The sequence below is a fragment of the Streptomyces kunmingensis genome, assembly GCF_039533535.1.
GTDB classification, from domain to species: domain Bacteria; phylum Actinomycetota; class Actinomycetes; order Streptomycetales; family Streptomycetaceae; genus Streptomyces; species Streptomyces kunmingensis.
The window spans coordinates 1-82,485 of record NZ_BAAATS010000065.1; the positions used below are offsets into that span (position 1 = coordinate 1).

The following is an 82,485-nucleotide window of genomic DNA, read 5'->3' on the forward strand; positions in this document are numbered from 1 at the left end:
GGCGTCGCCCTTCTTCTGGAGGGCGGACTCCAGCTCGTAGTTGCGGTCGAAATGGTCTTCCAGCGGGCGCTTGTTCCGCCCCGTGATCATGAGAACGTCGTCGAGACCCGCCGAGGCCGCTTCTTCGACCACGTACTGGATCGCCGGCTTGTCGACCACCGGCAGCATCTCTTTGGGAGTCGCCTTCGTGGCCGGCAGGAACCGGGTGCCGAGGCCTGCGGCGGGGATGACAGCCTTGGTGATCCTGGTGTGCGAGTCAGTCATGCCCGTCACCATATCCGCCGCGAATGGGCGGAATCTGTGGATCCGCTTTGTTGGTACATATATGCGTGCATTAGGAGAAACCTATGAGCCGGCCATGAGTCCACACCCGGGTAACGCTCGCGGCGCCCACCCTGACAAGCGCACATTGCGCAGAAAGTTCCTCGCGGTGAGGAACACGTTGCCGATGAATGACGTGCGGAAGACGGAACTGGTTCTCGCCGAGCGGGCCTTCGAGGTCCCCGAGGTGGCCGAGGCCCGCACCGTCGCGGCGTACGTCTCCGTGGGCGGCGAGCCGGGGACCGCGCCGCTCCTCGACGCACTCCGCGCGCGCGGGACACGCGTACTGCTGCCGGTACTGCTGCCCGACAACGACCTGGACTGGGGGACGTACGAAGGCCCCTCCTCGCTCGTCGACGTACAACACCCGGGCAGGATGGCTCTGTTGGAGCCGGGCGGCGAGCGGCTCGGGCCGGACGCCGTGACGGCGGCGGACGTCGTGCTGCTGCCCGGACTGGCCGTGGACGCGCGCGGGATGCGGCTGGGCCGGGGCGGGGGCTCGTACGACCGGGTCCTCGCGCGCCTCGAAGCGGCCGGCGCGCATCCGGCCCTCGTCGTGCTGCTCTACGACGCCGAAGTCGTGGAGCACCTCCCGATGGAGGCGCACGACAAGGCCGTGCACGCCGTGGTGACGCCTTCGGGGGCGCGCCGCTTCACGTAGCCGCCGCATGCGAAAGGGGGCTTCCACGCGCGCGTGGAAGCCCCCTTTCAGTACCGCCGCCTTACGGCTTCAGGACCAGCGTGTCCGACGTGTTGGCGCCGACGGCCTTCTCCGTGAAGTGCCACGGCAGCAGCTCGCCCTTGACCCACTTGTCGGTCTGATCCGTGTAGTGGGCGCTGTAGGTGTGGCCCGAGGCGCCCGTGAGGTTGATCCACTTGGACTTGTCGAGGTCGGCCAGGTTGACCACCATGCGCATCGACGGCACCCAGTCGACGCCGTAGCCGCCCGCCGCGTTCCAGCCGGTCGCGTTCACGGCCGCCTCGCCGCCGCCGAGCTTCCAGGGACCGCGGTTGAGCACGTACTGCAGCCAGCCCGGGCCCTCGGTGCCGAGGGTCTGGTTCTTCAGCTCCAGCTTGTGCAGGCGGCCCCAGCTCCAGGTGTCGATGTCCTTGCCGAGCTTGGCCGTCAGGTCCCAGCGGGCGTCCTTCATGGCGCGCTTGAGGAGCTGGTCACGGGTGGTCGTCGGGTCGTTGTTGCGGTTGCCCGGCGTCTTCCACCAGTCGTTCTTCTCATCGTTGATGATCTTGCGCACGACCTCGAACCAGCGGTCGCCACCGTCCGGCTGCGCCGAGTGCGCGTCCCGCTCACCGCACTCGCGGACCTTGCGGTCCTCGTCGGCCGGGCCCGTGTTGTCGACCGGCGTGACGCTCAGGCACTGGCCCTCGACCCGCAGCTCCTTGGGCAGCTTGTTGCCGAAGGAGAGCTTCAGGATGTTGCGCCACACGGAGTTGAAGTACGCCGCCGCGGCCGAGTCCGGGTTCTGCGTGTAGTCCCAGTTCTCCAGCAGCTGCTGCGCCTCACGGACGTAACTGTCCTTGACGTCGATCTTGAGCAGCTTGGGCACCAGCAGCTTGGCGATCTCGCTGCTGTTGTCCATCTGCATCAGGCGCATGTCGTCGGTGGAGATCTTGCCGCCGCCGTCGATCTTCGACTTGACGAGGTCGGTGATCCGCTGGCTGCGGGTGCCGTAGCCCCAGTCCGTGGTGAGCGTGTACGGGTAGTCCTCGCCGACCACGGCCTGGTTGGCGGTCACGATGTAGCCGCGCTTCGGGTCGTACTCGTAGGGAAGCTCGGCCTGCTCGATGTAGCCGGTCCACTTGTAGTCGGACGTCCAGCCGGGCGAGGGCAGCGAGCCGTCGTCGCCCTCGGCGCGGACCGGGATCCGGCCGGGCATCTGGTAGCCGATGTGGCCCTCGACGTCGGCGTACGTGAGGTTCTGCGAGGGCACCTGGAAGTCGGCGGCCGCCTTGCGGAACTCGGACCAGTTCTTCGCCTTGTCGATCCCGAAGACGGCGTCCATGGTGTTGCCGGGGTCGAGCGCGGTCCAGCGCAGCGCGATGCCGTAGCCGTCGCCGCGGTCCGGCGCCGTGGAGCCCACCGGGGCCTTCTTGCCGACCTTGACGAGTTCGTCGTTGCGGTCGGACAGCAGCGGGCCGTTGTTGGTCTCGCGGACGGTGATCGTCTTGGACGCGCCGCCGGCGACCTTGATGACTTCCTTGCGGGTCTTGAAGGCCACCGTCTTGTCGTCGTACAGGTAGCCGCCGCCGTTGAACCGCTCCAGGTAGAGGTCGGTCACATCGGCGCCCGAGTTGGTCAGGCCCCAGGAGATGTCCTGGTTGTGGCCGATGACCACGCCCGGCATCCCCGCGAAGGTGTAACCCGTCACGTCGTACTGGCACTTCGCCGAGACGCTCGTGCAGTGCAGGCCCATCTGATACCAGACGGACGGCAGTTGCGGCGCCAGGTGCGGGTCGTTGGCGAGCAGCGGCTTGCCGGTGATGGTGTGTTCGCCGGAGACCACCCACGAGTTGGAGCCGATGCCGTTCCCGTTGGGCCCCAGGCCCGCGGAATCGGGGATCTGGTCCAGGACGTCGGCCAGGCCGCCCAACTGGCTCTGGAGGCCGCTGGGGGCCTCTGTGCCGCCCGTCAGGCCGGTACCCGCGGTCCCGGCGGTGCCGGTCTGCGACTGCGTGCCACTGGCCGAGCTGTCGTACTCCTGCGTGACGCTGTTGTAAGCACCCTCCTGCACGATCGGCTTGTGCCGGTCGTACGGGTACTCGGGGTAGAGGTCCTTGATCTGCTTCGCGCTGAGGCGGCTCGTCATCAGGGACCGGTCGATCTCGTCCTGCATGTTGCCGCGCAGGTCCCAGGCCATCGCCTTGAGCCAGGCCACGGAGTCGACCGGGGTCCACTTCTGCGGCTTGTAGTCGTTCTCGAAGCCGAGCGCCACGTACTCCGCGGAGATCGCCTTGGCGCTCTTGCCGGCCAAGTAGGAGTTGACTCCCTCGGAGTACGCCTGGAGGTACTTCTTGGTCTCCGGCGAGAGCTTGGAGTCGTACTCCTGCTGCGCCACCCGGTGCCAGCCCAGGGTGCGCAGGAACTCATCGGTCTTGACCTGACCCTTGCCGAACATCTCGGAGAGCCGCCCGGAGGTCGTATGACGGCGCACGTCCATCTCGTAGAACCGGTCCTGCGCCTGGACGAATCCCTGCGCCATGAACAGGTCCTCGTCCGTGGACGCGTAGATCTGCGGGATCCCGTAACTGTCCCGTTTGACCTGCACAGGTCCGTCGAGGCCGTCGAGTTCGACCGAGCCCGTCGTCTGCGGCAAGGAGGCGCGCACGCTGTCGACGCCCCAGTAGGCGCCGTATCCGATGCCCGCGACGACGGCCAACACGAGGACGATCACGAGCAGTCGGGCTCGGCGCCCCTTCTTCTTGCCGGACTGGCGACCGGCAGAGGCGTTCGTAGAGGAGGGCATCGCGATCCTTGCTGTCCTTCGCTAGCGGCTGGCTGGAGCAACCATACGAGCAGTGCGGTGCGCGCCTGGACGCGGAGTCAGGAAGCGGGGGCCCGGCACGTGGGCCGAGCACGAACCCCGGCACCGACCCGAGCACAGGCCTGAGCATCAAGAAAGCGTTAACGATTAGGTAAGGTAACGAAGTACCTCGCTCCCGGAAGGACCCGGCCCCTGACTGTCCACCACCTCAACCAGCTCCTGCTCGTGAGCGCGCTCGTGCTGCTCATCGCGGTCGCCGCGGTGCGCATCTCCTCGCGCAGCGGGCTGCCCAGCCTGCTCCTCTACCTCGGCATCGGCATCGCCATGGGCCAGGACGGGATCGGCGACGTCTCCTTCAGTGACGCCGAGTTGACCCAGGTCATCGGCTACGCGGCCCTCGTCGTGATCCTGGCCGAAGGCGGCCTGGGCACGAAGTGGAAGGAGATCAAACCGGCGCTTCCCGCTGCCGTCGTCCTGTCGCTCGTGGGCGTCGCGGTGAGTGTGGGCGTGACGGCGGCGGGCGCGCACTACCTGGTCGGCCTGGACTGGCATCAGGCCCTCATCATCGGCGCCGTGGTGTCCTCCACGGACGCGGCCGCCGTTTTCTCCGTCCTACGTAAGGTGCCGCTTCCGACGCGCATCACAGGCGTCCTGGAAGCGGAGTCCGGCTTCAACGACGCACCTGTCGTCATCCTTGTCGTCGCGTTCTCGGCCGCGGGCCCTGTAGAGCACTGGTACGTCCTCATCGGCGAGATCGCCCTGGAACTCGCGATCGGCGCCGCGATAGGCCTCGCGGTCGGGTGGCTCGGCTCCTACGGGCTGCGGCACGTCGCGCTGCCCGCCTCCGGCCTCTACCCGATCGCCGTGATGGCCATCGCCACCGTCGCGTACGCCGCGGGCGCCATGGCCCACGGCAGCGGCTTCCTCGCCGTCTACCTGGCCGCCATGGTCATGGGCAACGCCAAGCTGCCGCACTGGCCCGCCACCCGGGGCTTCGCCGAAGGGCTCGGCTGGATCGCGCAGATCGGCATGTTCGTGCTGCTCGGGCTGCTCGTCACCCCGCACGAACTGGCCGACGACATAGTGCCCGCACTCCTCATCGGACTCGTGCTCACGGTGATCGCCCGCCCGCTGGGGGTGATCGTCAGCGCGGCGCCCTTCCGGATCCCCTGGCGGGAGCAGGCCCTCATGTCCTGGGCCGGCCTGCGCGGCGCGGTGCCCATCATCCTGGCGACCATCCCGATGGTGACCGGCGTCGCGGGCAGCCGCCGCATCTTCAACATCGTCTTCGTGCTGGTCGTCGTCTACACCCTCATCCAGGGGCCCACCCTGCCCTGGCTCGCCAGGAAGCTGCGGCTGGGCTCCTCCGAGGCCGCCGACCTCGGCATCGAGTCCGCGCCCCTGGAGCGGCTGCGCGGGCACCTGCTGTCCGTGTCCGTCCCGGAGGGCTCCCGTATGCACGGCGTCGAGGTCGGCGAGCTCAGGCTGCCCAAGGGCGCCGCCGTCACCCTCGTCGTACGCGACGGGACGTCCTTCGTGCCCGCGCCCACCACCGTGCTGCGCCGCGGCGACGAACTCCTGGTCGTCGCCACCGACCCGGTGCGCGACGCGGCGGAGGCACGCCTGCGGGCCGTCGCGCACGGCGGCAAGCTCGCCGGCTGGCTGGGCACAGGGGGCGAAACCGACCGTTAACATGGTCGGGTAGACCTAGATTCACGAACCACCGACTCTGCCTGACGTAGAGCCGGCGCGACCGCAAAGCGGCCGCGGTCCCCTTGCGGCACGCCCCCTCGAAAGGGCGGAACCGCTTGGCCCAGGGCCTCTCCTGGCGCGGACCGCAGGTATCACTCGGTTCCCGGCGCACATGAGGACGGCTCTCGGCCCGGTGCCCCTCGACCAGGGGTCCACCGGGCTACCAGGCGGCAGAAAGGCGAGGGCCGTGCCACAGAAGGCCACGGTTCCCGGCACCCCCGACGCACGACCGGACGACGCCCCCGGCACCCGCCCGGACGGCACCTCCGACGCGCGCCCGGGTTACGGACAGCTGCTGCGCACCCGCGGGGCCTGGACGTTCCTGCTCCCCGGCTTCGCGGCACGCCAGCCGTTCGCGATGCTGACCATCTCCATCGTGCTGCTCGTCCAGCACACCTCCGGCTCCTACGGGACCGCCGGTGCCGTCTCCGCGACGACCGGCGTCTCCATGGCGCTGTTCGCGCCCTACGGCGGCAAGCTGGCCGACCGCTTCGGCCAGCGGGCCGTCCTGCTGCCCGGCGTCCTCGTGCACAGCGCCGCAGGGCTGGCGCTGACCGCGCTGGCCCTGTCCGGGGCGCCCACCTGGACCCTGTTCCTCGCGGCGGTCCCCACAGGCGCCTCCACGCCCCAGGTCGGGCCCATGGTGCGCGCCCGCTGGGGCGTCAGGCTCCAGGGATCGCCCCTGATGCAGACCGCGGCGGCCTTCGAGTCGGTCACGGACGAGTTCACGTTCGTGCTCGGCCCACTGTTCGCGACCGCGCTGTGCACCGGCGTGAACCCGGCTGCCGGGCTCATCACGGAGGCCGCGCTGACCCTGGTCGGCGGCCTGCTGTTCGCCGCCCAGAAGGGCACACAGCCCACCCCGACGGCCGGCTCCGGCGCCGGGCACGCGCGCGTGGAGCACGTCTCCGCGCTCCGCGTCCCCGGCGTACGGGTGCTGATCGTGACGTTCCTCGGCATCGGCTCCGTCTTCGGCGGCATGCAGGTCTCGCTCGCCGCCTACACCGAGGCGATCGGCGAACCCGGCCTCAACGGCGTCCTGTACGGGACCTTCGCCGCGGGCAACATGCTCTCGGGCATCGTCTGCGGCGCCATCGCCTGGAAGATCGCTCCGCAGCGCCGCCTGCTCGTCGGTTACACGGCGCTCGCACTGACCGCGTCCGGCCTGTGGGCGGCACAGTCAGTACTGCTGCTCGCCGGGCTCGGCCTGCTGGTCGGTGTCTGCATCGCACCCGCCCTGATCACCGGCTACACCCTCGTCGAGACGATCGTCCCCGCGAGCTCCCGCACCGAGGCCTTCACCTGGCTGACCGGCGCGGTCGCGCTCGGCCAGGCGGTCGCCGTGACGGTGGCCGGACAGCTGGAGGACCGCTTCTGGGACGGCGCCGGATTCCTGGTCCCGATGGGCGGCACCGTGCTCGCCCTCGCGGTCATGTACCTGCTGCGCTCGCGGCTCGTGCCGCCGTCCTCCGGACGCACCGTGGCACGTGGCGTGGATCACCGAGTGCCGGTGGCAGTGGACTGATCTCGCGGAATACGTCACTATGGATCGTCGTTAGCACTCATCGAGTGAGAGTGCCAGGAGGAAGACACAGTGCCGACTTACCAGTACCAGTGCACCGAGTGCGGCGAAGGCCTCGAGGCGGTGCAGAAGTTCACCGACGACGCCCTCACCGAGTGCCCCAACTGCGGTGGCCGCCTGAAGAAGGTTTTCTCGGCTGTCGGCATCGTCTTCAAGGGCTCGGGCTTCTACCGCAACGACAGCCGTGGCTCCTCGTCGAGCAGCAGCCCGGCGCCGTCGTCCACGAAGTCGGCCTCCGAGTCGAAGTCGTCGGACACGAAGTCGTCCTCGGACTCGAAGTCGAGCTCGGCCGGCTCCTCCGCGTCGTCCGGCTCGACCGGTTCGAGCAGCGCCTCCAGCTCTTCCAGCTCGTCGTCCGCCGCCTAGGCGCGACCTCCACGAGACGCCTCACCAGACCCTGCCGTTTCCGACGGCGGGGTCTTCGGCGTTCCCGCCCTTGGTTACTGTGCTGACCATGGCGACCAATGCGAACACACGTCCCGACGCCGAGATCGGTGTGATCGGCGGCTCCGGCTTCTACTCGTTCCTCGACGACGTGACCGAGGTCCAGGTGGACACCCCCTACGGCCCGCCGAGCGACTCGCTCTTCCTGGGCGAGGTCGCCGGGCGCCGGGTCGCCTTCCTGCCGCGGCACGGGCGCGGCCACCATCTGCCGCCGCACCGCATCAACTACCGCGCCAATCTGTGGGCGCTGCGCTCGGTGGGCGTTCGCCAGGTCCTCGGGCCGTGCGCGGTCGGCGGGCTCCGGCCGGAGTTCGGGCCGGGGACGCTGCTGGTGCCGGACCAGTTCGTGGACCGTACGAAGTCCCGGGCGCAGACCTACTTCGACGGGCTGCCGCTGCCGGACGGCACCGTGCCGAACGTCGTGCACGTCTCGCCCGCTGACCCGTACTGCCCCGTGGGACGCAAGGCCGCCGTGAAGGCGGCGCGCGGCAAGGACTGGGAGCCGGTGGACGGCGGCACCCTCGTGGTGGTCGAGGGCCCGCGGTTCTCGACCCGCGCCGAATCGCGCTGGCACGCCGCGATGGGCTGGTCCGTGGTGGGCATGACCGGGCACCCGGAGGCGATGCTCGCCCGTGAGCTGGAGCTCTGCTACACGTCGATGACCCTCGTCACGGATCTCGACGCGGGCGCCGAGAGCGGCGAGGGCGTCTCCCACGACGAGGTGCTCGAGGTGTTCGCGGCCAATGTGGGCCGGCTGCGGACGGTGCTGTTCGACGCGGTCGCGGGGCTGCCGAGCGGCGAGGAGCGGGACTGTCTGTGTGCGGGGGCGCTGGGTGGGATGGATCCGGGGTTCCGGATGCCGTGACGGGGTGATCCGGGGTTGCGGAGCGCGATGCGGTGATCCGGGGTTGCGGAGCGTGACGCGGTGATCCGGGGTTCCGAAGCGTGACGCGGCGCCTTCGGGTGAGGGGGTTGTCCACAACCCCCGGGTAGTGCACGGGGTTCAGCGGGATCCGAGGGAACGGCGGATCGTGGTCGGCGAGACGGGTGCGATGCCCGTCCGCTCCGGCTCGATCCACTCGACCGGTTCGACCCTCTCGACCCACGCGACCCGCAGGCGGTGACGGCTTTGTCCTCCACGACTCCCCCGGCCCAGCTCAGTACTCCCCCGACGTCCGAGGTGCCCTCTTTCCCTCCCGTACGTGTACGCGGTCCGCGATGGCGGCCCGGGCGTGCGGGGCGCCGTCGGCGCGCGCCGGCCGTGGCCGCGGGCCTGGCCCTGACCGCGGTGGCGCTGGCGGCCGCGGTGCCGTCGTCCGACGCGGGCGAAAGCCACGAGAGGGCGCAGGCGCCGCCCGGGGAGCGGGCGCGCGGCCCCGCCGTGTCGGTGTCGGCGCCGGTGCGGATCGCGGACGCGGGGGCGGTGCGGCTGCTGCGGCCGGGCGACCGGGTGGACGTGGTGGCGGCGCGTGCGGACGGCGGGCCGGGGGTGCGGGTCCTCGCGTCGGGAGCGCGGGTGGCGTCCGTACCCGAGGAGAGTTCCGTACCTGAGGAGAATGCGGCGGCGGGCCGGCCAGGTGAACCGATGGCGGGCGGCGGGTCGTTGGTGGTGCTGTCGGTGGGGCGTGCCACGGCCGTGCGGCTCGCGGGCGCCGGTGCCACCTCTCGGCTGGCGGTGACCCTGTGGTGAACGCGGCGGTGAAGGCCGTGGTGACGGCCGCGATGACGGCCATCGCGTCAAGTCCCTCGATCGAGTTACCGAATTGGACAGGTCTGACCCGCGCTGTCGTAGGTTGCGAAGTCGTTTGCTCCGCATCCTGTGCACGTGAAGAAAGGCCTCCTGGTGAGCGAGAAGAAGGATCTGAGTCTGTGGGAGGGCTTCAAAGCCTTCCTGATGCGCGGCAATGTGATCGACCTGGCGGTCGCCGTCGTCATCGGCGCCGCGTTCACCAACGTCGTGAACGCGGTGGTGAAGGGGGTCATCAACCCGATCGTGGGCGCCTTCGGCACCAAGGATCTGGAGGGCTACAAGTCCTGCCTGAAGGGCCCGTGCACCGCCGACGAGGGCATCGAGATCCTGTGGGGTTCGGTCCTCAGCGCGGTGCTCGGCTTCGTCATCACGGCCGCGGTCGTCTACTTCCTGATGGTGCTGCCGATGGCCAAGTACCTGGCCGCGCAGGCCGCGCGCAAGGCGGCGAGGGAAGGCGCCCAGGAGATCACCGAGGTCTCCGAGCTGGAGGTCCTGAAGGAGATCCGCGACGCGCTCGTGCCGCAGCGCGGCGGATCGGGTTCCACCGAGGCCTAGGGCCTGTCGTCGGTCACGTCGCGGCTCGGGCCGGACATGTCGCGGCGGCGCTTCACAGGTGGTGGGGAGGCTTTTCGTCGAGGAAGCGGGCCAGGTCGGCGGCGCTGTTGTCGCCGGCCGCGGGGCGCTCGCCCCAGCCGCGGTCCGTGTCGTCGGCGGACTGTGCCGTCAGCGGATCGTCGAAGATCAGCGCGGCTTTCGGATCGCGCGGCTCAGGGCGCTCGGGACGCTCGGGGGCGGTACTCATGAATCCAGGGTACGTCGCGGAGGCGGACCCGCTTCTCGTGGTGGGGGCGGACCCGCTCCACCGGTCCGGCCGGGGTGGTTCGCGCACCGCACCACCTGATCTGCTGTCCTTTGCTCATGACGTCCTCTCCAGTCCCTCATGCCGCGCCCGGCCCGGACCCCGCGCAGCACGCCTCGCCCCACCTCTCCCCTGTACGCCGGCTGAAAGAGAGAGGGCGGGACGAGAAGCATCGCGTCGCGTCGTCGCTCGAGCTGTTCTTCGACCTCTGCTTCGTCGTGGCGGTGGCGCAGGGTGGCGTGGAGCTGGTGCACGCGGTCGCCGAGGGACACACCGGCACCGGCGTGATCGACTACGCCCGGGTCTTCTTCGCCATCTGGTGGGCGTGGATGAACTTCACCTGGTTCGCCTCGGCGTACGACAACGACGATGTGATCTACCGGGTCGTCACGCTCATCCAGATCGCGGGTGTGCTGGTGCTCGCGGCCGGAGTTTCCCGTGCCTTCTCCGGCGATTTCACGGTGGTCGTGCTCGGCTACCTGATCATCCGGCTCGGCATGGTGGCGCACTGGCTGCGTGTGGCGAGGTCGACGAGCGGCGCCGAGCGGACCGTCGCGCTCCGGTACGCGGGCGGGGTGCTGCTGTGCCAGGTCGGCTGGCTCGGGCTGATGTTCGCCCCGGCCGGCGCGGTGAACTGGGTGTTCCTGGCCATGGCACTCCTCGAGCTGTGCGTGCCGGTGTACGCGGAGAGGAACCGGCAGACGGCGTGGCACCCGCACCACATCTCCGAGCGGTACGGCCTGTTCACGATCATCGTGCTCGGCGAGACGATCGCGGCGGCGACGGTCGCGGTGAAGTCCGGTGTGGAGGAGAACGACGCGCTCGGCGAGCTGCTGCCGATCGCGGCCGGCGGTGTCCTCATCGTGTTCGCGGCGTGGTGGATCTACTTCGCGGTGCCGATCCACGAGCGGCTGCGGACCAGCCGGCAGGCGTTCCTGTGGGGCTACGGCCACTACCTGGTCTTCGCGTCGGCGGCGGCGATCGGCGCCGGCCTCGAGGTCGCCGTGGAGCAGGCGGTCGGCAAGGCGCACCTCTCGACGACGGCGGCGTCCGCGGCCGTGACGATCCCCTCGGCGTTGTTCCTGCTGACGGTGTGGGCGCTGCACGCGCGGTACTTCAAGGTGGGGACGGCGCAGCAACTGACGCTGCCGGTGGGCGCGGTGCTGGTGCTGGCCTGTACGTTCGCCGGGCACTGGGCGGTGTTCGCGGCGGGGATCGTGGCGGCGCTCACGGTGGCGGCAGGGGTGACGTTGTCGGCCAGGAGCGCGCGAGAGACCCGGCCCGAGCAGGCGTAACCGGCCCGCAACTGGCGTGGTACGCATGGCACATGACGACGACGCACCACGATGCCCTGACCGATGTCGCGGGAGTGCGGGTGGGGCACGCGACCCGCACCGATGACGGCCACCTGACCGGCACCACCGTCGTACTCGCCCCCGAGGGCGGTGCCGTCACCGCCGTGGACGTGCGCGGCGGCGGCCCCGGCACCCGGGAGACCGACGCGCTCGACCCGCGCAATCTGGTGCAGCGCATCGAGGCGATCGTGCTGACCGGCGGGAGCGCGTACGGGCTCGACTCGGCGTCCGGGGTGATGGCCTGGCTGGAGGAGCACGGCCGCGGGGTCCCGGTGGGCGGGCCCGGGCACGTCGTGCCCGTGGTGCCGGCGGCCTGCGTCTTCGACCTAGGCCGCGGCGGTGACTGGCGGGCCCGTCCCGACGCCGCCACGGGCCGCGCCGCGGTGGCGGCCGCCGCGGCGACGCAGCCGTGCTCTCCCGTGCGGGAGGGCAACGTGGGCGCGGGCACCGGGGCGCTCGTGGGGCGGCTGCGCGGCGGCATCGGCACCGCGTCCGCCGTGCTCGGCTCGGGGATCACGGTGAGCGTGCTGGTGGTCGCCAACGCGGCGGGGTCGGCGCTGGACCCGGCGACCGGGGCGCTGTACGGGGAGTTCTTCGAGGGGCGCGGCCCGGTGACGTACCCCTCCCCCGCGTCCCACGAAGCGGCCGCCAAGCGCATCGCAGACGCCGAGGCCACGAACGGCCCGGCGCCGCTGTCGGAGCCCGCCAGACCCTCGCCCGCGCCTCCGCAGCCGCCGCTCAACACCACCCTCGCCGTCGTCGCCACCGATGCCGATCTCAGTCGGGCGCAGGCGCAGAAGGTCGCGGGTACCGCGCACGACGGCATCGCGCGCGCCGTGCGCCCCGTGCATCTGCTGAACGACGGCGACACGGTCTTCGCCCTCGCCACCGGGGCCCGTCCGCTCGATGCCACCGATCCGCTCGCCCTCAACGAGATCCTGGCCGCCGGCGCCGACTTGGTGACGCGCGCGATCGTGCGGGCCGTGCGTGCGGCGGAGTCGGTGCACGGACCCGGCGGCACGTACCTCTCCTACAGCGACCTCTACGGCCCCCGGCAGACCACGCCCCGTCGCATGACAGCTACTCGTGACGGCCACTCGTGAAAGCTACTCGTGACAGCCACTCGTGAAAGCCACTGCGTAACAACGTCTTCACCTGCGTAACAGAACGGTCCCTGTGTCCCCGTTCACAGCAAGCGGAAGGAACCCCTCCAGCCCTCTCGGACTCTCTTCCTGTACCGGATGAACCCACCACAACATCCCAGAAGGAGCAGACCGTGAGAAGGCAGAACATAGCTGTCGCGTGCGCCACTCTTGTCATCGGTGCCCTCACCCTCACGGCCTGCGGCGGCAACGCCACCGCTGACGACGACAAGGACGGCGCGCAGGACGCGCCGCAGATCACGATCTCCGCCAAGGACGGTTCCACCGGCGCGTCCATCAACGCGACGGGGGTCAAGGTCAGCGACGGCAAGCTCACCGACGTCAAGATGACGGAGTCCGCGACCGGCAAGCAGGTCGCGGGCACGATCGCCGCGGGCGGTGCGACCTGGAAGCCGAAGGAGCAGTTGGAGCGCGGCACCAAGTACCGGCTCTCCGCGACCGCCAAGGACGCGGACGGGCACACGGCCGCCGCCAACTCGATCTTCACGACGGTGTCGAACGCGAACAGCTTCATCGGCACGTACACGCCGGACAACGGTTCGACGGTCGGGGTCGGAATGCCGGTGTCGTTCACGTTCGACAAGGCGATCACCGACAAGAAGGCCGTGCAGTCGCACATCACGGTCTCGTCCAGCAGCGGTCAGCAGGTCGTCGGCCACTGGTTCGGCGCCCAGCGCCTGGACTTCCGGCCCGAGGACTACTGGAAGGCCGGTTCCAAGGTCACGATGAAGATCGCCCTCGACGGTGTCGAAGGGGCGAAAGGCATCCACGGCGTGCAGGACAGGACGGTCACGTTCACCGTCGGCCGCAAGCAGATCTCCACGGTCGACGCGAACACCCAGCAGATGACGGTCGTGCGCGACGGGCAGACCATCAAGACCGTCCCGGTCTCCACGGGCAGCCCCTCACACCCCACGTACAACGGCCAGATGGTGATCTCCGAGAAGTTCGTGCAGACGCGGATGAACGGCTCGACGGTCGGCTTCGGCGGCGAGTACGACATCCCGGACGTGCCGCACGCGATGCGTCTGTCGCAGTCCGGGACGTTCATCCACGGCAACTACTGGAGCTCGCCGGGCATCTTCGGCGCCCAGGGCACCAGCCACGGCTGCGTCGGCATGCGCGACGTCCAGGGCGCGGGCGGCGACACGACCGCCAAGTGGTTCTACGACAACTCGCTCATCGGTGACGTCGTGACCATGAAGAACTCCCCGGACAAGACGATCGCCCCCGACAACGGCCTCAACGGCTGGAACCTCAGCTGGAGTCAGTGGACGGCGGACAGCGCTGCCTGACCCCTTCCACCAGGCCCCTCACCAGGGCAGAACAGCACGGGCCGCGCGGGAACCTCCCGCGCGGCTCAGGCGTTGTCAGGACAGGTTTCCCAAATCCCGTTCCCCGTTTGCGATTTCACGGACATGATGTCGGGCACAGGGGCTACGGTATGCACCCACAAGGTGACATGCAGCAATGCCGGGAGGTGCCTTGAGCGTTCCACACGACTACGAATTCGACGCCGCCTCGTCCGCGTCGTCCACCCCGTCCACGTCGTCAACGTCGTCCGCTCCGACCCCATCGGCCGCGTCACCCACGGCCCCCGCATCACCCGACGAGCACCTCGCCCACCTCCTGGGCCGCGCGCTCAACTCCTTCGAACTGCCCGACGAGACGTTGCACCGGCTCGAGAGCGCGCTCGCGTACTCCGGCTCCCTGCACTCGGCGCACCACAGCGCGGGGCGGCACCGCGAGACGTACCGGCACACCTGGCTGCTCGCCGACGGCAGCGCGCTCACCCTGTGGGAGCTGGTCCACAACACCGGCCGGGACCGAAGCGAGCAGCACGAGGTCTACGTCACCGAGGAAGAGCTGCACCTCGCGACGGGCCGGCTGCCGCTGCCTCCGGAAGCCACACCGGACTTCGATCTCCAGGCGCCCCTCGCCTCGGTGCTGCTGCCGGCGGTCCCTGCGGAGCGACGCCGGTTCGGCCCCGCCGACCCGGACAGCTCCGTGGACCACGCGCGCCGGCTGTTACGCCGCGCGGAGAACCCGGACGCGGCGACGCGCCCCGGTCCGGGCACGGCGAGGCTGCTGCGGGAGGCGTGCGCGCACCAGATCACGCAGGCGTTCGGCCGCCGCGTCAGCCAGGGGTTCGCTCTGTACGAGCACGCGTTCCTGCTGCGCGACGGGGGCGAGATCAGCCTGTGGGAGGTCGAGCACACGGTGACACCGGACGGCCGGCACATGTGCGAGGTGTACGCGACGCAGGACGCCGCGCGCGAGGCGATCGAACACCGGGCGGCATCGCGCCGCACCAGCGCCTGAGTTCTCAGCGGGAGAGCTGCGCGGGAGCCCCACCGTCGCCACGCCTCGGCTACGGCGGAAACGACCGCCTCCGCAACGGCTGAAACAACCGCCTCAGCAACGGCTTGAGCGACCGCCTCAGCGGCGGCTGAACTGACGTACCAGACCGGCGAACGCGTCCTGTTCGTCGGCCGTCAGCGGGACCGACTCCAGGGCCGGGGCCCGCGACTGGCCCGGCAGCGCGCCCAGCGGCAGCGACCGCGTCGGCTGCCGGGGCGGCGGGAAAGCGACGACGCGCACCAGCCGGATCAGACCGACCACCCATGCCACGGTGGCGACCGCGAGAATCGCCAGGCCTATCTGCTGCAGGAACGACACGTGCTCAGGCATGCGGTCCAGTGAACACCACGGTCCGGGCTTTTGGTCCCGGACCGTGACGTATCTCGCAGGACCGGACAGTTCCGGTCACAGGGCCCTCACACGGCGGCCGGAACCTTCGACCCGGTGGCCGCGCCCGACTGCGCCCCGTCGGCGCCGGCCGCCGACTCCGACGGAACCTTGCGCATGCCCTTCAGTACGACGACCAGGGCGGCCGATACGCAGACTCCGGCGGCGATCGCGAGCAGGTAGAGGAACGCGTTGCCGATCAGCGGGACCACGAAGATGCCACCGTGCGGGGCGCGCAGCGTGCAGCCGAAGGCCATCGACAGGGCGCCGGTGACCGCGCCGCCCGCCATGGAGGCGGGGATGACGCGCAGCGGGTCGGCCGCGGCGAACGGGATCGCGCCTTCGGTGATGAAGGACGCCCCGAGCACCCACGCGGCCTTGCCGTTCTCCCGCTCGGTCTTCGTGAAGAGCCGGCCGCGCACGGTGGTGGCGAGCGCCATGGCCAGCGGCGGCACCATGCCCGCGGCCATCACGGCGGCCATGACCTTCAGCGAACCGTCGGTGGGGTTGGCGAGGCCGCCGACCGCGAAGGCGTAGGCACATTTGTTGAGCGGGCCGCCCAGGTCGAAGCACATCATCAGGCCGAGGATCACGCCGAGGAAGATCGCGTTGGCGCCGGAGAGGCTGTTGAGCCAGTCCGTCAGGGCGCTCTGGAGGTTGGCGATCGGCTTGCCGATCACCACGAACATCAGGAAGCCGACGGCGATCGAGGAGAGCAGCGGGATCACGACGACCGGCATGATGCCGCGCAGCACGGCCGGCACGTTCACCTTCTGGATCGCCATGACGACGCCGCCCGCGATGAGTCCGGCGGCGAGACCGCCGAGGAAACCCGCGTTGACGGTGAGCGCGATCGAGCCGCCGACGAAGCCCGGTACGAGACCCGGCCGGTCCGCCATGCCGTACGCGATATAGCCGGCGAGGACCGGGACGAGGAAGGCGAACGCCGCCTGGCCGGTGTAGAAGAGCAGCGCGGCCCAGCTGGTCGTGGAGGACCAGTCGAAGCTGTTGAGGAGGGTCTCGACCTTGACGTCCGCGACCTCGTAGCCGCCGATGGCGAAGCCGAGCGCGATGAGCAGACCACCGGCGGCCACGAACGGCACCATGTAACTGACGCCCGACATCAGCCACTTGCGCAGCTTTGTGCCGTAACCCTCCGCTGATTCACCGGAGTTGTCCACAGGTGTGGATGACGCGTCCGCGCCGGGGGCGGCGGTCGTCTCGCCGCGGGCCGCCTTGTCGCGGACCTCCGTGATGAGTGCGGCGGGGCGGTTGATGCCGGCCTTCACGCCGACGTCGACCGTGGGCTTCCCGGCGAAACGGTCCTTCTCGCGGACCGGCACGTCGTGGGCGAAGATCACGCCGTCCGCGGCGGCGATCACCTCCGGCGCGAGGCGGGTGAAGCCCGCGGAGCCCTGTGTCTCCACCACCAGCTCGACGCCGTCGGTGGCGCGGGCGGTGTTCTCCAGGGACTCGGCCGCCATGTAGGTGTGGGCGATGCCCGTGGGGCAGGAGGTGACTGCGACGATCTTGAAGACCCTGCTCGCCGCGGGCGCGACCGCCTCCCCCGACTCCACGGGCTCCGGCCCCACGAGTTCCGGCTCCACGGGTTCCGGCCCCACGAGTTCCGGCTCCACGGGTTCCGGCTCCACAGGTTCCGGCTCCACGGGCTCCGCCTCTACGGGTTCCGGGGCCGGGGCGTCGCCGCGGATCAGGGCCGCTGTGTGTTGGGCGTCGGTCGCCGCGCGCAGGGCCGCCTTGAAGTCCTCGTCCATCAACTGGCGGGCGAGGGAGGAGAGGATCGAGAGGTGGGCGTCGTCCGCGCCCGCCGGGGCCGCGATCAGGAAGATCAGGTCGGCGGGGCCGTCCGGGGCGCCGAAGTCGATGCCGTGCGCCGCGCGGCCGAACGCGAGGGTGGGCTCGGTGACGTGCGCGCTGCGGCAGTGCGGGATGCCGATGCCGCCGTCGAGGCCGGTCGGCATCTGGGCCTCCCGGGCGGCGACGTCGGCGAGGAAGCCGTCGAGGTCGGTGACCCGGCCCCGGGCCACCATGCGCTCCGCCAGGGAGCGGGCGGCCTCGTCCTTGGTCTGGGCGGACAGGTCGAGGTCGACCAGTTCCGCGGTGATCATCTCCGTCATCGCGGGCTCCTTTGCGTGGTGTGCCGGCTGTTCCTGCTGCGCCTGCGCGGTTGCTGGGCGCTTCCCGTCGGGGCGGGGCTGTTCATCACGTCACCGGTTCCTCGAGAGGGCGGTCGAGCGGCACCTGCGCGGCGAGCGTCACCGCGTCCGGGTCCAGGTCCGCCGGGGTCGGCATCGCACTGCCCGGCAGCTGCACCGCGGCCGCGCCGTGGGCGACCGCCGACGCCAGCGCCCCCGGTCCCTCACCGCCCGCGATCAGGAAGCCGGCCAGGGAGGAGTCGCCCGCGCCCACGTTGCTCCGTACGACAGTCACCGGGGCGCTCGCGTACCAGGCGCCCGTGGCGTCGACGAGGAGCTGCCCGTCCGCGCCGAGCGAGGCGAGGACCGCGGCCGCCCCCAACTCCCGTAGCTCCTCGGCCGCCTTGACCGCGTCGCCGACGGTGGCGAGCGGGCGGCCGACGGCTTCGGCGAGCTCCTCGGCGTTCGGCTTCACCACGTCGGGGCGCTCGCGCAGGGCCGCAAGGAGTGCGGGACCGGAGGTGTCGAGGGCGATCCGGGCGCCCGCGTCGTGCGCCCGGGCCACCAACTCGGCGTACCAGGACGGCGCGAGGCCGCGCGGGAGGCTGCCGCAGCAGGCGATCCAGTCGGCGCCCGCCGACCGTTCGCCGACGACGGAGAGCAGCGACTCGGCCTCGTCGGCGCTGAGTTCGGGGCCCGGGGCGTTGATCTTCGTGAGGGTGCCGTCGGGTTCGGCGAGCGCGATGTTCGACCGGGTCTTGCCCGCGACGGGGACCGGGGCGACCGTGATGCCCTGGCCGGCCAGGAGTTCGGCGACCAGGGCGCCGGGGGCGCCGCCCAGCGGCAGCACGGCCAGGGTGGGGGCGCCGGCGGCGGCGACGGCCCGCGAGACGTTGACGCCCTTGCCGCCCGGGTCCATGCGTTCGCCGGACGCGCGCACGATCTCGCCTCGGTCGAGGCCGGGGACCTCGTAGGTGCGGTCGAGGGAGGGGTTGGGGGTGACGGTGAGGATCATGCCGCGGGTCGCCGCTTTCGTGGGGTCCGTACAGGTGGTGCCGGTGGTGCCGGTGGTGTCGGCGGTGTCAGAGGTGTCGGAGGGGCCAGCAGAGCTGGTTGGGCCGGGGGTCATGCGCGGATCACCTCCGTGCCGCCCGCCTCGATCGCGGCGGCGTGCTCGGGGGCGAGGCCGGTGTCCGTGATGAGCAGGTCGACGTCGGTGAGGGCGCCGAACCGGGCGAAGTGCTCCTGGCCGTACTTGCCGGAGTCGGCTAGCAGGACGACCCTGCGGGCCGCGGCGACGGCCGCGCGCTTCACGGAGGCCTCGGCGAGGTCGGGGGTGGTCAGTCCGGCTTCGGCGGAGAACCCGTTGGCCGCGACGAAGGCGACGTCCGCGCGGATCTCGCCGTAGGCGCGCAGCGCCCAGGCGTCGACGGCGGCGCGGGTGCGGTGGCGGACCCGGCCGCCGATGAGGTGGAGCTGGAGGCCGGGGTGGTCGGCGAGGCGGGCCGCGGTGGGCAGCGAGTGGGTCACCGCGGTGAGCTCGCACTCCAGCGGCAGGGCCGCGGCAAGGCGGGCCACCGTCGAACCGGCGTCCAGGATCACGCTGCCCTCGGCCGGCAGCTCGGCGAGCGCGGCGCGGGCGATGCGGTCCTTCTCGTCGGCGGCGGTGCCTTCGCGCTCGGCGAGGTCGGGCTCGAAGTCGAGCCGCCCCGCCGGGATGGCGCCGCCGTGCACCCGGCGTACGAGACCGGCCCGGTCCAGGGCCTTCAGGTCACGCCGGATGGTCTCGGCGGTCACCTGGAACACCTCGGCGAGCGACAGCACGTCGACCCGGCCGCCGTCGCGGGCGAGGCGGAGGATCTCCTGCTGGCGCTCCGGTGCGTACATGCCCGTTTACCTGTGCCTTCGTCTCTGCGTATGCCCGAATCTGTGACTTCACCCTGAGACTACGACCGGATTTCCGGAAAGTAAACAGGTTCGGGCATCGCGCAGACACAAACAGACATCCGGGGAAGGCCTCCCGAGGGCGCCTCGCGCCTCGGGCGCGGCTAGCCGACCAGTTCGGGCCTGCGCTCGTCATCCGGGGCGCTCTCCGCGGAGGCCTCCGTCGTGTCGCCGGCCGCCTTGCGGGGCAGCGCGAACATCAGCAGGAAGATGCCGACCAGGATGCCCGCGGCCCACAGCAGCGAACTGTGGAAGCCGTCTATGAAGGCGGCGTTCCCCGCGCCCTGCTTCATGTGGTCCTCGACGACGTTGAAGAAGATCACCGAGACCAGGCTGAGGCCGAGCGCGTTGCCCATCTGCATCACTGTGTTGATGAGCCCGGACGCCGAACCGGCGTGCTCGCGCGGCACCTCGGAGAGGATCGCGTCGGTCAGCGGGGCGACGATCAGGCCCATGCCGAGACCCATCACGACCAGCGGCAGCGCCATCTGCCAGGCGGCGATGGACAGGCCGTAGTGCCCGGACTCGTACACGTAGACGAGCACGCCCGCGGCCATCGTCAGCGCGCCCGCCTGGAGGACCTTGCGACCGAAGCGGGGCACCAGCTTCTGTACGGAGATGCCGGCCGCGACGGAGACGGCGATGGAGAACGGCACCCCGGTGACGCCCGCCTTCAGCGCGCTCCAGCCGAGGCCGAGCTGCATGTAGAGCGTCCAGGTCAGGAAGAAGATGCCCATGGTCAGGCCGAAGACGGTCTGTACGGCGATGCCCGCCGCGAAGCTCTTGACCTTGAACAGGGACAGCTCGATGAGCGGGGAGCCGTCGCGCCGCGTCTTCGCCTTCTCGTACGCGATCAGGGCGACGCCGATCGCGACGGACGACGCCATCATCACGAAGCCCCACAGCGGCCAGCCGTTCTCGCGGCCCTGGGTCAGCGGGTAGACGAGGGCCAGCATGGCGAGGGTGACGAGCACGACGCCCACGAGGTCCAGCTTCAGGGCCTTGGGGGCCTTCGACTCGCTGATGACGCGCGCGCCGAGGATCAGGGCCGCGATGCCGACGGGCAGGTTGATGAGGAAGATCGGGCGCCATTCGAGACCCGCGATGTTCCACTCGGTGAGCAGCGCGCCGAGCAGCGGTCCGGTCACCGCGCCGAGACCGACGATCGCGCCGAACAGACCGAAGACCTTGCCGCGCTCGTGCGCCGGGAACGTCGCGTGCACGATCGACAGGACCTGCGGCACCATCATCGCCGCCATGCCGCCCTGGAGGATGCGGGAGGCGACCAGCATCTCGGGGTTCGCGGCGAAGCCGCACAGCGCGGAGGCCACGGTGAATCCGGCGATGCCGAGCAGGAAGAGGCGCTTGCGGCCGAAGATGTCGCCGAGCCGGCCGCCGGTGATGAGCAGCGCCGCGAAGGCCAGCGCGTAGCCGGCGGTGATCCACTGGATCTGGCCGGTGGTGGCGCCCTCGTCGTGCTGGATCGTCGGCAGCGCCACGTTGACGATCGTGACGTCGACGAGGTCCATGAACGCGGCCGTCATCACGATGGCGAGCGCGAACCAGCGCCGCCGGTCGTTGGTGGCGGGTATGTCCGGGGCGGCGGCGGGTGTGGCAGGGGCCTTTGGTGCCTTTGGTTCAGCTGACGCGGTCGGTTCGGTCGGTGAGGTCATGGCAGAAGCCTAGGGACCATCTAGGCCAGTTCGTGTCCTAGACGGGCGGCATCCTTGGGGCATGACGACGACCAGTACGGACACCCCGGCCCGGTTGCTCCAACTCCTCTCCCTCCTCCAGACCCCGCGCGAATGGCCCGGCGGCGAGCTCGCCGAACGGCTCAGGGTCTCCCGGCGCACCGTGCGCAGGGACATCGACCGGCTGCGTGATCTCGGCTATCCGGTCCAGGCCTCGATGGGCGCCGACGGCGGCTACCGGCTGATCGCGGGCAAGGCGCTGCCGCCGCTCGTCCTCGACGACGAGGAGGCGGTGGCGATAGCGGTGGGGCTGCGCGCCGGGGCGGGCCACGCGGTGGACGGCATCGAGGAGGCCTCGGTGCGGGCGCTGGCCAAGCTGGAACAGGTGCTGCCGTCGCGGCTGCGGCACCGGGTCGCCACGCTCCAGGCCGCGACGATCCCGCTGACGTCGGGGGACGGTGCCACCATCGCGCCCGAGACGCTGACCGTGATCGCGTCGGCCACGGCCGGCACGGAGCGGCTCCGGTTCCACTACCGCGCGGCCGACGGGACGGAGACGCGGCGCCTGGTGGAACCGTTCCGGCTGGTCTCCACGGGGCGGCGCTGGTATCTCGTGGCGTACGACATCGATCGCGACGCCTGGCGTACGTTCCGGGTCGACCGGCTGTCGGAGCCGTTCGCCACCGGGGCGCGGTTCGCTCCGCGGGAGGTGCCGGAAGGGGACGCGGCGGAGTACCTGCGGCGGTCGATGGAGGCGCGGGGTGGTGGGGCGTACGAGGCGGATGTCGAGTTCGCGGCGACGGTCGAGGAGGTGGCCGCGCGGGTGCCTCCGGCGGTGGGGCGGGCCGAGCCTCTGCCCGGGGGTGGCTGCCGGCTCCGGGCGACCGCGTCCGGGCCGGTGGAGTGGCTGGCCGTCCGCCTCGCCATGACCGGACTCGACTTCCGGGTCCTAGGTCCGGAGAAGCTGGTACTGGCCGTAGGCGAGATGGGGGCCAGGATGGCGCGGGGTGCGGGTGCGGGTGCGGGTGCTTCGAGCGAGCGGGGCTGATTCATCGCCGGGTTCGGAGTACGGGGCCCTGCCGGGTGCGGGGTCCTGCCGGGTGCGGGGCCTTGTCTGGTGCGGGGCGGGGCCCTGCCGGGTGCGGGAGTTTGCCGGGTGCGGGTCTCGTCGTGGCTGGTCGCGCAGTTCCCCGCGCCCCTGGAGCATGCGGCTTCGCCGCAGCCCCATGGGGCGCGGGGACACGCGCCCGTTGAGATGGCGCACGCAGTGCGCATCTCAGGGGCGCGGGGAACTGCGCGAGAAGCCCCACCGCCCCGCAGACGACGAACAACCCCCTCAGGGCGGCGAAGCCGCATGCCTATAGGGGCGCGGGGAACTGCGCGGCCAACCCCCGCCGGACCCGCAAACGACAAACCAGCCCACGGGGCGGCGAAGCCGCATGCCTTTAGGGGCGCGGGGAACTGCGCGGCCAACCCCCGCCGGACCCGCAGACGACGAACTACCCCACCGGGTGGCGAAGCCGCATGCCGTTAGGGGCGCGGGGAACTGCGCGAACGGGGCGGCTGGCCGGGCCCGGGGTGCCTGGAAGGGCAGGAAACGGGTCGGGCGGCTCGCACAGTCAAGTGCGGGCCGCCCGATGACCTGGTCCCCAGAAGGGCTACGCCGCCGCGTCGAACCCCGTGTCCCGCGCCAGCTTCTTCAGCTCGAGAAGCGCGTGCTTCTCGATCTGCCGGATGCGCTCACGGGTCAGCCCGTGCTCCTTGCCGACCTCGGTCAGCGTCCGCTCGCGCCCGTCCTCGATCCCGTACCGCATCTTGATGATGGACGCGGTGCGCTGGTCGAGGCGGCCGATCAGATCGTCCAGCTCCTCGGAGCGGAGCAGCGTGAGGACGGACTGCTCGGGGGAGACCGCCGACGTGTCCTCGAGGAGGTCGCCGAACTGCGTGTCACCGTCGTCGTCCACCGACATGTTCAGCGAGACCGGGTCGCGCGCCCAGTCCAGGACGTCGACGACACGCTCGGGCTTGGTGTCGAGCTCGGCGGCGATCTCGGTGGGCTCGGGGTCCCGCCCGTTCTTCCGGTTGAACTCGCGCTGGACGCGGCGGATGCGGCCCAGCTCCTCGACGAGGTGGACGGGGAGCCGGATCGTGCGGGACTGGTCGGCTATCGAGCGGGTGATGGCCTGGCGGATCCACCACGTGGCGTACGTGGAGAACTTGAAGCCCTTGCGGTAGTCGAACTTCTCGACCGCGCGCACCAGGCCCGCGTTCCCCTCCTGGATGAGGTCGAGCAGCGGGAGGCCGCTGCGCGGGTAACGGCGGGCGACCGCCACGACCAGGCGCAGGTTCGACCGGATGAAGATGTCCTTGGCCTTCTCCGCGTCGGCGATCAGCGCCTCCAGCTCCTCGCGGGACGCCTTGCCCGCGGCCTCGCTGTCGGAGACCTCCCCGTCGAGGATCTGCTGGGCGTACACGCCCGCCTCGATGGTCTGGGAGAGGTCGACTTCCTTTGCGGCATCGAGCAGCGGTGTACGCGCTATCTCGTCGAGGTACATGCCGACCAGGTCGCGGTCGGCGATCTCCCCGCCTACGGCGCGAACACTGCGTGCCGCATCAGTCTCGCCGGAGGCGGCGGACTTACGACGGGCTACGGCACGGGTTGCCATGCGTGCTCCCTTGCGATGGTAGGTCGGCTGGGCCGGACGGCTCGCACACCCTCCCGGGTGCCCTGCTTCTGATGGAAACAACGACTGGAATCCGGACAGAATTCCCAACCGGCCCCATCATTTTTGTGATCATGCAGTACCCTGTGCCGCCACGCGGCCGCCGATGAGGAGGCGAGTTGATGCCGGAGCCCACAGAGGTGCAGGTCAGGCCAGGAGTCGAAGGTGACCTCGAGGGTCTCACCAGCCTCTACAACCACTACGTACGCGAGACGCCGATCACCTTCGACACGGACGCCTTCGCTCCGGAAGAGCGACGTCCTTGGCTGCTCTCCCACCCTGAAGACGGCCCGTACCGCCTCTTGGTTGCGCAGGAGCGGCGAGAGGGGGCCTTCGGCCCGCTGCTCGGATACGCGACGTCGAGCCCGTTCCGTCCGAAGGCCGCGTACGACACCTCGGTCGAGGTCACGGTGTACTGCGCCCCGGACGCGGGCGGGCGCGGCATCGGCACCCTTCTCTACAAGTCCCTCTTCGAGGCCCTCGCGGACGAGGACGTGCACCGCGCGTACGCGGGCATCACCCAGCCCAACGAGGCCTCGGTCCGCCTCCATACCCGCTTCGGCTTCACCTATGTGGGCACGTACCGGGAGGTCGGCCGGAAGTTCGGCGCCTACTGGGACGTCGCCTGGTACGAGAAGCCGCTCGGCCTGAAGGCCTAGGGCCCGACCAGCCACGACGCTGGCCGCACCCGTCTAGCCGAACTGGACCGACCTCTTCGCCAGTCCCATCCAGAACCCGTCGATCACGGACCGCTGCACCCCGACCCCGCCGGAGGCGCCCGCCTCGGCCACCCCCATCGTCACGAACAGCGGAGCGAAGTGCTCGGTGCGGGGGTGGGCCAGCGCCCCGGCCGGGGACTTGTGGGCGAAGTCGAGCAGCCCGTCGACGTCGCCCGCGTCCAGCGCCCGCTGCCCCCAGTCGTCGAACTCCACCGACCACGACGGGATGCCGCCCTGCCGCAGCGCGGCGAGGTTGTGCGTGAAGAACCCGGAGCCGATGATCAGCACGCCCTCGTCCCGCAGCGGAGCGAGCCGCCGCCCGATGTCCATCAGCTTCTGCGGGTCGAGCGTCGGCATGGAGACCTGGAGGACGGGGATGTCGGCCTCCGGGTACATCTCCACCAGCGGGACGTACGCGCCGTGGTCGAGCCCGCGGTCCGGCACGTCCTGCACCGGGATGCCCGGGGCACGCAGCAGTTTGCGTACGGAATCGGCGAGCTCGGGAGCGCCCGGGGCGGCGTACCGCACCTGGTAGTAGTGCTCGGGGAAGCCCCAGAAGTCGTAGACGAGCGGCACCGTCTCGGTGGCGCCGAGGGCGAGCGGGGCTTCCTCCCAGTGCGCGGAGACCATCAGGATGGCCTTGGGGCGCGGCAGGCCGGCCGACCAGGCGGCGAGCTGTCCCGGCCACAGGGCGTCGTCGGCGAGCGGCGGGGCGCCGTGGCTGAGGTAGAGCGCGGGCATGCGCTCGGGTGCGGGTGCGGTGGACACGGCAACCTCCTTGAACTTTCAAGCTCTGGGTACTGACAAAAGTAGCCGCTGTTTGTTTAATATTCAAGGAGGAGGTCTTTACGATGGAGCCGATGGACAAGAACGAGAACGACAAGACCGAGAGCGGCCGCACCGAGAACGGCCGGACCGTGGACGACAGGCGCGGGTCCGCCGAACCCCAGTGGCTCAGCGCCGACGAGCAGCACGTCTGGCGTGCCTACCTCCATGCCACCACTCTTCTGGAAGACCACCTCGACCGGCAGTTGCAGCGCGACGCGAAGATGCCGCACATCTACTTCGGTCTGCTGGTCCAGCTCAGCGAGGCGCCCCGGCGGCGGCTGCGGATGACGGAGCTGGCGATGAGCGCGAAGATCACCCGCTCCCGGCTCTCGCACGCGATCGCGCGCCTGGAGAAGAACGGGTGGGTGCGGCGCGAGGACTGCCCGTCGGACAAGCGCGGTCAGTTCGCGGTGCTGACGGACGCGGGCCTCGAGGTGTTGAAGGAGACCGCCCCCGGCCATGTCGCGGCGGTCCGCCAGGCCTTCTTCGACCGGCTCAGCCCGGAACAGCAGAAGTCCCTCGGCGAGATCATGAAGATCGTCGCCGAGGGACTCCAGCCGAAGGAGGCCGGAGCGGACCTCCCCTGGCTCAGGTGAGGCCCGGCTCAGGTGAGGCCCGGCTCAGGTGAGGCCCGGCTCAGGTGAGGCCCGGCTCAGGTGAGGCCGCCGGGCCCCGGCCCGGAGGTCAGTGCGCGACCACCGGGATCCTGAACTCGTCCTCGATGCCCTCCGTGTCACCGGACGCCGTGGCCGCACCGGAGCCCGGGGCACGGGTGTTGATGAGGGCGAAGGCGATCGCGGCGGAGACGACCAGGATGCCGACCGCCCACCAGATGGCGTGGGTGTAGCCGCTGACCTGGGCCTGCGCCTGGAGCAGCTGGGCGTTCCGCGCACCGGCCGCGTGGTCCGCGATGTACGCGGTGGTGGCCGAGGCCGCGATCGTGTTCAGCAGGGCGGTGCCGATGGCGCCGCCAACCTGCTGCGAGGTGTTGACCATCGCGGAGGCGACACCGGCGTCCCGCGCCTCGACGCCGATCGTGGCGAGCGACATGGCGGGCATGAACGCCGTACCCATACCGAGGCCGAGCAGCAGCTGACCGGGCAGGATCACGCCGGCGTACGACGTGTCGACCTCGAGCTGGGTCAGGAACAGCATGCCGACCGCCGCGAGCAGGAAGCCCGGGCCCATCAGCAGGCGGGGGCTGACGCGGGTCATCAGGCGGGCGCCGATCTGCGTGGAGCCCGTGATCATGCCCGCGATCATCGGCAGGAACGCGAAGCCGGTCTTGACCGGCGAGAAGCCCTTCACGATCTGCAGGTAGTACGTGAGGAAGAGGAACAGGCCGAACATCGCGATCACGGCGAGGCCGAGGGAGGCGTAGACACCGCCGCGGTTGCGGTCGGCGACGACGCGCAGCGGCAGCAGCGGGTGCTTCACCCGGGCCTCGACGGCGACGAAGGCGAGCAGCAGCACGACGGCGGCGACGAACAGGCCGATGGTGGTCGCGTCGGACCAGCCGTTGGACTCGGCGCGCGTGAAGCCGTAGACGAGGGAGACGAGACCGAGGGTGGAGAGGACGACGCCGGGGACGTCCAGCGGCGAGCGGTTGCGGCCGCCGGCCGGCTCACGGATGACGAGGACGGCGCCGAGCGCGGCGACGGCCGCGAACGGGATGTTGACGAAGAAGGTCCAGCGCCAGTTCAGGTACTCGGTGAGGAATCCGCCGAGGATCAGGCCGACGGCGCCACCGCCACCGGCGATCGCACCGTAGATGCCGAACGCCTTCGCGCGCTCCTTGGCGTCCGTGAACATGACGGCGAGGAGGGAGAGGGCGGCCGGGGCGAGCAGCGCGCCGAACAGGCCCTGAAGGGCGCGGGCGCCCAGCATCATCGCCTCGTTCTGCGCGGCGCCGCCGATCGCGGAGGCGAGCGCGAAGCCGATGAGGCCGGTGACGAAGGTCTGCTTGCGGCCCCACAGGTCCGCGATGCGGCCGCCGAACAGCAGCAGACCGCCAAAGGCGAGCGCGTAGGCCGTGATGACCCACTGGCGGTTGCCGTCGGATATGCCGAGATCCGTCTGGGCGGAGGGCAGGGCGATGTTCACGATGGTGGCGTCGAGGACGACCATCAGCTGGGCGAGCGCGATGAAGACGAGTGCCTTCCAGCGGCGCGAGTCGCCTTCGAGAGGTGCCGTTTTCGGCAAGGGGGTACCCACAGCGGGACTCCAAGCAAGTCGTGTACGTCGGGAAAGACGTGAAAGTCGTAGATAAGGCTGAGAAATCGGTGCGGTACGGAGATGTGGGGCGGCAGCCCCCGCATCCCTACGCGTGCGGGGCGCGGGCGGGAACTCGGCCCCGGAGGGTCAGTCCTTGCGGAGGTCCTCCAAGGTCGCGGCCGCGCCCGGGAGTTCCGAGCGGGCGGGCGCCATCAGGCCGTCGAGGAACAGTTGCAGATGGCGGTGGACGTATCGGTCGAAGTCCAGGCAGGCCTTGCCGGGCAGCGGCCGGGTGAGCTGGGAGAGGGCGACCATCAGATCTCCGACGCCGACGTCGGTGCGCAGCTCGCCGGCCGCGCGGGCGCGCCCGAGAAGGTCCTCGATGCCGGCGGTCAGCCGGCCGAGGGAGGCGAGCAGATCGGGATGGTCCTGGTCGAAGGTGGTCTGCAGCGTCGGACAGAGCGCGCCGATGCGCTCGTCGGCGGCGGCGTGCACGAAGGTCCGCAGCGCGTCGAACGCGCCGCTCTCGCCGGCGTCCTCGGCGGCGAGTCCCTTCTCGGCGTGCTCGATGACGCGGTCGGTGACCGAGAGGACCACGTGGTGCATCAGCTCGCCGCGGTCCTTGAAGTTCCGGTACAGCGTGGCGTTGCCGACGCCGGCACGGCGGGCCACTTCGTCGAGCGGGAGGTCGGTCCCGTACTCCACGAGCAGTTCCCGCCCGGCGGCGACGATCCGCTCCCGGTTACGCAGGGCGTCGGCCCGCGGTCGCGGGGCTCGGCGCTGCGACTCGGCGGGGGCGGCGGTGGCCACGGCGGTCTCCTTCGGTCGTTGATCGTGCTCGGTCCGGGTCTCTGTGTCCCGGGACCCGCTCTCTGCGCCCCGCGGACTGTTCCTGTGTTCCAGGAACTGTTCTCTGTGTCCCAGGAACTGGGGAGCGAGTCCCCGCTTCGTGCGGACTCACGGTTAAACGGGGAGAGCCTCCCCGGTTATTTCCCGGTACCCCTGTGACCTGCCTCACACCTCTTTTCCGGCAGAAACCCACGATCGGCGCACCCAGCGCGCGACCCGCCGCACCTCGACACAGGGTGATCGAAAGGGACCCGAGCGTGAGGCGGTTCGGATGCGGCAGCAGCGGATACGCGGGGGCCGGCGCGGTGCGGCGCTCGCCGGGGCCACTGCCGCGGCCCTCGCGCTGACCATGACCGCGAGCACCGGCCGGCTGCTCGACGCCTCACCGACCGCGGCCGGCCCGGTGGCGCCGACCAGGGCGATCTCGCTCGAACCCTGCATGATCCGCGGCGCGATGGGCGTCCAGATGTCGGAGGGACTGCCCACGTCCTCCGGCTACGCCCGCTCCACCGGCACCGTCCGGGCCCTCAACCTCATGATCGACTTCCCGGACGCGCCCGGTGAGGGCACCGCGATGCACCGGTTCAGGGAGTTCTTCCCCAAGACGCAGAACTGGTTCCGCACCGGGTCGTACGGCCGCCTCACGTACCTTCCCGAAGCCCCCGTCAAGCACTGGCTGCGGATGCCGAAAGCGTTCTCCGCGTACGGGATAGAGCGCGGCGCCCCCTTCGAGCCCGGCTACCGCGAGCTGGTCGACGACATCGTGGCGGCCGCCGACCCGGACGTGGACTTCGGCCGCTACGACCTGGCGAACATCCTGGTCACCCCGAACGCCGGCCCCTCCGCGCTCGACACGGTCCTCTCGGTGACGTTCGCCGGCAACCGCGAGGCACCGGTCGCCGACGGCCTCCCCTTGTCGAACGCGTCCTTCGTCTACTCCCGCCAGGACGACGGCTCCGGTTCGTACGCCGAGACCGGCTACCGCGTCCTGCCGCACGAGAACGGCCATGTCTTCGGCCTGCCCGACCTCTACACCCAGGACGGCGGCGGGGCCGTCGGGCACTGGGACATCATGAGCGAGGACTGGGGCGTCGGGAACGACCTGCTCGGCTGGCACAAGTGGAAACTGGGCTGGCTCGACGACGCCCGGATCGGCTGCGCGGCGCGGTCCGGCACGACGGAGCACCTGCTGTCGCCGCTCTCGCGGGACGACGGCGGTGCCGGTACCGATACCGCGACCGGTACCGGCGCCGGCAGCTCAGGCCCCAAAAGCTCCGGCTCCGGTACGAGGCTGGTGTTCGTCCCGCTGACCGCGAAAACGGGGTACGCGATCGAGGTCCGCACGCAGGAGGGCAACGACGAGGCGGTCTGCCGCCCCGGCGTCCTGATCTACAAGGTCGACGCGGACGTGGACACCGGACGCGGCCCCATCACGGTGAAGGACTCCACCCCCGACAGCGGCGGCTGCACCCGCCGCCCGAACGTCCACGCGGAGCTGTCCGACGCGACGTACCGCGTGGGCGAGGTGTTCAAGGACCGCAGGGCGGGGGTGCGGGTCTCCGTGGCGTCGGTGGACTCGTCCGGGAACTACCGGGTGTACGTCACTCGCCGCTAGCGGCATCCCGAGAACGGCCGAGGTCACCGTCGGGGCGGCCGAGGTCACCATCAGGGTGGCCGGGTCGACCGGGCTCGAACCTCAGCCGTACCTCCCGCTTGAGCACCTTCCCGGTGGCGTTGCGCGGCAGCTCCGCCTCCTGCACCAGCACACGGGCGGGCACCTTGAACGCCGCGAGGGACAGGGCGGCGAACTCCCGCAGGGTCCGCTCGTCCAGGCCGGAGCCGGGGCGGGAGCGGACCACGGCGGCGACCTCCTCGCCGAGCACCGGGTGCGGCACCCCGACGACGGCCGCCTCCAGAACGTCCGGGTGGCCGTGCAGGCAGCCCTCGACCTCGACGCAGTACACGTTCTCGCCGCCCCGGATCACCATGTCCTTGATCCGGTCGACGACGCTGATCCGGCCCTCGGCCAGAACCGCCAGGTCCCCCGTACGGAACCAGCCGTCGGCCGTGAACGCCGCTTCGGTCGCCGCCGGGTCCTCCCAGTAGCCCCGGATGAGGCTCTGCCCGCGCAGCCACAGCTCACCGACCTCACCGTCGGGCAGCGGCTCACCGCCGGGCCCGGCGATCCGTACCTCCACAGCGGGCGCGGGCTTGCCCACGCTTTCGGGCCAACTCCGGTACTGCGCACCGAAGTTCGCCGTGACGCCGCCCAGCGTCTCGGTGAGGCCGTAGCCGTTCCGGGGCTCGATGCGCTCGCCGTGGCGGGCGGTGAGGCGGCCCACGATCTGCGGCGGCGCGGCGGCTCCCCCGGTGTTGAAGCCCGTCAGCGTGGGCAGCGGGTCACCCAACTCCTCGGCTCGGTCCAGTAGTTGCAGCGCGGTCGCCGGCACCCCGCCGAAGGCGGCGACCCCGTGCTGCCGGATCGCGGCGAGCGCCTTGTCCGTGTCCCACTTGCGCAGCAGCACCAGCGTGCCGCCCGCGGCCATCGCTCCGTAGAACCCCGTGAACGCCGCCACGTGGAAGAAGGGGAAGGTGAGCAGCCCGACCGGGGCCGGTCCCTGCCCGGGCACGAGGCCGCGCGCCAGAGCCGAAAGGGCCGCGAAGTAGCGGGGGTTGGCGATGGCTCCCATATGGGCGTGGTGCGTGGCGACGGCGCCCTTGGGCCGGCCGGTCGTGCCGGAGGTGTAGAGGATGGTGGCGTCCGCGTCCGGTGCCACGTCGACGTCGGGCGGCCCGAGCAGCGGATCGGCGGCCGGCAGTTCCCCGTACCGCTCGACGCGTGCGCCTGCGACGTCCCGTCCCTCCTCGTGGAAGACGAGCACCCAGGGCGCCTTCTCCGGTGCGCCCTCCCGCCACGCGGCGATGCGCTCGTACCGCTCCCCGTCCACGAGCAGCACGCCGGGACGGCAGTCGTCGAGGGCGTAAGCGAACTCGTCGGCGGTCCACCACGCGTTCAGCGGCACCGCGACCAGGCCCGCCAACTGGGCTGCCCAGAACGCCACTTGCCACTCGGGGTGGTTCCGCATGGCGATGACGGCACGGTCGCCGGGCCGCAGTCCGTACCCGCCCGCGTCCTCGGCGTCGAGGAAGCGCCGGGCGAGGGCGCTCGCGGCGGCGAAGAACTCCCCGTACGTCATCCGCCCGGTCTCGGAGATCAGGAACGGGGTGGACCCGAACGCCCACGTCGTCTCGGCGAACTCGCGCAGGGTCCGCGGCCCCTCGGCGTAGGCGAGCCGCCCGTCCTCCCCGCGCACCACGGCGAAGGGAGCACCCGGCGCGGTCAGCAACGCTTCCAGGGATTCCATCCCCGGACGCTACGTCCCCGCGCCCACCCCCCGTCAAGACACGCGACAGCACCCCCGCCACCGTGCCGGGCCAGGGAAATCGAGGTGAAAGCGCTGCTTCCTACGCTGCGGCCATGGAAATCACGGCCCCCGGGCCGGCCGCCGTGCGGGGCGGCCTTCAGCTTCGTCCGTTTCGAGGGCTGCGCTATGTACCGGAGCGGGCCGGGCAGGTCGGCGCACTCACCGCGGTCACCGCGGACGGGGTGCGGGACGCGGAGCCCGGCGATCCGTTCCACATCGTGCGGCTGCTGCTGCCGCGCGGGCGGACCACCGCCGACCGCTCCGCGGACGCCGTGCGGACCCTGGCCCACTGGCTGTCGGAGGGTGTGATCGCCGCCGATCCCGAGCCCGCGCTGTACGTCTGTGAGCAGCGGGGCGACGGTTTCTCGCAGTGCGGGATCGTCGGCGCGCTGCGGCTGCCGCGCCAGGGCGAGGACGTGGTGCTGCCGCACGAGGACGTGTTCGAGCATGTCGTCGCGGACCGGGCGGCCGTGCTGCGGGCGACGGCCGCGCAGTTGGAGCCGATGCTGCTCGCCTACCAGGGGGACGCCGGGCCGGACGGGGCCGGGGGTGTCGTCGAGCGCACCGTGCGGCGGCCCGCGCTGGTGACCGCGGTCATGGACGACGGCGTGCGGCACCGGCTCTGGGCGGTGACGGACCCGGCGGAGCTGGCGCGGATCGACGCCGATCTGCGGGGCCGGCAGGCGATGATCGTGGATGGACACCACCGGTGGGCCACCTATCTGCGGGTGCGGGACGAGGTGCGGTCCGGTGCGGGTCCGCGGGCGGAGGGGGACTGGGACTTCGGGCTCGCCCTGCTGGTGGACACGGAGCGCTACCCCTTCCGGGTGCGGGCCATCCACCGCGTGCTCCGGCGGCTGCCGGTGGCCCGGGCTCTCGCCGCGGTCGAGGGGGCGTTCCGGGTGCGCGAGGTGCGGGGGGAGCTGGCGGCCGCGATGGAGGCGTCGGCCGAGGCCGCCGGTGGCACGGGGAACGCGTTGTTGCTGGCGGGAGGCGCGGCCGGGGAGTTCCACCTCCTGGACCGGCCCGATCCGGCGCTGCTCGCGCGGACCGTGCCGGGCGACCGGCCCGCGGCCTGGCGGGAGCTGGACGCCACCGTGCTGCACAGCACCCTGCTCGCGCATGTGTGGGGTGTGCCGGACGAGCCCGAGGAGATCGGCTACGTCCATGACGCGGCCGCCGCTGTCGAGCAGGCGCGGCGGGAGGGCGGTACGGCCGTGCTGATGCGGCCCGTGGGTGAGCGGACCGTCCGGGAGCTGGCCGGGGTGGGCGTGCGGCTGCCCCGCAAGTCGACGTCGTTCGGGCCCAAGCCCGCCACCGGCCTCGTGATGCGGAGCCTGGACGAGCCGCCCGTGCCGTGACGCCGTGAAAGTTCCCCGGAGAGAGGGCGCCTTGCCGCTGAGGCAGCAGGGCGCCCTCTCTCGTGCGCTCGGGTCACGCGGCCTGCGGGCCGTCCAGGTGGCGGCTCTCCAGGAGGCCGTCCAGGTACTGCGCGCGCATCGCCGCGCGCTGGATCTTGCCGCTGGTCGTGCGCAGCACCGCCCCGCGCCTGACCAGGGCCACCGCCGCCGGTCTGACGCTGAAGTCACGGGCGATGTTGCCCCTGATCCGGGCGGCGAGGAGCGGGAGTTCACCGGCGCCGACCGAGCCGCGTACCTCGTGCACGACGACGAGCTGCTCCTCGGTGCCGCCGTCGGCGGTGGCCACCGGGACGGCGAACGCGGCGCCGAACAGGCCCACCAGCTCCGGATGACCGCGGCGCAGCGCGTGCTCCACGTCCTGCGGGTAGATGTTGCGGCCACGCAGGATCAGCATCTCCTTGAGGCGGCCGGTGACGTAGATCTCGCCCGCGTGGAGGGTGCCGAGGTCTCCGGTGCGGACGTAGCCGGTGTCTCCGTCGAGGGTGCTGACGCCGAACGTGGAGCGGGTGGCCTCCTCGCGGCCCCAGTAGCCCTGGGCGACGCTGGCCCCGCGCAGCCAGATCTCGCCGACGCGGCCCTTGGGCAGCGCCTCGCGGGTGGCCGGGTCGACGATGCGGACCGTGTACTCCTCGGCCGTGCCGCAGCTGACCACGTCACGGCCGGCCCGGTCCTCGGTGACGGGACGGAACTCGTGCTGTTCCAGGGCGGCTTCGTCGACGCGGGTGACGGCCAGTTCGCGCGGCCCGGTGCCCGAGATGAACACGGTCGCCTCGGCCATGCCGTAGCAGGGTGCCATGGTGTCGCTGCGGAAGCCGGCCGGGGCGAAGCGCTTGGCGAACGCGGTGAGGGTGGAGGCCTGGACCGGCTCCGACCCGTTGGCGGCGAACCGCCAGCAGGACAGGTCGAGGTCGGCGAGCTGTTCGTCGGTGATCTGCCGTGCGCACAGCTCGTACGCGAAGTTGGGCGCCGCCGACCAGTTGATCTGGTATTTGTCGATCATCCGCAGCCACCAGTGCGGCCGCTTCAGGAACGTCGTCGGGCTCATCAGGACGCAGGAGCCGCCCAGGAGCAGCGGCGGCAGCAGGATCGCGAGCAGCCCCATGTCGTGGTACTGCGGGATCCACGAGCCGAAGCGGGTGGTGCGGTCGAGGCCGAAAGCGGCGCTGAGCGCGGCCGAGTTGTGCAGCAGATTGCCGTGGTGGACCATCACTCCCTTCGGGTCGGACGTGGAGCCGGAGGTGTACTGGAGCAGGGCCAGGGTGTCCTGGCCGACGTCGGGCACCTGCCAGGCCTCGGCGTGCGCGTCGGTGAAGCCGGGGCCGTCGGTGACGGCGCAGGTGATCTCGCGGCCCGGGTCCGAGCCCGCCCAGTCCAGGACGTTCGCGGCGACGGCCTCGCTGGTGAGGACGGCGGCGACGGCCGCGTTCTCGACAATGGAGTCCACGCGGCGGCGCTGGTGGCTGTACTGGCCGGGCAGCGAGGACGGGACGGCGACCATGCCGGCGTAGAGGCAGCCGACGAACGCGGCGGCGAACTGGAGGCTCTCCGGGTACAGGAGCAGGACCCGGTCGCCGGGCGCGTACCTCTCCTGGAGCCAGCCGGCTATCTTGCGGGCCTCGTGGTCGAGTCTGGCGTACGACCATGTCTCGTCCCCGCCCGGCGAGTTGGGGTCGCGGACGAAGATGACGGCGGGGTCGTCCGGGGTGACATGGGCGTTCGTACGGATGCGGGCCATGGCGCTGCGGGCCTGAAGGAGCGTGTGGTCGTCCGTGAGCATGGGGTCCCCAGTCGTAGTGGGCGGCGGGTGTGGGTCGGCGGACGCGGTCACCAGTCGGTGGCCTCGCCCAGGGCCAGCAGGTCGTCCAGGTCGCCGGCCGTGACCAGGGCGGCGCCGGCCACCGGGGCGTCCGGGTCGTCGACCGCCTCGGTGAGCAACCGCACGTAGGAGTCGAGCAGCCGGCGGACGGTGGCCTCGTCGAACAGGTCGGTGGCGTAGCGGAACACGGCGGTCAGTGAGGTGGCGCTCTGCCGCATCTCCACGTTGAGGTCGAACTGGCCCTCCAGCTGCGGTACGTCGATCAGCTCGATGCGCAGTCCGGCGTACTCGGTGTCCGTGCCGCGGGCCGCGGCCTCCGTGACCCGCATCAGGAGGGGTTCGAGGCGGCCGGGCGCGACCATCGTGAACACCATCCGCACGGGCGGGTTCCGGCTGCTGTACGGCTCTTCCCCGGCGAGCAGGGCGTACGGGTAGCCGATGTGTTTCATGGCCCGCATCACCTGGCGCTGGGCCGTGTGCGCGGCCTGCCCGAAGGTGGTGGTGTCGGTGAAGTGGGCGGGCAGGACGAGGGTGTTGACGAGGTAGCCGACGACCTCGCGCATGCCGGGGCCGCTGCGGGTGGTCGTCGGGCAGCCGACGAGGAAGTCGCGGCGTCCGCTGTAGCGGTGCACCAGGGCCTGGAAGACGCCGAGGGTCAGCGCGAACGGGGTCACTCCCGCCCGCTTGGCGGCCTCGCGCAGGCGGGGCACGAGCGCGTCGGGGATCCGGGCCTCGCAGGTCGCGCCGTTGAAGACGGCCGGCGGGCGCGGGGTCCGCGGCCGGTCCGAGGGCAGCTCGGCGGCGGCGGTGTCGGCGCAGAACTCCTCCCAGAACGTCACCAGCTGCTCGCGGCGGGGTCCGCCGAGGAGCTCCTGCTCGCCCCGCACGTAGTCGTCGTAACCGCGGGCCAGGGGCGGCGGCGCGGTGTCCGTCGCGTAGGCGTCGAGCAGGTCCTGGAGCAGCAGCCACTGGGAGGTGGCGTCGGTGACGATGTGGTGGGCGCTGACGACGATGACGTGGTCGTCGTCAGCGACGCGCAGCAGCAGGGCGCGGCAGGTGCCCTCGTCGGTCAGGTCGAAGGGGGTGTCCCCGAACGCCTTGACGTGCTTCTCCAGCTCCCCGGCGTCGGTGACCCCCGGGACCTCCCGGACCTGGAGGGGGACCAGGTCCGGGAGGCCGATCAGGCGCTGCGGTCCTGCCGCGGTCTCGGTGAAGGTGGAGCGCAGCACGTCGTGCCGCTCCACCACGGCGCGCAGCGCGCGCCGCAGCCGCGCCTCGTCGAGTGCGCCGCGCACCCGCAGGGCGGCCTGCACGTTGTAGGCGGGGCTGTCGGGCGCCATCCGGTACAGGAACCAGAGCGCTTCCTGCCCGATGGAGAGGGATCGCTTGGAAAGGGATGGCTTGGAGAGGGATGGCTTGGAGAGGGATCGCTTCTCGGGCATCACCGGGCGGCGAGTTCGGAGTGGATGTGGGCGGTGAGCGCGTCGATCGTGGGGTGGTCCCAGGCGAGGGTGGCCTCGACGAGGATGCCGAACTCGTCCTCCACGTCGCCGCAGAGGGTCAGCGCGTACACGGAGTCGAGGCCGATCTCGACGAGCAGGTCGTCGGCGGCGATCTCGGCCGGCTCGGTGTCGAGGAAGTAGGCGACGCGCTCGGTCAGCCAGGTGCGGATCGTCTCGACGGCGGTGGTGTCGACGGCGGTGGTGTCGGCGGGGGTGGTCTCGACGGGGGTGGTCTCGATGCCGGTGGTGGCCATGAGGAGGCTCCTGGTGATGTGAAGGGTGTGGAAATTGGTGGGGTAGGGCTTCTGGTCCGGATACGGGTAGGGGTCGGGGCAGGCGGGGACGGGGCGCCCGGTGCGGCCGGGCCCGTGGCCGGGCGCGCGCTCAGGCGCGCGCGAGCCGCGAACGGTCGAGGTCGTAGCCGGCACGGTCTTCCTCCCTTGCGGTCAGTTCGGCGAACAGGCGCTGTTCCACCGCGTCGGGCAGGGCGCCCACGTCGTGGCCGAGGCGTGCGGCGATCCGGGTGAGGGCACCGGTCAGCCAGGCGTCGTCGCGCAGGAACGGGTCGACGCCGTGCTGGTTGTGCTGCCACACGCCGAGGCACGCGGCGGCCATCGACAGCTGCGCGTACCGGTCGGCCAGGGCGAACCCGGAGCGGCCCGCGACCACCGAGTGCTCGCTCGGCGGCAGCTGCCGGCAGCGCCGGCCGAGGTCGTCGAGGTCGGCGCGGAGCAGGGCGGTGAGCCGGGCCGCGGCCGGGGGCAGCGCCGCTACGGAGGCGCGGTCGTGGAGCAGCGCGGTCAGCTGGTCCGCGCCGCGCGAGGTGAGTTCGAGGGCCTGGTAGTCGATGTCGTCGAGGGGCGCCGCCAGGTCGAAGATCGCGGCGGGCGGCGCCTGGGCGGTGCCCCAGCTGGCGGCGGCGAGGCGGGGCAGCTGCGGCAGGGTCGTGGCCTGGCAGACGGCCGCGTTGGCGTGCGCGAAGGTGATGGCGGGCAGGTCGCGGAAGAACTTCTGGAAGATGCCGTAGCGGCCGTCGCGCCAGTACGAGTTGGCGCCGAGCAGGGTGCCCAGGGTGTGGGAGGTCCGGTGCAGGACCTTGGGTACGACGTACTTGTTGACCGCGGTGATCACGCTGGTCTGGCCCGGCAGGACGTGCAGGGCGCGGCAGGCCACGGTGGCCATGCAGTCGCCCGCGAGCAGGTCGAGGAAGGCGCCGACCAGGGTGGCCCTGGCGTGCGGCAGGTCGGCGACGCGGCGGCCGTACAGGGCGCGGTCGAGGGCGAAGCGGGTGACGGTGCGCAGCTGGGTGTCGGCGGTGCCGACCATCATGCCGGGGAGGACGGCGCGGGTGGTCTGGAAGGCGCGCAGGACGGTCTCCATCGCGCTGCCGACGGGGCCGACGGGGGCGTCGGCGGGGACTTCCAGGTCGGTGAAGTCGGCGCCGCCGATGAGGCAGCCGCGCAGCCCGACCGTGGGGAAGCGGTAGTCCCTGCGGAGCCGGTCGGCCGGGGCCTGGGTGAGGTCCACCCACAGGTGGGAGTGGCTGCGGTTGCCGGGGCCGGCGCCGGTCCGGGCGAGCAGCACGACGGCGTCGGCCCGGCCCAGGTTGTTCACGATCTGCTTGCGGCCGTTGATCAGGTAGCGGCTGCCGTCGGCCGAGGGGGTCGCGGTGAGGTCGGTGCGGGTGAAGTCGTTGCCGTGCGGCAGTTCGTTGTAGCCCGCGGCGGTCTTGCGGCCGGACAGCAGGATGTCCGCCATCCGCTTCTGCTGGACGTCGCTGCCCGCGGTCCACATGGCGGAGCCGGATATGTAGTTGGTGAAGCCGTGGCCGAGAGCCAGGGTGGGGTCGCGGCGGGAGACGGTACGCATCATGCGCATCAGGCGGTCGATCCGGCCGAGGCGTCCGCCGAGCCGGCGGGGCACGTACTCCGCGTTGAACCCGTAGGCGTCCAGGGCGGCTTCGCCGGCGGGCAGGATCTCGGCGCGTTCGTCGGCGGCGAGGACGGCGTCGAAGCCCAGCGGGTTGTCGGGGTCGTGGGCGTCGCCGAACGCTCTCTCCAGGACGTCGGGGCCGCCGGGGACGGCGTTCGGGTCGGTCATGACGCCTCCTGGGCGGCGGAGCCGCTCGCCTCGGCGAGCGGGAAGGGCAGCAGGGAGAACATCTGGCCGCTCTCGTACTGGTCGACGAGCGGCGGCATCAGCCGGTCGAGCACGGCCGAGCCGTCGGCGCCGTCCTCGGGCAGCGTCCCGGGCGTCAGGCGTTCGGCGAGGCGGGTCAGCGCGGCCTCCACCCACAGGCCGTCCCGCCACAGGGCCGCGGTCGCGGTGGTGTCGGCGGCGACGGTGGTCCGGTTGCGCAGCCACACCTGGAGGCAGGCCGCGGCGGCGGAGCAGAGGGTGTAGCGGTGTGCCAGGTCGAAGGCGGCGGCGGGCACGTCACGGGGGCTCGGCCGGTGGGCGGCCATCTCCTCGTGCGTCGTGTCACTGATGCGCAGCAGCTGCTCGGCGACGGTGAGCAAGGACTCGGACGCCTCCCCTTCACCTGCCAACTCCCGCAGTTCTACGAGGCTTTGGGGAAGTGAGGCCGCGACGCTGTTGCCCGTGCGGGAGGTCAGCAGCAGCCGGGCCGGGTCGAAGGCGGGCGTCCGGACGTCGAGCGTGGCCGCGGCGGCGAGTCCCTCGGCGTCGGTGCGCCCGGCCCGGTAGCCGCGGGCGAGGGCGGCGAACTGGTTGATCAGGGCGTTCAGGTTGACCAGCGTGTTGCCGTCGAAGATGCCGACGATCCGGTGGTCGCGCTCCAGTTTGGCGAACGTGCCGTGCGCGAACTCCTCGCTGAGGAAGGAGCGGGCGCCCAGGAACTGGCCCATGGCGGAGATCAGTTCGTCGGCCGTGGTCGGCACCAGGTACTTCACGGCGGCCGACGAGACGCTCATCTCTTCGGTCAGTGTGTGCACGCCCCGCGAGGCGACCAGTGTGACGGCCTCCATGGCGAGCAGGTCGGCGTAGGCCTCGGTCAGCGCGCGGTGCGCCTGCGGCAGGTCGATCAGCCGCTTGCCGTACAGCCGGTGCTCCAGGCCAAAGCCAGTGGCGATGCGCAGCGCGCGGTCGCCGGCGCCGAGCGAGAGCGCGGCGCAGATCGTGCGGGTGATCTGCAGGCTGCGCAGGACGGTCTCGATGCCCTCGCCCTCCTCGCCGATCAGCGCGGAGGCGGGCACGACGGCGCCGTCGAAGGCGATGCCGCTGATGTCGGCGCCGCGGATCCCGTGCGTTCTGGCCGCGGGCAGACAGGTGTAACTGCCCTGCCCGATACAGGACTTGTCGGCGAGCAGCAGGCTGTAGCCGCGGGTGCCGCCGGCCGGGGAGGTGCGGGCGAGGACGCAGACCAGGTCGCTGCGGGTGGCGTTGTTGATCAGCCACTTCTCGCCGTCGAGCCGGTAGCCGCCGCCCTCGACGGGGGTGGCGGTCAGCTCGCCGGAGAGCAGATCGCTGCCGTGGGCGCGCTCGGTCAGGCCCCAGGAGACGACGGCGCCGGACGCGACACGGGCGCCCAACTCCCCTCCTTGTTCCGCCGTTCCGCCGACCCAGGTGCTCACCGCGCCCAGATACGTCTTGGTGTGCGCGATCGCCACGGTCAGATCGCGCCGGGCCACCACCCGCACCAGCTGGAGCAGGTCCTCGTAGCTGTCGAGGGCGCCGCCGTGCCGGGCGGGCACGTAGTACGCCGGCAGGCCGAGCTCGTCGAGCCGGGCCACGGCGTCCGTGGGGAACGCCTCGGCGGCGTCGAGTTCACGCAGCCGGGCCGCGAAGAACGGCAGGTCCCTTCGGGCGGGATGGCCGAGGGAGCGGTCGAAGCCGCCGGCCCGGTCGTACGGCGCGTACCGCCGCGGGGGTGCGAGTTGAGGTTCCGTCACGACTCCACCTGAATCTGAGAATGTGAGCACTCCGGGTTTTCTGAATGGCCCCAGTCTTGGCCACTACAAGGAGCGCTGTCGCAGGATCCCGGTGTCAGGATCCTGCCTCTGCATCTGGCTGCCAGCGCCGATCCCGTTACCTCCTCCAAAGGCGAACTAGTGTCTCCACTGCACGCCTAACAGGTGAGAGGGAATCCATGCCGAAAACATTTGATTCGGGGATTCTGGGGACGATCGGCGAAACACCTCTGGTGAAACTGGAGAGAATGTTCCCCGGGGAACACTCGCAATTCTTCGCCAAGATCGAGCGATTCAACCCAGGTGGCAGCATCAAGGACCGAAGCGGCCTCAACATGCTTCTCGAGGCGCTGCGCAACGGCGACATCACGCCGGGGCGTTCCGTGGTCGTGGAATCGAGCTCGGGGAATCTGGCGGTCGGGCTCGCGCAGATCTGCCGGTACTTCGATCTGCGGTTCATCTGCGTGGTCGACGCCAAGACCACGGAGCAGAACCTGGCCATCATGCGGGCCTACGGGGCCGAGGTGGAGGTGGTCGACGAGCGGGACCCCGCGACCGGCGAGTTCCTGCCGGTGCGGCTGCGCAGGGTGCGCGAGCTCGTGGCGCGCATTCCGTACGCCTACTCCCCCAACCAGTACGGGAACCTGTCCAACCCGCAGGCCCACGAGCGGACCATGCGGGAGATCGTGGAGGCGCTCGACGGGCGGCTCGACTACCTCTTCTGCTCCGTCAGCACCTTCGGCACGCTGCGCGGCTGCGCCGACCACCTCCGCAAGGAGGGGCTGCGCACCAAGGTCGTGGCGGTCGACGCCCAGGGCAGCGCCATCTTCGGCCAGCTGCCGACCCGGCGGCTGATCCCGGGCCACGGCGCCTCCGTCGTGCCGGCCCTGATGGACCCGGACGCGGCCGACGAGGTCGTGCACGTCTCCGACCTCGACTGCGTGGTGGCCTGCCGCCGCCTCGTGGCCCGCGAGGCGATATTGGCCGGCGGCTCCTCCGGGGCGACGCTCGCCGCGGCGGAGCGGATGCTGCCGCGCATTCCGGCCGGCTCGGTGGCCGCGCTGATATTCCCCGACGGCGGTGACCGCTATCTCGGAACCGTCTATTCCGACGACTGGGTGCGCGAACACTTCGGTGAAGTGTCGCACCTGTGGAAGGACTGAGAACCCCGATGCTCGTACTGCGCAAGGCAGACGTAGAGAAAATACTCGGCGGGAGGGAGAAGGAGCACATCGAGCTGGTCCGGGAGACCTATTCGCTGCACGACAAGGGCGCGACGGCCGTACCGCACTCCATCTTCCTGCGCTTTCCCGACCAGCCCGCGAACCGCATCATCGGACTCCCGTCCTACCGCGGCGGCGAGAATCCGGCTGCGGGCCTCAAGTGGATTTCCTCGTTCCCCGCGAACATCCACTCCGGAATCGCCCGGGCCAGTGCCGTGATGGTGCTCAACTCGCTGCGCACGGGACACCCCGAGGCGCTCCTCGAGGCCTCACTCATCTCGGCCGCGCGGACCGCCGCGAGCGCCGCGCTGGCCGCCGACATCCTCACCGAGGGACACCGCCCGGACGGCGTCTCCCTCATCGGCTGCGGCGTCATCAACCTGGAGATCCTGCGCTACCTCACGGCCGCGATCGACACGCTCGGCGCCGTCACCGTCCACGACACCTCGCGGGCGCGCGCCGAGGAGTTCGCCCGCCGCTGCCGTCAGCTCCTGCCCGACGCCGAGGTCACCCTGGCCGACAGCATCGAGGACGCCCTCGCCGCCCAGCGACTCGTCTCGTTCGCCACGAACGCGGGCGAGCCGCACGTGGACCTGACGGCCGCCGAACCCGGCACCGTGGTCCTGCACATCTCGCTGCGCGACATCGACCCGCTGTCCGTCAACGGCGCGCACAACATCGTCGACGACGCGGACCACGTGTGCCGCGAGCGCACGTCGCTGCACCTGACCGAGCAGATCACCGGCGGCCGCGCCTTCATCGACGCCTCCATCGGGCAGCTCATCAACGGCACCGTCCGGTTCACGCCCGACCCGGACAAGGTCATCGTCTACTCGCCGTTCGGCCTCGGCGTCCTCGACCTGGCCCTCGCCGTCGACGTGCACGCCACTGCCCGCGAGTCCGGCATCGGGGTGGAGGTCACGGACTTCCTGTCCTGACCCGGCCCGCCGTTCATCCAGCTTTCCCCTTCACCCGTACATCCCTTCATGCATGAGGAGAACCATGTCCCAGCAGTCCGCCGCCCCCGAGTACCGCGTCGTCCTGAACGCCGAGGAGCAGTACTCGATCTGGCCCGCCGGCCGTGAACTGCCCGCCGGGTGGAGCGCCGAGGGCACCCAGGGCGCCCGCGAGGAGTGCCTCGCCCGCATCGACGAGGTGTGGACCGACATGCGCCCGCTGAGCCTGCGCCGCCGCATGGAGACCGCGGTCTTCGCTGCCTGAACTCCCGCCGCCTGAACGGCACTTCCGAGCACCGTCCAGTACGTCAGGTCATTGAAGGAGCACCTGTTGAACGCCGCACAGTTGCCGGGGAACCCCCTGAGCGGAACTGTCCCGCCCACCCTGCCCGCGCTCTTCGCCGCGCAGGCGGACCGCACGCCCGACGCGGCTGCCGTGCTGGACGGCCCACGCACGACGACCTACCGGGACCTGGCCCACGCCGCCGGACGCATCGCGCGTCTCCTGCGCTCGCAGGGCGTGGGCCCGGGCTCCCTGGTCGGGGTGTGCCTCCCCCGGGGCACCGAACTCATCGCCACGCTCCTCGGGGTGTGGCAGGCGGGGGCGGCCTATCTGCCGCTCGACGCCGGTCATCCGCACGCCCGTCTCAGAGCCCTGACCGCCCAGGCGGGCGCTCAACTCGTGATCACGACGGCTGGGTTGCGCGGGCCGCTGGCGGAGGACGGCCCGCGCGTCCTCACCACCGAAGACCTCACGGAATCACTCACCGGAGTACTCGCTGGAGCGCTCACCCAGGAACCGGCCGTCGCCGGTGACGCGGGCACCCCGGCCGACGACCCCGCCTCGCTCGCCTACACCATCTTCACGTCCGGCTCCACCGGCACCCCCAAGGGCGTCCAGATCACCCACGAGGGCATCGCGAACCGGGTCGCCTGGGCCGTGCGTGCCCAGCGGCTCGGCCCCGGCGACCGCATCCTGTTCAAGACGTCCGTCGGCTTCGACGCGGCGGGCTGGGAGATCTTCGCGCCGCTGGTCTGCGGAGCGGGCGTCGTCGTCGCGCCGGACGGCACCGAGAAGGACGCCGCCGCGCTCCTGAAGGCCGTCGCCGACAACGGTGTGACCGTGCTGCAACTGGTGCCTTCCGTGCTGCGCCTGCTGGTCGAGGAGCCGTCCTGGGAGGGCTGCGGCGCGCTCCGGCTGCTCGCTTCTGCGGGTGAGCCGCTCCATGCCGAACTGGTCGAGCGCGTACGGGCGTTGGCGGACCCCGGGCTCGAGGTCTGGAACACGTACGGGCCCACGGAGTGCTCGATCGACATCACCGCTCAGAAGGTCGACCCGGCGCAGGCCACCGGGCCCGTCCCGATCGGCCGGCCGCTGACCGGGATGCGCGTCCTCGTGCTCGACGCGGACGGCGGCCTCGCGCCCAAGGGCGTCACCGGTGAGCTGTACGCGGGCGGCGTCGGCGTCGCCCAGGGCTATGCGGGGCGCCCCGGCCTCACGGCCGAGCGGTTCGTGCCCGACCCGTACGGCCCGCCCGGCTCCCGTCTGTACCGCACCGGCGACCTGGTGCGCTGGAACGCGGCCGGTCTCCTGGAGTACCAGGGCCGCGCCGACGGACAGCTCAAGGTCAACGGCGTACGCATCGAGCCCGGCGAGATCGAGGCCCAGCTCACCGCGCACCCCGCCGTCACGGGCGCGGCCGTCGTCGCGTTCCGCACGCAGGAGGACGCGGTGCGCATCGGCGCCGCCGTCACCACCCGCGACGAGGTCACCGGGAGCGACCTGCGCCGCTTCCTGCGCACCCGGCTGCCCGACAGCCATGTCCCGTCGCTGTTCCGCACATTCGACGAGCTGCCCCTGACGCCGAACGGGAAGATCGACCGCGCGGCCCTGACCGCCGCCCTGGAGCAGGGCGACGACCTCACCGGGCAGGGCGCCTACGTCGCGCCGCGCAACGCCGCCGAGGAGAAGGTCGCCGAGGTGTGGGCGGCGCTGCTCGGCCGCGAGAAGATCAGCGCCACCGACGACTTCTTCGCCCTTGGCGGCACCTCGCTCCAGCTCACCCGGCTCGCGGCCCGGCTGCGCGCCACCGGTGTCACCCTGTCGATGCGCGGCCTGTTCAGCGCCACCACCGTCGAGGCCCAGGCCCGGCTGATCGGCGCGCAGGACGGCGACAGCGCCCCGATCCCGGCGGCCGACCGCACGGGCCGTCTGCCGCTCTCGTCCGGGCAGCGCCGGCTGTGGTTCCTGGACCGGATGAACCCGGGCAGCCGCGAGTGGGTCGCCCCGCTGATCCTGCGCCTGCCGGCCGCGACCACGCCGGACGAGCTGCGGTCGGCGCTGACCGTGCTCGGCGGCCGTCACGAGGCGCTGCGCACCCGGTACGTCGACGAGGGCGGCGAGCCCCGCCAGGTGATCGGCGCCGCGCACCCCGTGGAGCTGCGGGTCGTCGACACCGGGCGCGAGCGGCTCGCCGGGCACTTCGAGGAGCAGTTCGCGCGCGGCTTCGAGCTGGCGACCGGCCCACTGTGGCGGGCGCTGCTCGCCCGGATCCCCGGCGAGGACCACGTACTGCTCGTCACCCTGCACCACATCACGTGCGACGGCTGGTCCACGGTCGTCCTGGAGCGCGAACTCCAGGAGCTGTGCGCCGCCGCCCGCGAGGGCCGCGAGCCCCGACTCCCGGCCGTCGATGTGCAATACGCGGACTACGCGGCCTGGCAGTCGGGCAGGCAGACCGAGGAGTTCGTCGCGGGCGAGCTCGACCACTGGCGCACCGCGCTCGACGGCATCGCCCCGCTCGACCTGCCCGCCGACCGGCCCCGGCCCGCCGAGCGCGACCCGCGCGGTGCCGTCGTGCCGATCCGCATCGAGCCCGCACTGGCGGCGGCCGTGACGGAGCTGAGCCGCAAGAACGCGGCGACCCCGTTCATGACGCTGCTCACCGCGTTCGCCACCGTGCTCGCGCGTCAGACCGGCCAGTGGGACGTGCCCGTCGGCACCCCGGTCGCCGGCCGCACCCGGCCGGAGCTGTCCGGCACGGTCGGCTTCTTCCTCAACTCCCTCGTGGTGCGCTGCGGTCTGGGCCCCGGGCTGCGGTTCGAGGAGGCCCTGGGACGCGTACGGGCCGCGGCCACCGCCGCCTTCGCCCACCAGGAACTCCCCTTCGACCGCCTCGTCGACGAGATCCGGCCGGAGCGCGACCTGTCGCGCACGCCGCTGTACCAGGTCGCCTTCGACATGCACAGCGAGGGCGTCACCAGCATCGCCACCGACGCCGCGGACCTGCGCGCCTTCGCCGACGCGTGGACCGTCGCCAAGACGGACCTGTCGGTGTTCATCGGACGCTCGGCCGACGGCTCCCTCGAAGGCGTCCTGGAGTACGCGGTCTCCCTGTTCGACGCGACGACCGTGGAGCGCGTACGGGAGCAGTTCGTGCGGCTCCTCGAAGAGGTGACCGTCGACCCGTCGGCGCGCCTGGCCGAGGTCCCGCTGCTGTCCGACGCGGAGCGGCACCTGATCGCCACCGAGTGGAACGCCACCGCCGCCGACTTCGGTGACGCGAGCGTGTGCGCCCGCTTCGAGGAGCAGGCCGCCCGCGCCCCCGAGGCGCCCGCGATCGGGTTCGCCGGTGACGTGGTCACGTACGCCCAGCTCGACGCGCGCGCCAACCAGATCGCGCACCACCTGCGTGCCTCGGGCGCGGGCGGCCCCGGCTCCGTCGTCGGTGTCCTCCTCGACCGCGGCCCCAATCTGATCGCGAGCCTGCTCGGCGTCTGGAAGGCGGGCGCGGCCTACGTGCCGATCGACCCGTCGTACCCGGCGGAACGCATCGCCTCGATGCTGGACAGCGCGGGCGCCGCCACGGCCCTGACCCACTCCACGTACGCGGACCGCTTCGGCGGCGACCCGGACCTGATCCTCGTGGACCGGCACGGGCCCCTGCTGGACGCGCAGCCGCGGTCGGTGCCGCCGCGCACGGACGACGCCGACGCCCTGGCGTACGTCATCTTCACGTCGGGCTCGACGGGCCGCCCCAAGGGTGTCGCGGTCACGCACCGCGGTCTGGCCAACCATGTCGTCTGGGCGGCCCGCGACCTGGCCTCACGCGGCACGCGCGGAGCCCCGCTGTTCTCCTCCGTCGCCTTCGACCTGGTCGTCCCCGACCTGTGGGCGCCGCTGGTCACCGGCCAGCGCGTGCACACCATCGCGCAGGCCACCGACACCGCCGACCTGGCACGGGAGTTGGCGGCGGCCGGCCCCTTCAGCTTCATCAAGCTCACGCCCGGCCATGTGGAGGTGCTCGCGGCGCAGCTGACCGCGGAGCAGGCTGCCGCTCTCGCGCCGGTCCTTGTGATCGCCGGTGAGGCGCTGACCCGTACGACGGTGGAGCGGTGGCGAGCCCTCGCGCCCGACACGGATCTCATCAACGAATACGGGCCGACCGAGGCCTCCGTCGGCACCTGCGTCTTCCCCGTCACCGAATTCGAGACCGGCGAGATCATGCCGATCGGGCGGCCGTTGCCGAACATGACGATGTACGTCCTCGACGACCGGCTCACTCTCGCGCCCATCGGGGTGCCGGGCGAGCTGTACGTCGGCGGTACGGGCGTCGCCCGTGGATACGCGGGCCGGCCGGGTCTCACGGCCGAGCGCTTCGTACCCGACCCGTACGGTCCCGCGGGCGCCCGCCTGTACCGCACCGGCGACCTCGCCCGCACCCGCCCCGACGGCGCCGTGGAGTTCCTCGGCCGCCTCGACGACCAGGTGAAGATCCGTGGCTATCGCATCGAACCCGGCGAGGTCCAGACCGTCGTCGCCGAGCACCCGGCGGTCCGTGAGGCGGTCGTGGTGGCGCGTCAAACGGCGACTGGCGACCAGCAGCTCGCCGCGTACTACGTCCCCCAGGACGACGCGGACGTGATCCCGGCCGACGAGCTGACGGCGCACTGTGCGGCGCGGCTGCCGGAGTACATGCTCCCCGACCACTACGTGCCGCTGGCCGAGATCCCTCTCAACGCCAACGGCAAGACCGACAGGCGGGCCCTGCCCTCGCCGGACGCCGCCGACGCGGCCGCCCCGGAGGGCCGGATCGCGCCGCGCACCCCCACCGAGGAACGCCTCGCGGAGATCTGGACCGAGCTCCTCGCGGTCGAGCCCGGCATGACGGACAGCTTCTTCCACTCCGGCGGCAACTCGATCCTGGCGATCCGGCTGATCTCCCGCATCCAGGAGGAGTTCGACATCGACTTCACCGTCCGGTCGGTCTTCGAGGGCCCGACGGTGGCCCAGCTGGCGGTGGCCGTGGAGCGGGAGATCCTCGCGGAGTTCGACGCGGAGGGTGCGGACGGCGCGCAGGGCGCGGAGGGCTCGGCCGACGCGGAGGGCGCGGACAGCGCGGACAGCGCGGAAGACACGGCCGGCGCGGCCGGGCCGCTCGCCACGTCCGACGTGCTGGACCTCGACGAAGCGGCGGCCGCCGGCGATCCGTCCGGCATCGCCGATCCGGCGGAGCCGCAGGAGGCATCCGACCTGGACGACCCGTCCGGCCACTCCGGCCCACCGGAGCCCGACGACCCGTCGGGGCTCACCGACCCCTCAGGGCTCACCGACCCGCCGGGGCCCGTCGACCCGTCGGGACTCACCGACCCGTCGGAGTTCACCGACCTGTCGGGACTCACCGACCCGCCGGGGCTCACCGACCCCTCGGAGTTCACCGACCCGTCGGAGTTCACCGACCCGTCGGAGTTCACCGACCCCTCAGGGCTCACCGACCCCTCGGTGCTCACCGACCCGCCGGGGCTCACCGACAGCCCCCCGACGCCGTCCCCGCGCAGCGACACCCCCGCACTCGCCTCCGTCCTGCCCGCCCCGTCCCACCCCGCGATCAACGGCCACGCGCCGCTCAAGGAGACAGCATGAGCACCGGTGCCATCACGCCCCCGGGCATCGACACCGACGACGCCCGCGCCGCGCTCGTGCGGCAGCGGCTCGCCGGGCGGCGGCGCGCGCGCAGAAGTGCGATACCCAGGGCGGACCGGAGCGCCCCGCTGCGCCTGTCGTACGGGCAGGAGCAGATGTGGTTCCTGGACCGCCTCGACCCCGACAGCACCCGCTACCTCGTCCCGCTCCTCGTCCGGCTGACCGGGGCCCTCGACGCCGGCGTCCTGGCCGACGCCTGGCAGCGGCTCACCGACCGGCACGAGATCCTGCGCACCCGGTACGCCCTGCACGGCGAGGAGCCGGTGCAGATCGTCTCCGCGCGGGAGCGGGCCGCCCTGCCCCTCGAAGACCTCACGCACCTGCCCGCGGACGAGCGTGAGACCCGGGTCCGGGCGATCGTCACCGGCGAGCTCTTCGTCCCGTTCGACCTGGAGCGCGACCTGCCGGTGCGGGCCCGCCTGATCCGGCTCGGCGACGCGGAGCACGTGCTCGCCGTCGTCTTCCACCACATCGCCTGCGACGCCTGGTCCACCGAGGTCATCGGGCAGGAGCTCAGCGCCCTGTACACCGCCCTCGTACGGGGCGAGGAGCCGCGACTGCCCGAAGTCGCCGTCCAGTACGCCGACTTCGCCGCCTGGCAGCGCGCCGAGATGTCCGGCGCCACCCTGGAGCGGCATCTCGACCACTGGAAGGAGCAGTTGGCGGGCATCAGTCCGATCGAGCTGCCCACCGACCGGCCCCGCAAGGCCGTCCGGGACGCGGCGGGCGATACGGTCGCCTTCTCCGTACCCGCCGAACTCGCCTCGCGGCTGCGGGAGTTCGCCCAGGAGCGGACCGCCACCCCCTTCATGGTCGTGCTCGCCGCGTTCCAGAGCCTGCTCGCCCGGCACACCGGCTCCGCCGACGTCACCGTGGGCACGGTCGTCTCCGGCCGGGGCCGCCCCGAGCTCCAGGGCATGCTCGGATACGGCATCAACACGCTGGCCCTGCGCGGCAGCTGGGCCGACGGCACCTCCTTCGGAGAGCTCGTCGACGCCACCAAGGACACCGTCCTCGGCGCCTTCGACCACCAGGGCGTCCCGTTCGCCCAGCTGATCGACGCCGTGCAGCCCGAGCGCGACCTGTCCCGCAACCCGCTCTTCGACGTCGCCCTGACCATGCACGGCGAGCGCACCAGCGCCTTCGCCCTGCCGGGCATCGTCGCCGAACCGTTCCGGGCCGAGGGCGACGCCGCCAAGTACGACCTCGACCTCCAGCTGCGCCAGGACGCCGACGGCACGCTGCACGGGCACCTGGAGTACGCCGTCGAGCTGTTCGACCGGACCACCGCCGAGCGCCTCACCGGGCAGCTGGTCCGCCTCCTCGACGCGGCGACCGCCGCCCCGGACGCCGACCTGGCCCACCTGTCCTTCCTCGGCGACGACGAGGTGCGCCTGCTCATCCGGGGCGCGGCCGTCACCGGCGAGGTCACCCGCACCGTCCACCAGGTCTTCGAGGAGCAGGCGGCCCGCACCCCGGACGCCGTCGCCGTTCACTTCGCCGGCGAGGAGCTGACGTACGCCGAGCTCGACGAGCGCGCCAACCGCGTCGCCCACCACCTCATCGGCCTCGGCGTCGGCCAGGAGACCCTGGTCGGCGTCTGCCTGGAGCGCGGCACGGACCTGCTGCCCGCCCTGCTCGGTGTGCTCAAGGCCGGCGGCGCCTATCTGCCGCTCGACCCCTCGCAGCCCGCCGACCGCATCGGCTACATGCTCCAGGACGCCGCCGCCCCGGTCGTGGTGACCGAACGCGCCCACGCCGGGCTCTTCGACGGCCTGCACGACGGTCCCGTCCTCGTCCTCGTCCTCGACGGGGACGAGGGCCGCGCCGCTCTCGCCGCCGCCCCGGCCACGGACCCGGGCGCGCGCACCGACGCCGACAGCCTGATCTACGTCATCTACACCTCGGGCTCGACGGGCCGCCCCAAGGGCGTCGGCCTCACCCACGCCAATGTCCGGCGGCTGTTCACGGTCACCGCGCACCAGACCGGCTTCCGCGGCGACGACGTGTGGACGCTGTTCCACTCCTACGCCTTCGACTTCTCCGTGTGGGAGATGTGGGGCGCGCTGCTGCACGGCGGCCGCCTCGTCGTCGTACCGAAGGACGTCGCGCGCGACCCGTCCGCCTTCCTCGACCTGCTCGTCGAGCAGCGCGTGACGGTGCTCAACCAGACGCCGTCCGCGTTCCGCGCCCTGGTCGCCGCCGCCCGCGAGGGCGACCCGCGCACCGACCGACTCGCGCTGCGCACCGTGGTGTTCGGTGGCGAGAAGCTCGAGGTCGCCGACCTGCGCCCGTGGGCGGACCGGCTCGGCCTGGACGCGCCGACGCTCGTCAACATGTACGGCATCACGGAGACCACCGTGCATGTCACCCACCACCGCCTCGACGAGGACGATCTCGCCCGGGGCGCCGTCAGCCCGGTCGGCGTCCCCCTCGACGACCTCGCCGTCCGCATCCTCGACGCGCACGGCAACCTGGCGCCGATCGGGGTGCCCGGCGAGATCCACGTCGCGGGCCGCGGCGTCGCCCGCGGCTATCTGGGCCGCCCCGCGCTGACCGCCGAGCGGTTCGTGCCCGACCCGTACGGGGCGCCGGGCGACCGCCTGTACCGCAGCGGTGACGTCGCGCGCCGTCTGGCCGACGGGAGCCTGGAGTTCCTGGGCCGCAACGACGCCCAGGTCAAGATCCGCGGTTTCCGCGTCGAGCTCGGCGAGATCAACGCCGCTCTCGGCGCGCAGGACGGGGTGCGCGACGCCGTCGTCCTGGTCCGCGACGACTCCCAGGGCTCACCGGACTCCCCCGGCTCCCCTGGCGACAAGCAGCTCGTCGCCTACGTGGTCCCCGCCGAGGGTGCCGCCCCGGACACCGCCGGGCTGCGCGCCGCGCTCGCCCGCGAGCTGCCCGAGTACATGGTCCCGGCGACGTTCGTCACCCTCGACGCGCTGCCGCTGACCGTCAACGGCAAGCTCGACACCAAGGCGCTGCCCGCCCCGGCCGCACGCGTGGCCGGCACCGAGTACACCGCGCCGCGCACCGGCCTGGAGGAGCGCACCGCCGCCGTCTGGGGCGAGGTCCTCGGGCACGAGCGGGTCGGCGTCCACGACAGCTTCTTCGACCTGGGCGGGCACTCGCTGCGCGCCATCACCCTCGCGGGCCGGCTGCGCGAGGCCGGGCTCGACGTCAGCGTCCGCGACCTGTTCGAGCACCGCACCGTGGCCCTGCTCTGCGAGCGGCTCGCCGACCGGGCGCCGGTCACCGCCACCCACGGCGTACGCCCGTTCGCCCTCGTCGGCGACGAGGACCGGGCCCGGCTGCCCGAGGGCCTCGCCGACGCCTACCCGATGTCGCAGGTCCAGCTCGGCATGGTCGTCGAGATGCTCAGCGACAGCGGCCGGCACCCGTACCACAACGTCACGTCCTTCCGCGTCCCCGACAACCGCTCCTTCGACATCGGGGCGCTGCGCGCGTCGGTCGCCTCGGCCGTCGCCCGGCACGAGGTGCTGCGCACCTCCTTCGACCTCAACTCCTATGCCGTACCGATGCAGTTGGTGCACGAGAGCGTCGAACCGCCGGTGCAGGGGCGCGATCTGCGCGGTCTCGACGACGAAGCGGTACGGGACGCGCTGCGCGCCTTCACCGCGCAGGAGCGGTCCCGGCTGATCCCGCTGGACAGCGCGCCGCAGCTGCGCCTGTACGGCACGGCCTGCGACGACGGCAGCTGGTGGCTGACGATCACCGAGTGCCACGCGATCCTGGACGGCTGGAGCCACCACTCCCTCCTGATGGAGATCGTCGAGGGCTACCACCGGGCCCGTGCCGGGCAGCCCGTCGCCGCGCCGGCCGCCCCCGCCGTACGGTTCGCGGACTTCATCGCCGCCGAGGTCGCCTCCCGGGAGACCGGCGAGGACCGCGCGTACTGGACCGGCGTCATCGAGGGCCACGCGCCGTTCGCGCTCCCCGAGGCCTGGGCGGGCGACGGTGTCGCGGGCGCCCCGCACCGCGTCAAGGTCCCCTTCCACGACCTGGAGCCGCGGCTGCGCGCCCTGGCGTCCACGGCAGGGGTCTCCCTCAAGAGCGTGCTGCACGCCGCGCACCTGAAGACGCTGAGCACGGTCACCGGCGACGAGCGCTTCTTCACCGGCCTGGTCTGCAACGCCCGCCCCGAGGCCCTCGGCGCCGACGGCCTGTACGGCATGCACCTCAACACGCTGCCGTTCGCCTTCGACGGCGCGGCGGGCAGCTGGCGCGACCTGGTGCGCCGGGTCTTCGAGCGCGAGGTCGAGCTGTGGCCGCACCGCGGCTACCCGATGCCCGACATCCAGCGGCAGGCGGAGACCGACGCGCCCGGCGGCCGCCTGGTCTCCGTCCGGTTCAGCTACCACGACTTCGACCAGGTCGACCGCGAGCGGGTCGACTACCTGGCGAGCATCGACGACAGCCCCACCGAGTTCCCGCTCGGCGTCTCGGCCCGTCTCGGCCACCTGTTCCTCACCGGCGGCCGCAAGCACGTCTCCGCCGAGGCCCTGGAGCGCCTCGCGGGCACCCTGCGCGAGGTCCTCGTGGCGATGGCCGCCGACCCGGAGGGCGACGCGAGCGCCTCGTATCTCCCGTCCGCGACCCGTGAGTCGCTCCTGGAGCAGGGCACGGGTGAGAGCGCCGGCTTCGGTGACGCGAGCGTGTGCGCCCGCTTCGAGGATCAGGCCGCCCGGACGCCGGACGCACCCGCCGTCTCGCTCGCCGCGACGACCTGGACGTACGCCGAACTGGACGCCCGCGCCGACCGGCTCGCCCACCACCTGCGCGCCTCCGGCGTCAGCGGCCCGGGCTCCGTCGTCGGTGTGCTGCTCGATCGCGGCCCCGAACTGCTCGCGAGCCTGCTCGGCGTCTGGAAGGCGGGCGCGGCCTACGTGCCGATCGACCCGTCGTACCCGGCGGAGCGCATCGCCTCGATGCTGGACAGCGCGGGCGCCGCCACGGCGCTCACGCACTCCGCCTACGCGGACCGCTTCGGCGCCGGCATCGGCGTCCTGGCCCTGGACCGGGACGAGGCTGCCGTCGCCGCCCGGCCCGCCACGCGCCTCGCCCGTACGGACGACGCCGACAGCCTGGCGTACGTCATCTTCACGTCGGGCTCGACCGGCCGCCCCAAGGGTGTCGCGGTCACCCACCGCGGTCTGGCCAACCATGTCGTCTGGGCGGCCCGCGACCTGGCCTCACGCGGCACGACCGGTGCCCCGCTGTTCTCCTCGGTCGCCTTCGACCTCGTCGTCCCCAACCTGTGGGCGCCGCTGGTCACCGGCCAGCAGGTGCACACCATCGCGCAGCACACCGACACCGCCGACCTGGCACGGGAGTTGGCGGCCGCCGGCCCCTTCAGCTTCATCAAGCTGACCCCCGGTCACGTCGACGTCCTGGCCTCGCAGCTGAGCGCGGACGAGGCTGCCGCTCTGGCGCCCGTGCTGGTCATCGCCGGTGAGGCGCTGACCCGTACGACGGTGGAGCGGTGGCGAGCCCTCGCGCCCGACACGGATCTCATCAACGAATACGGCCCGACCGAGGCCTCCGTCGGCACCTGCGTCTTCCCCGTCACCGAAGCCGAGACCGGCGAAGTCATGCCGATCGGGCGGCCACTGCCCAACATGACGATGTACGTCCTGGACGCGCGGCTCGACCAGGTCGCGGTCGGGGTGCCGGGCGAGCTGTACGTCGGCGGCACGGGCGTCGCCCGCGGATATGCGAGCCGGCCCGCTCTGACGGCCGAGCGCTTCGTGCCCGACCCGTACGGTCCCGCGGGCGCCCGCCTGTACCGCACCGGCGACCTCGCCCGCACCCGCCCCGACGGCGCCGTGGAGTTCCTCGGCCGCCTCGACGACCAGGTGAAGATCCGTGGCTATCGCATCGAACCCGGCGAGGTCCAGACCGTCGTCGCCGAACACCCGGAGGTCCGTGAAGCGGTCGTCGTCCCGCACGAGACCGCGACCGGGGACCTTCAACTCGTCGCTTATTACGTCCCGTTGGAGGCGGGGGCCAGTGTCGACGGGCTCGCCGAGCACGCCGCGGACCGGCTGCCCGACTACATGCTCCCGGCGGCCTACCTCGCCCTCGACGAGATCCCCCTCAACGCCAACGGCAAGACCGACAAGCGGGCCCTGCCCTCGCCGGACGACGCCGACACCGACGGCGGCACGGCCTACGTCGCGCCCCGCACCCACACCGAGGCGCAGGTCGCCGCGATCTGGTCGCAGGTCCTCGGCCTGGACCGGGTCGGCGTCCTGGACGGCTTCTTCGACCTCGGCGGGCACTCCATCCGCGCGGTCGCCCTGGTCGGCGCCCTGCGCGCGGCCGGCTTCGACGTCGGCGTGCGGGAGGTCTTCGAGTACCGCACGGTCGCCGAACTGAGCGAGTTCCTCACCGGGCGCCCCGCGCCGCAGGAGACCGCGCCGCCCGTCGAGCCGTTCGCCCTGCTCGCCGACGAGGACCGGGCGCGCCTGCCCGAGGGCGTCGTGGACGCGTACCCGATGTCGCAGGTCCAGCTCGGCATGCTCGTCGAGATGCTCGCGGACGACACCAGGCGGGTCTACCTCAACGTCGCCTCGTTCCGCATCACCGACGGCACCCCCTTCGACGCGGACGCGCTGCGCGCCGCCCTCGACGCCGTCACCGGACGGCACGAGATGCTGCGCACCTCCTTCGACCTGGACGCCTTCACCGCGCCGCTGCAGCTCGTCCACCCGGCCGCCCGGATCCCCCTGTCCGTCGAGGACCTGCGGCAGTTGTCCGAGGGCGCCCGCGAGCTGCGCGTACGCGACATCATGGGCGAGGAGCGGACCCGGGGCCTCGACCTCGCGGCGGCCCCGCTGCTGCGCATGACCGCCCAGGTCGAGGCCGACGACTCCTGGCGGCTCGTCGTCACCGTCTCGCACGCCATCACCGAGGGCTGGAGCCACCGCGCCCTCCTGATGGAACTCCTCGACGTCTACCGCGCCCTGCGCGAGGGCCGCGCCCCCGCACCCGTCGAGGCCCCGCCGGTGCGGTACGCCGACTTCATCGCGGCCGAACTGGCCTCCCTGGACTCGGCGGAGGACCGGACCTACTGGCAGGACGTCATCGGCCGGTACGCGCCGTTCACCCTGCCCGCCGGCTGGGCCGGGTCCACCGCCGAGCCGAGCCAGAAGTACCGGCTCGCCGTGCCCGTGCACGACCTGGAGCCGCGCCTGCGCGCCCTCGCCACCCAGGCGCAGGTGTCGTTCAAGAGCGTGCTGCTCGCCGCGCACCTGAAGGTCATGAGCACCCTCACCGAGGAGGACGGCTTCTTCAGCGGCCTGGTGTGCAGCGCCCGGCCCGAGTCACCCGGCGCGGAGCGCGTCTACGGCATGTACCTCAACACGCTGCCGTTCGCCTTCGACCGCACCGCGGGCAGCTGGACCGACCTGGTCCGCCAGGTCTTCGCCCGCGAGGCCGAGGTCTGGGACCGCCGGCGCTTCCCGATGCCCGTCATCCAGCGGGACGCGGGCACCGGCCGCCTGCTCCACGTCCGGTTCAGCTACCAGGACTTCGACCACGTCGACAACAAGCTCGTCGACGCCGGGGCCAGCGGCGGCGAGGGCGGCACCGAGTTCGCGCTCGCGGTCTCCGCGGTCTCCGGGCACCTGCTGCTCACCACCCACACGCACGCCCTGGCCTTCGCCGAGGGCGAGCGCCTGACCGCCCTGTACCGGCAGGTCCTGGAGTCCATGGCCGCCGACCCGCAGGGCAGCGCCCAGGACACGTATCTGCCCGCCGAGGAGCGGGAGTGGCTGCTCGCCCGCAACGACACGGCTCGCGACTTCCCCGAGGCGACCGTCCTGCGGCGCTTCGAGGAGCAGGCCGCCCGCACCCCCGACGCCGTCGCCGTACGGCACGCGGGCGGCGAGGTCTCGTACGCCCGGCTCGACGCGCTCGCCACCCGGTTCGCGTACCGGCTGCGCGCCGCGGGCGTCGGCGCCGAGTCCACCGTGGGCGTCCTGCTCGACCGCGGCCCGGAGCTGCTCGCGACACTGCTCGCGGTGTGGAAGGCGGGCGGCGCCTACGTGCCGATCGACCCGTCCTACCCGGCGGAGCGCATCGCCTCCATGTGCGAGAGCGCGGCCGCGACGCTCGCCGTGACGCAGGAGGCGTACGCGGACCGCTTCCCCGGCGCCGTATCGGTCCTCGACGTCACCGAACTGGCCGCCGACAACGGCGAGTTCGGGGCCGTGGCCCGGGTCGACGACCTCGAGCGGCTCGCCTACGTCATCTTCACCTCCGGCTCCACCGGGCGGCCCAAGGGCGTCCAGGTCCCGCACCGGGGCCTGGCCAACCACGTCGCCTGGGCGGCGGACGAACTCGCCGTGCGCGGCACGGGCGGCGCGCCGCTGTTCTCCTCGGTCGCCTTCGACCTCGTCGTCCCCAACCTGTGGGGGCCGCTGGTCACCGGGCAGGCCGTGCACGTCGTCCCGCAGGACACGCTGCCCGCCGACCTGTCGGCCGCGCTCCTGGACGGCGGCCCGTACAGCTTCGTCAAGCTGACGCCCGGCCACCTCGACATCCTCACCGAGCAGCTCACCACCGAGCAGGTCGACCGGCTCAGCCAGGTCTACGTCGTCGCGGGCGAGGCCCTCCCGGGCGCCACCGCCAACCAGTCCCTGGAGGTCCTCGGCTCCGGCCGCATGATCAACGAGTACGGGCCGACCGAGGCGTCCGTCGGCTCCACCATCCACCCCGTCACCGCTCACGTCCCGCTCGACGTCGTCCCGATCGGCCGCCCGCTGCCGAACATGACGGCGTACGTCCTGGACGCGGCGATGCGCGAGGTGCCGGCCGGTGTCCTCGGCGAGCTGTACGTCGGCGGCACCGGTGTGGCCCGCGGCTACGCGGGCCGCCCGGACCTGACGGCCGAGCGGTTCGTGCCCGACCCGTACGGGCCCGCGGGCAGCCGCCTGTACCGCACGGGCGACCGGGTCCGGATGCTCGCCGACGGGAACATCGAGTTCCTCGGCCGCCTCGACGACCAGGTGAAGATCCGCGGCTACCGTGTCGAACTCGGCGAGGTCCAGGCCGTGCTGGCCGCTCTCCCGACCGTCCGGGACGCCGTGGTCGCCGTCCACGAGCCGACCCCCGGCGACAAGCGCCTCGTCGCCTACCTCGTGCCCGAGGAGGGCCGGCAGCTCCCCGACGCCGCGGCCCTCGCCGACGACTGCGGTGCGCTGCTGCCGGAGTACATGGTGCCGTCCGCGTTCGTCACCCTGGACGCCGTCCCGCTCAACGCCAACGGCAAGGTCGACCGCAAGGCGCTGGCCGCGCCGGACCGTTCGGCGATGCGCTCGGGCCGCGACTTCGTGGCACCGCGCACCGACACCGAGCGCATGCTGGCCAAGATCTGGTCCGAGGTGCTCGGCGTCGACGAGATCGGCGTGCACGACGAGTTCTTCGAGCTCGGCGGGCACTCCATCCTGATGATCCAGGTGCTCGCGGCGGCCCGCCGTGAGGGCCTCGCGGTCTCGGTCTGGCGCATGTACCAGCACGGGACGCTCATCGATCTGGCCGCGGCCATCGACGAGGACAGCGCCGCCGCCGACGCTGCCGCCGCCGTGGTCGAGGAGGCCCCCGCGGCCGAGCCCGCCCGGGTCGAGGTCCCGGCCGAACTCCTCGCCTCGCTCCTGAAGCAGGCCGCGGGCGGCGACGCCACCCGGCTGGCCGAGGGGCCGCTCGCCGAGGTCGCGGCGCTGCTCGGAGGCGAGACCCGGGCCACGGGGACGGTCGCCCTCGGCGACCTGGAGTCCCTCATGGCCGAGCACCAGGTGCCCGGCGTGAGCCTGGCGCTGCTCGGCGCGGACGGCTCGGTGCGCACCCACGCGGCCGGTGTCCTCGCGGTGGACGGCGACCGGCCGGTCACCCCGGACACGCTGTTCCAGGTCGGCTCGATCAGCAAGCACGTCACGGCGTTCGCGACGCTGCGGCTCGTCGCCGAGGGGCGTATCGCCCTGGACGATCCCATCGAGGCGCACCTGACGTCCTGGCACCTGGACGAGCTCGACTCGGCGCCCGGCGCGGTGACGGTCCGGCAGCTGCTCGGGCACACCGCCGGTCTCGCCAGGCACCGCAGCGTCGGTTTCCCGCCGGGCGGTGAAGTGCCGACGCTGGGCGACCTGTTGGAGGGCACGGGCATCGTCTCGACCCCGCGGGTGCGGCGGCAGCTGGTGCCCGGCTCGACGTTCCGCAAGTCCAGTACGCACTACTGGGTCCTCCAGCAGCTCCTGGAGGACGTCACCGGTGAGGCGTTCCAGGACCTCGCGCACCGCCTGGTCCTCGCGCCGCTCGCCATGACGGGCAGCAGCTTCGGCCAGGACTTCCCGGCCACCGCCGGGCGCCCGGTCGCGCTCGGCCACCACGTCAAGGGCGTTGCGATGGAAGGCGGTTGGCGTGCCCGGGCCCACCTCGCCGCCGCCGGGCTGTGGACGACGGCCGGGGACCTCGCGAAGCTCGCCCGGCAAATACGGGCCTCGCTCCTCGGCCACGAAGGGGCCCTGCTGCCCCGCACGGTCGCCCAGGAACTGCTCGCCACCCATCCGGGCAGCTTCTACGGCCTCGGCACCATCGTCGACGACACCGGCAGCGACGCCGAGTTCGGCCACGGCGGCGAACCCGCCGGCTACTGGAACCTCTCGCTCTCCCACCTCGGCAGCGGCGTCGGCCTGGTCGCCCTCACCAACTCCGACAGCGGCAAGAGCGTCGTCAAGCAGCTGACCGCCCGCCTCGGCAAGGCCGAAGAGGCGTTCGGCAAGGGCGAGCTGATGGCGGACTGGGCCTCCGCGGGCACCGGCACCGACGCCCCCGCCGACCATCCGCTGCTCTCCCCCGTCGTCACCGACGAGGAGCGCGCATGACCACCCGCGGCCCGCACCCGGCCACCCCCGGCCCCCGTTCTGCCACCCCCACCCAGGAGGACCCTGTGCACCACCCCCGCACACGCCACCTCATCTCCGTCGACGACCTCACCGACGACGACCTGCGCACCCTCGTGGCGGACGGCGTCGAATTCCGCGCCGCCGACCGCAAGGGCGGCCCGAAACCCCTGCGGGACGAGGTCGTGGGGATCTACTTCAGCAAGACGTCCACCCGTACCCGTACCGCGTTCTCCAGCGGCGCCCTGCGCCTGGGCGCCTCGCTGCTCACGTACGGGCCCGGCGATCTCCAGCTCAACACCGGGGAGACCAGCGAGGACACCGGCGCCGTGCTCTCCCGCATGCTCGACGTCCTCGTGGCCCGCACCGCGGGCGACGAGGCGGAGATGCGGGCCTGGGCGAGCCAGCGGCGGATGTCCGTCGTCAACGCGATGAGCGCCGGCGAACACCCCACGCAGGCCCTCACCGACCTCACCACCCTGAGCGCGCGCTTCGGCCGCCTGGAAGGGCTGCGCGTCCTGTACGTGGGTGAGGGCAACAACACGGCGTCCGCGATCGCCCTCGCCCTGAGCCGCTTCCCCGGCGCCGAGCTGGAACTGCGCACCCCGCCCGGCTACGGCCTCGACCCGGCGTACCTCGCGCGGGCCGAGGCGCACGCCGCCCGCAGCGGCGCGAGCGTCCGCGAACGCCACGACATGGCCGGCCTGCCCGCCGACGTCGACGCGATCTACACCACGCGCTGGCAGACCACGGGCACCAGCAAGCCCGACCCGCGCTGGCGGGACGTCTTCGCCCCGTTCCAGGTCGGTGCGGCGCTGTGGGATTCGAGCCCCAAGGCGGTGTTCCTGCACGACCTGCCCGCGCACCGCGGCGACGAGGTCACCGCCGAGGTGCTCGACGGGCCGCACAGCATCGCCTTCGAGCAGGCCGAGAACAAGATGCACAGCGCGATGGCCGTCCTGAAGTGGTGCCGAGCGGGCGGCCCTGCCGCACCGGGAGAGTGAGCGTCACCGACGACCGGACGGCCCCCGCGGACCCGCGGACGAAGGGGCCGGATCCGGTCCCGCTGCGCCGCAACCGCGACTATCTGATGCTGTGGAGCGGCGCCGGGCTCACCCTGCTCGGCTCCCGCGCCACCTCCGTCGCCTACCCGCTGCTGCTGATCTGGTCCACCGGATCGGCGGCGGCGGGAGCGGTGGCCGGATTCGCCGCCCAACTCCCGCAGCTGCTGGTGCAGTTGCCCGCGGGCGCGCTCGTCGACCGGTGGAACAGACGCCGCACGATGCTCGTGTGCAGCGCGGGCTGCGTCCTGTCCACGGCGAGCGTGGTCGCGGCGGTCGCGGCCGGCGAGGTCCATCTCGCGCACCTGGCGGCGGCCTCGTTCGCCGAGGGGTCGCTGATGGTCTGCTACCGCCTCGCCGAACGGGCCTGCGTCCGGCACGTCGTCCCCGCCGCGCAGCTCACCGCCGCGCTCTCCGGGAACGAGGCGCGGGGGCGGGCCGCGGGCCTGCTCGGGCAGCCGCTCGGCAGCGCCGCGTTCGCCGCCGCACGCTGGTCTCCGTTCCTGCTCGGGAGCGTCGCCCATCTGCTGTCGCTGCTCGCCGTCCTGTGCGTCAGGACGCCGTTCGGCGCACGGCCCAGGGCGGCCCGGCGCAGGCTCGGCCCCGAGATCGCCGAAGGGCTGCGCTGGCTGTGGCGGCGCCGCTTCCTGCGCAGGATCACGCTGCTGATCTCTGGCAGCAACGTCATCTTCCAGGCGCTGGCCCTGCTGCCCGCGTTCGTCCTGTACGAGGACGGGCTCTCGCCCGCGACGGTCGGCGTCATCGCGGCGATCAGCGGGGCGGGCGGCGCGACCGGCGCCCTGTGCGGCGGCTGGGGCATGCGCCGTTTCGGCCTGGTCGCCCTGGTCCGCGGAGCGCTCCTGGTGTGGGCGCTGCTCGTGCCCGCCCTCGCCCTGACCCGGTCGCCGCTGCTCCTCGGAGCACTGCTGGCCGCCATGAGCCTGGTGGGCGGCGCCGTCAGCGTCGCCGGCGGCGTCCACCAGGTACGCACCACCCCCGACTCCCTCCAGGGGCGCGTCAACAGCGCGCTCCAGCTGACCGGTTCGGGCGCCAACGCGCTCGGCGCGCTCGCCGGGGGCGTGCTCCTCGACTCCCTCGGAGCGGGCCGCACCGCCGTCCTGCTCGGCGCGGCGATGGGCGCCCTCGCGCTCGTCGCCGTCGCCTCCGCACTGACCCGGCTCCTCGCCGACGAGGAACAGCAGCAAGAACCCGTAGAAGAAGCAGAAGAAGCAGAAGGAGAACGCACCTCATGAACGCGACCCCCAGCTGGACCCCGCTGGTCATCACCCCGCAGAGCGCCGGGGTCGAGGCATCGGCCGCCGGGCTGCTCAAGGTGATCGGCGACACCGCCACCATCGACGACCAGCTCGTCAAGGAGAAGGCGCTGATCTTCCGCGGCTTCGGCGTCACCCAGGAGGAGCTCGAACCGGTCATGGACGAGCTGCTGCCCAACCGGCTCGCCTACGTCCACGGCAACTCGCCGCGCACCAAGGTCGGCAAGAACGTCTACACGTCCACGGAGTACCCGCAGGAGTTCACCATCTCGATGCACAACGAGATGTCGTACGCCCACGCGTGGCCGGCCCGCCTCCTCTTCTTCTGCCAGAAGGCCGCCGAGACCGGTGGCGCCACCCCGGTGACGGACTCCGCGCTGTGGTTCGAGTCGCTGGACCCCGAGGTCCGCGAGGCGTTCAAGGGCGGCGTCCGCTACCAGCAGAACCTGCACGACGGCCTCGGCCTCGGCAAGAGCTGGCAGGACACCTTCGAGACCACCGACCGCGCCGAGGTGGAGGCCTTCCTCGGGCGGACCGGCGCCCAGTGGGAGTGGAAGCCGGACGGCTCGCTGCGGGTGCGCCAGATCCGGCCCGCGACCGCCGTCCACCCGGTGACCGGCGCGGAGGTCTGGTTCAACCAGTCCGACCAGTGGCACCCGGCGGGCCTCGGCGACGACACCGCCGCCGCCCTCGCCCAGATCATGCCGGCCGACGAACTCCCGCAGTCCGTCACGTTCGCCGACGGCTCGCCCATCCCCGACGCGTACGTCCTCCAGATCCGCGACCGGGGCCTGGACGCCGCCGTCGACTGCGACTGGCGCACGGGCGATCTGATGCTCATCGACAACATGCTGGTCTCGCACGGCCGCCGGCCCTTCACCGGGTCCCGCCGCGTGCTCGTCGCGATGTCCGACTGAGGCCCGGTGAGTACCGCTGAGCGCGAAGACCGCGCCTTGAGGAGCAGCGGTGGCGTCCATCTCTGGCAGGGCGCCACGCACGCCCCGCCGTCCGCCGCCGACCTGCGGCTGCTCTCCGCGGCCGAACGCACGGTGATGCACCGCAGGTCACGGACGGACGGACTGCGCTACGCGGGCGCCCACATCGCCGTACGCCGGGTGCTCGCCCGGTATCTGGGGGTGGCGCCCGCGGGCATCCGGTTCGGCACGACGCCGTGCCCGTGGTGCGCCGACCCCCGGCACGGCAGGCCCGTCGTCGAGGCGCCGCACACCGCACTGGAGTTCAACCTGTCCCACGCGGGCCCGCACTGGGCCCTCGCGGTCACCTGCGCGGGACAGGTCGGCGTCGACGTGGAGGACGGCCGGTCAGGCATCCCGGCCGGCGCCACGTCGCTCGTCCTGTCCCCGTCCGAACTCACCCATCTGGACAGCCTGCCGGACGACGGTGCACGCGAGGCCGCCTTCCTGCGGTGCTGGACCCGCAAGGAGGCAGTCGTGAAGGCGATCGGCGTCGGCATCACCGGGGACCTCAAGTCGATGGAGGTCCACCCCGAGGACCCGGGGCCCCTCGTCGTCCGCGGCACGGACGGCGACGGCGGTGACTGGCTCGTCCAGGACGTACCGAACCACTCCGGCCTGTTCGTGGCGCTCGCCCGGCCCGCCGGCAGCGCGGGCCCCGTCGTCCTGCGCGCCGAGGGCGCCACACCGGACCACTCCCTGCTCGAACCCTTCGCCTCCCCCAGGAGCTGACCACCACCATGACCATCCAGGCGATATCTTCCCCAACAAGCGTGCGGGCAGCGGGAGTCGACCCCTCCGGCTACCTGCCGAAGGTCTTCCTCGCGCCGGACCCGGCCGACGAGATCGGCGCGTACATCGCGCGGCACAGGCCCGCCCTGCGCGCGGCCCTCACCGAACGCGGCGCCGTCCTGCTGCGCGGCTTCACGGTCGACGGCGTCGACGGCTTCAACGGCTCGGTGCACGCCCTGTCGGGCACCCCGCCGCTGACGTACGCGGAACGCTCCTCGCCGCGCTCCACCATCAAGGGGCAGGTGTACACCTCGACCGACTATCCGGCGGACGAGGAGATCTTCCTGCACAACGAGAACTCGTACCAATCGGTCTGGCCGCAGACCCTGTACTTCTTCTGCATCGAGCCCGCCCACACCCTCGGCGCCACCCCGCTCGCCGACATCCGTGCCGTCCACGCGGCCATCGACCCCGACGTACGGGAGGAGTTCACCCGGCGCCGTTGGCGTGTGGTGCGCAACTTCCACGAGGACTTCGGGGTGCCGTGGCAGCAGGCGTTCAACACCGACGACAAGGACCGGGTCGAGGCGTACTGCGCGAGCAAGGGCATCGGCGTGGAGTGGACCGCGGGCGGGCTGCGCACCACGGCGGTGCGCGACGCGGTGCACCGGCACCCGGTGACGGGCGAGACCGTGTGGTTCAACCACATCACGTTCTTCCACGTCAGCACGGTCGCCCCCGATGTCCGCGACGGCCTCCTGGAGATCTTCGCCCCCGAGGACCTGCCCACCAACTCCTACTACGGGGACGGGGCGCCGATCCCTGACGACGTCGTCGCGCATCTGCGCCAGTGCTACCGGGACGCCAGTACCCGCTTCGACTGGCAGCGGCACGACGTCCTGGTCGTCGACAACATGCTGGCCGCGCACGCCCGCGAGCCCTTCACCGGCCCGCGCAAGATCGCCGTGGCGATGGCCGAGCCGTCCGACGCCTGACACAGCACATGGCTCCGCCGCCGTACCCGATCCACAGGTACGGCGGCGGATTCATGCGCTCTGCGGGGGATTTCAGAAGCGCATGTCGGTGGCTGCCGCGGCGCGCGAGGCGAGCTGCGCGGCGAGCAGATCGATCGTCTCGGCCGATTTGCGGGGGCGCGGACGCCGGGCGTGATAGACGAACGCCGGCGGCATGCTGCCCCAGACCGTGCGGCCCGGTATCACCTCTTCGAAGGACGAGCCGAGCATGCGCCGGAAGCGCCGCGCGGACGTCAGGCGCGTCGCGTGCGCATAGCCGAAGGCCGTGAACGCGCCCTGCGGCGCGAGCACCCGGCGTACGCAGTCGAGCGTGGTGCGCTGCGTCGCACGGTCCGGGCCGGCCCAGGGCAGCCCGCTGATGACGACGTCCGCCGCGCCCAGGCCGTACTCGGCGAGCAGCTGCGGCAGCGCGGAAGCGTCGTCGTTCAGGATCCGCGCCCGCGGATGGCGCGCGGCGAGCGACGAGGCGAGCCGGGGGTCGGCCTCCACGGCCAGGTGATGGCCGCGACCGCCGAGGAGCTCCTGGATCAGGCCGGTGAACACGCCCGCACCCGCCCCGAGTTCGACGACCACCGGGTCCCCGGACTCGGGCACGGGCAGGACCACCTCGGTGGCCAGCCGGCGCGCACCGGGAGCCATGGCACCGACCTGCCGGGGACAGCGCAGGAACTTTTCGAACATCGACCCGGGTGCCCCGGTCTCACTCGTCAACGTCTGTGCCTCTCGTGCTCGTAGGGATCGGTCGGTACGGCGCCGCCGGCTCTACTCGCGCATGCCCGCCAGCTCCACCGGCCGGGTACGCAGGGCGAACGACGCGGGCAGCGTGGCCGCGAGGACCGCCAGGAGTGCGCTGGCGGCGATCACCGCGCCCACCGTCGGCCAGGGCACGACGATCGAGGACCGCACGTCGAGCAGGCCGAGGGCGGTACGCACGCCGAGCAGGTTCACCGCGGAGACGGCGGCGCCGAGCACCGCGCCGACCACCACGACCATCACCGACTCGACGGCGACCAGGCGCAGCACCTGGGACTTGGTCGCGCCCGTCAGACGCAGCGCGGCGAGGTCGCGGACCCGGTCGGTGGTGGCCATGACCAGCGTGTTGGCGAGCGCGATGCCGGTGTAGACGAGGGCGATGGCCAGGATCATGAGCAGGCCGAGCCGGGTGGACTCGCTGGAGCGCGGGTAGTGCGTCTCGATCCACTGTCCGGCGCCGAGCACCTCGACGCCGCTCGCCTCGCCCGCCGCGTGCAGCCGCCGGTCGACGGCGGCCCGGTCCGCGCCGGCGGCGACCTTGATGTCGACGCGGTCGACGCCCGCGCCGGCGGCGTTGCGCTCGCTGAGGTAGACGCCGTTGTTGCCGGTGCCGACCGCGAGGACCGCGGTGATCCTGAGGTCCGCCTTGCGGCCGTCGCCGAGCCAGACGGGTACCCGCTGCCCGACCCGGGTGGTCAGCCACTCCTCGTTGACGACGATGCTGTCGTCGTCGAGGTCGGTCAACTTGCCCGCCACGACCGGGAGATGGGACACCTCGGCCAGGTCGGCGGCGCTGGCGACCGCGCGGGCCTCGGAGCGGACCAGGGCGGTGCCCTCCTCCAGGACCGTCACCCCGGTCGAGCGGGACGTGCTGACCGTGACGCCGGGGACGGAGCGGGCCGCGTGGACGAACCCGGCGGGCAGCTCCCGGCCCGCGGCACCCGCCGAGGCCACGTAGTCGGCCCGCGTCTGGGTGCGGGCCTCGGCGGCCTTGGCCTCGTTGATGGTGGCGGTCGTGCCCATCAGGGAGCAGGCGAGCGCCACGGTGATGATGACCGGCGCGGCCACGGCCGCCGTCCGGCGCACCCCGGCCGCCGCGTTCTCCCGCGCCAGCATGCCCACGGCGCCCGGCAGCCGGGCGGGCAGCCAGGTCAGCAGGCGGGCCAGCGGCCGCACCAGGACCGGCGCGAACAGCGCGAACGCCACGATGAGCAGCATCGGCTGGGTGATGTACGTCTTGCGCTTCAGCACGTCGCCGGGGTTGTCCACCAGCGCCATGACCAGCAGGCCGAGGCCGGTGAGTAGCACGGCCCCGGCCACGAGGCGGCGGCTCCACGGCATCGCGCCGCTGTCGACGGCGGACTCGCGCAGCGCCGCCGTCGGGCCGGTCCGGCCCGCCCGGAAGGACGCCACGACGACGCCGCACAGGGCCACCGTCAGGCCGGTCCAGAAGGCGACGTGGAGCGGCCAGGTCTGCTCACCGATCCGGAACCAGGCCGGGGCGATGCCCTGCCCCGACATCCACGAGGCGAGCCGCGGCGCGGCCCACCGGCCCAGCCAGCACCCCGCACCCGACGCGAGCACCCCGATCACCAGGGCCTCCGCGTAGACCATGCGCCGTACCTGGCCGGGGGTCGCGCCCGCCATCCGCAGGAGTCCGAACTCCCGCCTGCGCTGCGCCACCGCGAAGGTGAACGTCGAGGCGACCACGAACACGGAGACGAACGCGGTGATGCCGGCCGCGGTGCCGAGCAGGGCGTTCACGGAGACCAGGGCCTCCTTGTCGCGGTCCGGGTCGGGATCGGCGCGCCGCCGGTCGTCGCCGGAGAGCACGGCCATGCCCGAGCCGGTGCCGACGGCGGCACGGACCGCGGCCGGGTCGGCGTCCACCGTCAGGCGGTCGATGCGGGGCGCGAGGCGCGCGGCCTCGGCCGCGGTGAAGAACACCGCCGACTCGAACCCGGCCGCCGGCACCGTACCGACCACGGTGCGGGTACCGGTTCCCTCGGGCGCGGCCACCTCGATCCGGTCGCCGGTGCGCACCTGCGCGCCGGGTCCGGTCGTGACGACGACCTCGCCGGGCGCAGTGGGGGCGCGTCCGGTGGACAGGCGGTACGGCGTGGCGGCGGCGACCGCCCACGAGTGGCCCACGAGCGCGTCCGCGTCCGTGCCGAGGCGCCGGTCCGCGCCCCGCACCGCGACCGGGAACGTACGGTCCTCGGCGGTGGCTCCCACCTTCTTCAGCCGGTCCGCCAGCTCCTGCGGCACCGCACGCGGGTCGGTCAGGGCCGACGTACGCACCCCGATCGGGGTGTCGGCCTTCAGTTCGTCGGTGCCCTGCACCACGACCCGGGCCTCGGCGAACCGTTCGGTGCCCCGCTCCGGCGCGTCGAACGTCGCCGCGAGCGCGAGCCCCGTCGTGGCGATGAGGGCCACCCCGAGCGCCAGCGCGACGAACGAGCCGACGAAGGTGACCCAGCGGGTGCGCATGCCGCGCAGCGCGAGACTCAGCACGACGCCACCGCCGCGGCCTTCGAGGGGACGGCGCTCAGGGCGGTCATCCGGTGGGCGACCTGCTCCGCCGTCGGCGCGTGCAGTTCGCCCTGGACGGTGCCGTCGGCGAGGAAGAGCACCTGGTCCGCGTAGGAGGCGGCGACCGGGTCGTGCGTCACCATGATCACCGTCTGGCCGCGGTCGACCATCGCCCGCAGCAGCGTCAGCACCTCACGGCTCGTGGTGGAGTCCAGGGCGCCGGTCGGCTCGTCGCCGAACAGCACCTCCGGCTTGGTGACCAGGGCGCGGGCGAGCGCCACGCGCTGCTGCTGGCCGCCCGACATCTCGCTGGGCCGGTGCCCGGCGCGCTCCCGCAGGCCGACCTTCTCCAGGACCTCCAGGACCTCGGCCCGCTTGGGCCTGCGGCCCGCGAGCCGCAGCGGAAGGCCGACGTTCTGCTCGGCGGTCAGCGCGGGCAGCAGGTTGAACGCCTGGAAGACGAAACCGATGCGCTGCCGGCGCAGCAGCGTCAGCTTCTTCTCGCTCAGCCGGGTCAGATCGGTCTCCCCGAGGAAGACATGGCCCGCGGTCGGCCGGTCGAGCCCCGCCGTGCACTGCAACAGGGTCGACTTGCCGGAGCCCGACGGGCCCATGACGGCGGTGAAGGTACCGCGCGGGATGTCGAGGCTGACCTGGTCGAGGGCGGTGACCGCGTTCTCGCCTGTCCCGTAGGACCGGGTCACGGAGCGGAGCCGGACGGCTGCTTGATTCATGGTGTCCACTCAATCGGGCCCGCCCGACGGTTACATCGCAGCGGGACGGAGTCTTGGGGGTGGAGGTAGCTCCACCCTCCTGTGCACGATGGCTGCACCAGGTAGGAAAAGGGCAGGTCCCAGGGCGGCAGGAACCTGCACCGGCAACGTCCTGCCGCCGCCGTCCCCGCCCGCGGACCCGGCAGCGACGGATCATGACAAGGCCGGGGCCCACCAAGGGCCGTGCCACGACAGGGTGAGGGTGGATCCGCATGGGCATCGCAGAAGCAGGGGGCTTGGCGCAGACCGGGGGCTTGGCACAGACCGGGGGCTTGGCGCAGACCGGGGGCTTGGCGCGGGCCGGGGTCAGGAGTCGCTGGTTCCGGCGCTACCCGGCCCGGGGCGGGGACGTCCGGCTGCGCCTCGTGGGCTTCCCGCACGCGGGCGGCACGGCGTCCCTCTTCCACGGCTGGGCGGCCCGCCTGCCACGCGGCGTCGAACTGCTCGCCACCCAGTACCCCGGCCGCCAGGAGCGGCTCGCCGAACCCTGCGCCGAGTCCATGGAGGAGCTCGCGGACCGCATCACGGACGCCCTCGAAGACGTCCTCGGGCCCGAACTCGCCGCCCCGCTCGCCCTGTTCGGGCACAGCCTCGGCTCCGCCGTCGCCTACGAGGTGGCGCGCCGCCTCGACGAACGGCACGGCATCGTGCCCGCACGCATCGTCGTCTCCGGGCGCGGCGCCCCCCACACCGAACGCGGCGGCACCCTCCACCTCCTCGACGACGAGAGCCTGATCGCCTCCGCCCGGGGCCTGGGAGACCTGGGCTCCGCCGTCTACGACGACCCCGACCTGCGCCCGCTCCTGCTGCCCTCGCTGCGCGGCGACTTCCGCCTCATCGAGTCCTACCGGCCCACCGGCCCGGCCCCGCTACGCGCGCCGCTCACCGCGGTCGGCGGCGCGGACGACCCGGGCTGCTCCCTGACCGACCTGCTGTCCTGGCAGGCTCTGACCACCTCCGGTTACGAGCACCAGGTCTTCCCCGGCGACCACTTCTACCTCGTACCGAACGAGGCTGACCTCCTGACGTATCTCAACCAGCGGTGGTGAGTCCTGACGCATCTCAACCAGCGGTGGTGAGCGCGGCGCCCTCCTGGGTCTGGGCCTGCGCCCTCCTGCTGCTGCGGTACGAGAACAGCATCGGCAGGGAACTGGTCAGCAGCAGCACGACGCCCGCGGCGGCCAGCATTCCCGAGCCGCCCCACTTCTGCCAGGAGCCGCCCGCGATCAGCCCGACCGCCACACAACTGGGCGCCCACAGCAGGCTGCCGAGCAGCGACAGGCCGAGAAAGCGGGCCCAGGGCACCCCGGCGGCCCCGCACATCACGGGCACCAGCGTGCGCAGCGCCACGTTGAACCGGCCGAGCAGCACGGCCCGTGCGCTGTACGCGCCGACGGTGTGCAGCGCCGCACGGTAACCGCGCGAGCCGGTCACCCGCTCCGGCAGGTTCGCGGCGAGCCGCGGGCCCCACCGGCGCCCCACCAGATGACCGAGCACATTGCCCGCGAGCGCACCGAGCACCGCCATCGCGATCGCGGCCGGAACGGGCAGAGCGCCGTGGTGCGCGAGCACACCGCTCGCCATCAGGGCGGTCTGCGAAGGAAGCAGCATGCCGAGCAGCGGGAGCGCGGGCTCCGCCATGGGAAGCAGGAAGACGATCAGCAGCGTCAGCCACGCGGGCACAGCCGCCAACTGTCCCTGGATCCAAGCCATTTCGGTCCCCCAGCCGTACCGTCGCCCCGTCGATCGGGACCCGTACAGCAGACCGCGCGCAGGCCGCCCCGCACATCGCAGCTGGGCTCAGTCTCCGCCGGTAGCCCGCGCCCATCCCGATGGTGGACCTAGCTGGGTGGTCCGGGCCGGAAAGGTCTCATAGCGTGCGCCGCATGCATTCCCCGACGATCTGGACCCGGCTCCACCAGCGCCGCTACGTACTGGGCGGCTGGCCCTGGCGCGCGGCGCTCTACCTGCTCAGCAGCGTCGCCCTCGGCCTGGCCACCCTGGTCACCCTGGTGCTGCTCGCCGTCGCGGGCGGCGTGCTCACCGTCGTGGTCGTGGGCCTGCCGCTGCTGCTGGTCCTCGTCCTCACCGGGGTGCCGCTGGCCTCCGTCGAGCGCCGCCGGCTGCGTCTGATCGACAGCGAGCCCCTCGCCGATCCGCACCGCGAGCCCGACCGCACCGGTCTCAGCGCCTGGCTGCGCACCCGGCTCCAGGAGCGCGCCACCTGGCGCGAGCTGGGCTACGCGGTCCTCTTTGGATTCCTGCTGTGGCCCCTCGAAGCGCTCGTCGTCGGCTCCGCCCTCCTCGTGTGCGGCGGGCTGCTCGCGACGCCGGTACTGATGGCGGTCGACGGCGAGGAGGCGCGGGTCCTGAAGATGTGGATCGTGACCAGCTGGCCCGGGGCCCTCGGGGCGGCCCTCGCCGGACTGCTGCTGCTGCCCGTCCTCGCCTATCCGCTCGGCGCGATCGCCGCGGGCCGGGCCGCCCTCACCCGCTTCCTGCTGGCCTCGCCGACCGGCGAACTGAACACCCGTATCAAGGAGTTGGGCCGCTCCCGGCTCCGTCTCGTGGACGCCTTCGAGGCGGAACGGCGCCGTATCGAGCGCGATCTGCACGACGGTGCGCAGCAGCGGCTCGTCGCGCTGTCCATGACGCTGGGCCTGGCCCGGCTCGACGCGCCCCAGGGCCCGCTGGGTTCGCTGCTAGCCAAGGCGCAGGACGAGGCGGCCACCGCCCTTGTCGAGATCCGGGAGCTGATCCGCGGCATCCACCCCCAAGTCCTGACCGACCGGGGCCTGGTGGCGGCCGTCGAGGACCTCGCGGACCGCTCCGCGATCCCCGTCGACGTGGACATCGACCTGCCGGCCCGGCCCCCGGAGGCGATCGAGACGGCCGTGTACTTCGCGGTCAGCGAGGCCCTCGCCAACGTCGCCAAGCACAGCGGCGCGAACCGGGCCACGGTCCGCGGCCACCTCGACAAGAACCGGCTGGTCGTGGAGGTCGAGGACGACGGCCACGGAGGCGCGGACACCGGGCGCGGCACGGGCCTCCAGGGCGTCTCCGATCGCGTCTCGGTCCTCGACGGCCGCCTGCTAGTGTCCAGTCCGCCCGGCGGCCCCACCGTGTTCCGCCTGCAAGTCCCCTGCTCAACCGCCTGATCACACCACCTGATCACACCGTTTGATTGAGGAAGCATGCTGCGCATCGTGCTGGCCGAGGACAGTGTTCTGCTCCGCGAAGGACTCGTCGGCCTCATGGAGCGCTTCGGCCACCAGGTGGTCGCCGCCGTGGGCACCGCGGACGAACTCACCGAGGCCGTTCCCGCGCACGACCCCGACATCGTGGTGACCGACGTACGGATGCCGCCCGGCTTCTCCGACGAGGGCCTGCGCGCCGCCATCGCCCTGCGCCGCCGCCGGCCGGGACTGCCGATCCTGGTCCTCAGCCAGTACGTCCAGCGCTCCTACGCCGAGGACCTGCTCGACTCCTCGGACGGCACCGGCGTCGGCTATCTCCTGAAGGAACGCATCGGTCACGTCGAGGAGTTCATCGACGGGGTGCACCGGGTCGCCGAGGGCGGCACCGTCGTCGACCCCGAGGTGGTGCGCCAGCTGATCAGGCACCGCCGCGATCCGCTGGCCCGGCTCACCGCACGGGAACAGGAGGTGCTCGCGCTGATGGCGGAGGGCAAGTCCAACGCGTCGATCGCCGCGGCCATGGTGGTCAGCGAGGGAACCGTCAGCAAGCACTTCGGCTCCATCCTCACCAAGCTCGACCTCTCCCTCGACGACACGACCAACCGCCGGGTCCTCGCGGTCCTCACCTATCTGCGCGGCCGCCCCGGCACGGACACCGCCTGAGAACTCTTCTGCCTGAGGACTCCTCTGCCTGAGGGCTTCTCTGCCCGAGGGTTTCTCTGTCGCCTCTAGACCGTCAGCAGGCCGCGCTGCGCCGCGAGGGCCCCGAGCTGGAAGCGGCTGCGGGCGCCCAGCTTGGTCATCAGCTCGGCGGTGATCCGCCGGCTCGTGCGCACCGAGACCCCGAGCTTGCGGGCGATGACCTCGTCGGTGAGGCCGCCCGCCATGAGGCCGAGCACCGCGCTCTCCTCGTCGCTCAGCTCCCGCGCCCCGCCCGGCGGTCGCTCCTGGCCGAACCGGGAGGCCTGCCGCCACACCTGCTCGAACAGGGCGCGCAGCGCGGCCACCGGCCCCGGGCTGGAGAGCAGCAGCGCACCCCGGTCGGGCTGGTCCGGGTCGAGCGGCACCAGGGCCTTGCTCCGGTCCCAGATCAGCATCCTGAGCGGCAGCTGCGGCGCGGTCCTGACCTGCCCGCCCTGCTCGCTCAGCCACTGCGCGTACTCGGTGGTCGGCCGGTCGTTGCGGATGCTGTGCGCGTAGACGCACCGCACCTGCACGGACCGCTCGAGCAGCATCCGGTCGAGCGGCCTCGCCACGTGCAGCCGGTCGGCGGGCTGCGCACCGCCGGGCAGCAGCGCCTCGGCCTCCTCCCGGCACTCCTGGCTCACCTTTTCGACGCACGCCTGGATCGCGTCGGGCCCCTCGGCGAGCTGCACCGATTCGATTTCTCCGGTACGGGCTCCGAGCCGGTATTCGGAGATGAGTTTTTCGGCCGCCGATTTACTCTTGGAGAGAGACAGCTGGAGTTTGAGTAATTCCCGCTCCTGGGACTGGACGAGCGATCTGAGGCCGAGTTCCGGATCGACCGCCCGGGCGCCTCCGCGGTGTTCCTGCGACGACTGCACGAGCGCCAGCCCGGCGAGTTCACCGAGGGCGCCGGCGGCCCGGTCGAGCGGCCATCCGAGCTGCTCGGCCATGTCCTGCGCGCTCGCGCCCGGCTGCCTCAGCAGAGCGCGGTAGGCGTGTTCCGCATCTACCCCGACGCCAATCTCCTCGAGCACGCTTGTCCCCCTCCTCTGACGACTTCCGGGCCGACCCTAGCCCTCGGTCATGTCGGCTCATTTTCTCCGGCCGAGAACGAGAAAAATCGAGGAGAAATAGCGGCGACAATTCGCTGCGGTACGGTCTGTCGCAGCTGAACAGTTCAGCGACGGAGGGGGATTTCGGACCATGCGGAAGAAGACAGGTTTCGTCGTGTCGGTGCTCGGAGCGGTCGCGGTCAACATCGCACTGATGAGCGGTACGGCCGGCGCGGACGACCTGCCCTGGACCGGCGCGGTCCCCGACACCGCCGTGACGGACGTGACCTCCCTGGTGACCGGGACGCTCGACGACGCCCTGGGCGACGACGACCTGCCCTGGACCAGCCCGGGCACCGACAGCGCCGTGACGGGGCTGACCTCTCTGGTGAGCGGAACGCTCGCCGACGCCCTCGGCGACGAGGACCAGGACGACGGCCAGGACGACGGCCAGGGCGACGAAGACCTGCCCTGGACCAAGTAAGAGCCTGTCTTTCAGACCGGTGTCAGCGGGTCACCGGGTGGCCAGGAGGTGCTCGAGCGGCACCGGCCGGCCCTCGGCGGCGGCGCCACCGACGATCTCGACGAGCCGCGCGGTGCGCTCCTGCCACGCGGAGGCCGCCAGCACGGTGAAGGCCTGATGGGCCCGCCGCAGCCGCTCCACCGCCGCGGCATCGCCCCGTAGCGCTTCGGAGCAGGCCCGGTCGGTCTCGATCCGGGCCTGAAGGAACCGGTCCCCGACGTCCTCGGCGGCCGTGAACGCCTCGCCCAGGGTCGACTCCGCGACGTCGTACCGCTCCTGGCGCCAGTGGGCCTCGCCCAGCGCGCGCAGCGCGTACGCCTCGCCGAGCCGGTCGCCCTGGGCGCGGGTGAGCTCGATGACCTCCTGGCAGGTCCCGATCACCTCGCGCAGATCGCCGATACGCAGATACGCCTCGGCCAGCCGGTAGATGTTCTGGGCCCGGCCGCGCACCGACCCGGTCTCCGCGCTGGCGGTGATGGCCTGCCGGGTCAGCGCGATCCCGGTGTCGTTGTCACCGCGCTCCAGCTCGATCTGCGCCAGCAGGCCGAGGGCGTGCGCGGCGCTGACCGGGTCGTCGGTCTCCCGGAAACGGGTGAGCGCGGCCCGGCAGTGCTCGGCGGCGCCGTCCAGATCACCGCGGAAGCGGGCGCACAGGGCGAGATTGCGCAGCACCACGGCGCGCTCGTGCGGGTCGTCGGCCCCGTCGAGCAGCTCCATCGCCGAGGTCAGCAGGCCGTCGGCGTCCTGGTAACGACGCTGGTAGATGGCGAGCGAGCCGAGCGAACGCAGCATGACGGTGACACCGAGGGTGTCGTCCGCGAGCCGGGCGCTCTCCAGAGCGCTCTGCGCGGCCTGCTGCCAGTCCTCCTGGTAGTTGCGCATCTCGAACAACGGCATGGCGCGCGCGGTCAGTTCCCAGGCGTGGGCCGCATCGCCCTGTCGCGCGGCGGCACCCACCATGGCGAGGATGGTGCCGCGCTCCGACTCGAACCACTCCAGCGGATCGTCGAGCAGCTCCGCCACCGCGTCCGCCGGCAGCTCATGGGCGAGCCGGGCCGAATGGCTGGGCAGGTGTCCGATCCCGTAGAGCAGCCGGTGTGCGCAGCCGGCGAGCGTGAGCAGGGTGCCGTACGCGCGCTCCAGGGTGTCCGCGCGCTCCTCGGCGGAGTCCTCGTCCGCCGCGCGCTCCCAGGCGAACAGGCGCAGCAGTTCATGGAAGCGGAACCGGGCCGGCCCGGTCGGCGTCATGCACAGCTCCAACAGCTGTGCGTCCACGAGCTGTTCGAGCAGGTCCTCGGCCTTCATCAGATCCACGTCGAGCACCGCGGCGCCCGCCCACGCGGCGAACCCCTCCACCGGGAGCAGCGCGAGGCGCCGGAACAGCGTGGCCGCCTCGGGCGTCAACTCCCGGTAGCTGAGCCAGAATCCGGCCCGCACGCCGCCGTCGGACGGGCTGAGCACGTCGAGCCGCCCGGCCCCGTCCTCGAGCCGTGCGGCGAGCCGCTGAAGCGACCGGTAGGGCCGCGGGGTGAGCCGGCCCGCGGCGATGCGCAGGGCCAGCGGCAGATGCCCGCACAGCTCCGCGAGGCGCGCCGCGGCCGCGGGCTCGGCGGCGACCCGGTCCTGCCCGATCACGGTGGCGAGCATCCGGTCGGCCTCGTCCGCCGTCATCACGTTCAGCTGGATCTGGACCGCCCCGTAGTCACTGACCAGCTCGTCCAGCGGATCCCGGCTGGTGATCAGCACCAGGCACTGGCCGCGCCCCGGCAGCAGCGGCTGGACCTGCTGGAACGAGCGCACATCGTCCAGGATGACGAGCAGCTTGCGATGGTTCAGCAGCGAGCGGTACAGCGCGGAACGCTCCTGGAGCCCGGCCGGTATCTGCGCGCTGGACACGCCGAGCCCGCGCAGCGCCTGGTCGAGCACGGACAGGGACGACAGCGGCCGGTTGGACAGGTGATAGCCCTGTACGTCGATGAAGAGCTGTCCGTCGGGAAAGCGGTCGGCGATCCGGTTCGCCCAGTGCACGATCAGGGCGCTCTTGCCGATGCCGCTCACCCCCGCGACGACGGCCACGGCCGGCGCCGGCCCATCCGCGTCCCCGCTCAGCAGCGCGTCCAGCGCCTCGATCTCCGGCTCGCGCCCGGTGAACGTGGACAGCGCGAGCGGCAGTTGCGCGGGAGCGCCGGGGGCGCCGGGGGCGCCGGGGGCGGGCTCCGGCTGGGGCGCGGGCGGGAGGGGGGCCGGGTCGGGGGCCGGGGCCTGGGCCTTGCCGACGGGGCGGGTCGGCTCGGGAAGCGGTCCGGACTCCTCGGGGTCCTGGAGGACCCGGCGGTGCATCTCCTGGAGCACGGGCCCGGGTTCGATGCCGAGCTCGTCGACGAGGGCCCGGCGGCCTTCGCGGTAGACCTGGAGCGCCTCGGCACGCCGGCCGGCCATGTGGTGGGCCTGCATCAGATGCGCCCGGGCCTGCTCGCGCAGCGGGTTCTCCTTGACCAGCGCCACCAGTTGCGGACTGACCTTGTGGTGGTGGCCGAGCCCCAGTTGCAGGGCCGCGTACTCCTCGCACACATCGAGCCGGAACTCGGCCAGCTGCCCGGAGACGTCGTCGATGTGCGCTCCGGAGAGACCCTCCAGTGCGGGGCCCCGCCACAGGCCGAGCGCATGCTCGAACAACTCGGCTGCCTCGCCCGCCTGTTCGTCGTGAGCGGCCACCATTCGGGCTTTCGCCACTGACTGGTTCAGGTCCTTCAGGTCGATATAGCAGTGCGCGGAGTGAAGTATGTAGCCAGGGTGGCTTGTTTCGATCATTTCCGCTGAAACGGATGCCTCGCGGAAGATTTTGCGCAGAGAGGTAATACAGATGGCGATCTGGTTGCGCGCGGTGGCCGGCGGGTCCCCCTGCCACACCGCCTCGGTGAGGCTGTCGACGGAGACGACCCGGTCGCAGGAGAGCAGCAAGGTGGCCAGAACCGACCGTTGACGTGCGCTGCTGATCCGGATCGGCTGATCGGCGACGGCTGCTTCGAGCGGCCCGAGCAGCTTGAACGACACCCTCTCGCGCACAGCGAATTCGCTCCCCCGTCAACCGTGCGACACCCTCTCGCCCCGTTGCCCCCCACGGCTCTCGCATTGGGGAATTGGAAGGATCGCTCCTGTAATGATCCCGAAAAGGAAGTCGAAGTCAACAGCGTTTCACGGCTAACGATCCGGACCTGCTTCAAGTTTCCCAGCACGAACGGGAGACACGAACGGAGGCACGTACGGAGGTGCGTGCGGAGGTGCGTGCGGAGGCACGAACGGCGGCACGCGTGGAGCAGGCACGGAGGCACGCGCGGAGGCACCAACCTCCGGATACTGTTGCCTTGTTGCGTGTGTGACGCATGGGCGATCGGTGTCGCTTCGGACGCCGACCCTACGGGGAGGACCCTACGGGGAGGGACAGAACATGGCTGTCGGCGCCACCACGGCCGCGAAGGCCATGCTGGTCGAGGGCGAGACGCTTACGACCTTCAAGCGCCGGGTCGACGCGCTGCTAAGCGACTTGGAGAACTCGAAGGCAGCGCCGAAGTCGATCGCGAACGGAGCGATGCCGGGCGGCAGGTTGGGCGCGTTCGACGAAGCGGACGCGTTGCACTCCGCCTACACGCGCGTGCACCACCAGTTGGAGAACCTGTCCAAGATGCTGGCCCTGCAGATCGAGGGCCTGGTCGTGACGGTCGACGCGTCCAAGACGGGTTACGACAACCTCGACGACGACGTACGCGCCCGCCTCAACCGCATCCGCACCGAGGCCGACGCACTGGCACCCCGAGGTGCGAAGTCGCCGCACGGCACCCCGCACGGGAGCCCGGACGCCCCTGCGAGCGGCGAGCCCGCACCGAAGGCGACGGACAGCGAAGCGGGTGGCCTGTGATGCCGCCCCACTCACTCGGTGGCACCGCGGCTGCGCGGGGCGCGGGGTCCGGCACGGTCGAGAAAGGGCACGGGGCATGAGCGACCTGGGTTCCCAGGTGTGGGGCATGGCCAAGTCGTACCGGTTCGCGGTGCACAGCCCGGAAGAGCTGTGGACGATGGTCGAGCCGGCGGACGGCGGCACGGCGGCGGATCTGGGTGCGCTGCTGACATCGGCGGCGAAGACGATCAAGGAGATCGGCGGCGACCTGAAGACCCACAGCACGTCGGTCGAGTGGGAGGGCGAGGGCGCCGACGCCTTCCACAAATGGATCGATCACGCCGCGCGGGCGACGTTGAGGCTGGGTGACTACAGCGAGAGCGCCGGGAAGTGGCTCGGCCACGCGGCGGACACGCTGCACGAGGTCAAACCGCAACTGGAGACACTGAAGAACTCCAGCGCCGCGGCCCGCTCGATCCTCGACGCACACGCCGCGGTGTCGACGGACGTCGGCAACCATGACGGCGGCCCGTCGGCATCCTCCGTGAAAACGGCGAAGTCGCAGTACGACAACGACCGCGCCGAGGCCTCCCAGTTGATGACGAAGCTGGCGCAGTCGTATGCGGCGTCGACGGATCAGATCGAGGCACTCAAGGCGCCGGAGTTTCCCGACTTGCCGACCAAGTTCGTGCCCCGGCAGCGCGACGATCTCACCCACCGCCCCAGCCAGCCCGCCGACGATTCATCGAATACGGTGGCCGCGGCTGCGATCGGCGGAGTAGGCGTTGCCGCAGCGGGTGCCGCAGTGGTTGGTGAAGCGGCGCGTGGTGCCTCACTCGCAGCAGGAGGCCACCACCCTGCCGCAGCTGCCCCGCAGCCGAGAACGGTTCCAGACCTGCCCGTAGGTGGACCGAACATCGCTCTCGACAGGGCCGGCTCACTCCCGTCCCCCACCGCTCCGACCATCTCACCTCCCGCGTCGCCACCGTCTGCGTTGCCAGGTGGCACCTCAGGCATCTCCGGAACGCCTACGCCGGCGCTCGGCGGCACGGGACGATACGGTGCTCCGCTGCGTGCAGTGAGCGGCGGCCGTGTCCCCGCCGCCTACGGCCCCCGTGGACCGATGGGTACGCCGACGGCCCCTGGCACTCCCGGTCCCCCCGGAGCGTCGCGCGTGGTTCCGCCGGGGCGTGAGGTTCCGGGGATGGGGCCAGCGACACCGGGCGGCACCGCGTCACCGGTACGAGGGCCAGGTGGCGCGGGCCAGGGCCGGGCGTCGGACGGGATTGCCGGTGGCCGTCCGACCCCACCGCAGACAGGCCGTCCGACGGGCGCGGTTCCACGAGGCACGGTGGTCGGTGGCCCCCCATCCCAAGGCGGTACCCCATCCCGACAAACACCCGGAACTGCCCGAGGCGGTGCCATCGAGGGGGTTCGCACAGGAGCGTCCCCCGGGCGAGGCGTCGCGTCCGGTGCGGGGCGGGGGAGCAGCGTGTCCGGTGCGCGGATGCCCGCCCACTCGGACGGTGTTGTCGGTGGGCAGCCACAGCCCTCGAAGACACGACGTGGTGTGTCGGCCACGCCCCGGACGGCAGGCGACGTACGTGGAGCGGAGAGCCGCACCGCCGCCCAGGCGCGGCGCGGCGGCGAACCCGCCCGTGGCGCCTCACCGACGGCACGTAAGGATGATGCCCGGCGCGCCCCGGAGGAGCGCCCGCGTGACGAGAGGCCGGAGCGCGAGGACACAGAAGTGGAACAGCCTGCGCAAGAGATGCCTGAGCTGCGCCTGCCGGGGCTGCCGCCGACGACCCGCCGTGACAACTAGGGATGATCATGGGTTCCCGTACCAAGCAGATCCGCGGGCTTCGGCTGGCGTCGGCCGTGGCCGGCGTCGTGCTCGCAGGGGTCACCGTGACGCCAGCGAGCGCCGAGACCGTCCGGGCCGAGCAGTGGTACCTGGATGCCATGCACGCCGAGCAGATGTGGAAGACCAGTACCGGCAAGGGCGTCACGGTGGCGGTGCTCGACTCAGGCGTCGATCCCGACCTTGCGGACCTGCGGGGTCAGGTACTGCCGGGCAAGGACTACTCACAGCACCCCGGGGACGCGCAATCGGACTATGCCGGCCACGGCACCCGCATGGCGGCCCTGATCGCGGCCACCGGCGCCAAGGGAAGCGAGGAAGGCTCCTACGGCCTGGCACCTGGAGCGAAGATTCTGCCGGTCCGGGTACCGGATTTCATCGAAGAGAGTCGCAAGGACGGCAACCCGGACGACTACCCGACGTACATCTCCAAGGCCATCCGTTACGCGGCGGACTCGGACGCTCAGGTCATCAACATCTCTCTGGGCGGCGAGGAGCACTCGAAGAAGCTGGATGACGCGGTTGCTTACGCGCTGTCGAAGAACAAGCTGGTCTTCGCGGCCGTGGGCAATACCGGTTCGGGAACCAACCGAGCGGAGTACCCGGCCGCGACCCCGGGCGTGGTCGGCGTCGGCGCGATCGGCGAGAACCTCAAGGTGACCGGCGAATCCCAGCGCGGTCCGCAGGTCGACCTGGTCGCGCCCGGCGCAGACATGGTCGCCGCCTGCAAGGGCGGCAGTGAAGTGTGTGACTCGCACGGCACCAGCGACGCCACCGCACTCGCGTCCGCGTCGGCGGCACTGATCTGGTCGAAGCACCCGGACTGGACGAACAACCAGGTCCTGCGCGTCCTGCTGAACACCGCGAGCGGCCCGGTCAGCGGCAAGAAGCGCACGGACGAGATCGGCTACGGCGCAGTCCGCCCCCGGATCGCCCTCACCGCCCCCGGCAGCCCGGGCCCGGCCAACGAGTACCCGCTGCCGGACTACAAGGCCGGAGGCTCGGCGGCAGCACCGGGAGACACCGGCGCGGCCACCGACCCGTCAACGGACACTTCGCCCGCCCCCACCTCAGCCTCCGACAACACCTCGAACACCCTGCCCTGGATCTTGGCGGGCCTCGGCGTTCTCGTACTGGCCGGAGCAACCGGCGGCGCACTCGCCGCACGCAACCGCCGCCGCCCCGCGACACCGACCGCGCCGGTGCCGACGGCGCCGCAGCACGGATGGGCACCACCGCCGCAGCACGGATGGGCACAACCACCGCAACCCGGCCAGCAGCCGGGCCAGCAGCCGGGCGGGGGCCACGGCTCCCCCTGGCCCCCACACCAGAACACCAACCAAACGGGCAGCCAGTGACCTGACCGGGACCAGGCGAACGCAAGGGCCCTCACCCAGAGGCGACGGGTCCCCCAGTGGCCCCGCTCCACCGCCCCACCCCGATCCGCTACCCTGTCTGGAACCGCCATCCGTGGCGGTCCCGGACCTTGCAAGAACTGGCTGAGTCGTCACTCCGACTATCCAGCCACGTTCCACGCAGGGCCCCGCCTTCGTAGCTCAGGGGATAGAGCACCGCTCTCCTAAAGCGGGTGTCGCAGGTTCGAATCCTGCCGGGGGCACGTTGTCGATCAGGGTGAATGCCCCGGAAACCGCAGGTCAGGCGGTTCCGGGGCCTCTTTTTTTGGCCCCGTTGAACGCTGGCGCTACGTCGGCAATACACCCGCCCTACGCCAGTAGTACTGAGGCCCCACTCCTAAACCGCTCCTAAATGATCTTCGGGGACGCGCAGGTCAGCGAGCGGTTCCGCGCACAGACGACTGTGGCCCGCCCCTTCTCGGGGCGGGCCACAGTCGCGATGCTGACCAGCTAGTCATCGATCGGAACAGACAAGTCCTTCAGCTGGTCTCCGTCTCGCGCCATGCCTTCAGGTCTTCCCCAATTTGCTCGGGTGTCGCGCCCTCGCCGGCCTTGACGATGACCAGGGCGCGGCCGCCGCCGGGCAGTGTGATCACGGCTGTATCGAGCAGCTCGCCGTCGTCGCCGAGTTTCCTGGCGGATCCGGAGCGGCAGGGCTGCGTCATGCTCTCGCGCTGGGCCGGAGACGCTCCCTGCTCCCTCCCCCGCCGCCTCGACGTCCGCTGGATTCCCGGCGCCAACGTGCACGATCGGGTCGCCGCCGTCCAGGACCCGCTCGATACTGCCCTCGGTCCAGTCGAGCAGTCGGGCGTAGGCACGCATGGTGCCAGTGATCCTCGAATGCTCGATGAGTGGTTGGCCGATCCGGCAGGCGGCCAGGTGAGTGTCTACTGACCTTGTCGGGGTGTTGTCGTAGTGGGTGACGGGCGGTGATCCCTGCGGTA

At 72.0% G+C, this 82,485-nt stretch carries 58 protein-coding genes and 1 tRNA gene; 34 read left to right on the forward strand and 25 right to left on the reverse strand.

Going from position 1 to position 82,485, the window contains the following annotated elements; genetic code table 11:
- The coding region (locus ABD366_RS41585; RefSeq protein WP_344443537.1) for a sugar phosphate nucleotidyltransferase at positions 1 to 264 on the reverse strand (264 nt) is incomplete at its 3' end.
- Positions 265 to 358: 94 nt separating this feature from the next.
- Between ABD366_RS41585 and ABD366_RS41590 the strand changes: the two genes are divergently transcribed.
- Positions 359 to 982, forward strand: coding sequence for a 5-formyltetrahydrofolate cyclo-ligase (locus tag ABD366_RS41590; protein WP_324771126.1), 624 nt, complete (start codon positions 359 to 361; stop codon positions 980 to 982).
- Positions 983 to 1,043: 61 nt separating this feature from the next.
- Here ABD366_RS41590 and ABD366_RS41595 read toward each other — a convergent pair whose 3' ends face one another.
- The gene (locus ABD366_RS41595) at positions 1,044 to 3,803 is read right to left on the reverse strand and encodes a penicillin acylase family protein (RefSeq protein ID WP_324770003.1); all 2,760 of its coding nucleotides are present in this window, start codon (positions 3,801 to 3,803) and stop codon (positions 1,044 to 1,046) included.
- Positions 3,804 to 4,046: 243 nt separating this feature from the next.
- Here ABD366_RS41595 and ABD366_RS41600 point away from each other — a divergent pair, with 243 nt between their 5' ends.
- The 6 genes from ABD366_RS41600 (at position 4,047) to mscL (ending at position 9,904) form a co-directional block, all read left to right on the forward strand.
- Positions 4,047 to 5,513, forward strand: coding sequence for a potassium/proton antiporter (locus ABD366_RS41600; RefSeq protein WP_324770004.1), 1,467 nt, complete (start codon positions 4,047 to 4,049; stop codon positions 5,511 to 5,513).
- Positions 5,514 to 5,685: 172 nt separating this feature from the next.
- On the forward strand, positions 5,686 to 7,098 hold the full coding sequence (locus tag ABD366_RS41605; RefSeq protein WP_411293729.1) for an MFS transporter: 1,413 nt from the start codon (positions 5,686 to 5,688) through the stop codon (positions 7,096 to 7,098).
- A gap of 69 nt (positions 7,099 to 7,167) precedes the next feature.
- The gene (locus tag ABD366_RS41610) at positions 7,168 to 7,521 is read left to right on the forward strand and encodes an FmdB family zinc ribbon protein (protein WP_324770007.1); all 354 of its coding nucleotides are present in this window, start codon (positions 7,168 to 7,170) and stop codon (positions 7,519 to 7,521) included.
- An 88-nt stretch (positions 7,522 to 7,609) separates the two neighbouring features.
- Positions 7,610 to 8,464, forward strand: a complete 855-nt coding sequence (locus ABD366_RS41615) for an S-methyl-5'-thioadenosine phosphorylase (RefSeq protein WP_324770008.1) — start codon at positions 7,610 to 7,612, stop codon at positions 8,462 to 8,464.
- Positions 8,465 to 8,860: 396 nt separating this feature from the next.
- Positions 8,861 to 9,289, forward strand: a complete 429-nt coding sequence (locus tag ABD366_RS41620) for an RcpC/CpaB family pilus assembly protein (protein ID WP_344443540.1) — start codon at positions 8,861 to 8,863, stop codon at positions 9,287 to 9,289.
- A 153-nt stretch (positions 9,290 to 9,442) separates the two neighbouring features.
- Positions 9,443 to 9,904 carry a large conductance mechanosensitive channel protein MscL gene (gene mscL / locus ABD366_RS41625; protein ID WP_324771471.1) on the forward strand — a complete coding sequence of 154 codons (462 nt, stop codon included), beginning with the start codon at positions 9,443 to 9,445 and terminating at the stop codon, positions 9,902 to 9,904.
- A 52-nt stretch (positions 9,905 to 9,956) separates the two neighbouring features.
- On the opposite strand, the gene ABD366_RS41630 is transcribed toward mscL, so the two are convergent.
- Positions 9,957 to 10,151, reverse strand: a complete 195-nt coding sequence (locus ABD366_RS41630; RefSeq protein ID WP_324771430.1) for a hypothetical protein — start codon at positions 10,149 to 10,151, stop codon at positions 9,957 to 9,959.
- A gap of 116 nt (positions 10,152 to 10,267) precedes the next feature.
- On the opposite strand from ABD366_RS41630, the gene ABD366_RS41635 reads away from it, so the two are divergent.
- From ABD366_RS41635 to ABD366_RS41650, 4 genes are all read left to right on the forward strand, one after another.
- Positions 10,268 to 11,503 carry a low temperature requirement protein A gene (locus tag ABD366_RS41635; protein ID WP_324771431.1) on the forward strand — a complete coding sequence of 412 codons (1,236 nt, stop codon included), beginning with the start codon at positions 10,268 to 10,270 and terminating at the stop codon, positions 11,501 to 11,503.
- A gap of 32 nt (positions 11,504 to 11,535) precedes the next feature.
- Entirely contained in the window at positions 11,536 to 12,666 is a 1,131-nt protein-coding gene (locus tag ABD366_RS41640; RefSeq protein ID WP_324771432.1) for a P1 family peptidase, read from the forward strand.
- A gap of 173 nt (positions 12,667 to 12,839) precedes the next feature.
- Positions 12,840 to 14,021, forward strand: a complete 1,182-nt coding sequence (locus ABD366_RS41645) for a L,D-transpeptidase (RefSeq protein WP_324771433.1) — start codon at positions 12,840 to 12,842, stop codon at positions 14,019 to 14,021.
- 190 nt (positions 14,022 to 14,211) lie between these two features.
- Positions 14,212 to 15,048, forward strand: coding sequence for a DUF6227 family protein (locus ABD366_RS41650; RefSeq protein WP_324771434.1), 837 nt, complete (start codon positions 14,212 to 14,214; stop codon positions 15,046 to 15,048).
- 117 nt (positions 15,049 to 15,165) lie between these two features.
- On the opposite strand, the gene ABD366_RS41655 is transcribed toward ABD366_RS41650, so the two are convergent.
- The 5 genes from ABD366_RS41655 to ABD366_RS41675 all read right to left on the reverse strand — a co-directional run bounded on the left by ABD366_RS41655 (position 15,166) and on the right by ABD366_RS41675 (position 21,247).
- Positions 15,166 to 15,417: a hypothetical protein gene (locus tag ABD366_RS41655; protein WP_324771435.1), complete on the reverse strand. Its 252-nt coding sequence runs from the start codon at positions 15,415 to 15,417 to the stop codon at positions 15,166 to 15,168.
- An 86-nt stretch (positions 15,418 to 15,503) separates the two neighbouring features.
- Positions 15,504 to 17,612, reverse strand: a complete 2,109-nt coding sequence (locus tag ABD366_RS41660) for a PTS fructose transporter subunit IIABC (RefSeq protein ID WP_324771436.1) — start codon at positions 17,610 to 17,612, stop codon at positions 15,504 to 15,506.
- An 85-nt stretch (positions 17,613 to 17,697) separates the two neighbouring features.
- Positions 17,698 to 18,645, reverse strand: a complete 948-nt coding sequence (gene pfkB / locus ABD366_RS41665; protein WP_324771472.1) for a 1-phosphofructokinase — start codon at positions 18,643 to 18,645, stop codon at positions 17,698 to 17,700.
- 110 nt (positions 18,646 to 18,755) lie between these two features.
- Entirely contained in the window at positions 18,756 to 19,517 is a 762-nt protein-coding gene (locus ABD366_RS41670; RefSeq protein WP_324771437.1) for a DeoR/GlpR family DNA-binding transcription regulator, read from the reverse strand.
- Between the two features lie 161 nt (positions 19,518 to 19,678).
- Positions 19,679 to 21,247 carry an MFS transporter gene (locus ABD366_RS41675; protein WP_411293778.1) on the reverse strand — a complete coding sequence of 523 codons (1,569 nt, stop codon included), beginning with the start codon at positions 21,245 to 21,247 and terminating at the stop codon, positions 19,679 to 19,681.
- Positions 21,248 to 21,308: 61 nt separating this feature from the next.
- Here ABD366_RS41675 and ABD366_RS41680 point away from each other — a divergent pair, with 61 nt between their 5' ends.
- Positions 21,309 to 22,313, forward strand: a complete 1,005-nt coding sequence (locus ABD366_RS41680) for a helix-turn-helix transcriptional regulator (protein WP_324771438.1) — start codon at positions 21,309 to 21,311, stop codon at positions 22,311 to 22,313.
- 610 nt (positions 22,314 to 22,923) lie between these two features.
- Here the strand turns inward: ABD366_RS41680 and ABD366_RS41685 are convergent.
- Positions 22,924 to 23,931, reverse strand: coding sequence for a sigma-70 family RNA polymerase sigma factor (locus ABD366_RS41685; protein ID WP_324771439.1), 1,008 nt, complete (start codon positions 23,929 to 23,931; stop codon positions 22,924 to 22,926).
- Positions 23,932 to 24,110: 179 nt separating this feature from the next.
- On the opposite strand from ABD366_RS41685, the gene ABD366_RS41690 reads away from it, so the two are divergent.
- Positions 24,111 to 24,647 (forward strand): GNAT family N-acetyltransferase, encoded by a 537-nt coding sequence (locus ABD366_RS41690; RefSeq protein WP_324771440.1) that lies wholly within the window; start codon positions 24,111 to 24,113, stop codon positions 24,645 to 24,647.
- 33 nt (positions 24,648 to 24,680) lie between these two features.
- On the opposite strand, the gene ABD366_RS41695 is transcribed toward ABD366_RS41690, so the two are convergent.
- Positions 24,681 to 25,448 (reverse strand): dioxygenase family protein, encoded by a 768-nt coding sequence (locus tag ABD366_RS41695; RefSeq protein WP_324771474.1) that lies wholly within the window; start codon positions 25,446 to 25,448, stop codon positions 24,681 to 24,683.
- 119 nt (positions 25,449 to 25,567) lie between these two features.
- On the opposite strand from ABD366_RS41695, the gene ABD366_RS41700 reads away from it, so the two are divergent.
- Positions 25,568 to 26,131, forward strand: a complete 564-nt coding sequence (locus tag ABD366_RS41700) for a MarR family winged helix-turn-helix transcriptional regulator (RefSeq protein WP_324771441.1) — start codon at positions 25,568 to 25,570, stop codon at positions 26,129 to 26,131.
- 88 nt (positions 26,132 to 26,219) lie between these two features.
- Here the strand turns inward: ABD366_RS41700 and ABD366_RS41705 are convergent, their stop codons facing one another.
- Positions 26,220 to 27,749: an MFS transporter gene (locus tag ABD366_RS41705; protein ID WP_324771442.1), complete on the reverse strand. Its 1,530-nt coding sequence runs from the start codon at positions 27,747 to 27,749 to the stop codon at positions 26,220 to 26,222.
- Positions 27,750 to 27,896: 147 nt separating this feature from the next.
- Positions 27,897 to 28,559, reverse strand: coding sequence for a TetR/AcrR family transcriptional regulator (locus ABD366_RS41710; protein ID WP_324771443.1), 663 nt, complete (start codon positions 28,557 to 28,559; stop codon positions 27,897 to 27,899).
- 310 nt (positions 28,560 to 28,869) lie between these two features.
- Between ABD366_RS41710 and ABD366_RS41715 the strand changes: the two genes are divergently transcribed.
- Positions 28,870 to 30,213, forward strand: coding sequence for a M6 family metalloprotease domain-containing protein (locus tag ABD366_RS41715; RefSeq protein WP_324771444.1), 1,344 nt, complete (start codon positions 28,870 to 28,872; stop codon positions 30,211 to 30,213).
- Here ABD366_RS41715 and ABD366_RS41720 read toward each other — a convergent pair.
- Entirely contained in the window at positions 30,200 to 31,963 is a 1,764-nt protein-coding gene (locus tag ABD366_RS41720) for a class I adenylate-forming enzyme family protein (protein ID WP_324771445.1), read from the reverse strand. The genes ABD366_RS41715 and ABD366_RS41720 overlap by 14 nt on opposite strands.
- 113 nt (positions 31,964 to 32,076) lie before the next feature.
- On the opposite strand from ABD366_RS41720, the gene ABD366_RS41725 reads away from it, so the two are divergent.
- A complete protein-coding gene (locus ABD366_RS41725; protein ID WP_324771446.1) occupies positions 32,077 to 33,384 on the forward strand; it encodes a DUF1015 domain-containing protein in 1,308 nt (435 codons plus the stop codon).
- A gap of 73 nt (positions 33,385 to 33,457) precedes the next feature.
- Here the strand turns inward: ABD366_RS41725 and ABD366_RS41730 are convergent, their stop codons facing one another.
- From ABD366_RS41730 to ABD366_RS41750, 5 genes are all read right to left on the reverse strand, one after another.
- Positions 33,458 to 35,221: a fatty acyl-AMP ligase gene (locus ABD366_RS41730; RefSeq protein ID WP_324771447.1), complete on the reverse strand. Its 1,764-nt coding sequence runs from the start codon at positions 35,219 to 35,221 to the stop codon at positions 33,458 to 33,460.
- Positions 35,222 to 35,268: 47 nt separating this feature from the next.
- Positions 35,269 to 36,702: a condensation domain-containing protein gene (locus ABD366_RS41735; RefSeq protein ID WP_324771448.1), complete on the reverse strand. Its 1,434-nt coding sequence runs from the start codon at positions 36,700 to 36,702 to the stop codon at positions 35,269 to 35,271.
- Positions 36,702 to 37,016, reverse strand: a complete 315-nt coding sequence (locus ABD366_RS41740) for an acyl carrier protein (protein ID WP_324771449.1) — start codon at positions 37,014 to 37,016, stop codon at positions 36,702 to 36,704. Before ABD366_RS41740 ends, ABD366_RS41735 begins: the two co-directional genes overlap by 1 nt.
- Positions 37,017 to 37,146: 130 nt before the next feature.
- Positions 37,147 to 38,862 carry an acyl-CoA dehydrogenase family protein gene (locus tag ABD366_RS41745; RefSeq protein WP_324771450.1) on the reverse strand — a complete coding sequence of 572 codons (1,716 nt, stop codon included), beginning with the start codon at positions 38,860 to 38,862 and terminating at the stop codon, positions 37,147 to 37,149.
- On the reverse strand, positions 38,859 to 40,673 hold the full coding sequence (locus ABD366_RS41750; RefSeq protein ID WP_324771451.1) for an acyl-CoA dehydrogenase family protein: 1,815 nt from the start codon (positions 40,671 to 40,673) through the stop codon (positions 38,859 to 38,861). Before ABD366_RS41750 ends, ABD366_RS41745 begins: the two co-directional genes overlap by 4 nt.
- Before the next feature lie 197 nt (positions 40,674 to 40,870).
- Here ABD366_RS41750 and sbnA point away from each other — a divergent pair, with 197 nt between their 5' ends.
- The 10 genes from sbnA (at position 40,871) to ABD366_RS41800 (ending at position 64,811) form a co-directional block, all read left to right on the forward strand.
- The gene (gene sbnA, locus ABD366_RS41755) at positions 40,871 to 41,854 is read left to right on the forward strand and encodes a 2,3-diaminopropionate biosynthesis protein SbnA (protein WP_324771452.1); all 984 of its coding nucleotides are present in this window, start codon (positions 40,871 to 40,873) and stop codon (positions 41,852 to 41,854) included.
- Positions 41,842 to 42,852 (forward strand): 2,3-diaminopropionate biosynthesis protein SbnB, encoded by a 1,011-nt coding sequence (gene sbnB, locus ABD366_RS41760; protein ID WP_324771453.1) that lies wholly within the window; start codon positions 41,842 to 41,844, stop codon positions 42,850 to 42,852. Before sbnA ends, sbnB begins: the two co-directional genes overlap by 13 nt.
- A 64-nt stretch (positions 42,853 to 42,916) precedes the next feature.
- Positions 42,917 to 43,135 carry an MbtH family protein gene (locus ABD366_RS41765; protein WP_324771454.1) on the forward strand — a complete coding sequence of 73 codons (219 nt, stop codon included), beginning with the start codon at positions 42,917 to 42,919 and terminating at the stop codon, positions 43,133 to 43,135.
- 66 nt (positions 43,136 to 43,201) lie between these two features.
- A complete protein-coding gene (locus ABD366_RS41770) occupies positions 43,202 to 48,793 on the forward strand; it encodes a non-ribosomal peptide synthetase (protein WP_324771455.1) in 5,592 nt (1,863 codons plus the stop codon).
- Positions 48,790 to 59,757, forward strand: coding sequence for a non-ribosomal peptide synthetase (locus tag ABD366_RS41775; protein ID WP_324771456.1), 10,968 nt, complete (start codon positions 48,790 to 48,792; stop codon positions 59,755 to 59,757). The genes ABD366_RS41770 and ABD366_RS41775 overlap by 4 nt, the downstream gene beginning before the upstream one ends.
- Positions 59,758 to 59,822: 65 nt before the next feature.
- On the forward strand, positions 59,823 to 60,779 hold the full coding sequence (locus ABD366_RS41780; RefSeq protein WP_411293780.1) for an ornithine carbamoyltransferase: 957 nt from the start codon (positions 59,823 to 59,825) through the stop codon (positions 60,777 to 60,779).
- Entirely contained in the window at positions 60,776 to 62,089 is a 1,314-nt protein-coding gene (locus ABD366_RS41785; protein ID WP_324771458.1) for an MFS transporter, read from the forward strand. The genes ABD366_RS41780 and ABD366_RS41785 overlap by 4 nt, the downstream gene beginning before the upstream one ends.
- Positions 62,086 to 63,027, forward strand: coding sequence for a TauD/TfdA family dioxygenase (locus ABD366_RS41790; protein ID WP_324771459.1), 942 nt, complete (start codon positions 62,086 to 62,088; stop codon positions 63,025 to 63,027). The genes ABD366_RS41785 and ABD366_RS41790 overlap by 4 nt, the downstream gene beginning before the upstream one ends.
- A 6-nt stretch (positions 63,028 to 63,033) precedes the next feature.
- Entirely contained in the window at positions 63,034 to 63,816 is a 783-nt protein-coding gene (locus ABD366_RS41795; RefSeq protein WP_324771460.1) for a 4'-phosphopantetheinyl transferase family protein, read from the forward strand.
- Between the two features lie 74 nt (positions 63,817 to 63,890).
- The gene (locus tag ABD366_RS41800; protein ID WP_411293781.1) at positions 63,891 to 64,811 is read left to right on the forward strand and encodes a TauD/TfdA family dioxygenase; all 921 of its coding nucleotides are present in this window, start codon (positions 63,891 to 63,893) and stop codon (positions 64,809 to 64,811) included.
- Between the two features lie 72 nt (positions 64,812 to 64,883).
- Here ABD366_RS41800 and ABD366_RS41805 read toward each other — a convergent pair whose 3' ends face one another.
- The 3 genes from ABD366_RS41805 to ABD366_RS41815 all read right to left on the reverse strand — a co-directional run bounded on the left by ABD366_RS41805 (position 64,884) and on the right by ABD366_RS41815 (position 68,869).
- Positions 64,884 to 65,489: a class I SAM-dependent methyltransferase gene (locus ABD366_RS41805; protein WP_324771461.1), complete on the reverse strand. Its 606-nt coding sequence runs from the start codon at positions 65,487 to 65,489 to the stop codon at positions 64,884 to 64,886.
- Positions 65,490 to 65,612: 123 nt separating this feature from the next.
- The gene (locus tag ABD366_RS41810) at positions 65,613 to 68,117 is read right to left on the reverse strand and encodes an ABC transporter permease (protein ID WP_324771462.1); all 2,505 of its coding nucleotides are present in this window, start codon (positions 68,115 to 68,117) and stop codon (positions 65,613 to 65,615) included.
- On the reverse strand, positions 68,111 to 68,869 hold the full coding sequence (locus ABD366_RS41815; protein ID WP_324771463.1) for an ABC transporter ATP-binding protein: 759 nt from the start codon (positions 68,867 to 68,869) through the stop codon (positions 68,111 to 68,113). Before ABD366_RS41815 ends, ABD366_RS41810 begins: the two co-directional genes overlap by 7 nt.
- Before the next feature lie 311 nt (positions 68,870 to 69,180).
- Here ABD366_RS41815 and ABD366_RS41820 point away from each other — a divergent pair, with 311 nt between their 5' ends.
- Positions 69,181 to 69,957 carry a thioesterase II family protein gene (locus ABD366_RS41820; RefSeq protein ID WP_324771464.1) on the forward strand — a complete coding sequence of 259 codons (777 nt, stop codon included), beginning with the start codon at positions 69,181 to 69,183 and terminating at the stop codon, positions 69,955 to 69,957.
- 13 nt (positions 69,958 to 69,970) lie between these two features.
- On the opposite strand, the gene ABD366_RS41825 is transcribed toward ABD366_RS41820, so the two are convergent.
- Entirely contained in the window at positions 69,971 to 70,621 is a 651-nt protein-coding gene (locus tag ABD366_RS41825; protein WP_324771465.1) for a DedA family protein, read from the reverse strand.
- A gap of 173 nt (positions 70,622 to 70,794) precedes the next feature.
- Between ABD366_RS41825 and ABD366_RS41830 the strand changes: the two genes are divergently transcribed.
- Positions 70,795 to 72,066: a sensor histidine kinase gene (locus ABD366_RS41830; RefSeq protein WP_324771466.1), complete on the forward strand. Its 1,272-nt coding sequence runs from the start codon at positions 70,795 to 70,797 to the stop codon at positions 72,064 to 72,066.
- A 36-nt stretch (positions 72,067 to 72,102) separates the two neighbouring features.
- Positions 72,103 to 72,768: a response regulator transcription factor gene (locus ABD366_RS41835; protein ID WP_324771467.1), complete on the forward strand. Its 666-nt coding sequence runs from the start codon at positions 72,103 to 72,105 to the stop codon at positions 72,766 to 72,768.
- A 65-nt stretch (positions 72,769 to 72,833) separates the two neighbouring features.
- Here ABD366_RS41835 and ABD366_RS41840 read toward each other — a convergent pair whose 3' ends face one another.
- Entirely contained in the window at positions 72,834 to 73,826 is a 993-nt protein-coding gene (locus ABD366_RS41840) for a helix-turn-helix transcriptional regulator (protein WP_324771468.1), read from the reverse strand.
- Between the two features lie 169 nt (positions 73,827 to 73,995).
- On the opposite strand from ABD366_RS41840, the gene ABD366_RS41845 reads away from it, so the two are divergent.
- Complete coding sequence (locus ABD366_RS41845) at positions 73,996 to 74,328, forward strand: hypothetical protein (protein ID WP_324771469.1); 333 nt, start codon at positions 73,996 to 73,998, stop codon at positions 74,326 to 74,328.
- Between the two features lie 30 nt (positions 74,329 to 74,358).
- On the opposite strand, the gene ABD366_RS41850 is transcribed toward ABD366_RS41845, so the two are convergent.
- Positions 74,359 to 77,433 (reverse strand): AfsR/SARP family transcriptional regulator, encoded by a 3,075-nt coding sequence (locus tag ABD366_RS41850; RefSeq protein ID WP_344443553.1) that lies wholly within the window; start codon positions 77,431 to 77,433, stop codon positions 74,359 to 74,361.
- A 382-nt stretch (positions 77,434 to 77,815) separates the two neighbouring features.
- Between ABD366_RS41850 and ABD366_RS41855 the strand changes: the two genes are divergently transcribed.
- The 4 genes from ABD366_RS41855 (at position 77,816) to ABD366_RS41870 (ending at position 81,744) form a co-directional block, all read left to right on the forward strand.
- Positions 77,816 to 78,283, forward strand: a complete 468-nt coding sequence (locus ABD366_RS41855) for a hypothetical protein (protein ID WP_324770220.1) — start codon at positions 77,816 to 77,818, stop codon at positions 78,281 to 78,283.
- 76 nt (positions 78,284 to 78,359) lie between these two features.
- Entirely contained in the window at positions 78,360 to 80,087 is a 1,728-nt protein-coding gene (locus ABD366_RS41860) for a hypothetical protein (RefSeq protein ID WP_324770221.1), read from the forward strand.
- An 8-nt stretch (positions 80,088 to 80,095) separates the two neighbouring features.
- Complete coding sequence (mycP, locus tag ABD366_RS41865) at positions 80,096 to 81,484, forward strand: type VII secretion-associated serine protease mycosin (RefSeq protein ID WP_324770222.1); 1,389 nt, start codon at positions 80,096 to 80,098, stop codon at positions 81,482 to 81,484.
- A gap of 187 nt (positions 81,485 to 81,671) precedes the next feature.
- A tRNA-Arg gene (locus ABD366_RS41870) sits at positions 81,672 to 81,744 on the forward strand.
- Between the two features lie 276 nt (positions 81,745 to 82,020).
- Here ABD366_RS41870 and ABD366_RS41875 read toward each other — a convergent pair.
- Positions 82,021 to 82,206: a hypothetical protein gene (locus ABD366_RS41875; protein WP_324770223.1), complete on the reverse strand. Its 186-nt coding sequence runs from the start codon at positions 82,204 to 82,206 to the stop codon at positions 82,021 to 82,023.
- Positions 82,207 to 82,485: the final 279 nt, after the last annotated feature.

Bases quoted from the DNA above. Each gene is read 5' to 3' on its own strand.
- ABD366_RS41590 (WP_324771126.1), top strand. From the start codon at position 359: ATGAGTCCACACCCGGGTAACGCTCGCGGCGCCCACCCTGACAAGCGC.
- ABD366_RS41595 (WP_324770003.1), bottom strand. From the start codon at position 3,803: ATGCCCTCCTCTACGAACGCCTCTGCCGGTCGCCAGTCCGGCAAGAAG.
- ABD366_RS41605 (WP_411293729.1), top strand. From the start codon at position 5,686: ATGAGGACGGCTCTCGGCCCGGTGCCCCTCGACCAGGGGTCCACCGGG.
- ABD366_RS41615 (WP_324770008.1), top strand. From the start codon at position 7,610: ATGGCGACCAATGCGAACACACGTCCCGACGCCGAGATCGGTGTGATC.
- ABD366_RS41630 (WP_324771430.1), bottom strand. From the start codon at position 10,151: ATGAGTACCGCCCCCGAGCGTCCCGAGCGCCCTGAGCCGCGCGATCCG.
- ABD366_RS41635 (WP_324771431.1), top strand. From the start codon at position 10,268: ATGACGTCCTCTCCAGTCCCTCATGCCGCGCCCGGCCCGGACCCCGCG.
- ABD366_RS41640 (WP_324771432.1), top strand. From the start codon at position 11,536: ATGACGACGACGCACCACGATGCCCTGACCGATGTCGCGGGAGTGCGG.
- ABD366_RS41655 (WP_324771435.1), bottom strand. From the start codon at position 15,417: ATGCCTGAGCACGTGTCGTTCCTGCAGCAGATAGGCCTGGCGATTCTC.
- ABD366_RS41660 (WP_324771436.1), bottom strand. From the start codon at position 17,612: ATGACGGAGATGATCACCGCGGAACTGGTCGACCTCGACCTGTCCGCC.
- pfkB (WP_324771472.1), bottom strand. From the start codon at position 18,645: ATGATCCTCACCGTCACCCCCAACCCCTCCCTCGACCGCACCTACGAG.
- ABD366_RS41670 (WP_324771437.1), bottom strand. From the start codon at position 19,517: ATGTACGCACCGGAGCGCCAGCAGGAGATCCTCCGCCTCGCCCGCGAC.
- ABD366_RS41675 (WP_411293778.1), bottom strand. From the start codon at position 21,247: ATGACCTCACCGACCGAACCGACCGCGTCAGCTGAACCAAAGGCACCA.
- ABD366_RS41680 (WP_324771438.1), top strand. From the start codon at position 21,309: ATGACGACGACCAGTACGGACACCCCGGCCCGGTTGCTCCAACTCCTC.
- ABD366_RS41685 (WP_324771439.1), bottom strand. From the start codon at position 23,931: ATGGCAACCCGTGCCGTAGCCCGTCGTAAGTCCGCCGCCTCCGGCGAG.
- ABD366_RS41690 (WP_324771440.1), top strand. From the start codon at position 24,111: ATGCCGGAGCCCACAGAGGTGCAGGTCAGGCCAGGAGTCGAAGGTGAC.
- ABD366_RS41695 (WP_324771474.1), bottom strand. From the start codon at position 25,448: ATGCCCGCGCTCTACCTCAGCCACGGCGCCCCGCCGCTCGCCGACGAC.
- ABD366_RS41700 (WP_324771441.1), top strand. From the start codon at position 25,568: ATGGACAAGAACGAGAACGACAAGACCGAGAGCGGCCGCACCGAGAAC.
- ABD366_RS41715 (WP_324771444.1), top strand. From the start codon at position 28,870: ATGCGGCAGCAGCGGATACGCGGGGGCCGGCGCGGTGCGGCGCTCGCC.
- ABD366_RS41720 (WP_324771445.1), bottom strand. From the start codon at position 31,963: ATGGAATCCCTGGAAGCGTTGCTGACCGCGCCGGGTGCTCCCTTCGCC.
- ABD366_RS41725 (WP_324771446.1), top strand. From the start codon at position 32,077: ATGGAAATCACGGCCCCCGGGCCGGCCGCCGTGCGGGGCGGCCTTCAG.
- ABD366_RS41730 (WP_324771447.1), bottom strand. From the start codon at position 35,221: ATGCTCACGGACGACCACACGCTCCTTCAGGCCCGCAGCGCCATGGCC.
- ABD366_RS41735 (WP_324771448.1), bottom strand. From the start codon at position 36,702: ATGCCCGAGAAGCGATCCCTCTCCAAGCCATCCCTCTCCAAGCCATCC.
- ABD366_RS41740 (WP_324771449.1), bottom strand. From the start codon at position 37,016: ATGGCCACCACCGGCATCGAGACCACCCCCGTCGAGACCACCCCCGCC.
- ABD366_RS41745 (WP_324771450.1), bottom strand. From the start codon at position 38,862: ATGACCGACCCGAACGCCGTCCCCGGCGGCCCCGACGTCCTGGAGAGA.
- sbnA (WP_324771452.1), top strand. From the start codon at position 40,871: ATGCCGAAAACATTTGATTCGGGGATTCTGGGGACGATCGGCGAAACA.
- ABD366_RS41765 (WP_324771454.1), top strand. From the start codon at position 42,917: ATGTCCCAGCAGTCCGCCGCCCCCGAGTACCGCGTCGTCCTGAACGCC.
- ABD366_RS41775 (WP_324771456.1), top strand. From the start codon at position 48,790: ATGAGCACCGGTGCCATCACGCCCCCGGGCATCGACACCGACGACGCC.
- ABD366_RS41790 (WP_324771459.1), top strand. From the start codon at position 62,086: ATGAACGCGACCCCCAGCTGGACCCCGCTGGTCATCACCCCGCAGAGC.
- ABD366_RS41805 (WP_324771461.1), bottom strand. From the start codon at position 65,489: ATGGCTCCCGGTGCGCGCCGGCTGGCCACCGAGGTGGTCCTGCCCGTG.
- ABD366_RS41815 (WP_324771463.1), bottom strand. From the start codon at position 68,869: ATGAATCAAGCAGCCGTCCGGCTCCGCTCCGTGACCCGGTCCTACGGG.
- ABD366_RS41825 (WP_324771465.1), bottom strand. From the start codon at position 70,621: ATGGCTTGGATCCAGGGACAGTTGGCGGCTGTGCCCGCGTGGCTGACG.
- ABD366_RS41830 (WP_324771466.1), top strand. From the start codon at position 70,795: ATGCATTCCCCGACGATCTGGACCCGGCTCCACCAGCGCCGCTACGTA.
- ABD366_RS41835 (WP_324771467.1), top strand. From the start codon at position 72,103: ATGCTGCGCATCGTGCTGGCCGAGGACAGTGTTCTGCTCCGCGAAGGA.
- ABD366_RS41845 (WP_324771469.1), top strand. From the start codon at position 73,996: ATGCGGAAGAAGACAGGTTTCGTCGTGTCGGTGCTCGGAGCGGTCGCG.
- ABD366_RS41855 (WP_324770220.1), top strand. From the start codon at position 77,816: ATGGCTGTCGGCGCCACCACGGCCGCGAAGGCCATGCTGGTCGAGGGC.
- ABD366_RS41860 (WP_324770221.1), top strand. From the start codon at position 78,360: ATGAGCGACCTGGGTTCCCAGGTGTGGGGCATGGCCAAGTCGTACCGG.
- mycP (WP_324770222.1), top strand. From the start codon at position 80,096: ATGGGTTCCCGTACCAAGCAGATCCGCGGGCTTCGGCTGGCGTCGGCC.
- ABD366_RS41875 (WP_324770223.1), bottom strand. From the start codon at position 82,206: ATGACGCAGCCCTGCCGCTCCGGATCCGCCAGGAAACTCGGCGACGAC.